This window comes from Caulobacter sp. 05T431, from assembly GCF_056665975.1.
The window spans coordinates 1-113,929 of sequence record NZ_JBFTKU010000010.1 but is presented as its reverse complement, the minus strand read 5'-3'; the positions used below and the strand labels follow the sequence as shown (position 1 = coordinate 113,929).

Annotated in this window: 101 protein-coding genes, 3 tRNA genes and 1 pseudogene (1 of these 105 cut by a window edge); 61 read left to right on the top strand and 44 right to left on the bottom strand. The window is 69.1% G+C overall.

Annotated elements, in window-relative coordinates:
• From AC1U89_RS11430 to rhmD, 8 genes are all read right to left on the bottom strand, one after another.
• On the bottom strand, positions 1-1,495 hold the 5' portion of the coding sequence (locus AC1U89_RS11430) for an MFS transporter (RefSeq protein WP_479899819.1). Its footprint begins 83 nt before the window's first position; 1,495 of the gene's 1,578 nt are visible here — the first part of the coding sequence; the start codon lies at positions 1,493-1,495; its stop codon lies beyond the left edge, outside the window.
• A gap of 81 nt (positions 1,496-1,576) precedes the next feature.
• Positions 1,577-2,686 carry a beta-galactosidase BglB gene (gene bglB, locus AC1U89_RS11425; RefSeq protein ID WP_479899818.1) on the bottom strand — a complete coding sequence of 370 codons (1,110 nt, stop codon included), beginning with the start codon at positions 2,684-2,686 and terminating at the stop codon, positions 1,577-1,579.
• A gap of 50 nt (positions 2,687-2,736) precedes the next feature.
• Entirely contained in the window at positions 2,737-6,552 is a 3,816-nt protein-coding gene (locus AC1U89_RS11420) for a beta-galactosidase (protein WP_479899817.1), read from the bottom strand.
• A gap of 2 nt (positions 6,553-6,554) precedes the next feature.
• A complete protein-coding gene (rhaM, locus tag AC1U89_RS11415) occupies positions 6,555-6,884 on the bottom strand; it encodes an L-rhamnose mutarotase (RefSeq protein ID WP_029907042.1) in 330 nt (109 codons plus the stop codon).
• Between the two features lie 34 nt (positions 6,885-6,918).
• Complete coding sequence (locus AC1U89_RS11410) at positions 6,919-7,836, bottom strand: amidohydrolase family protein (RefSeq protein WP_479899816.1); 918 nt, start codon at positions 7,834-7,836, stop codon at positions 6,919-6,921.
• Positions 7,837-7,851: 15 nt separating this feature from the next.
• Positions 7,852-8,619, bottom strand: coding sequence for an SDR family NAD(P)-dependent oxidoreductase (locus tag AC1U89_RS11405; protein ID WP_479899815.1), 768 nt, complete (start codon positions 8,617-8,619; stop codon positions 7,852-7,854).
• Positions 8,616-9,479 (bottom strand): 2,4-didehydro-3-deoxy-L-rhamnonate hydrolase, encoded by an 864-nt coding sequence (locus AC1U89_RS11400; RefSeq protein WP_479899814.1) that lies wholly within the window; start codon positions 9,477-9,479, stop codon positions 8,616-8,618. Before AC1U89_RS11400 ends, AC1U89_RS11405 begins: the two co-directional genes overlap by 4 nt.
• A gap of 21 nt (positions 9,480-9,500) precedes the next feature.
• The gene (gene rhmD / locus AC1U89_RS11395; protein WP_479899813.1) at positions 9,501-10,679 is read right to left on the bottom strand and encodes an L-rhamnonate dehydratase; all 1,179 of its coding nucleotides are present in this window, start codon (positions 10,677-10,679) and stop codon (positions 9,501-9,503) included.
• Positions 10,680-10,912: 233 nt separating this feature from the next.
• Here rhmD and AC1U89_RS11390 point away from each other — a divergent pair, with 233 nt between their 5' ends.
• The 5 genes from AC1U89_RS11390 (at position 10,913) to AC1U89_RS11370 (ending at position 17,965) form a co-directional block, all read left to right on the top strand.
• The gene (locus AC1U89_RS11390) at positions 10,913-11,743 is read left to right on the top strand and encodes an IclR family transcriptional regulator (protein ID WP_479899812.1); all 831 of its coding nucleotides are present in this window, start codon (positions 10,913-10,915) and stop codon (positions 11,741-11,743) included.
• A 26-nt stretch (positions 11,744-11,769) separates the two neighbouring features.
• Positions 11,770-12,531, top strand: coding sequence for an SDR family NAD(P)-dependent oxidoreductase (locus AC1U89_RS11385; RefSeq protein ID WP_479899811.1), 762 nt, complete (start codon positions 11,770-11,772; stop codon positions 12,529-12,531).
• 4 nt (positions 12,532-12,535) lie between these two features.
• Positions 12,536-13,690 carry an FMN-dependent L-lactate dehydrogenase LldD gene (gene lldD / locus AC1U89_RS11380; protein ID WP_479899810.1) on the top strand — a complete coding sequence of 385 codons (1,155 nt, stop codon included), beginning with the start codon at positions 12,536-12,538 and terminating at the stop codon, positions 13,688-13,690.
• Positions 13,687-14,520, top strand: coding sequence for a rhamnogalacturonan acetylesterase (locus tag AC1U89_RS11375; protein ID WP_479899809.1), 834 nt, complete (start codon positions 13,687-13,689; stop codon positions 14,518-14,520). Before lldD ends, AC1U89_RS11375 begins: the two co-directional genes overlap by 4 nt.
• A 415-nt stretch (positions 14,521-14,935) precedes the next feature.
• Positions 14,936-17,965: a glycoside hydrolase family 2 protein gene (locus AC1U89_RS11370; protein ID WP_479899808.1), complete on the top strand. Its 3,030-nt coding sequence runs from the start codon at positions 14,936-14,938 to the stop codon at positions 17,963-17,965.
• Here the strand turns inward: AC1U89_RS11370 and AC1U89_RS11365 are convergent.
• Positions 17,962-19,311 (bottom strand): ATP-binding protein, encoded by a 1,350-nt coding sequence (locus AC1U89_RS11365; protein ID WP_479899807.1) that lies wholly within the window; start codon positions 19,309-19,311, stop codon positions 17,962-17,964. The genes AC1U89_RS11370 and AC1U89_RS11365 overlap by 4 nt on opposite strands.
• A gap of 2 nt (positions 19,312-19,313) precedes the next feature.
• On the bottom strand, positions 19,314-20,021 hold the full coding sequence (locus AC1U89_RS11360; protein WP_479899806.1) for a response regulator: 708 nt from the start codon (positions 20,019-20,021) through the stop codon (positions 19,314-19,316).
• Between the two features lie 158 nt (positions 20,022-20,179).
• On the opposite strand from AC1U89_RS11360, the gene AC1U89_RS11355 reads away from it, so the two are divergent.
• From AC1U89_RS11355 to AC1U89_RS11345, 3 genes are all read left to right on the top strand, one after another.
• A complete protein-coding gene (locus AC1U89_RS11355) occupies positions 20,180-20,587 on the top strand; it encodes a hypothetical protein (RefSeq protein WP_479899805.1) in 408 nt (135 codons plus the stop codon).
• A 70-nt stretch (positions 20,588-20,657) separates the two neighbouring features.
• Positions 20,658-21,077 (top strand): EF-hand domain-containing protein, encoded by a 420-nt coding sequence (locus AC1U89_RS11350; protein WP_479899804.1) that lies wholly within the window; start codon positions 20,658-20,660, stop codon positions 21,075-21,077.
• On the top strand, positions 21,074-22,000 hold the full coding sequence (locus AC1U89_RS11345) for an alpha/beta hydrolase (RefSeq protein ID WP_479899803.1): 927 nt from the start codon (positions 21,074-21,076) through the stop codon (positions 21,998-22,000). The genes AC1U89_RS11350 and AC1U89_RS11345 overlap by 4 nt, the downstream gene beginning before the upstream one ends.
• A gap of 26 nt (positions 22,001-22,026) precedes the next feature.
• Here AC1U89_RS11345 and AC1U89_RS11340 read toward each other — a convergent pair whose 3' ends face one another.
• Together AC1U89_RS11340 and AC1U89_RS11335 are read right to left on the bottom strand one after the other, a co-directional pair.
• Positions 22,027-23,385 (bottom strand): oligogalacturonate lyase family protein, encoded by a 1,359-nt coding sequence (locus tag AC1U89_RS11340; RefSeq protein WP_479899802.1) that lies wholly within the window; start codon positions 23,383-23,385, stop codon positions 22,027-22,029.
• A gap of 10 nt (positions 23,386-23,395) precedes the next feature.
• Positions 23,396-25,366: a rhamnogalacturonan lyase gene (locus tag AC1U89_RS11335; protein WP_479899801.1), complete on the bottom strand. Its 1,971-nt coding sequence runs from the start codon at positions 25,364-25,366 to the stop codon at positions 23,396-23,398.
• Positions 25,367-25,660: 294 nt separating this feature from the next.
• Here AC1U89_RS11335 and AC1U89_RS11330 point away from each other — a divergent pair, with 294 nt between their 5' ends.
• Entirely contained in the window at positions 25,661-28,798 is a 3,138-nt protein-coding gene (locus tag AC1U89_RS11330; RefSeq protein ID WP_479899800.1) for a TonB-dependent receptor, read from the top strand.
• 140 nt (positions 28,799-28,938) lie between these two features.
• Here the strand turns inward: AC1U89_RS11330 and AC1U89_RS11325 are convergent, their stop codons facing one another.
• The 7 genes from AC1U89_RS11325 to AC1U89_RS11295 form a co-directional block, all read right to left on the bottom strand.
• On the bottom strand, positions 28,939-29,649 hold the full coding sequence (locus tag AC1U89_RS11325) for a DUF6250 domain-containing protein (protein ID WP_479899799.1): 711 nt from the start codon (positions 29,647-29,649) through the stop codon (positions 28,939-28,941).
• Positions 29,646-31,166: a rhamnogalacturonidase gene (locus tag AC1U89_RS11320; protein ID WP_479899798.1), complete on the bottom strand. Its 1,521-nt coding sequence runs from the start codon at positions 31,164-31,166 to the stop codon at positions 29,646-29,648. Before AC1U89_RS11320 ends, AC1U89_RS11325 begins: the two co-directional genes overlap by 4 nt.
• On the bottom strand, positions 31,163-32,140 hold the full coding sequence (locus AC1U89_RS11315; protein WP_479899797.1) for an alpha/beta hydrolase: 978 nt from the start codon (positions 32,138-32,140) through the stop codon (positions 31,163-31,165). The genes AC1U89_RS11320 and AC1U89_RS11315 overlap by 4 nt, the downstream gene beginning before the upstream one ends.
• Positions 32,130-33,401, bottom strand: a complete 1,272-nt coding sequence (locus AC1U89_RS11310; protein ID WP_479899796.1) for a rhamnogalacturonan acetylesterase — start codon at positions 33,399-33,401, stop codon at positions 32,130-32,132. Before AC1U89_RS11310 ends, AC1U89_RS11315 begins: the two co-directional genes overlap by 11 nt.
• A 303-nt stretch (positions 33,402-33,704) precedes the next feature.
• Complete coding sequence (locus AC1U89_RS11305; RefSeq protein ID WP_479899795.1) at positions 33,705-36,086, bottom strand: glycoside hydrolase family 2 TIM barrel-domain containing protein; 2,382 nt, start codon at positions 36,084-36,086, stop codon at positions 33,705-33,707.
• 213 nt (positions 36,087-36,299) lie between these two features.
• The gene (locus tag AC1U89_RS11300) at positions 36,300-37,358 is read right to left on the bottom strand and encodes a glycoside hydrolase family 43 protein (RefSeq protein ID WP_479899794.1); all 1,059 of its coding nucleotides are present in this window, start codon (positions 37,356-37,358) and stop codon (positions 36,300-36,302) included.
• Between the two features lie 87 nt (positions 37,359-37,445).
• Complete coding sequence (locus AC1U89_RS11295; RefSeq protein ID WP_479899793.1) at positions 37,446-40,448, bottom strand: TonB-dependent receptor; 3,003 nt, start codon at positions 40,446-40,448, stop codon at positions 37,446-37,448.
• Between the two features lie 259 nt (positions 40,449-40,707).
• Between AC1U89_RS11295 and AC1U89_RS11290 the strand changes: the two genes are divergently transcribed.
• Positions 40,708-41,682: a sugar phosphate isomerase/epimerase family protein gene (locus AC1U89_RS11290; RefSeq protein WP_479899792.1), complete on the top strand. Its 975-nt coding sequence runs from the start codon at positions 40,708-40,710 to the stop codon at positions 41,680-41,682.
• A gap of 73 nt (positions 41,683-41,755) precedes the next feature.
• Here AC1U89_RS11290 and AC1U89_RS11285 read toward each other — a convergent pair.
• Positions 41,756-41,830: transfer RNA gene (locus AC1U89_RS11285), tRNA-Thr, on the bottom strand.
• 367 nt (positions 41,831-42,197) lie between these two features.
• Here AC1U89_RS11285 and murA point away from each other — a divergent pair.
• The 9 genes from murA (at position 42,198) to AC1U89_RS11240 (ending at position 49,763) form a co-directional block, all read left to right on the top strand.
• Entirely contained in the window at positions 42,198-43,496 is a 1,299-nt protein-coding gene (gene murA / locus AC1U89_RS11280; RefSeq protein ID WP_479899791.1) for a UDP-N-acetylglucosamine 1-carboxyvinyltransferase, read from the top strand.
• Positions 43,489-43,923 carry a DUF2948 family protein gene (locus tag AC1U89_RS11275; RefSeq protein WP_479899790.1) on the top strand — a complete coding sequence of 145 codons (435 nt, stop codon included), beginning with the start codon at positions 43,489-43,491 and terminating at the stop codon, positions 43,921-43,923. Before murA ends, AC1U89_RS11275 begins: the two co-directional genes overlap by 8 nt.
• Positions 43,924-44,264: 341 nt before the next feature.
• Positions 44,265-44,717 (top strand): MaoC family dehydratase, encoded by a 453-nt coding sequence (locus AC1U89_RS11270; protein ID WP_479899789.1) that lies wholly within the window; start codon positions 44,265-44,267, stop codon positions 44,715-44,717.
• A 66-nt stretch (positions 44,718-44,783) separates the two neighbouring features.
• A complete protein-coding gene (locus tag AC1U89_RS11265; protein WP_479899788.1) occupies positions 44,784-45,386 on the top strand; it encodes a hypothetical protein in 603 nt (200 codons plus the stop codon).
• Complete coding sequence (locus tag AC1U89_RS11260) at positions 45,383-45,730, top strand: gamma-glutamylcyclotransferase family protein (protein ID WP_479899787.1); 348 nt, start codon at positions 45,383-45,385, stop codon at positions 45,728-45,730. Before AC1U89_RS11265 ends, AC1U89_RS11260 begins: the two co-directional genes overlap by 4 nt.
• 97 nt (positions 45,731-45,827) lie before the next feature.
• On the top strand, positions 45,828-46,136 hold the full coding sequence (locus AC1U89_RS11255) for an EthD family reductase (protein WP_479899786.1): 309 nt from the start codon (positions 45,828-45,830) through the stop codon (positions 46,134-46,136).
• A 111-nt stretch (positions 46,137-46,247) separates the two neighbouring features.
• Positions 46,248-47,372, top strand: a complete 1,125-nt coding sequence (locus AC1U89_RS11250) for a hypothetical protein (RefSeq protein WP_479899785.1) — start codon at positions 46,248-46,250, stop codon at positions 47,370-47,372.
• Between the two features lie 89 nt (positions 47,373-47,461).
• Positions 47,462-49,372 (top strand): M1 family metallopeptidase, encoded by a 1,911-nt coding sequence (locus AC1U89_RS11245; RefSeq protein WP_479899784.1) that lies wholly within the window; start codon positions 47,462-47,464, stop codon positions 49,370-49,372.
• A gap of 196 nt (positions 49,373-49,568) precedes the next feature.
• Positions 49,569-49,763, top strand: a complete 195-nt coding sequence (locus AC1U89_RS11240) for a hypothetical protein (protein WP_029907076.1) — start codon at positions 49,569-49,571, stop codon at positions 49,761-49,763.
• 7 nt (positions 49,764-49,770) lie between these two features.
• On the opposite strand, the gene AC1U89_RS11235 is transcribed toward AC1U89_RS11240, so the two are convergent.
• On the bottom strand, positions 49,771-50,370 hold the full coding sequence (locus AC1U89_RS11235) for a DUF805 domain-containing protein (RefSeq protein WP_479899783.1): 600 nt from the start codon (positions 50,368-50,370) through the stop codon (positions 49,771-49,773).
• Between the two features lie 137 nt (positions 50,371-50,507).
• Between AC1U89_RS11235 and AC1U89_RS11230 the strand changes: the two genes are divergently transcribed.
• From AC1U89_RS11230 to AC1U89_RS11165, 14 genes are all read left to right on the top strand, one after another.
• Positions 50,508-51,980 carry an NCS1 family nucleobase:cation symporter-1 gene (locus AC1U89_RS11230; protein ID WP_479899782.1) on the top strand — a complete coding sequence of 491 codons (1,473 nt, stop codon included), beginning with the start codon at positions 50,508-50,510 and terminating at the stop codon, positions 51,978-51,980.
• 7 nt (positions 51,981-51,987) lie between these two features.
• The gene (locus AC1U89_RS11225; RefSeq protein WP_479899781.1) at positions 51,988-52,620 is read left to right on the top strand and encodes a glutathione S-transferase family protein; all 633 of its coding nucleotides are present in this window, start codon (positions 51,988-51,990) and stop codon (positions 52,618-52,620) included.
• Between the two features lie 223 nt (positions 52,621-52,843).
• Positions 52,844-54,130 carry a histidinol dehydrogenase gene (hisD, locus tag AC1U89_RS11220; protein WP_479899780.1) on the top strand — a complete coding sequence of 429 codons (1,287 nt, stop codon included), beginning with the start codon at positions 52,844-52,846 and terminating at the stop codon, positions 54,128-54,130.
• Positions 54,131-54,148: 18 nt separating this feature from the next.
• Entirely contained in the window at positions 54,149-54,625 is a 477-nt protein-coding gene (locus AC1U89_RS11215) for a UPF0262 family protein (protein ID WP_479899779.1), read from the top strand.
• 5 nt (positions 54,626-54,630) lie between these two features.
• Complete coding sequence (locus tag AC1U89_RS11210) at positions 54,631-55,089, top strand: arsenate-mycothiol transferase ArsC (RefSeq protein WP_479899778.1); 459 nt, start codon at positions 54,631-54,633, stop codon at positions 55,087-55,089.
• 97 nt (positions 55,090-55,186) lie between these two features.
• On the top strand, positions 55,187-55,405 hold the full coding sequence (gene infA, locus AC1U89_RS11205) for a translation initiation factor IF-1 (protein WP_004617696.1): 219 nt from the start codon (positions 55,187-55,189) through the stop codon (positions 55,403-55,405).
• Positions 55,406-55,414: 9 nt separating this feature from the next.
• Positions 55,415-55,999, top strand: a complete 585-nt coding sequence (locus AC1U89_RS11200; RefSeq protein WP_479899777.1) for a Maf family protein — start codon at positions 55,415-55,417, stop codon at positions 55,997-55,999.
• The gene (locus AC1U89_RS11195; RefSeq protein ID WP_479899776.1) at positions 55,996-57,036 is read left to right on the top strand and encodes a ribonuclease E/G; all 1,041 of its coding nucleotides are present in this window, start codon (positions 55,996-55,998) and stop codon (positions 57,034-57,036) included. Before AC1U89_RS11200 ends, AC1U89_RS11195 begins: the two co-directional genes overlap by 4 nt.
• Entirely contained in the window at positions 57,033-57,203 is a 171-nt protein-coding gene (locus AC1U89_RS11190; protein WP_479899775.1) for a DNA gyrase inhibitor YacG, read from the top strand. Before AC1U89_RS11195 ends, AC1U89_RS11190 begins: the two co-directional genes overlap by 4 nt.
• A gap of 111 nt (positions 57,204-57,314) precedes the next feature.
• Positions 57,315-57,390 (top strand) — tRNA-Phe (locus AC1U89_RS11185).
• A gap of 885 nt (positions 57,391-58,275) precedes the next feature.
• Complete coding sequence (locus AC1U89_RS11180) at positions 58,276-59,178, top strand: MotA/TolQ/ExbB proton channel family protein (RefSeq protein WP_479899860.1); 903 nt, start codon at positions 58,276-58,278, stop codon at positions 59,176-59,178.
• 5 nt (positions 59,179-59,183) lie between these two features.
• Positions 59,184-59,618: a biopolymer transporter ExbD gene (locus AC1U89_RS11175; protein ID WP_029907087.1), complete on the top strand. Its 435-nt coding sequence runs from the start codon at positions 59,184-59,186 to the stop codon at positions 59,616-59,618.
• A 9-nt stretch (positions 59,619-59,627) separates the two neighbouring features.
• A complete protein-coding gene (locus tag AC1U89_RS11170) occupies positions 59,628-60,365 on the top strand; it encodes an energy transducer TonB (protein ID WP_479899774.1) in 738 nt (245 codons plus the stop codon).
• Positions 60,366-60,494: 129 nt separating this feature from the next.
• A tRNA-His gene (locus tag AC1U89_RS11165) sits at positions 60,495-60,571 on the top strand.
• A gap of 57 nt (positions 60,572-60,628) precedes the next feature.
• Here AC1U89_RS11165 and AC1U89_RS11160 read toward each other — a convergent pair.
• From AC1U89_RS11160 to AC1U89_RS11150, 3 genes are all read right to left on the bottom strand, one after another.
• Positions 60,629-60,772 carry a hypothetical protein gene (locus AC1U89_RS11160; protein WP_479899773.1) on the bottom strand — a complete coding sequence of 48 codons (144 nt, stop codon included), beginning with the start codon at positions 60,770-60,772 and terminating at the stop codon, positions 60,629-60,631.
• A 96-nt stretch (positions 60,773-60,868) separates the two neighbouring features.
• A complete protein-coding gene (locus AC1U89_RS11155; RefSeq protein ID WP_479899772.1) occupies positions 60,869-61,030 on the bottom strand; it encodes a hypothetical protein in 162 nt (53 codons plus the stop codon).
• Positions 61,031-61,140: 110 nt separating this feature from the next.
• Positions 61,141-61,563, bottom strand: coding sequence for a helix-turn-helix domain-containing protein (locus tag AC1U89_RS11150; RefSeq protein ID WP_479899771.1), 423 nt, complete (start codon positions 61,561-61,563; stop codon positions 61,141-61,143).
• Positions 61,564-61,744: 181 nt separating this feature from the next.
• On the opposite strand from AC1U89_RS11150, the gene AC1U89_RS11145 reads away from it, so the two are divergent.
• Together AC1U89_RS11145 and AC1U89_RS11140 are read left to right on the top strand one after the other, a co-directional pair.
• Positions 61,745-62,734: an NAD(P)/FAD-dependent oxidoreductase gene (locus tag AC1U89_RS11145; protein WP_479899770.1), complete on the top strand. Its 990-nt coding sequence runs from the start codon at positions 61,745-61,747 to the stop codon at positions 62,732-62,734.
• A gap of 27 nt (positions 62,735-62,761) precedes the next feature.
• The gene (locus tag AC1U89_RS11140; RefSeq protein ID WP_479899769.1) at positions 62,762-63,925 is read left to right on the top strand and encodes an acyl-CoA dehydrogenase family protein; all 1,164 of its coding nucleotides are present in this window, start codon (positions 62,762-62,764) and stop codon (positions 63,923-63,925) included.
• 149 nt (positions 63,926-64,074) lie between these two features.
• Here the strand turns inward: AC1U89_RS11140 and AC1U89_RS11135 are convergent, their stop codons facing one another.
• Positions 64,075-64,740, bottom strand: a complete 666-nt coding sequence (locus AC1U89_RS11135) for an O-methyltransferase (RefSeq protein WP_479899768.1) — start codon at positions 64,738-64,740, stop codon at positions 64,075-64,077.
• Positions 64,741-64,833: 93 nt separating this feature from the next.
• On the opposite strand from AC1U89_RS11135, the gene AC1U89_RS11130 reads away from it, so the two are divergent.
• Positions 64,834-65,466 carry a TetR/AcrR family transcriptional regulator gene (locus tag AC1U89_RS11130; RefSeq protein ID WP_479899767.1) on the top strand — a complete coding sequence of 211 codons (633 nt, stop codon included), beginning with the start codon at positions 64,834-64,836 and terminating at the stop codon, positions 65,464-65,466.
• 157 nt (positions 65,467-65,623) lie between these two features.
• Here the strand turns inward: AC1U89_RS11130 and AC1U89_RS11125 are convergent, their stop codons facing one another.
• Positions 65,624-66,343, bottom strand: a complete 720-nt coding sequence (locus AC1U89_RS11125) for an energy transducer TonB family protein (RefSeq protein WP_479899766.1) — start codon at positions 66,341-66,343, stop codon at positions 65,624-65,626.
• A 196-nt stretch (positions 66,344-66,539) separates the two neighbouring features.
• On the opposite strand from AC1U89_RS11125, the gene AC1U89_RS11120 reads away from it, so the two are divergent.
• A complete protein-coding gene (locus AC1U89_RS11120; protein WP_479899765.1) occupies positions 66,540-67,406 on the top strand; it encodes a transglycosylase SLT domain-containing protein in 867 nt (288 codons plus the stop codon).
• Between the two features lie 157 nt (positions 67,407-67,563).
• Here AC1U89_RS11120 and AC1U89_RS11115 read toward each other — a convergent pair whose 3' ends face one another.
• The gene (locus AC1U89_RS11115) at positions 67,564-68,748 is read right to left on the bottom strand and encodes a CaiB/BaiF CoA transferase family protein (RefSeq protein WP_479899764.1); all 1,185 of its coding nucleotides are present in this window, start codon (positions 68,746-68,748) and stop codon (positions 67,564-67,566) included.
• A 233-nt stretch (positions 68,749-68,981) separates the two neighbouring features.
• Between AC1U89_RS11115 and AC1U89_RS11110 the strand changes: the two genes are divergently transcribed.
• Positions 68,982-69,533: a hypothetical protein gene (locus AC1U89_RS11110; protein WP_479899763.1), complete on the top strand. Its 552-nt coding sequence runs from the start codon at positions 68,982-68,984 to the stop codon at positions 69,531-69,533.
• Between the two features lie 2 nt (positions 69,534-69,535).
• On the opposite strand, the gene AC1U89_RS11105 is transcribed toward AC1U89_RS11110, so the two are convergent.
• A complete protein-coding gene (locus tag AC1U89_RS11105; protein ID WP_479899762.1) occupies positions 69,536-71,347 on the bottom strand; it encodes an ATP-binding protein in 1,812 nt (603 codons plus the stop codon).
• A 158-nt stretch (positions 71,348-71,505) separates the two neighbouring features.
• On the opposite strand from AC1U89_RS11105, the gene spbR reads away from it, so the two are divergent.
• Positions 71,506-72,642: a SpbR family protein gene (spbR, locus tag AC1U89_RS11100; protein WP_479899761.1), complete on the top strand. Its 1,137-nt coding sequence runs from the start codon at positions 71,506-71,508 to the stop codon at positions 72,640-72,642.
• 53 nt (positions 72,643-72,695) lie between these two features.
• Positions 72,696-73,460, top strand: a complete 765-nt coding sequence (locus AC1U89_RS11095; protein WP_479899760.1) for an NUDIX hydrolase — start codon at positions 72,696-72,698, stop codon at positions 73,458-73,460.
• 98 nt (positions 73,461-73,558) lie between these two features.
• On the opposite strand, the gene AC1U89_RS11090 is transcribed toward AC1U89_RS11095, so the two are convergent.
• A complete protein-coding gene (locus AC1U89_RS11090) occupies positions 73,559-74,191 on the bottom strand; it encodes a hypothetical protein (RefSeq protein ID WP_479899759.1) in 633 nt (210 codons plus the stop codon).
• Between the two features lie 140 nt (positions 74,192-74,331).
• On the bottom strand, positions 74,332-75,237 hold the full coding sequence (locus AC1U89_RS11085; RefSeq protein ID WP_479899758.1) for a LysR substrate-binding domain-containing protein: 906 nt from the start codon (positions 75,235-75,237) through the stop codon (positions 74,332-74,334).
• A gap of 146 nt (positions 75,238-75,383) precedes the next feature.
• Here AC1U89_RS11085 and katG point away from each other — a divergent pair, with 146 nt between their 5' ends.
• The gene (gene katG, locus AC1U89_RS11080; protein WP_479899757.1) at positions 75,384-77,564 is read left to right on the top strand and encodes a catalase/peroxidase HPI; all 2,181 of its coding nucleotides are present in this window, start codon (positions 75,384-75,386) and stop codon (positions 77,562-77,564) included.
• Between the two features lie 112 nt (positions 77,565-77,676).
• A complete protein-coding gene (locus AC1U89_RS11075; RefSeq protein ID WP_479899756.1) occupies positions 77,677-78,117 on the top strand; it encodes a transcriptional repressor in 441 nt (146 codons plus the stop codon).
• Here the strand turns inward: AC1U89_RS11075 and AC1U89_RS11070 are convergent.
• The 4 genes from AC1U89_RS11070 to AC1U89_RS11055 form a co-directional block, all read right to left on the bottom strand.
• Positions 78,114-78,752, bottom strand: a complete 639-nt coding sequence (locus AC1U89_RS11070; RefSeq protein WP_479899755.1) for an ABC-type transport auxiliary lipoprotein family protein — start codon at positions 78,750-78,752, stop codon at positions 78,114-78,116. The two genes, AC1U89_RS11075 and AC1U89_RS11070, sit on opposite strands and share 4 nt — an antisense overlap.
• Positions 78,749-79,687 carry an MlaD family protein gene (locus tag AC1U89_RS11065; RefSeq protein ID WP_479899754.1) on the bottom strand — a complete coding sequence of 313 codons (939 nt, stop codon included), beginning with the start codon at positions 79,685-79,687 and terminating at the stop codon, positions 78,749-78,751. Before AC1U89_RS11065 ends, AC1U89_RS11070 begins: the two co-directional genes overlap by 4 nt.
• The gene (locus AC1U89_RS11060; RefSeq protein ID WP_029907106.1) at positions 79,687-80,535 is read right to left on the bottom strand and encodes an ABC transporter ATP-binding protein; all 849 of its coding nucleotides are present in this window, start codon (positions 80,533-80,535) and stop codon (positions 79,687-79,689) included. Before AC1U89_RS11060 ends, AC1U89_RS11065 begins: the two co-directional genes overlap by 1 nt.
• 95 nt (positions 80,536-80,630) lie before the next feature.
• Complete coding sequence (locus tag AC1U89_RS11055; protein WP_479899753.1) at positions 80,631-81,746, bottom strand: ABC transporter permease; 1,116 nt, start codon at positions 81,744-81,746, stop codon at positions 80,631-80,633.
• Between the two features lie 224 nt (positions 81,747-81,970).
• Here AC1U89_RS11055 and AC1U89_RS11050 point away from each other — a divergent pair, with 224 nt between their 5' ends.
• From AC1U89_RS11050 to AC1U89_RS11035, 4 genes are all read left to right on the top strand, one after another.
• Positions 81,971-83,512 (top strand): glucan biosynthesis protein G, encoded by a 1,542-nt coding sequence (locus AC1U89_RS11050; RefSeq protein ID WP_479899752.1) that lies wholly within the window; start codon positions 81,971-81,973, stop codon positions 83,510-83,512.
• Between the two features lie 64 nt (positions 83,513-83,576).
• The gene (locus AC1U89_RS11045) at positions 83,577-84,110 is read left to right on the top strand and encodes a dihydrofolate reductase family protein (RefSeq protein WP_479899751.1); all 534 of its coding nucleotides are present in this window, start codon (positions 83,577-83,579) and stop codon (positions 84,108-84,110) included.
• An 88-nt stretch (positions 84,111-84,198) separates the two neighbouring features.
• Positions 84,199-85,731: a methyl-accepting chemotaxis protein gene (locus AC1U89_RS11040; RefSeq protein ID WP_479899750.1), complete on the top strand. Its 1,533-nt coding sequence runs from the start codon at positions 84,199-84,201 to the stop codon at positions 85,729-85,731.
• 70 nt (positions 85,732-85,801) lie between these two features.
• Positions 85,802-87,361: a tryptophan halogenase family protein gene (locus AC1U89_RS11035; protein ID WP_479899749.1), complete on the top strand. Its 1,560-nt coding sequence runs from the start codon at positions 85,802-85,804 to the stop codon at positions 87,359-87,361.
• Between the two features lie 12 nt (positions 87,362-87,373).
• On the opposite strand, the gene AC1U89_RS11030 is transcribed toward AC1U89_RS11035, so the two are convergent.
• Complete coding sequence (locus AC1U89_RS11030; RefSeq protein ID WP_479899748.1) at positions 87,374-87,742, bottom strand: YciI family protein; 369 nt, start codon at positions 87,740-87,742, stop codon at positions 87,374-87,376.
• 164 nt (positions 87,743-87,906) lie between these two features.
• Positions 87,907-89,277, bottom strand: coding sequence for a cation:proton antiporter (locus AC1U89_RS11025; protein WP_479899747.1), 1,371 nt, complete (start codon positions 89,275-89,277; stop codon positions 87,907-87,909).
• Positions 89,278-89,483: 206 nt separating this feature from the next.
• Between AC1U89_RS11025 and AC1U89_RS11020 the strand changes: the two genes are divergently transcribed.
• Positions 89,484-89,738: a type II toxin-antitoxin system Phd/YefM family antitoxin gene (locus tag AC1U89_RS11020; protein WP_479899746.1), complete on the top strand. Its 255-nt coding sequence runs from the start codon at positions 89,484-89,486 to the stop codon at positions 89,736-89,738.
• A complete protein-coding gene (locus AC1U89_RS11015; RefSeq protein ID WP_479899745.1) occupies positions 89,738-90,235 on the top strand; it encodes a PIN domain-containing protein in 498 nt (165 codons plus the stop codon). The genes AC1U89_RS11020 and AC1U89_RS11015 overlap by 1 nt, the downstream gene beginning before the upstream one ends.
• Before the next feature lie 106 nt (positions 90,236-90,341).
• Here AC1U89_RS11015 and AC1U89_RS11010 read toward each other — a convergent pair whose 3' ends face one another.
• On the bottom strand, positions 90,342-90,602 hold the full coding sequence (locus AC1U89_RS11010) for a helix-turn-helix domain-containing protein (RefSeq protein ID WP_029915259.1): 261 nt from the start codon (positions 90,600-90,602) through the stop codon (positions 90,342-90,344).
• A 279-nt stretch (positions 90,603-90,881) separates the two neighbouring features.
• On the opposite strand from AC1U89_RS11010, the gene AC1U89_RS11005 reads away from it, so the two are divergent.
• Positions 90,882-91,559 (top strand): FadR/GntR family transcriptional regulator, encoded by a 678-nt coding sequence (locus tag AC1U89_RS11005; protein WP_479899744.1) that lies wholly within the window; start codon positions 90,882-90,884, stop codon positions 91,557-91,559.
• Here AC1U89_RS11005 and AC1U89_RS11000 read toward each other — a convergent pair.
• Complete coding sequence (locus AC1U89_RS11000) at positions 91,556-92,134, bottom strand: gluconokinase (protein WP_479899743.1); 579 nt, start codon at positions 92,132-92,134, stop codon at positions 91,556-91,558. The two genes, AC1U89_RS11005 and AC1U89_RS11000, sit on opposite strands and share 4 nt — an antisense overlap.
• 167 nt (positions 92,135-92,301) lie before the next feature.
• Here AC1U89_RS11000 and AC1U89_RS10995 point away from each other — a divergent pair, with 167 nt between their 5' ends.
• A complete protein-coding gene (locus AC1U89_RS10995) occupies positions 92,302-95,307 on the top strand; it encodes a glycosyl hydrolase family 28-related protein (RefSeq protein ID WP_479899742.1) in 3,006 nt (1,001 codons plus the stop codon).
• A 71-nt stretch (positions 95,308-95,378) separates the two neighbouring features.
• The gene (locus tag AC1U89_RS10990; protein WP_479899741.1) at positions 95,379-98,429 is read left to right on the top strand and encodes a glycosyl hydrolase family 28-related protein; all 3,051 of its coding nucleotides are present in this window, start codon (positions 95,379-95,381) and stop codon (positions 98,427-98,429) included.
• Positions 98,430-98,580: 151 nt separating this feature from the next.
• Here the strand turns inward: AC1U89_RS10990 and AC1U89_RS10985 are convergent, their stop codons facing one another.
• The gene (locus tag AC1U89_RS10985; RefSeq protein WP_479899740.1) at positions 98,581-98,712 is read right to left on the bottom strand and encodes a hypothetical protein; all 132 of its coding nucleotides are present in this window, start codon (positions 98,710-98,712) and stop codon (positions 98,581-98,583) included.
• Here AC1U89_RS10985 and AC1U89_RS10980 point away from each other — a divergent pair.
• The 3 genes from AC1U89_RS10980 to AC1U89_RS10970 all read left to right on the top strand — a co-directional run bounded on the left by AC1U89_RS10980 (position 98,699) and on the right by AC1U89_RS10970 (position 104,174).
• Complete coding sequence (locus AC1U89_RS10980) at positions 98,699-101,551, top strand: TonB-dependent receptor plug domain-containing protein (RefSeq protein ID WP_479899739.1); 2,853 nt, start codon at positions 98,699-98,701, stop codon at positions 101,549-101,551. The two genes, AC1U89_RS10985 and AC1U89_RS10980, sit on opposite strands and share 14 nt — an antisense overlap.
• 252 nt (positions 101,552-101,803) lie before the next feature.
• Positions 101,804-102,886 (top strand): LacI family DNA-binding transcriptional regulator, encoded by a 1,083-nt coding sequence (locus AC1U89_RS10975; protein ID WP_479899738.1) that lies wholly within the window; start codon positions 101,804-101,806, stop codon positions 102,884-102,886.
• The gene (locus AC1U89_RS10970; protein ID WP_479899737.1) at positions 102,879-104,174 is read left to right on the top strand and encodes an MFS transporter; all 1,296 of its coding nucleotides are present in this window, start codon (positions 102,879-102,881) and stop codon (positions 104,172-104,174) included. Before AC1U89_RS10975 ends, AC1U89_RS10970 begins: the two co-directional genes overlap by 8 nt.
• Positions 104,175-104,186: 12 nt before the next feature.
• On the opposite strand, the gene AC1U89_RS10965 is transcribed toward AC1U89_RS10970, so the two are convergent.
• Positions 104,187-105,242: a LacI family DNA-binding transcriptional regulator gene (locus AC1U89_RS10965; RefSeq protein WP_479899736.1), complete on the bottom strand. Its 1,056-nt coding sequence runs from the start codon at positions 105,240-105,242 to the stop codon at positions 104,187-104,189.
• 226 nt (positions 105,243-105,468) lie between these two features.
• Between AC1U89_RS10965 and AC1U89_RS10960 the strand changes: the two genes are divergently transcribed.
• The 4 genes from AC1U89_RS10960 to AC1U89_RS10945 all read left to right on the top strand — a co-directional run bounded on the left by AC1U89_RS10960 (position 105,469) and on the right by AC1U89_RS10945 (position 109,242).
• Positions 105,469-106,740, top strand: a complete 1,272-nt coding sequence (locus AC1U89_RS10960; RefSeq protein ID WP_479899735.1) for an MFS transporter — start codon at positions 105,469-105,471, stop codon at positions 106,738-106,740.
• A gap of 19 nt (positions 106,741-106,759) precedes the next feature.
• Positions 106,760-107,566, top strand: a complete 807-nt coding sequence (locus AC1U89_RS10955) for a TrmH family RNA methyltransferase (RefSeq protein ID WP_479899734.1) — start codon at positions 106,760-106,762, stop codon at positions 107,564-107,566.
• A gap of 230 nt (positions 107,567-107,796) precedes the next feature.
• Positions 107,797-108,777: an alpha/beta hydrolase gene (locus AC1U89_RS10950; RefSeq protein WP_479899733.1), complete on the top strand. Its 981-nt coding sequence runs from the start codon at positions 107,797-107,799 to the stop codon at positions 108,775-108,777.
• Positions 108,778-108,828: 51 nt separating this feature from the next.
• Positions 108,829-109,242: a hypothetical protein gene (locus tag AC1U89_RS10945; RefSeq protein ID WP_479899732.1), complete on the top strand. Its 414-nt coding sequence runs from the start codon at positions 108,829-108,831 to the stop codon at positions 109,240-109,242.
• On the opposite strand, the gene AC1U89_RS10940 is transcribed toward AC1U89_RS10945, so the two are convergent.
• The gene (locus tag AC1U89_RS10940; RefSeq protein WP_479899731.1) at positions 109,239-109,961 is read right to left on the bottom strand and encodes a helix-turn-helix transcriptional regulator; all 723 of its coding nucleotides are present in this window, start codon (positions 109,959-109,961) and stop codon (positions 109,239-109,241) included. The genes AC1U89_RS10945 and AC1U89_RS10940 overlap by 4 nt on opposite strands.
• A gap of 137 nt (positions 109,962-110,098) precedes the next feature.
• Here AC1U89_RS10940 and AC1U89_RS10935 point away from each other — a divergent pair, with 137 nt between their 5' ends.
• Positions 110,099-110,824 carry a glutathione S-transferase family protein gene (locus AC1U89_RS10935; protein ID WP_479899730.1) on the top strand — a complete coding sequence of 242 codons (726 nt, stop codon included), beginning with the start codon at positions 110,099-110,101 and terminating at the stop codon, positions 110,822-110,824.
• 45 nt (positions 110,825-110,869) lie between these two features.
• On the opposite strand, the gene AC1U89_RS10930 is transcribed toward AC1U89_RS10935, so the two are convergent.
• Entirely contained in the window at positions 110,870-111,064 is a 195-nt protein-coding gene (locus AC1U89_RS10930; RefSeq protein ID WP_479899729.1) for a hypothetical protein, read from the bottom strand.
• Positions 111,065-111,218: 154 nt separating this feature from the next.
• On the opposite strand from AC1U89_RS10930, the gene AC1U89_RS10925 reads away from it, so the two are divergent.
• Complete coding sequence (locus AC1U89_RS10925) at positions 111,219-111,614, top strand: hypothetical protein (RefSeq protein WP_479899728.1); 396 nt, start codon at positions 111,219-111,221, stop codon at positions 111,612-111,614.
• Between the two features lie 114 nt (positions 111,615-111,728).
• Complete coding sequence (locus tag AC1U89_RS10920) at positions 111,729-112,517, top strand: IclR family transcriptional regulator (RefSeq protein ID WP_479899727.1); 789 nt, start codon at positions 111,729-111,731, stop codon at positions 112,515-112,517.
• Position 112,518: 1 nt separating this feature from the next.
• On the opposite strand, the gene rhaT is transcribed toward AC1U89_RS10920, so the two are convergent.
• Positions 112,519-113,613, bottom strand: coding sequence for an L-rhamnose/proton symporter RhaT (rhaT, locus tag AC1U89_RS10915; protein WP_479899726.1), 1,095 nt, complete (start codon positions 113,611-113,613; stop codon positions 112,519-112,521).
• Positions 113,614-113,685: 72 nt separating this feature from the next.
• Positions 113,686-113,929 (bottom strand): annotated as a pseudogene (locus AC1U89_RS10910) (glucuronate isomerase); the annotation flags it as partial.

Below are 113,929 nucleotides of genomic sequence, written 5' to 3'. Positions count from 1 at the left end.
TGGCGCCGGCGCGCAGACGCTCGACCTCGTGGATCAGCACCTCGTGGGTGCGGGCGTTGAGGCGGAATGACCACGAGACCCACAGGCCCCACAGCATGACCAGGATCGGTCCGGCGACCATCACCAGGACCACGGCGCGCACCGCCTCGGGCGTCTGGACCACGGTCGCGCCGGGGTGGGACTTGTCGGGCGAGACGAAGCCGCCCAGGCCGATCAGCGAGGTCGTGGCGACGATGGCCCCCGACTGGGCGATCTTGCGCACGAAGGTCATCACCCCGGCGAAGATGCCCTCCCGGCGCTGGCCGGTCACGGCCTCGTCGACGTCGGGCAGGTAGTTGTAGACGCTCCAGGGCACGAAGTTCAGCGTCCCCCGGCCCAGGCCGGCCAGGATGATGGGCACGAACAGCCAGAACAGCACGGTGGGCGTGGCGCCGCCGCCGAACAGGTTGCCGCCCAGGGCGGTCAGGCCCTCGGCGAAGCCCGCGGGCCGGATCAGGTAGAAGGCCAGGAACAGCAGCAGCGCCGCGCCGACGAAGCTGATGGCCATGCGGTAGGCGACCGTCGGCCCGGTGCGGATGACCACGTTGATGGCGATCATCACCGAGACCAGCTGGGCGACGTACATGGTGGTCATCAACTGGGAGATCACCAGGGTGGCGCCCATCATCACCGTGGCCACGAACAGCGGGAAGGCGGTGTTGAAGATGTCCTGCGAGATGTAGCCGCCCAGATAGAGCGACAGGTGCTGGCGAAAGGCCTTGATGCGCAGGGTCGAGAACAGGTCGCGGAACATGTTGATCGGGATCAGCGCCGCCTTCTCCCAGTCCAGGGGCTCGGGCTGGATCAGCTTCTCGGCCTCGGCATAGGGACGCTCCCAGGTGAACAGCACCACCAACAGGACCACCAGGCTGAACAGGCCGCCGAAGATGGCGGCCATGATCAGGAAGGTGCCCGACGAGTCCTTGCCGCCGAAGTGGTTGATGATCAGGGTCGGCAGGTACGAGGCCAGGATCGCCGAGCTCTGCGCGATCAGCATCCGAACGCCGGCGAACTTGGCCTTCTCCTTGTAATCCTTAGTCATTTCCGCCGCGAGGGTTTCCCACGGGATCAGGAACATCGTGTAGAGGAACTCGAAGAAGACGAAGGTGGCCAGGTAGTAGAGGAAGGTCTGGCCCGTCACGAAGATCAGGGCGAAGCAGGGCAGCAGCGGAATCGTCAAGATCAGGAAGATCTTGCGCCGCCCGATGCGCCGACCCACCCAGGTGTGGCGCAGGTTGTCGGAGACATAGCCGATCAGCGGGCAGGTGATCGCCTCCAGCAGCCGCGGCAGGCCCAGGATCAGGCCGGTCTCGACCGCCGACAGGCCGCAGAAAGTGATGAAGAAATAGGCCAGCCAGCCGGTGATCACCGCCTGGGCCCCGGCCCCCAGCATGTCGCCGGAACCCCAGCTCCAGTAGGTGACCCAGGAGGGTTTGCGAAGGTCCGACGTGGCCATGTGGGTCTCTCCCCGGAGTCTCGAAGTCTTGGTTCTTGGGGCCCGCCCGGCCGTGGCGAGGGCAGGCCCGGGAGGCGTCGTCTAGATGAAGGCCCGCTGGAACTCGCCCAGGGCCAGGATGGCCAGGGACTGGCCGTACGGCATCGAAGTCAGGGGGATGTCCTTGTAGCCCTGCAGGGTGTCGAACACCGGGGTGCCGAACGACACCTGCTGCAACTCGCCCTTGTCGTCGATATTGGCCAGCACGCCCTTCAGCGCCTTGATCCCCATCTCCTGGTAGTCCTTGGAGACATAGCGTTTGCGCACGGCCTTCAGCACGCCGTAGGCGAAGCCGGCCGTGGCCGAGGCTTCCAGGTACGAGGTCTTGTCGTCGACCAGGGTGTGCCAGAGGCCGGTCTCGGCGTCTTGGTAGCGGGCCAGGGCTTTGATCTGGGCTTCCAGCGTGTCGATCAGGAAGTCGCGCAGGGCGTCGCCGGGCTTGAGGTCCAGGAGTTCGATGAACTCGGGGATGGCGATCGTCACCCAGCAGTTGCCGCGCGCCCACAGGGCGTCGGCGAAGTTATGCCGGCCCTCGAAGGTCCAGCCGTGGAACCACATGCCGGTCTTGCGGTCGGCCAGGTACTTCACGTGCACCATGAACTGGCGCTTGGCCTCCTCGACGAAGTCGTCGCGGCCCAGCAGCAGGCCGATCTTGGCCAGGGGCAGGACGCTCATCATCAGCGTGTCGTCCCACAGCTGCTGCGGGTTCTCGCTGTTGAACACGATGTGCTGGAAGCCGCCTTCCTCGGTGCGCGGGCCCTCGTACATCACGTAGTCGGCCCAGGTTTCGAGATACGGCAGGTAGGTGTGGTCGCCGGTGGCTTCGTAGAGGTAGGCCAGGGGCAGGAACGGCGAGACGGTGTTGATGTTCTTGGTCGGGGTGCCGGCCTCGAAGCGGTCGGCGAACCACTGGGTCATGATCTCGAACGCCCGCGGGTCGGCGGTCATCTCGTACTGCTTCCACAGGCCGTACAGGCCCACGCCGTGGGTCCATTCCCAGTCGTTMCAGCCCTTGGTGTCGATGACGCGGCCGTCGTCGAGGCGCAGCAAGAACTCGCCGGTCTCGTCCTGGATGTCGACCAGGTTGCTGATCAGCAGGGCGATCTTCGCCTTGATGTCCTTGGCCTCGAGGCCGTGAGCGAGATTGGGCACGATAGTCTCCAGTCGAGTCGAAAGCGGCGGGGGAGCGCCGGGTCTCAGGGTTATCGGATTGGGGGTTTGAAATCAGGCGCGGGGACGCGGGCGACGGGGATGCCGCCGCGCACCGTGCGTAGGTTGACGAGCTTGACGGCCTCCAGCGCGTCGCCGGGCGCGCCGTCGCTGGTCACCGCCAGGGCCAGGGTGTTCTTGCCGTGCGGATCGACGATCCCGTTGGGCAGGACGAAGGTCCGCTGCGGGCCGACATTGGCGATGAACTGGCCCATGTTCCAGCCGTTGACGAAGATGAGCACCCGGTAGCGGCCTGGCGAGCGGGGCTTGTCCGGATCGCCGATGGTCAGGCCCAGGGTGGTGTCCTGGTCCTTGGGCAGGGCCAGGTCGAAGCTCGTCCGATACCAGGTCGTGCCGGCATAGGGCTGGGTCGCCGTCATGTCGGCCTTGGTCCACTGGGCGTCCGGGAAGCCCGGCAGGTGCCAGCCCATCCGCTCGCCGTATTGGCCGCCGTTGTTGGCGTTGCCGCGCACCGGGTCCTGGATGTCCTCGCCGCCCAGATTGCCCTGGACCTTCCAGGCGATCGGCACGGCGAAGCTGTAGCTGCCCGGACCCGACAGCGAGGCCGAGACCAGGCCGCGGGCCTCCTTGTGGAAGTCGTCGGCGTCCAGGTCCCAGTTGTGGCCGTTGTTGCGGACCATCACCGAGATCACGTGCTCGCCGGTCCCGCGCAGGTCCTCGGGCAGCTTGAACGTGGCCACGCCGGTGGTGATCGGACGCGGCAGGCCACCGTCCAGCTCATGCTGGCCCAGGAACCGGCCGTCCAGCCAGACCTGGAGCATGCCAGCCCCGCCGCCGCCGTAGTGCAGGGTCAGGGTGTCGATGCCAAGGTCGGACCCAGCCTTGGCGGTGTAGCGGCCGCGATACCAGACGTCGCCCTGGTGGAAGCCGTAGGCGCTCATATCGAGCGCAGGTTGCCCTGTAGGACCGCGCACGGTCGAGCCGCTACGACGGCCCTCGGCCTTCAGCCAGGCGGCGTCGTCGAACTTGGGATCGGACTCGGGCGAACCCGGCGCGGTCTTCCAGTCCAGCTTGGCCAGGTCGGGCACGGTCACAGCCGCCGGGCCGGCCAGCGGCTTGTCGGCCAGCAGGCTGCCCGAGGCGGTGGTCTTGGTCGCGACCTTGGTCCCGTTCCAGCGGACCGCCGTCACGCCCTTGGGCGCGAAGACCTCCAGCGGGCCGTCGGTCTCGGTGTCGCCGGTCAGACTCAGCACGCCGCCCTTGGTCGCCTCGCTCCGCACCAGGCCGGGGCCGCGGATCAGCAGGGCGTCGCGCCGCCAGAAGGTCTGGCCGGTCTCGGCGTCGGCCAGCAGCAGGGTCAGGGGCGGACGGCCGCCGCCGGTGATCCGCACGCGGGCCAGAGCCTTGTGGGCATAGGTCAGCTTCAGGTCGCCCTTGGCGGCGTCGAAGGCCGAGGCGACCTCGCCCTCCAGGACCTCGACCTTGGGCGCGGAGGCGTAGCGCAGCACCGTCTCGCCCGCCTCGCCGGCCCGGCCGTACAGCAGGGCCAGGTCGCCGTCGTTCCATTTCAGATGCGTCTGGATCTCCGACGTCGAATAGACCAGCCGCTGGCCGCCCAGGTCGTAGCTGGCCATCAGCAGCTTGCTGTCCTGCCCCTTGATCCGCGAAGGGACAACGTACTCGCCGTCGCGGGTCTTCACCTTGAAGGTGAAGGCCTCGTCGCCGGTGGCGCTGCTGGGATTGTGGACCACCACATAGAGGTGGCTGCCCGTCTCGGCGTTGAGGTTGTGATAGACGCGGACCTTGTCGTTGGACGGGGTCACCGCCTCGCCCTTGTCCATGCGGGTCAGGTCGGGCACGGCGGCGATGAACTCGCCCATCTGCTTCATGACCCGGGCCTTGTCGCGCAGGCCCCGGGCCTCGTCGATCKCCGAGCCGTAGTCGTAGGACGTGAACACCACCGGGGCCGGCAGCCAGCCCCAGCTGGTCCCGCCATAGGTCATGTAGAAGCTCTGCAGCGTGAGGCCGTTGGCGATGTTCGTGCCGTAGAACACCCGCTGGTAACCGACGCCGCGGTGCAGGGCGGTGCAGTCGTAGTCGCCGTTGCTGCCCCAATAGTCGAACCAGCCGCCGCCGAACTCGGCCAGGAAGCCGGGGGTGTTGGGGCTGGCCGAGGCACCGCCCTTGGCTCCGCCGGGGCCGTACAGGCCCCAGTCGGGCGCGACGCCGGGCGAGGACGGCGTGGAGTCGACCTTGCAGCTGCCGCCGGGATAGCCGTCGAAGGCGTAGAGGTCGTTGGGGCCTTCCACCGTGCCCGGCACGTTCGAGCCTTTCGGGACCCAGTAGCCGTTGCGGCCCTTGTCGTTGTGGAAGATCGGGACGGTGATGCCGTCGGCCTTGGCCTTGTCGTCCAGCCACCGCATGTAGCGCTGCTGCGGCGCGCCGACGACGTCCAGCTCGTTCTCGATCTGGTGGGCGATCACCGTGCCCTGGCCGGTGGTCAGCTGATGGCGGGCGATGACGGCGTTGATCTGGGTCAGCCACTCGTCGGCGGCCGCGATGTATTCCGGCGCGTCGGTGCGGGCCCGGGCCTGCTGGTTGACCATCCAGCCCGGGAAGCCGCCCCGGGTCAGCTCGGCGTTCACGTAGGGCCCGGCGCGGGTGATGACGTAGAGGCCTTCCTCCTTCGCCATGGTCAGCACGCGATCCATGTCGCGCACGCCGTTGAAGTCGTAGACCCCCTGTTTCGGCGAGTGGTAGCCCCAGTCGAAATAGATCGCGACGGTGTTGTAGCCGCTGGCCTTCATCTTCTGGAGGATGTCGCGCCACAGGTCGGGGCTGGGCACGCGGAAGGGGTGGAACTCGCCGCCCCACGAATAGACGCGCTGGCCGTCGACCTTCAGCGAGTACTTGTCCCAGGTGATCTGATGGGCTTGCGCCKGCTTGGCGGCGCCGGCTTGATCGCCGCCTTCCTTCAGCACCGTGAAGTGGCGCACCGTGCCCGACAACTCGGGCAGTTCGGTCTTGGGCGTCCAGGTGCGGAAGCCGTCTTGGCTGTCGCTGAACCAGTACCGCTTGGACATGTACTCGTCGAAATAAATCCGCCACGCGCCGTCGGGCGTGCGGGTCAGGGCGGGGCCTTCCAGGAACTTGCCCCAGCCGGCCCAGTCGCCCGCGCCCTTGGCCTGCCACGGCCCGTCCAGCGAGGGGGCGGTCCACAGCTCGACGAACTTGCTGGTCTCGTTCTTGGCGAAGGCGTTGTAGAGCCCGCCCTCACGGACCACGAAGGTGTCGATGAAGTTCGGCCCCAGGCCCGACAGCGGTTTCGGCGCGCTCCAAGTGGCGAGCGAGGCGTCGGCGGCGGTGATCCGGTAGGGCTGGAAGGCGCCCTGCTGGCCCGTGGTCGAGATCGACAGGATCAGGTTCACCGAGCCGTCCTGGTCGACGAACCACTCTGGGGCCCAGCTGTTGGTCGCGCCATGGGGCGTATTTGGGACCTCGACCTTCACGTCGCGCAGGAAGGTCCAGTCGGTCAGATCCTGGCTGCGGGCCAGGCCGATCGTGTCGCCGCTCCAGCCGGTGGTGTAGGCGACGTAGTACCAGCCGTCGGCGTGCTTCATCACGCTGGGATCGCGGATCAGACCCTTGGGCGGGGTGTAGGCCAGCGGCTTCTTCAGCGTGAAGCGCGTGCCGTCCGCCGAGTCGTAGACGCTCATGTTCGATTGGCTGGCGTTGGTGAACGCCGTCATCGTGTAGCGCACGGGCTCGGCCCCAAACGACTGAATGGGGGCCGACGTCGCCAGCAGGGCGGCCGTCAGTCCGAGAACGGGGAGGAGGGGGCGAGGCATCCTCAGCCCTCGAAGTAGAAGACGGGCTTCAGCGGCCATTCCACCGGCTTGTTGTCCGGATGGACCTCCATCAGGTCGGCCATGTAGTCCCACCAGCGCTTCATCACCGGCTGCAGCGGCAGGGCGTCCTTCTTGTTGTCGGGGCGCAGGCGCAGCACGGCAAAAAGGCTCATGGTCCCTTCATCCAGGAAGATCGAATAGTCATGGATCCCCGCCTCGCGCAGGGCGGCGGCCAGGTCGGGCCACAGTTCGTCGTGACGGCGCTCGTATTCGGCGGCGACGCCGGGCTTGAGCTGCATGCGGAAGGCGAGGGGCCGGTCCTGGTTGCTCATCGTGTCCTCCCGTTTCTTGTCTTGTCGTTGGCGTTCAGGTCGTCGGCGGCGGCAGGCGGTAGATCCGAGAGGCCGTCCCGCCGAACAGCAGCGCCCGCTCGGCCTCGCCGAAGCCGGCGGTGATCGCGTCATAGGCCTCGTAGAAGCCGCCGAACGACCCGTGCACCTTCTCGACCGGAAAGTTGCTGGCGAACATGCAGCGGTTGGGGCCGAAGGTCTCGATGACCTGCAGAACGAAGGGCCGCAGGCTGTCGACGGTCCAGGCCCGGTCGATCATCGCCAGGCCCGAGATCTTGCAGCTGACGTTCGGCCGCTCGGCCAGCAGGGCCAGGCCGTCGCGCCAGGCCGCAAGGCCGGCGTCGTCGCGGTCGGTCGGCATGCCGGCGTGGTTGACGATMACCGGCACGTCCGGGTTCGCGCCGGCCAGGGCGGCGGCGGTCGCCATCTGCGAGGGATAGAGCTGCAGGTCGAACGACAGGCCGTACCGGGCCAGCAGGGCGTAGCCTTGCCGCCATTGCGGGTCCAGCAGCAGGTCGCGCGGGCCGTAGGTCTTGGCCGGRTCCTTGTGCCAGTTGACGATCTGGCGCACGCCCCGGACGTTGGCCCGGGCGGCCTGGGCTTCCAGCAGCGCCTCGACGCCCGGATCGTCCAGATTGGCCCCGCAGACGATCCCGCCGATCACGCCCTGCGTGTCGGCCAGACCCTGCAGCCAGTCGGTCTCCGACAGCTGATCCTTGGGCGGCAGGCCGCATTCGACATGGACGGTCTGGACGACGTTCCAGCCGGCGGTGTCGGCCAGGTAGTCGTCCAGCCCATAGGACCTGTAGGCGATCGGCGACATGTCGCCGGCCGGGTTGTTCGGCAGCGGCGTGTCCTGGAGCCAGCTGTAGTAGTGCCGGTCCAGGTCCCACAGGTGCATGTGCGGGTCGATGATCGGGCCGAGATAGGTCATCGCTCCGCTCTTTCCCTAGAAGGTCGTGCGGCCGCCGGAGGTGTCGAAGGTCGAGGCGGTGGTGAAGCTGCACTCCTCGCTGGCCATGAAGCAGACCATGGCCGCGCTCTCGTGGACTTCGCCCAGCCGGCCCATCGGGATCTTGCCCTTCATGTACTCGACCTGGCTCTGGGGCAGCTGCTCCAGGATCGGGCTCTCGAAGGTGGCCGGGGTCAGGCTGTTGGCGATCACGCCCTTGGTGGCCAGTTCCTTGCCCAGCGACTTGGTCAGGCCGATCACCGCCGCCTTCGACGCCGAATAGGCGCCGGCGTTGGGGTTGCCTTCCTTGCCCGCCACCGAGGCGACGTTGACGATCCGGCCGTAGCCCTGGGCGATCATGAACGGGGACAGGGCCTTGCAGCAGTAGAAGACGCCGTTGACGTTGATGTCGAAGACGCGCTTCCAGCTGTCGGTCGGGTATTCGTAGACGGTGGCCGTGGCGCCGGTGATGCCGGCCGAGGCCACCAGGATGTCGACGCGGCCCAGGGCGGCGTTGGCGGCCTTGCCCGCGGCCAGCACGGCGGCTTCGTCCGAGACGTCCAGGGCCACGGTGTGCTGGGCGCCCACCTCGGCGGCGGCGGCCTTCAGGCCGTCGGCGTCCACGTCCCACAGCGAGACCTGGCCGCCCTCGGCGACGATGCGCGCGGCCACGGCCTTGCCCAGGCCCGAGGCGCCGCCGGTGATCACCGCGACGCGGCCGGCGAAGCGGTCGGGATAGACCTTGGGGGAGGAGACGGTGCTCACGCGACGCCTTCCTTGGACCAGGCCACGACGATCTGGCGCTGCTCGCCCAGCTTCTCGATGCCCAGGCGGATCTGGTCGCCGGCCTTCAGATAGACGGGCTCGGGCTTCTGGCCCATGCCGACGCCGGGCGGGGTGCCGGTGGTGATCAGGTCGCCCGGCTCCAGCGTCATGAACTCGCTGATGTACGAGACCAGCTTGCTGATCGGGAAGATCATGGTCTTGGACGAGCCGTCCTGCTTGCGCTGGCCGTTGACGTCCAGCCACATGCCCAGGTTCTGCGGGTCGCCCACCTCGTCCGAGGTGACCATCCACGGGCCGACCGGACCGAAGGTGTCGCAGCCCTTGCCCTTGTCCCAGGTGCCGCCGCGCTCGATCTGGAAGGCGCGCTCGGAAACGTCGTTGATCAGCACGTAGCCGGCGACGTGGTCCAGGGCGTCGGCCTCCGAAACGTACGAAGCGCGCGAGCCGATCACGACGCCCAGCTCGACTTCCCAGTCGGTCTTCAGCGAGCCCTTGGGGATCATCACCGGGTCGTTCGGGCCGGTCAGGCAGCTGACGGCCTTGGTGAACAGCACCGGCTCTTCCGGGATCGGCAGGTTCGACTCGGCGGCGTGGTCGGCGAAGTTCAGGCCCACGGCGATGAACTTGCTGACGCCCTTGACCGGCACGCCGTAGCGGGGCGAGCCCTCGACCAGCGGCAGCGACTTGGGATCGATCGCGGCCAGCTTTTTCAGGCTGGCGGGCGACAGCTCGGCGCCGGTGATGTCGGCGACGACGCCGGACAGGTCGCGGATCTGGCCGTCGGCGTCGAGAAGGCCGGGCTTTTCGGCGCCGCGGGGGCCGTAACGAAGCAGTTTCATGGGTCTACGCTTTCGAGAAGATCAGCGGGCGTAAGGCCGGTGCAGACCGACCTCGCGATTGAGTTCGACGCCGAAGCCGGGGGCGTCGGAGAGTTTCAGCTTGCCGTTCACCGGCACGGGCTCGCCGATCAGCTGCGGGTGGAACATCGGCACCACCTCGTCGGCCTTCGGGGCCATCATCAGGAACTCGGCGAACGGGCTGTTATGGCGGGTGACCACGAAGTGGTAGCTGTAGACGCTGGAGCCGTGCGGGATGCACAGCACGCCGCGGCTGTCGGCCAGGTTCGAGATCTTCACCAGCTCGGTCATGCCGCCGCACCAGCCGACGTCGGGCTGGATGATGTCGCAGCACTCCATCTCCAGCAGCATGCGGAAGCCCCAGCGGGTGGCTTCGTGCTCGCCGGTGGTGACCAGCATGCCCTTGGGGGCGTTCTTCTTCAGGTCGCGATAGCCCCAGTAGTCGTCGGGGCTGAGGGCTTCCTCGATCCACTTGAGGCCATATTCATGGGCCTTGTGGGCCAGCTTGGTGGCGTAGTTCAGGTCCAGCGCCATCCAGCAGTCGAACATCAGCCAGAAGTCCTCGCCCACGCGGTCGCGCATCGTGGCCAGTTCTTCCAGATTCTTGCGCAGGCCTTCCTCGCCCTCGGCCGGGCCGTGGTGCAGGGGCATCTTGCCGCCGATGAAGCCCATCTTCTGGGCCAGGTCGGGACGCGCGCCGGTGGCGTAGAAGGTCAGCTCGTCGCGGACCTTGCCGCCCAGCAGGTGGTAGACCGGCTCGCCGCGCAGCTTGCCCAGCAGGTCCCACAGCGCCAGGTCCACGCCCGACAGGGCGTTCACGACCAGGCCCTTGCGGCCGTAGTACTGAGTCGAGAAATACATCTGGTCCCAGATCTTCTCGATCTCGGTGGGATCGCGGCCCTCCAGGAAACGGGCCAGGTGCTTCTCGACGATATAGGCGGCCGGTTCGCCGCCGGTGGTCACCGCGAAGCCGACCGTGCCGTCGGCGGCCTCGATCTCGACGACCAGCGTGCCCAGCACATTGATCCCGAAGCTCTGGCGGCTCTGGCGGTATTCCGGATAGCGCGACATCGGGGTGGCGATGTGGTCGTCGATCCAGTGGCCTTCGCCCTGATCGTGATAGTCGGCGCCGCCGCCGCGTACGACATAGGCCCGAACTTGCCGGATGAGGGGAAACGGCATGGGAAAAACCAGCTCCAGCCCACACTTCCTAAGAGGAAGCGATCTACTTAAAGGAAGAGGAGGGCGTATCGTGAGGCTAAGGCCTTCGACATGCTTGGCGAAACCTTTGAGCGGCCGCGCCTACCTCCCCGGAGACGTCCTATGACACGGTGGMGCGTGCAGACTTTTGGTGACCGGGTCGTCGCCTTCGCCGCTTGCGCTAGGTACCATATTATGAGAGAGAGTGCTACAAAATGAAACGTGACGCGTCAAGGGGAGCCGAACCGGTGGCCAAGGAAGACAGTGCAGGCGGCAAGGCGCCCAGCGGCAGCCAGACGCTCTTCCGGGGCCTGGACCTGCTGGACGTGGTCGCGGACTCCGGCACCATCGGCCTGCCCGCCCTGGCCCAGCGCCTGGGCCTGACCCGCAGCACGACTCACCGCCTGGCCACGGCCCTGGTCGAGCGTCGCCTGCTGGCCCAGACCCCGCGCGAAGGCTACAGCCTGGGCTCCAAGCTGCTGGAGCTGGGCTACCTGGCCGGCCAGCAGATGGACCTGCCGCGCGTGGCCCGTCCCTATCTGGAAAAGCTGTGGGACGAGCTGGAGGACACCGTCCACCTGGGCGTCCTGGAAGACGACCGCGCCCACTATCTGGACAAGCTGACCGGCCGTCGCCGGATCAACATCTCCTCGCGCGTCGGCGACCGCCAGCCGATCCGCTCGACCGGCCTGGGCAAGGCCCTGGTGCTGGACGACACCGAGGAGCGCTGGCGCGAGCTCTATCGCAAGGAAGGCCCGCGCTCGGCGCACGGTCCCGACGAAGAGCAGTGGATCGCCTGGATGCGCGACTACGCCGAGAAGGGCGTGGCCTTCGACCTCGAGGAGAACGAGGACCGCATCCGCTGCGTCGCCGCCCCGATCCGCGGCCCCAGCGGCGCCATCGTCGCGGCCATCAGCGTCTCCGGCGCGGCCCAGTACATGGACGACGCGCGCATGAAGGACCTGACCGTGACGGTGCGCGACTGCGCCAACGCCATCGGCGTCGAGCTGGGATGGAACGAGAAGAGGACGCCGGCGAAACGCTAGGCCGTCCAGAGTTCAGTGGAGGAACGATGCTTCTGAAGGACAAGGTGGTGCTGGTGACCGGCGCCTCGCAGGGGATCGGCAAGGCGGCCGCCATCGGCTGCGCCCAGCACGGCGCGGACGTGGCGATCAACTACCATTCCGACGAGGCCGGCGCGGCCGACGCCGTGGCGCAGATCGAGGCCCTGGGCCGCCGCGCCATCGCCGTTAAGGGCGACGTGGCGCAGGTCGAGACCGCCGCCGCCTTCGTGGACGCCGCCGTCAAGGCGTTCGGCCGGGTCGACGTCTTCGTCAACAACGCCGGCATCTGCCCCTTCCACGCCTTCCTCGACATGCCGCCCGAGGTCATGGAGCGGACGATGAAGGTCAACCTGTTCGGCGCCTACTACATGGTGCAGGCGGCGGCCAACCAGATGGTCAAGCAGGGCGATGGCGGCGCCATCATCGCTGTCAGCTCGATCAGCGCCCTGGTCGGCGGCGGCATGCAGACCCACTACACCCCGACCAAGGCCGGCGTGCACAGCCTGATGCAGTCGACCGCCATCGCGCTCGGTAAGTACGGCATCCGCTGCAACTCGGTGCTGCCGGGCACCATCGAGACCGCCATCAACAAGGAAGACCTGGCCGACGTCGCCAAGCGCGAATACATGGCCGGCCGCATCCCGCTGGGTCGCCTGGGCGAGCCCGACGACCTGGCCGGGCCGATCGTGTTCCTGGCCTCGGACCTGGCCAAGTACGTGACCGGCGCGGCCCTGCTGGTCGACGGCGGCGCGTTCGTGAACCTGCAGTAGCCCCGTGATCGTCTCGTCCACCACGGACTTCCGGGAGGCGGCGCGGCGCAAGCTGCCCCGCTTCCTGTTCGACTATATCGACGGCGGCGCCTACGCCGAGCGGACCCTGGCGCGCAACGTCTCGGACCTGGCCGACCTCAGCCTGCGCCAGCGGGTGCTGAAGGACGTCTCCCAGGTCGACACCTCGACCACCCTGTTCGGCCACTACCAGGCCCTGCCGGTCGCCTTGGCCCCGGTGGGGCTGACGGGCATGTACGCGCGGCGCGGCGAGTGCCAGGCGGCCAAGGCCGCCGCMGCCAAGGGCGTGCCGTTCTGCCTGTCGACCGTCTCGGTCTGCGACCTGCAGGAGGTGTCCAAGGCCAGCCCGTCGCCGATCTGGTTCCAGCTCTACGTGCTGCGCGACCGGGCCTTCATGCGCGACCTGCTGGCCAAGGCGGCCGACGCCGGGGCCACGGCCCTGGTGTTCACCGTCGACATGCCCGTGCCCGGCGCCCGCTATCGCGACGCCCATTCGGGGATGAGCGGTCCCAACGCCGCCGCGCGGCGGCTGATGCAGGCGGTGTTCAAGCCCCAGTGGGCCTGGGACGTCGGCGTCATGGGGCGGCCCCACACCCTGGGCAACGTCGCCCCGGTGCTGGGCAAGAATTCCGGCCTCGAGGACTTCATGGGCTGGCTGGGGGCCAATTTCGATCCCTCGATCCAGTGGAAGGACCTCGACTGGATCCGCGACCAGTGGAAGGGGCCGCTGATCATCAAGGGCGTGCTCGATCCCGAGGATGCCAAGGCCGCCGCCGACATCGGCGCCGACGGGATCGTGGTCTCCAACCACGGCGGGCGGCAGCTGGACGGGGTGCTGTCCTCGGCCCGCGCCCTGCCGGCCATCGCCGACGCCGTGGGCGACCGCCTGACCGTGCTGGCCGACAGCGGCGTGCGCTCGGGCCTGGACGTGGTGCGGATGCTGGCCCTGGGCGCCAAGGGCGTGCTGCTGGGCCGGGCCTTCGTCTACGCCCTGGCGGCGCGCGGCGGTCTGGGCGTGACCCAGCTGCTGGACCTGATCGAGAAGGAGATGCGCGTGGCCATGGCCCTGACCGGCGTCAACACCCTGGACCAGATCGACAGCTCCATCCTGGCGCCAAAGGGACTTGGGGTGGATCGATGAGCGTGCTCGCCCTCGTCGCGGCGCTGGCGTTGCAGGCCGCGCCCGGCGCGCCCAAGCTCGACCTCACGGACGTGCCCGCGCCGGCGGCCATGGAAGCGCCGGTCGCCCGCATCCTGATCGCCAGCGATTCCACCGCCGCCAACTACGGGCCTTCCGCCTATCCGCAGATGGGCTGGGGCATGGTGCTGAAGTGCTCGCTGGACCCCCGTGTCGAGGTGGTGAACCTGGCGCGCGGCGGCCGCTCGACCAAGACCTTCATCGAGGAAGGCCTGTGGGACGGCCTGCTGGCCAAGCTCCAGCCCGGCGACACGGTGCTGATCCAGTTCGGGCACAACGACGCCGACCGGGTGAAGATCGTCCGCTTCACCGATCCCCAGGGCGCCTACACCGCCAACCTGACCCGCTTCGTGGCCGACGTGCGGGCCAAGGGCGGCCAGCCCGTCCTGGTGACCCCGATCGCCAAGCACGTGTTCCTGGACGACAAGATCCAGGAGACCCACGGCGCCTACGCCCTGGCGGTGCGCGCCGTGGCCAAGGCCACCAGGACGCCGTTGATCGACCTGGACGCCGACATGATGGGCGCCCAGCAAGCCCTGGGCGAGCCGGCCTCGCGCCGCCTCTACCTGATCTACACGCCCGAGGATCACGTCGCGCGCTACCCGAACGGCAACAGCGACACCACCCACATCAACGAGGGCGGGGCGCGCCTGGCCGCGTCGCTGGTGGCGGGACGTCTGGCGTTCCTGGACCTGCCGGTCTCGGCCTATGTGCACCCGGCCTCGACCGGCGTGCAGCCGATCCTCGGCGGCCCGCGCTGCCTGGGGCGGTAGGGGCGTCCGGAGCGCTCGCGGCGCCTTCCCCCTCAAATCGTCATTCCCGCCCTTGTGGCGGGAAACCCTCTGTCCGCGGCAAGGGCGGGGGTGTGGCGCGCTAGCGCGCCAAGGCGACGCACCGTCAGCTGAACCAGGGGTTCCCGCCACAAGGGCGGGAATGACGGGCGGATAGGGGGGTGACCGTAAAAGAAAAGCGGGACGCCTGAAGTGGCGCCCCGCTGGCCCGGATGGGGGGAAGAACGGGCGAGTCCGTGTGTGGGGAGGGACGGGACCGAAGTCCAAATCCCAACGGCTAAGATTCCATAATATGGAACATCATCCGATATAATGAGAATGCTTGACAGCGGGCGGGATGTCAAGCCACAGGTGGATAAAGGTCCAAAGTGGCCTGGCCAATTTGGAGGGCGCCACCATGCGACGCGTTGCGGGATCGATGTTGGGCGGGGTCTGCGCCGTCCTCTGCATGGCGGGCGTGGCCGCCGCCGCGCCGCGCGCCGAGCGCTTCTTCAACGACGGCTGGCGGATGGCGACGGGCGAGATCCCCGGGGCCGAGAAGGCCGACCTCGACGACGCCGCCTGGAAGCCCGTCACCCTGCCGCGCGCCTTCAACGAGGACCAGGCGTTCCGGGACGCCAGCACCGACCAGAAGGAAGCGGTGATCTGGTATCGCAAGTCGTTCGTCCTGCCCGCCGACTTCGCGTCGGACGGCAAGGCGTTCCTGGCTTTCGATGGCGTGCGCCAGGCGGCCGACGTCTATGTGAACGGTGTGCGGGCAGGCGGCCACGAGAACGGCGTCTCGGGCTTCGCCGTCGACGCCACCGCCCAGCTCAAGCCCGCGCCCTTCGTCAACCTGATCGCCGTACGGGTCGACAACAGCTGGACCTACAAGGAGCGCGCCACGGGCAGCGCCTTCCAGTGGAACAACAAGAACTTCAACGCCAACTACGGCGGCGTGAACCGGGCGGTGCGCCTGCACCTGACCGACGGCCTGCACCAGACCCTGCCGTTCTATTCCAGCCTGGGGACGACGGGCGTCTATGTCTGGGCCGACAAGTTCGACATCCGCCGCGGCGCCGCGACCGTCCATGCCGAGTCCCAGGTTCGCAACGACTCCGCCCGCTCGCGCACCTTCAGCTACCGGATCAGCTTGCGCGACGTCGACGGCAAGCCGGCCGGCGCCTTCGAGGGGGCGACGGTCACCCTGGCGCCCGGCGAGACCCGCACGGTCTCGGCGCAGTCGGCGCTGACGGGCCTGCACTTCTGGAGCTGGGGCTACGGCTACCTCTACACGGTGAGCACCGAGCTGGTGGAGGACGGCGCCGCCGTCGACGCGGTGACCACCCGCACGGGTTTCCGCAAGACCGAGTTCCGGAACGGGATGATCTATCTCAACAACCGGGTCATCCAGGTCCACGGCTACGCCCAGCGCAGCACCAACGAATGGCCCGCCCTGGGCACGGACGCGCCGCCGTGGCTCAGCGACTTCTCCAACCGGCTGATGGTTGAAAGCAACGGCAACCTGGTGCGCTGGATGCACGTGACGCCGTCCCGCCAGGACATCGACTCGGCTGATCGCGTCGGCCTGATGCAGGCCCTGCCGGCCGGCGACGCCGAGGGCGACGTGACCGGCCGCCGGTGGGAGCAGCGGGTCGAGGTCCTGCGCGACGCCGTGGTCGCCTTCCGCAACAACCCCTCGGTCCTGTTCTACGAGGGCGGCAACGAGAATATCAGCGAAGAGCACATGGCGGAGTTGAAGGCCGTGCGCGACCAGTTCGATCCGCGCGGCGGCCGCGCCATCGGCTCGCGCGAGATGCTCGACAGCAAGGCCGCCGAGTACGGCGGCGAGATGCTCTACATCAACAAGAGCGCCGGCAAGCCCGTCTGGGCCATGGAATACATGCGCGACGAGGCGGCGCGGAAGTTCCAGGACGAGCTGACCCCGCCGTTCCACGCCAACAGCCCCGACTACAACCAGAACCAGGACAGCTACGCCGCCAAGGCGGTGAAGACCTGGTTCGACTACTGGCGCGAGCGACCGGGCGGCGGCGAGCGGGTCAGCTCGGGCGGGGTCAATATCGGCTTCACCGACAGCAACACCCACTTCCGGGGCGACAACAACTATCGTCGCAGCGGCGAGGTGGACGCCATGCGCCTGCCCAAGGACGCCTTCTGGGTCCACCAGGTGATGTGGGACGGCTGGGTCGATGTCGAGCATCCGCGCAGCCACATCGTCGGCCATTGGAACTACGCGCCCGGGACGGTGAAGGACGTGATGGTCGTCTCCAGCGCCGACAGCGTCGAGCTGACCCTGAACGGCAAGTCGCTGGGCAAGGGCGTGAAGTCGGACGGCTTCCTGTTCACCTTCGCCAAGGTCGCCTGGGCGCCGGGCACGCTGAAGGCGATCAGCCGCGACGCCGCCGGCAAGGTGGTCTCGACCGACGAGCGGATCACCACCGGCCCCGCCGTGGCCCTACGCCTGACGCCGCATGTCGGCCCCTCCGGCTGGCGGGCCGACGCGTCCGACATCGCCCTGGTCGACGTCGAGGCCGTGGATGCTCAGGGGCGGCGCGTGCCGACGGCGCTGGACACGGTCCGCTTCGCGCTGGACGGCCCGGCCGAGTGGCGCGGCGGCATCGCCCAGGGCGACTCCACGGGCAGGAAGCCGGTCGAGGTCACCGGTCCGGCGGTGAACGTCGTCACCCAGGCGGCCGGCAAGGACGCGGTGACCCATTACGAGGGGGCCAATCGCGGCGACGACAACTTCATCGGTTCGAAGACCTTGCCGATCGAGGCCGGGATCAACCGCGTGGCCCTGCGCTCCACCCTGGCGGTCGGCAAGGTCGTCGTCACCGCCGCGGCCGAGGGACTGAAGCCCGCCAGCCTGACCCTCGACGTCGCCCCGCCGCCGGCCGAGGCGCCGCTGCTGCCCGTGGACCTGTCGCGCGGCCCGACGCCCGCCACGCCGTCCTACAAGGTCCGCCGCTTGGCCCTGAAGGCCGTCGCGGTGGTCGCCGGTTCCAACACCGCCGACGTCGGCAAGGCCATGGACGACGACGAGACCACCCACTGGGCCAGCGACGGCCAGCTGGCCAACGCCTGGCTCGAGTTCCAGTACGACCGGCCCCAGCGGGTGGACGAGGTGGTGCTGAAGCTGATCGGCTGGCGCCTGCGCGCCTATCCGCTGCGCATCACCCTGGACGGCCGGGTCGTCTACGAGGGCGTGGCGCCCAAGAGCCTGGGCTACGTGACCTTGCCTCTGAAGGCGGGCCAGCCCGGTCGCAAGCTGCGCATCGCCCTGACCGGTCCCACCGAGGACAGGGACGCCTTTGGCAAGATCGTCGAGATCACCGGCGCTCGGGCGGGGCTGGATACGGGCGCGGAGAAGGTGAAGACCGGCGGCGCGCTGGGGGTGATCGAGGCCGAGGTCTATCGCAAGCCCTAGGCTCGCGGCGGTCCCGAAGGCAGCTCGATGATCGCCGCCAGCCCGCCTTCGGGGCGGTTGGCGAGGGTCAGGCGGCCGCCCTCGCCCTTGGCCAGGGCCTGGACGATCGACAGGCCCAGACCCGCGCCGCCGGTGCGCCGGTTGCGCGAGGCCTCGCCGCGTTCAAACGGGGCGGTGATGCTCTCCAGCATCTCGACCGGGAGACCCGGCCCGTCGTCCAGCACCATGATCTCGACGCGACGGCCGAGGGGACGGGCGTCGACCGTTACCGCCCCGCCGTAGCGGGCGGCGTTGTCGATCAGGTTGTCGACCATGCGGCGCACGGCCAGGGGCGAGGCCCAGGCCGCGCCGGCCGCCTCTGGCGCCAGCAACACCGCCTGACCCATCTCGAGCCGCAACGCGACCAGGGCCTCGAGCTCCTGGCGGATGTCGATGGACCGCGCGCCGTCGCCGYGTCCGGCGTCCTGGCGGGCGAACAGCAGGGTGTCGTCCAGCAACTGGGACATCTCGGCCAGGTCGCTCCCGGCCTTGGCGCGCTGGGCGTCGTCGGCGATGAATTCGGCGCGCAGGGTCAGGCGGGTCAGATAGGTGCGCAGGTCGTGGGCGATGGCCGCCAGCATCCGCGTGCGCTCGTCCATCAGGCCCCGGATCCGGCCCTGCATCGTGTTGAAGGCCGCGGACAGCTCGCGCAGTTCGCGGGGCCCCCGCATCGGCAGGGCCTTGGCGTCCAGGTCGTCACCGAACCGCGCGACCTCACGGGCCAGATGGCTGACCGGCTGGGTGGTCTGGCGCACCGCCAGGACCAGCATCAGCAGGGTGACGACCAGCAGGGCGGCGGCGGCCAGGGAGACCCGGCTGAAGAACTGCCGCGCCGTCTCCGGGGCGCGACGGCGCAGCACCAGCACCTCGCCGTCGGCCAGCCGCACCGACAGCCGCAGGGCCTGGCGGCCGGGCAGGGCGTCCTGGCGCAACCGGCCGCCGCGCCGGATGTCGATCCGCAGCTCCCGCTCGCCCAGGGCCTGGCGATAGGCCCGATAGCCGGGATCGCCCACGTCGGCGGCCCGGGCGCGCAACGGCACGGGCAGGAAGTCCGTCTCCAGGGTGGTGCGGATGACGCCGGTGTCCAGCGCCTTGACCACCTTGGGCCGGGCCGACGGCGGACTGGCCTCGACCGCCTCGACGATGGCTCGGGCCTCGGACGGGCGGGGCAGCTGGTAGAAGCGCACGCCGCCTTCGCCCCGCCCCTGCGGCCAGACCAGCAGGGCGGCGCCGATCACCAGCATGATCGCCAGCCCGGCCAGCAGGATAGCCGTCATGCGCGTGGAGAGGTTGTCGGACAGCATCATGGCTAGAGCCGCTCGGCCGGCGCGCTGAACAGGTAGCCGCCGCCGCGCACGGTCTTGATCAGGGCCGCGCCGCCCAGCTTGCGGCGCAGGCGGCTCAGCAGCACGTCCACGGCGCGGTCGAACGGTTCGGCGCTGCGGCCGCGGGTCCAGTCCAGAAGCTGGTCGCGGCTGAGCACCCGCTGGGGGTGGCGCAGGAAGGCCATCAGCAGGTCGTGCTCGCCGCCGGTCAGGGTCACGGGCCGGCCGTCGGGATCGGTCAGGTCGCGGCTGGCCGTGTCCAGCCGCCAGCCGGCGAAGCCCAGCACCTCGCCGGGCGGTGTGCTGGCCACGCGATGGACCTCGCGGGTGCGGCGCAGGATCGCCTTGACCCGGGCCAGCAGCTCGCGCGGATTGTAGGGCTTGGCCAGATAGTCGTCGGCGCCGATCTCCAGGCCGATCACCCGGTCGATGTCGTCGCCCTTGGCGGTGACCATCAGGATCGCCGTGTCGCCCGCCGCCCGCAGGCGACGGCAGACCGACAGGCCGTCCTCGCCCGGCATCATGATGTCCAGCAGAACCAGGTCCACCCGACGGCGGGCGGCCAGGCGGTCGAAGGCCTCGGCGTCGGCGCAGCCTACGACGTCGTAGCCCTCGCGGCGCAGCAGCCCCAGGGTCAGGTCCCGGATTTCGGCGTCGTCTTCCACGACCGCGATCAGCGTGTTGTCGGCCATGGTCAAGGAGATGCCTCAAGCCTCGGTCCAGCGGAAGCCGCCGGCAGGCCCGTTTACACTTCGACACAGTTCGTCGGGCGCGAGCAAACCAGGGATTGCCCGGCGGTGGTCAGATGGCGGCGTCGAGGGACACCGACCCCACTCCCCATGGAGCCATCATGCGTAAGACTTCCATCTTGGCCGCCGGCCTCTCGTCCCTGGCGATTCTCGCCGCCATGATCGCCGCGCCCGCCCAGGCCGGCCAGCACGGCCGTTTCGTCAGCGTCCAAGGCGCGCGCGGTCACGGCTATGTCCACAATCGCGATGTCAGCCGCCAGCCCGGCGCGATCTCGGTCTCGCGCGGGACCCAGACCAACTCCGGTCGCGGCGTGGCCAGCAACCGCAACGCCAGCTGGGGCGACGGCGCCTATCACGGCGGGGCGTCCCGCACGTTCAACAACGGCGCCTCGGCCAGCCGTTCGACCAACGTCGTCAACAACGGCGACGGCACGGTCAGCTACGACCATTCGCGCACCGGCTACGACGGCTCGACGCGTTCTGTCAGCGGGACGGTGACCCGCCCCTGATCGAACTCGTCCAGGCCCGCCGCGCCAGGCTCCCCCAAACGGCGCGGCGGGCGTTTTCCGGAGACCGAAAATGAAGATCCTGACCCTGTCCCTCATCGGCCTGGCCGCCCTGGGCGCTTCCAGCGCCGACGCGGCGTCGCGCACGCCCGGCGCGGCGCTCGAAAAGGCCGACGCCAACCACGACGGCTATGTCACCCGCGACGAATTCAAGGCCTCGCGCGCGGCGCAATTCCAGCGCCTGGACCGCAACGACGACGGCGTGGTGACGCCGTCGGAGTTCCCCCGCCTGGCCCGGTCGAACCGTCCCAAGGCCCAGGCCTTGAAGACGGTGATTACCCACGCCGACCGCGACGGCGACGGCCGGGTGACCCGCGCCGAGTTCGTCGACGGACCGGCCCCGTTGTTCGATCGCGCCGACCGCGACCATGATGGCCGGCTGTCGCGCGACGAGGTCGCCGCCGTCCGCGACCAGCTCGAGGACCTGAAATGACGTCACGCCGAAGCGCTCTTTTGATCATCCTGGCGGCCGCGACGCTCGGCGGGGCCGGCGCCGTCGAGGCCGCTCAGCTGGGGCTGGGCCTGCGAGGCCCGATGCGCCAGCGCCTGCTGGAGAAGAAGGCCGAGGAAGAGCGTCCGATCGACCTGCAGGCCATCCTGCCCGGCGCGCGCAAGCAGACCGACGCCTACGGGACCGACCCCGCCCAGCGGGTGGACGTCTATATCCCGCCTCACGCCCACGGTGCGCCGATCCTGATCATGGTGCACGGCGGGGCCTGGATGATCGGCGACAAGGCCAACACCGGCTCGGTCGAGAACAAGCTCAAGCACTGGCTGACCCGTGGCTGGATCGTGGTCAGCGTGAACTACCGCATGCTGCCCGACGCCATGGCCTACGCGCAGGCCCAGGACGTGGCCGAGGCCGTCCAGTGGGCCCAGGGCTACGCCGAGGACTGGGGCGGCGATCCGGACAAGATCATCCTGATGGGCCACTCGGCCGGCGCGCACCTGGTGGCGCTGGTCTCGTCGCGACCCGACATGGTCGGCAAGCCGTGGGCCGGGACGGTGGTGCTGGATTCGGCCGCCATGCAGGTCTCGGCGACCATGGCCGGCCGTCACCCCGGCTTCTACGACCGCGCGTTCGGCGCCGATCCCGCGGACTGGGCCAAGGCTTCGCCGATGGACCAATGGACGCCTCGGGCCGTGCCGATGATGCTGGTCTGCTCGACCCGGCGGCCGGACGATCCGTGCGACGACGCGCGGCGGTTCCAGGCCAAGGCCCGGGCGGCCGGACGCGACATGCCCGTCCTGCCCCAAGCCCTGACCCATGCCGACATCAACCGGACGCTGGGGGCGCCCGGGGCCTATACCGATGCGGTGGATGCGTTCATCGCCGCGCGGTTGAAGGGGCGGTAGTCGCCAGCCTCCGGCCCTGGGAGGGCCTATTGCGCGGCCTTCGCGACCTCCACCGCGTACACGTGGTTGGCCCCGTGCATGTTCGAGCGGAACACGATCCACTTGGCGTCGGGCGTGAAGTTGACGTTCGGCTCCAGCCTGTAGTCGTGGCCCTGCATGTTCACCAGCCGCTCGGTGTCCAGCACGCCCGGCTGGATCAGGGTCTCGGAGCCCGGGGCGTGGATGCCGGCGACGTCGGGGATCGCGCGGGGGCGCATCAGGTACAGCCATTTGCCGTCGGGCGCGTGGGCGACCATCTCGCTGTCGCCGCCGTCGCCGGCGAACAGTTTGCCGTCCGGCGAGGTGTTGAAGTGCACCGACCAGGCGTTGCGGTCCAGGTGCATCCAGGTGCGCTTGCCGGTGGCGATCTCGTAGCCGGCCACCCAGAAGTCCTCGCCGCGCGGGGTCTGCAAGTCGTACCAGATGGTCTTCCCGTCGGCGCTGAACCACTCGTGGCCGGCGATCTCCATGTTCATGGTCCGGGCGTGGATCTTCACGGGCGTGTCGCCGGCCTTGTCGATGCGCACCAGCCACAGCCGGTCGACCTTGTGCCAGGGACCCTCGTGGCAGAACATCAGCAGGCCTGGATCGGTGGGCGAGAACTGCAGGTGGTTCAGCCAATCGGTGGCCTGGTGCACGACCTTGCGCTCGCCGGTCGCGGTGTTGATCGTGAAGATCTCCATCGGGATGCGGCTGTCCAGGCGGGCGTTGAGCTGCACCTCGCGGCCCTCGGCGTAGGACAGCTCCCGGCCGTCGGCGCTCTTCACGTCATCGGGGTTCTTGGGGAGGGCGTCGGCCAGGTTGGGCACCGCCGGCACGTCGGTGCGCACGGCCACGCCGGCCAGCAGGGTCTCGTCGGCGTTGATCGTCTGGATGCCCACGCCCTTGGCCAGCTTGGCGATCGCGCGGACCTTCTTGGTGGCCGGATCGACCGCCTCGACCTGGCCAGAGCCGTCCTCGGCCATGCGCTGGTAGTAGATCTGGCCGGTCTTGYGGCCGACGAACAGCAGCCGGACCTTGCCCTCGACGACGGGCTTGAGGGCGTGGCTCTTCAGGTCGACCACCGAGATCCCGTCGGGCGTGCTGATCGCCAGGAATCGGCCGTCGGGCGTGTAGCCGTTGTAGTTGAAGTAGAGGCTGCCGCTGCCGGGCTTGTCCGACAAGCGGATCACCCGGTGGCCGGTGTCCTTGTCGATCCATTCGCGCGGGGCCTCAGGCAGGCCGGCGCGGGGCTCGGTGACCCGGTCCTGGGCCTGAGCTGGGGCCAGGGCCGGGACGAGGGCGGCGGGCGCGGCGGCGAGCAGCAGGCTCACGGCCGCGGCGCGGAGGAGGAGGGCGGTCTTCATCGGCGTCACCTCACTTGGTCCGGATGTCGGCGCGCGGCGGGGCCTTCATGCCCTCGCCGAGATAGAAGCTGGTGTGCGGCGGCTGGTTGTAGGCGGTGTTCTGCCAGGCGATCGACACGCGGTACTGCGGGTCGTGCATCAGCGTGACCAGGCGGCGCTGGGTGACGTAGGGCGTGGCGTAGATCCGCAGGCTCCTGTTGTCCTCGGCCCGCCAGATCACCTCCTCGCGCCAGTCGCCCAGGATGTCGGCCGACAGGGCCGGGGTCGACTTGGTGCCGTTGTTGGAGGTGAAGCCCTCGGCCGTCAGCAACGGCTTGGCCTCGCCGGTCTTCCAGTCCCACTTGCTGATCTGGTTCTTGTCCAACAATTCGCGCAGGTCGTCGCCGTCCCACCAGATGGCGAAGTTGGTCTGGCGCGGATGCTTGACCCCTTCGATCGGCTTGCCCTGGGCGGTGTAGAGGGCGTCCTGGTTGGAGCCCCAGGCCTCCTCGCCCGGGAAGCGCGGGTCGATGTCGGCCGACAGCCCTCGGCCGGTGTCCTTGTCGGACGGGGTGCTCCACAGGACCTTGCCGGTGCGCGCGTCCAGCATGGCCGCGCCGATCCCGCCGTTGTTGCGCATCTCCTCGTGCACCCCGAACTTCTCTAGGCCCGGACGGGTGGGGTCCAGGTCGCCCACGTGCATGGTGTCGCCGTGGAAGAGGCGGGCGCTCCACAGACCCTTGCCGGTGTCGTCCACCGCCATCGAGCCGTAGATGATCTCGTCGCGGCCGTCGCCGTCGACGTCGGCGACGCTGAGCTGGTGGTTGCCCTGGCCGCCGAAGGCTTCGTTGCCAGGAGCGGCGCTGTCGAACAGCCAGCGCTGGGTCAGCTTGCCGTTCCGGAAATCCCAGGCCGCCACCGTGGACCGGCCGTAGTAGCCGCGGCCCATGACGATGCTGGGCAGCCGGCCGTCCAGGTAGGCGGTGCCGGCCAGGAAGCGGTCGGAGCGGTTGCCGTAGCCGTCGCCCCAGACCTGCGTCATCTGCTCGACGCTGGGCGCGTCCGTGCGCGGGTCGCGCGGGGGCGAGTAGGGGGCGCTGGCCAGGGCCTTGCCGGTCGCGCCCTCGAACACCGTCAGGTATTCCGGCCCCTTGAGGATGCGGCCCTGCACCTTGGCGACCTTGGTCCCGTCCGGCAGGGTCGTGGCGCCCGTGCGGTCGGCCTGGGGCCGTTCGCCGCCGTCCTCGCGCCAGTCGGCCTTGGCGTCGCCCAGCACCTTGCCGGTCCCGTCGACCGTGCCGTCGCTGGTGCGCACGGCGATCTCGGCCTTGCCGTCGCCGTCGTAGTCATAGACTTGGAACTGGGTGTAGTGCGCGCCGGCCCGGATGTTGCGGCCCAGGTCGATGCGCCACAGGCGCTTGCCCTCCAGCGTGTAGGCGTCGAGGAAGACGTTCCCCGTATAGCCGCCGAAGGCGTTGTCCTTGGAGTTGGTCGGGTCCCACTTGAGGACGATCTCGTAGCGACCGTCGCCGTCAAGGTCGCCGATGCTGGCGTCGTTGGCGGTGTACGAATAGGCCTCGCCCGCTGGGGTGACGCCGCCGGCCGGCGGGTCCAGCGGGATACTCAGATAGCCCTCGGCCCAGACCTTGGCCGGGGCGCTGGGCGCGGCTTCCTTGCCGCCGATCACGGCGCGGACGGTGTAGGTCGCGGTCGGGCCGCCGGTCTTGTCGACGAAGTCGGTCGGGCCGGTCAGGGGGGAAGCGTTCAGCTTCGTCCCGTCGCGATAGAGATTGAAGGCGATCTTGGCCGGGTCGTCGCCCAGCAGCCGCCAGCTGACCAGCACGCCGCCGTCCACCGCCGGCACGGCGACCACGCCTCGGTCGAGGGCCTCCATCCGGCGAGGCGCGGCGATCGCTGATCCGCCCACGGACGACAGCGCCGTCGCGCCAAGAAGAGCCGCCGCCGCGATCCGCGAGCCCCGGTTCCCACCACGCTTACTCATGCGTCGAATCCCTTTGGTTTCCCCAGTCCAGACTCGCGACGGCCGTTCTTCGCGGCTTCGGGGTCGGCGTCAGGGCCGCCTCGCGAGCGTTGCAACAGCCTTACACCATGGAAACAAACTTCTGTCTTCCCACAAATTGCGTTGACATCTCAGAATGTGGAACTATTCCTATTGTATGAGAAATGCGCCGCCGTGCGCTGCGAGCAGCCCGTTCAAGGGTCGCCGCAGGGCTCGGTAAGGCGTCCGGGGTCTTCGTCGGGAGACCTCAGGTCATGGTTAGAGGGAGGGAACCCAATGCTTGCATCCACTCGCGGCCGTCGTGCGGCTGTCGCCACCGCGTCCTTGCTGGCGCTGACCGCGGGCATCGCCTGCGCGAGTCAGGCCGAAGCCCAGGCCAAGCCGGCCGCCGCGACCGAGGAGAAGGCCACCACGATCGACGAAGTCGTCGTCGTCGGCACCCGCGCCAGCCTCCAGTCGGCCATGAACCGCAAGAAGCGGAACGGCACGATCTCCGATTCCATCGTCGCCGAGGACATCGGCCAGTTCCCCGACAAGAACATCGGCGAGGCCCTGGGCCGCGTGACCGGCGTCCAGCTGGCCCGTGACTTCGGCGAAGGCAACGCCGTCTCGATCCGCGGCGTCGAGCCGGACCTGAACCGCGTCGAGATCAACGGCATGAGCGTGCTGTCGACCGCCGGCAACCTGCAGGTCTACGGCGGCGGCGGCCGGTCCAACGACTTCCGCGAACTGGCGGCGGAACTGGTCCAGTCGATCGACGTGTTCAAGGGCTTCACCGCCGACATGACCGAAGGCGGCGTCGGCGGCACGGTCTCGGTGACCACCCGCAAGCCGCTGGACTTCGCCAAGCCGACCGTGTCGATGACCGCTTCGGCCCAGAAGCTGGACACGATGAAGGACTGGGCGCCGCGGTTCAACGTGATCGCCGCCGGCAAGTTCTTGGACGACCGCCTGGGCCTGATGGCCAACGTCACCTACGACGACGTGGATACGCGCGGCGACTTCGTCCGCAACACCTCGTGGGGCCGCTTCGCCGACTTCGACAACTCGGCTAATAAAACGGTCGACTACTACAACAGCGCCTACAGCGGCCAGATCAACGACTTGGCGCGGAACGTGACCAGCCAGGCCGCCTGTAGCGCCCTGGTGACGCCTGACGCGACGGCGATCTCGTCGGCCAACCTGCGCACGGCCTGTCAGTCGCAATGGTATGACTACGCGCCGCGTACGGCGCGCTACGGCGTCTGGTATCGGAACGACAAGCGGATCTCGTCGGAGTTCACGGCCCAGTACAGGTTCAACGACCGCCTGGATGCCTGGGTCACCTACAATTACGACGAACGCAAGCAGACGCTGAACGACATCAACTACGGCACCGACTTCACCTCGGTGAGCCGTCTGCGCAATCTGGTGGGCACGTCGTGCTCGGCCACCGACACGACCGCCAGCTCGGTCAAGGTCGACGCCAACCACAACGTCACCGGCTACACCCTGGGCAACTGCCTGGTGACCGCCAGCGCCGGCGGCAACCTCGGCTTCGGCATCAGCGCTCGCGACTTCTCCCTCAAGACCACCAGCGACTATCTCAGCTTCGGCGGTCGGTATAAGGGCGACCGGCTGCAGGTCGAGTTCATGGGGTCGAGCGGCAAGACCGACAACAAGACGGAAACCAACAACGCCAGCGTCAGCTTCGACACCCCCGGCATGACCGTGACCCTGGACGGGAACGGCGAGCCGTCCTTCAAGTTCGCCAGCGGCTACAGCCCGTCKGACGCCTCGGCGATCCGCCAGTGGCAGATCCAGTACCGTCCGTCGCTGGTGAACCAGGAAGAGAAGCAGTTTAAGCTGGACTTCGACTACGACACGCACCTGCCGATCATCCACAAGCTGGAGTTCGGCGGCCGCGTCACCGACTACAAGACGGTGGGCTACGGCTACGGCGGCTTCATCCTGGACGGCGGCGCCAACCCGTATGYGACCACCGACGACACCGTGATCTACAGCAACGCGGTCAACTCGACGGCGACGATCAACAACGCCGTGGGCGCGCCCGACCAGACCAATCCGGTGCTGGGCACGACCTACACCACGGGCTACTGGGGCTCTTCGGAAGTCTGGTCGCGCGCCTTCTCGAACCAGGTCTTCGCCAACGGCATGTCGCCGCTGCCGGCCAACTTCTACTTCGGCGGCGGCTCGATGCCGACGAACTGGCTGTATCCGAACTACGACGTGATCTCGCAGAACCTCGACACGTCGCACTTCAACCTGAACAACATGATCAACACCGTCGGCAATGACGGCAAGGCGCATCAACAGATCCCCTACCGGATCCAGGAAGAGACCAACGCCCAGTACATCAAGTTCGACTATTCGGTCCCGATCGGCTCGTTCGACCTGGACGGCAACTTCGGCTGGCGTCGCGTCGAGACCAAGGTGACGGCCGAGGCCGTCTCGACCCGCCAGCAGTCGTACGCGGCCACCAACGGCGGCACGGCGACGACCTACATCCTGTCCAACAGCCTGCGCAGCTACCAGAAGGACTACACGGTCTGGCTGCCCAGCTTCAACGCCGGCCTGTGGTTCATCCCGAACAAGCTGTCGACGCGCTTCGGCTTCGCCCAGCTGATGGCCCGCCCGCGTCTCGACTTCCTGCTCCCGTCGGTGACCTGCACCACCGACGCTTCGCCCGACGCCAATGGGGAGTTCGACGAGCCGAGCTGCACCGCCGGCAACCCGGACCTGAAGCCGTATCGCGCCAACCAGTACGACCTGAGCTTCGAATACTACCCGAACCAGGACACCCAGGTGTCGGTGGGTCTGTTCTACAAGGACATCAAGTCGTTCTACGTCTCGTCGCGGACCCTGCTGGGCAAGCGGGACGTCTACGGCGACGGCGTGATGTACAACTTCAACACCTACGTCAACGGCGACGGCGCCAAGATCAAGGGCGTAGAAATCACGGCCAAGACCGCCTTCACCTTCCTGCCGGGCTGGCTTTCGGGCTTCGGCGTCGACGCCAACTACACCTACCAGAAGGCCACGGACGTGGGCCTGTACTCGATCCTGGACGGCTCTCCCCTGCCGTTCCCGGGTCTGTCGCCCGACAGCGCCAACCTGACGCTGTGGTACGACAAGGGTCCGTTCAACGCCCGTGTCGCCTACAACTACCGCTCCAAGTACCTGATCTCGGCCGCCGACAACTCGGGCCAGCCGGTCTACCGCGACTCGACCGGCTACCTGGACGGCAAGATCACCTGGAAGCCGGACCTCTGGAACATCCAGGGCCTGTCCTTCTTCGTCGAAGGCAAGAACCTGACCAAGGAAGAGGAACGCTCGACCGCCGGCGACATCCGCCTGACGGAACTGGGCTACTTCGGCCGCCGCTTCTTCGTCGGCATGACGGCGAAGTTCTAGGACTGCGCTTGGCGGCGGCGTCCCGGTGTCGAGCCCGGGACGTCCTCCGCCCTCCACGATCTAGGGACGACTTCAGGGCCGCGCCGGCATGGCGCGGCCCTTTTCCTTTGTTCCGTCGTCGGCGTTTTCGAGCGGGGCGCCTAACGCGCCAGGGCGTAGACGCGGAACCGGCGCACCCGCAGGTGGCTCCAGGTGGTGCGCAGGCCGAACCAGCCGCGGGTGTAGGGCTGGGCGTCGTCCAGCTCGAACAGCTTGCGGCCGTCGTTCCAGTACTGGATCCGCCCGCCGTCGGCGACCAGCCGCACCGTCTGCCAGCGGTTGGCGACCAGCATCTCGTCGACCGCCGCGTGGTCGTGCTGGGGCAGCAGCGGCCGGTCGCCGGGACGGCCGACGTAGCGGCGGAAACGCGTCGAGGTGTTCCCGTTGCCGCCCTGGCCCACATAGTAGGTCTTTAGAGTGTCGTAGTCGGCGAAGGCGCCGGTGCGGGGCGTGGCGAGCGGACTGCCGCCCGCCGCGTCGCGGGCCATCCAGAAGGCGTTCAGGTCGCTGACCCGGTCGTTCGGACCGCCCGCCGAGACCGCCTGGGCCTGGTATTCGATCAGCACCGGACCGACCAGTTCGGGCCGGAACCACAGGGTCAGGCCGGCGGGCGTCTCAATGTCCAGCACGCCGTCGCGGACGCCCACCTTGGCCGGCTTCTCGGCCTCCAGCGCCCACAGGTCCAGGCCGTGGTGGAAGTTGTCGGCGTGCAGGCGGCGACCGCGGCGCGGCGGCGTCTCGGCGAGGGCGGGCCCGGGGGCAGGGCCGACGGCCAACGCGGCGAACCCGCCTAGCACGGCGCGGCGTCTCACGGCGTGTCTCCGTCGAGGATGAAGTCCGAGCCGTCCTCGGCGACGATCGGCGCCACGCCGGGGGCGGCGCCCAGGTCCAGGCGATCGAAGCGGGCGGCGTGGACGGCCTGCAGCAGGACGGGCGGACGCGGGTCGGGTGTCAGGGTCTCGATGCGCACATTGTCCAGCCTCAGCCCCTCGATGTGGCGCGCCCACAGGCCGTGGGCCGGGGTGGGGCCGAACATGCTGGGTTCGGGATAGGCCTGGGCCATGTCGCCCGGCCGCCGTGTGGACCACTCGGCCTGGCCGCCGCCGGCATAGACCAGGCGGACGTCTGTCAGGGCCACATCCTGGATCGGATGACCCTCCAGGCCGGCGATCGTGGCGGCGTAGTTAGGCAGGATGTCCCAGGCCGTCAGGTTGCTGACCCTGACCCGCCGGATGGCGCCGCGCGTCGTGCCCTCGGGGCCGCGGCCCCGGTCGCCCAGCCGCAGGAACAGCGGGGCGGTGGTCACCTCGCGCAGGACGATGTCACGGATCGTCACGTCCTCGATCACACCGCCGTCGACGGTCTCCAGGGCCAGGCCGCGCGAGCGGGTGAAGACGCAGTCGCTGATCGTGATCTCGCGGAAGCCGCCGTTGGACTCGGTGCCCAGCTTGATCCGGCCCGTCACGCGGTCCTGGTCCGGCGCCAGCTGCTGGGTGCGGCCCTGGGTCCCGTCCAGCATCGTCCCCAGGTCGAAGCCGCTGACATGGCAGCCGGTGATCTCGACCCGCTCAGTGGCCCGGACCTCGCCCAGAGCGAACGAGCTCTTCAGCACGATGGCGTCGTCGTTGGGCGTGTTGACCCGGCAGTCGGCGATGACCACGTCGCGGCAGCAGTCGATGTCCAGGCCGTCGCGGTTGGTGTCGATCCGCAGGCCCCGGATCGTCAGGTGGTCGCAGCCGGTGGCCAGCACCGCGAAGTGGCCGCCGCGCCAGATGGTGAAGCCTTCCAGGCGTGCGCGACGGGCGTTCTTCAGGGCGATGGCCTTGTTGCCCTGGCCGGCCATGGCCTCCAGGTCCGGGACCAGGATCGCCATCTCTTCCGCCGACAGGTTGGCCATGCTGACCGGGAATTCGCCGGCCTGCAGCGTCCAGCGCGAGCCGGGGCCTTCGCGGGTCATGCCGACGCCGTCGATCATCCCGGGGCCGACGACAGCCACGTCCTGGACGTCGTCCGCCCAGATCAGGCTGTTATGCCAATGGCTGTGGCCGAAGTCCTGGTAGAGGTCGAACGGATTGGGCTCGGCCGGGTCGTAGGCGCCGGCATGCCGCGCCGGGTCGGCGGCCTCCAGCACGCAGCCTTCGTCCAACCGCAGGATGACGCCGCTCAGCAGCCGGATCGAGAACGACAGCCAGCGTCCGGCCGGCAGCACCACCTCGCCGCCGCCCACGGCATGGGCCACGGCGATCGCCGCGTTGATCGCGTCCGTGTCCAGGGTCGCGCCGTCACCGACCGCCCCGAAGTCGCGGACGTCGAACGGCGCGCGGCTCATGCGTAGAGGCCGTGCCGCTTGAGGAAGGCGCTCAGCAGGGCGGGCCAGGGCATGGCGACGCCGCCGGGACCGTTCAGCCCGAAGCCGTGGCCGCCGGATTCGAAGACGTGCAGCTCGCTGGCGATCTTCTGGGCCCGCAGGGCCTGGAACATCATCAGGCTGTTCTCCATCGGCACGACCTTGTCGTCGGCCGCGGCGGCGATGAAGGTCGGCGGGGCGTCGGCGGGAACGCCGTGCTCGGCCGAGACCGCCAGGCGCTGGGCGTCGGTCGGGGCCGCGCCCAGCAGCGACTTCAGCGAGCTGCCGTGGGCGTGGGGCGCGGTCATGGTGACCACCGGATAGAACAGGCCCGCGGCGTTGGGCCGGGTCGACAGCTTGTCGGCGGCGTCGACGGGAGCGTAGGTCTCGCGGCCGAACTGGGTGGCCAGCCGCGCGGCGACGTGGCCGCCGGCCGAGAAGCCGGTCACGGCGATCCGCTCGGGGTCCAGGCCCCACTTGCCGGCGTTGGCCCGGATCAGGCGGATGGCGCGCTGGGCGTCCTGCAGCGACACGTCCGGTCCCGCCGCCCAGCCGTCGGCGGGCAGGCGGTAGTCCATGACGAAGGCGGTGACGCCCTGGTCGCCGATCCAGGCGTCGATCGGCCCGCCGGCCTTGCCGACCGCCACGCGGATATAGCCGCCGCCAGGGATCATCAGGATCGCCGCGCCGTTCGGCCTGGCCGGCCGGCGCATCATCAGCCAGGGCTTGGTGACGTTCAGATAGGCCGTGTCGTTGGGATCGCCGCCGGGCTTGCGCAGGATCACCTGCTCGGTGACCGTGACCTTCTCTCCGCCGGGCGGCTTGCCGGGCCAGAGATCCATGACCTCGATGTTGGCCGGGAGCGCGACCGGGGGCGCGGCCTGGGCGCGGGCCAGGCCAGGCGCGGCGACGGCCAGGGCGCCCAGGCCCAGCAGCGAGCGACGATCAGTTTCCACGGGGTGCCTCCGTACTGTGGGCGGCGCTGGGGGCCAGGACGAACGTATCGGGCGACGGCGGCTTGGCCGGGTCGAACGGCGCCAGGCCGTCCAGCAGGTGCGCTGCCAGGTCCGGAACCTGGGCGCGGATTCCCGCCACCACGCATTCGGCCAGCACATAGGCGCCGTAGTTGTTGTGGTGGGTCGCGTCCTTGCCGCCGTCGCCGAACGCCTTCCAGGCGTCCGTCGGACCGAGCGCCTCGTAGAAGGCCGCGCTCATGGTCAGCAGGTCGATCACCGGCACGCCGGTCTCGCGGCCGACCTCGCGCACGGCTTGCGGATAGTCGCCGTGGGTGTTCACGATCCTGCCGGCCGCGTCGAACTTGCGGCGGTGCATCGAGGTCACCAGCACCGGCTTGGCCCCGCGCCGGCGGGCCTCGCCGATATAGGCTTTCAGGTAGTCACGATAGGTGGTGGCCGCCTCGGCGTAGGTCTGGGGCCAGTTGGCCTTCTGGTCGTTGTGGCCGAACTGGATCAGCAGCCAGTCGCCCGGCTTCACCCGGCTCAGCAGCTTGTCCAGCCGGTGCTCGAACAGAAACGACTTCAGCGTCTCGCCAGACTCGGCGTGGTTGGCCACGGCGATGTCGGGCTTGAAGAACCGGGGCAGCATCTGGCCCCAGCTGGCGCCGGGCTCGAAGCGCTGGTCGGTGACGGTGGAGTCGCCGGCCAGGAACACCACCGGCACGGTGACGGGCTCGACCCGCAGGCGGCGCACGGCCGGGGCGGGTCCGCAGAACTCCAGGGTCAGCTTGTCGTCCCAGTCGTACGAGCCTTCCTCGCGCGGATTGAGCAGCACGCGCACGCCCCCGGGAGCGTTGTGCGGCGGGGCGGCGAGGGCGGCGGTGCGGACGTCGACCACGAACTCGACCGTCACGGTCTTGCCGGGCCTGGCGACGATCCGCTCGGCCATCAGGCGGCGGGACTCGGCCTTGACCGTGGTGTCGGACGCGGCCTTGCCGCCCAGCTCCACGACCACCCGATAGTCGCCCTCGGGCACGGCCAGTGAGAACAGGAACGGGCCTCCCGCCGGGGAAGGTTCGAAGCCGTGGCCGACCGCGGGGGCGTAGGCGGCGTCGTGCGCCACGCGGACATGGCCGGGGGCGACCGCCTTGTCGTCGCCGAAGTCGAAGGCCCAGCTCTGCATCGATGTCACCGGCTCCGCCGCCCAGCCCGCGCTCGGCACGACGGCCAGGGCGGCCAGGAGGGCGCGTCTGTGCAACATCAAAGGCGCGGCCTCCCTCTAGCGATCTGCGTCGCGCTGCGTTGGTCCCAGAAATATCGGCCGAAGGATGGGGAGGCAATGCATTTCATATTTCGAGATTGAGTCCCGTAAAATGGAATGTGATCGGGTTCGTCTCTTCAACACCGTCATCCCGGGCCTCGTGCCCGGGACCCCTCTGTCCCCCGCAGGTGCGGGAGGGGCGGTTCGCTGGCGAACCGCTTGTGTCTCACAGTTCAGCTGAACCAGGGGTCCCGGGCACGAGGCCCGGGATGACGGTGTTGAAGTGGAAGCTATGGGATTCGATCAAGGATGCACCGGCAGGGTCAGCGTGGCCGGTTTCAGCCCCGGCGCGCTGGCCTGGACCGTCACGAGGCCGCCGGCGCCTGACCCGCGCACGAAGGCCGTGGCCTTGCCGCGCCAGGCCTGGCGGGTGGGCGAGGCGAACGGGGTGTGGTCGGTCGGGGCGGCGTTGTCGGCGGCGACGAAGCGGCCCGATCCGCTGACGGCGAAGGTGATCGTCGCGTCCGGCGACGGCACGACGACGCCCTTGGCGTCCATCACCTGGGCGCGGACGATGGCCAGGTCGTCGAAGGTCGAGCCCACGGCCTTGTCGTCGGTGGTCAATACGATGCGGGCCGGCTTGCCGGCGGTGCGCAGCACGTCGCGCGGACCTGAAGCGCCGCAACTGGCCGTCACCTCGCCCGGCGCGAAGGTCACCGCCCACTGGCGGGGCGAGCCGTCGGCGGGCAGGGGCTTGGCGCCCAGGGCCTTGCCGTTCAGCGACACCTCCACCGACGGGCAGTTGCTGTAGACCTCGATGGTTTCGGGATGCGGCGACAGGTCGGCCGGGGTCCAGTCGTCGGCGATGTCGATCTTCGGCCGGGGCGTGGCGACGGCGATCATGGTCGGCAGGGCGGGGGCCGGGCCCGCGCCGTCGTTCGGCGGCGGCGGGGCGGCCGGGGCGGCGTTGCGCGCCACGTGGATCACCGGTGTCTCGGACCACCAGCCGGCCCGCTGCAGGCCCGAGACCTTCAGCGCTCCGGTGCGGTCGATCAGGCCGGCGGGGCTGCCGATATTGGGCCAGCCGCTGCGGTCGGCCTCGCCCAGATAGTCGACCCCGGTCCACAGGAACATGCCGGCATAGGGCGCGTAGTCGCGCACGGCGATCCACGAGCCGCGCGCATGGCTGTTCTCGGTCCCGATGATCTTGCGCGTCGGCTTGGCCTCGTGGGCGGCGGTCAGCTCGTTCTCGCGGTAGTTCTGGCCGACCACGTCCAGCATGTCGGCCAGGCCGTTGTCGTAGTCGCCGGTCACGTTGGGCCGGAATAGGCCCATGGTCACCGGCCGGGTCGGGTCGGTGGCGTGCATCACGTCAAGCAGGCTCTTCAGCGCCGCCTTCGCTTGGACCGGATAGGCGGTGTCGTGGATTTCGTTGCCCGCGCTCCAGATCACMACGCTGGGGTGATTGCGGTCGCGGCGCAGCATGTCGCGGGCGTCGCGCTTGGACCAGTCGCTGAAGAACAGGTGGTAGTCGCCCGGCGTCTTGGCGACGTTCCACTGGTCGAACAACTCGTCCATGACCACGAAACCCATCTGGTCGGCCAGGTCCAGGACCTGGGGCGAGGGCGGGTTGTGGGCCGTGCGCAGGGCGTTGACGCCCAGGGCCTTCAGCGCCGTGAACCGCTGGCGCCAGACGGCCAGGGGCACGGCGCCGCCCAGGGCCCCGCCGTCGGCGTGCACGGCCACGCCTTTCAGCTTGATGTTCCGGCCATTGAGCCAGAAGCCGGTGTCGGCCTTGAACTCGGCGGTGCGGACGCCGAACGGCACGGTCTCGCTGTCGCCGACCTGGCCGTCGGCGCCGATCACCCGGACCGTGGCGCGGTAGAGGTTCGGGCTGGCCAGGTCCCATAGGCGGGGCGAGGGCAGGTCGATCTCGGCGGCCAGGGTCTCGGTGCGGGCGACGCCGACCGCCTCGGACGCGACGGCGCGCTTGGCCACGACGTTGCCGTCCGGATCGGTGACGACGATCTCCAGCCCCGCCTTGGCGTCGGCCGCCCCGCCGTTGGTGACGTCGACCGCGACCTTGGCGACCGCCTTGTCCGTGGAAATCGTCGGCGTGCTGACGAAGATGCCGCCTTGTTCGATGTGCACCTCGCCGGTCTCGATCAGCCGGACCTTTCCGAGGATCCCCGAGCCGGCGTACCAGCGCGAGGATGGCGCGAACGAGGTGTCGGCCCGCACCGCCAACACGTTCGGGCCGTCGGCGCGCAGGAAGTCGGTGACGTCGTAGCGCAGGCCCACATAGCCGCTGGGGCGATGGCCCAGGTGGTGGCCGTTGATCCAGACGCCGCTGCGCTCCATCACCTGGTCCAGCTCGACGAACACCCGGCGGCTGGGAGCGGATCTGACGTCCAGCGTCTTGCGGTACCAGGCCACGCCCGTGGGCAGGAAGCCGCCGGCCCCGCCCGCCCGGGCGTTCACGTCGAACGGCCCGACGATGGCCCAGTCGTGCGGGACGCTGACCGCGGCCCACTTGGAGTCGTCGAGGCCGATGGTCTCGGCCCCCTCGGGATCGCCCTGCACGAAACGCCAGCCGTTGGGCAGCGGCGTGGTGACGCGGTCGGCGGCCTGGGCGGCGGTCGCCAGGGTCAGGGCCGTGGCGGCGAGGAGGAGGGTCTTGAGCAAGGCGGGCTCCTGGGCGTGAAGCAACTAGGTTCCTGGGCCCGTCGATCGCCCCCTCCGTCATCCTCGGACTTGTTCCGAGGACCCCTGTTTCAACCGAGGTGAAGGTCGATCCAGGGAGCGGCGAGCACGCGGTCCCACATTCGATGTCAGCGCGGCGGACCTAGGGGTCCTCGGAACAAGTCCGAGGATGACGGAGATAGGGAGGTGAACTCGTCACGGCCCGCCCACCCGCTCCACGGGATCGCCGTCCAGATCGATCCGCTCACGGACGATTTCAAGGTGATCCCCCGCGTCGCGCATCTCGTAGAGCTTGCCGCGGGCGTTCTTKAACGGGCGGTGGACCACCATCATCAGCTGGCCGTCGAAGCGCCTGAACAGCATGCCGTGGCCGCTGTCGTAGCGGACCAGGGGCTCCAGCTGCTCCCACGGCCCGGCCAGGGTCCCGCTCTTGGACCGGGCCTGGGACTGGACATAGCCCTTGGCGTCGTAGCTGGACCACAGCATCAGCAGGACGCCCGTCCTGGTGCGGAACAGTTCGGGGCCGTCGGTGACGAACACCGTGTCGCCGGCCGCCTGTTTCTGGCCCTTGGCCCAGGGCGCGTCGCTGGCCTTGAACAGCACCGTCGACGGACCCTTGGCGGCCAGGTCGTCGGTCAGGGGCAGGGCCTCGATCGTCCCGTCGGTGGCCTGCAGCCACTCGTGGGCGTAGACGAACCAGGGCTTGCCGGCGGCGTCGACGTGCAGCGTGCCGTCCAGGGTCATCAGGCTCTTGGGCGCGACAGGTTCCCCGCCCCGGACCAGCCTGAACGGACCCTCCGGCCGGTCGGCCACGGCCAGCACCGTGCCCCGGCGATAGGGCTTGCGCTTGTCGATCGGCGACAGGGCGGCGGCCTCGTCGTGGAAGGTGGTGAACAGCCACCAGCGGCCGCGCCATTTGTGGACCTCGGGCGCCCAGGCGCCGTCCTTGAACCATTGATCGGTCGGCGCGACGAACACCGCCTTGGCCGGGCTCCAGGCCTTCAGGTCGCGGCTGGTGTACATCATCGTGCCGAGACCCGGCGTCCCGCTGACGGCCGGGATGTTGGACGTGTAGAGCCGATAGAGGCCGGCCTTGGCGTCGGCCACGATCCAGGGATCGTGCAGCGGCATGTCGGGGAGGGCCAGCGTCGCCGGCTTGACGGCCTCGGGCGCGGCGGGCGCCGGCCGGGCCGAGACGCCTGTCCCGCCGATCGTCAGCAGGGCCAGCGCCAACATCACCGTCTTCGCCGTCATGCGTACTCCGGGGTCACTGGAAGCGGTCGTCGCGGGGCCGCCCCTTGGAGCGCCCTTTGGGGGCGCCCTTTGGGGGCGGCCCGTCACTCAGAAGGTGTAGGACGCGCCGAAGAAGAACTGGCGGCCGGTGGTGCTGAACACGCGCTGCGAGCGACGCACCTTGCCGCTCCACTGGTCGGCCTCCTGGTTGGTCAGGTTCAGGGCGTCGAAGGTCAGCTTGAAGTGGTCGGTCAGCTTGTAGGACGCCGAGGCGTCGATGTTGGTCGTCGCATAGCTGCCGTTGGCGTCGGGCACTTCCGACTTGAAGGGCAGGGCGGTCAGGTACTCGTCGCGATAGGCCACCGAGACGCGGGCCGAGAGCTTGCTGTCCTCGTAGTACAGCGTGGCGTTCACCGAGTGCGGCGAGACGTTCAGGAACTGGTCGTGGATCTGGGTCGCCGGCGTCGTGGCCGTGCCGGACGACAGGTAGTAGAGCACCGAGCTGTCCACGTAGGTGTAGTTCAGCATCGTGCCCAGATTGTCGAAGGGCGCGGGCAGGAACTTGAACGACTGCTGGTAGTTCAGCTCGATCCCGCGGATGTAGCCGCCCTGGGTGTTGCGCGAGCGGGTGACCAGGTACGGCGTCGAGGCGTCCTGGCCGGCCGGCAGCAGGGCCAGCGGCAGGCCGGTGTTGCCGTAGGGCTCGGTGGTGGCGATGGTCTGGATCGAGCTCTCGATCTCCTTGTCGAAGACCGTGGCCGACAGGATCGCGCCCTGGTCGGGGTACCATTCCAGGCTGACGTCGTAGTTCTTGGCGCGATACGGATCCAGGAACGGGTTGCCGATCGTGGCCGTCTGGGCGCCGAAGGTGGTGTTGACCGAGCCGCCCGGCGTCAGGTTGCCGAAGCTGGGACGGGCCATCACCCGAGCCGCGGCGAAGCGGGCGACCAGGTTCTCGCGCAGGTCGAAGGCGACGTTCAGCGAGGGCAGCCAGTCGCTGTATTTGTTGTTGACCGTGACCTGCGAGGTCAGCGAGGTGTAGCCCGTGGCGTCCAGGTCGGTCTTCACGTAGCGGACGCCGACATTGCCGCGCAGGCGATGGCCGTTCAGGACCTCGGTGTCGAAGTCGGTCTGCAGGTAGGCGGCGGTGTCGGTTTCCTGGACCGCGCGGTTGTTGCCCAGGGCCGAATTGATGGCCAGGGTGAAGTCGCCGTACTTGTTGGCGCAATTGCAGAGCAGGCCCAGCTTGTCGATGTAGGCCGAGACGTCCGGCACCACCCAGCTGGTCACCGAGCCGGCCGGCAGGTTCAGTTGCTTGCCGAAGCCGGTGATCGTTTCGCTGAGCGGGGCCGAGCCGGGGAAGTCGGCGGCGAACTGGGTGAAGTTGAACGGGATGGTGCCGGTGGCCGTCACGCCGGTCGGGCCGTTGTTGCCGTACAGGCGCTGGGTCTGCTTGGTCTGGAAGTCGAACGACTTCAGCGCCACGCCGCCCTTGACGGTGAAGACGTCGTTCAGGCGGAACTTGGCGTTCGCCTCGCCGGTCCACAGCGTGTTGAACACCGACGCCTTGACCACGCGGATGTCGGGGGTCAGGCCCGTGCCGGCGTTGGTGAAGGTGACGTTGGCCGGGTTGGTGACGTCGTAGCCGTAGTCGATGAACGGGCGACGCGCGTCCTGGCGGGAATCCCAGACATAGCCCGGCTTGTTGAAGCCGTCGTAGGACATCAGCACGTCCCAGGGCTGCTTGAAGTCCGACCCGGAGTGGCCGAGCTTGGCGTCGGCGCTAAACCGGTCGGTGAAGTCGTGCCTCAGCGTCAGGCCGATCTGGTGCGTCTCGGTGGTGGTGACGCTCTTTTCCTCGATGTGCTTGATGTCGACATTGTTGATCTTCATGTAGTCGACCTGGCCGGTCGGCAGCACGTGGACGTCCATGATCTGGGCGTCGACCCGGCCGGCGAACAGCGGGAAGGCCGCCGTGGCGCCGTTGACGTTGCGGTTCAGCGAGGCGTTCGACAGGGCGTAGTCGGTGCGGTCCTGGTCGAACTTGGAATAGACCAGGTCCAGGATGACCTCGGTCCGGTCGCTGGGCCGCCATTGCAGGGCGCCGGTCATGCCCAGGCGCTTCTGGTCCAGTTGGAACCGGCCCAGGCCCGGATTGCGCGGCAGGAACACGTTGGGCTGGTTGATCGCCGCGTAGGCCGTCGGGTCGGACGGCAGGCCCGAGAAGCACTGGCCGGCCGGACGATTGCCCGAACCCGACAGAGGGTTCACGTACGGGATGGGGGTGTTGACCACCTGGCTGCCGGGCTGGCTGGCGATGTCCACCGCCGTGCCGCAGAAGCCGTTGTTGGCGTCCGAATAGTCGGACTGGGAGGTGTCGCTGTAGCCCTCCTCCATCTGCTTGCGCTCGTTGTAGGCCAGCGAGAACAGGGCCCCGAAATCGCCCCAGGTGTCGCTGATCAGGCCGGCGAAGCGCGGGGCCGTGGTCTTGTTGTTGTCGTAGTAGGCGGCCTGGGCCGAGGCGGCGGCGCGGAAGCCCTTCTTGTCGAACGGACGTCCGGTCTGCAGGTCGACCGTGGCGGCCAGCGAGCCCTCGTCCATCTCGGCCGACTGCGACTTGCTGACGGTGACGCTGTTGAACAGCTCCGAGGCGAAGGTCGAGAAGTCGAAGCCGCGCGAGCGGTTGATGCCGGCCACCACGCCCAGGGTCGAGCCAGTGGTGGCCGAATAGGCCTCGATGCCGTTCAGGGTGGTGCGGACGAAGTCGCCGCCCAGGCCGCGCACGGTGATGTTGCGGCCCTCGCCGCCGTCGCGGGTGATCGACACGCCCGGGATGCGCTGGATCGACTCGGCCAGGTTCGCGTCGGGGAAGCTGGCCATGTCGTCGGCCTTGATGACGTCGACGATGTTGTTGGAGACCCGCTTGGTGTTGATGGCGCTGGTCAGGCTGGCGCGGAAGCCGGTGACCACCACCTCCTCGACCGTGTCGCCGCTGGGCGGCGGCGTGGCCTGCGCCGTGTCCTGGGCGTGGGCCGGGGCGAGCAGGGCGACCGAGGCGAGAACCGCCAGCGAGCAGCCTGAGACCAGACGAGCCGCGTGAATGCGCACCATGATTTCCTCCCTGACCGGGCTGACGCCCGCTTCTTGTTCCCGTGGAACGACGTCGCCGGCCTTTTGGGGTGGCCGGTCGCGCTTGTCGATCTCTCCCATAAAATGAGATCAAATCCCATTTTCTGAAAACCTAACGCGAAAGGCCGGTCGGGGCAATCCCGGGAAGAACGTCGTTATCGAAACGCGGCCGTAGGGCCCTATCGACCTCGACGGCCGCCGATGCCTTTATGGCGACGACACAACATGAGGGGCGGGGACGATGGATCTTTCCAGGCGCGCGATGATGGTGGCCGGGGCCGCCGGCCTCATKGGACTGGGCGCGGCCCGGGCCGGCCAGGCGGCGGACCAGCCGTTCTTCGCCCGCACCGGCCTGCCGATCGGGCTGCAGCTCTACACCCTGGCCGACCAGGCCCAGGCCGACCTGGAGGGCACGCTCAAGGCCGTCGCCGCCATCGGCTTCAAGAGCATCGAGCTGGCCGGCTATGCGGGCCGCACGCCGGCGCAACTGCGGGCGGCCATGGACGCCGTCGGCCTGTCCACGCCCAGCGCCCACGTCCAGGTCCAGTCCCGGGCCGGCGAGGCCAGCCTGGACGGCGACCTGTCGCGCCTGGCCGACGAGGCGCATGTGCTGGGCGTGCGGATGATCGTCATGCCGATCTTCTACACGCCCGAGCGCTTCGACCTGAAACCCAAGGCCGGCGAGGCGTTCGGCCAGGTGCTGGGCCGGATCGGCGGGGCGATGACCGCCGACGACTGGAAGTTCAACGCCGACTTCCTGAACGCCAAGGGCGCGGTGCTGAAGACGCTGGGCCTTAAGCTGGCCTACCACAACCACAACGCCGAGTTCTCGCCGTTGGCGGGCGGCAAGCCCGGCGCGCGCAACGGCTACGAGGTCCTGCTGGCCAACACCGACCCCGCCCTGGTCAGCTTCGAGATGGACGCCGGCTGGGTGGCCGCGGCCGGCCAGGACCCGTTCGCCCTGCTGAAGGCCCACCCGGGCCGGTTCGTGGCCATGCACGTCAAGGACATCAAGGCGTCGACCAAGCCCAACTTCGTCTTCGCCCAGAACCCGACCGAGGTGGGAAGCGGCAAGATCGACTGGCCGCGCCTGCTGCCCGCCGCCCACGCGGCCGGCGTGCGCGACTTCTTCGTCGAGCAGGAACCGCCCTTCGCCCATTCGCGGCTGGAGTCGGTGGGGATCAGCTTCGACTACCTGTCGAAACTGCGCGCCTGACCGCGAGGCCGGGCTTGTCGATGACGATGTCTGGAAACTGGTCGGGGCCCGAACCGGAAGGTTCGGGCCCCGATGGTGCCGCCGGGCAGGATTGAACTGCCGACCTCAGCCTTACCAAGGATGCGCTCTACCACTGAGCTACGGCGGCGACGAGGAGKGGGCGTATAGCGAACCAAACGCGGTTGGCAAAGCCAAAATCGTCTTGACCGATCGTCGCAGCGATTTCACCTGTGGAAACATGAGCCAGAACCCCAAGCCCAGTAACGAAAAAGCCGAGCGAGAAGCTAGGCTGGCCCAGGCGCTGCGAACCAATCTCCGCCGCAGGAAGGCGGCCCCMGCGGCCGCCGCCAAGCCGGAATCACCCCGTTCGGACGACGAATCCTCTTCCGACTGAGGAGGAAGCTTGAGGAATCCGTGCAGCCCCTTGCGCGAGCCCTTGCAACCAGTAGAACCGCCCTTTCACATGTGACCGCGCGGCGACACCCCTCCGAAGGCCGCGCGACGAGGGACTTTCATTGGATCGCATCGCCATCACCGGCGGCGCGCAGCTGAACGGGATCATCCCGGTGAGCGGCGCCAAGAACTCGGCCATCAAGCTGATGGCGGCCAGCCTGCTGACCGATCAGCCGCTGCGTCTGACCAACATGCCGCGCCTGGCCGACACCAAGTTCCTGGGCAAGCTGCTGACCCGTCTGGGGACCCACGTCGACGAGCGTGAAGGCCCCGACGGTTCGGAAACGATCCTGCACGCGCCGGAGATCACCAGCGGCTTCGCGCCCTATGACCTGGTGCGCCAGATGCGCGCCTCGTTCAACGTGCTGGGCCCGCTGGTCGCCCGCACAGGCCAGGCCAAGGTCTCGCTGCCCGGCGGCTGCACCATCGGCGCGCGCCCTGTTGACCTGCACCTGCAGGCCCTGGAGGCCCTGGGCGCCAAGATCGACCTGCACGAAGGCTACGTCTACGCCCAGGCCCCGCGCGGCCTGAAGGGCGGCGAGATCGCGTTCCCGTTCGTCTCGGTGGGCGCCACCGAGCACGCCATGCTGGCCGCCGTGCTGGCCGACGGCGTCACGGTGATCAAGAACGCCGCCTGCGAACCCGAGCTGCTGGACCTGCAGATCTGCCTGAACGCCATGGGCGCCAAGGTGGAAGGGGCGGGGACCCCGACCATCACCATCACCGGCGTAGCCAAGCTGCACGGCGCCACCCACTCGGTGATCCCCGACCGGATCGAGATGGGCACCTACGCCGTGGCCGCGGCCATGGCCGGCGGCGAGGTCCAACTGACCCGCTCGCGCCCCGAGCTGATCGACAGCCTGCTGGTCAAGCTGGAAGAGGCCGGCTGCGGCGTCGTCCGCACCGAGGACGGGGTGATCATCCGTMGCAACGGCCAGCGCCTGGAGGCCGTGGACGTCGAGACCCAGCCCTATCCGGGCTTCGCCACCGACCTGCAGGCCCAGTTCATGGCCCTGATGACCACGGCCAAGGGCGAGAGCCGGATCCGCGAGACCATCTTCGAGAACCGCTTCATGCACGCCCCCGAGCTGATGCGCCTGGGCGCCGACATCTCGGTGTCGGGCGGCGAGGCCCGCGTGCGCGGCGTCGAGCGGCTGGAAGGCGCCGAGGTCATGGCCACCGACCTGCGCGCCTCGGTCAGCCTGGTGATCGCCGGCCTGGTGGCGCGCGGCGAGACCACGGTCAGCCGGATCTACCACCTGGACCGCGGCTTCGAGCGGCTGGAAGAGAAGCTGGGCGCCTGCGGGGCCCAGGTGCGCCGCATCCAGGGCGAGCCCGAGGACGCCATCGACAATGACTGACGCCCCCGCGCTGAAGCTCCTGGCTCAAGACGCCGACGACCTGGCGGTGATCTCGGCCGCCCTGCAGGACGCGGTGGCCAAGATCGGCGACATCCGCTGGGACGCCTCGGCGCGCACCCTGACCCTGGCCTGCAACCGCTTCCGCTGGGAGAAGGGCGCCAAAAAGGGTGGTGAACGCATCCGCTCGGCCCTTCAGCTGGGCGACGTCACCGGCGTCCAGGCCCGCAAGCTGCGCCGCGACGCCAAGAACGCGGTGGTCGAGCTCCTGTCGGTGGCCTTCGAGCCCGGCGAAGCGCCCGGCGGCGCGGTGCTGCTGACCTTCGCGGGCGGCGGCGACCTGAAGGTCAGCGTCGACTGCCTGGACGTGATCCTGGCCGACGTCTCCGAGCCGTGGGCCACGCCGCGCAAGCCGGGGCACGCGGAGTAGGGGGAGGGAAACCCTCTCTCATTGAGAGAGGGAGGGGCCCGCCGCCGCAGGCGGTGGGAGGGTGAGAGGTTTCACCCTGTCAGGCAAATCCCAGTCCGTTGAATACCCGACGCCCAGTATCGATACGGCGCTAACGCCGCACTGTCTTCGCCAGAGCTTCGTTCTGAAAGAGTGTAACCACTCACCCTCCCACCGCTTCGCGGCGGGCCCCTCCCTCTCTCTAAGAGAGAGGGGGAGCTAGCGGCGGACGACGCCGGTAGCCAGCAGGCAGAAGTCGCGATCGACCGGGTTCCCGCGCATTTTTGCTGGCCACGACGCGCCAACGCGGCTAACGCCGCGTCATGATCGAACGTCACCCCTCCGGCGGCTACATCCTTGAAGAACTCGCGGTCGGGATGGTCGCCGAAAAGAGCGTCCCCGTCACCGAAGCGCGTATCGGCCTGTTCGCCGAAGCGTCGGACGACTTCAATCCCGTGCATATGGACGAGGGCTTCGCGTCCAAGACCGCCTATCGCGGGCGGATCGCCCACGGCCTGCTGTCGGCGTCGTTCGGCTCGGCCGTGGTCGGCACCATCCTGCCGGGCGCGGGCTCGATCTACCTGACCCAGACCCTGGCCTTCCACAAGCCKGTGCGCATCGGCGACGTGGTGACGGCGCGTGTCACGGTGTCGGCCATCGACGAGGTCAGCGCCCGCGTCACCCTGCGCTGTGAAGGCCTGGTCGGCGAGGACCTGATCATGGACGGCGAGGCTGTCGTGCGCGTTCCCCGCCGCCGCAAGCCCGCGAAGGCCTAACCGCCTTCACGCCAGGCCGCGCGCGCTTTACGGTMGTCTTCCGAAGCCGCGCCGACGGAGCCGAACTTGACCGAAGAGACGCCTTCCAAGCGCCTGCCGATCCGCTGGCTGACCCTGGCCGAGATCGTGGCGGTGGCGGCTTTGGTGATCACCGGCCTCAGCTTCTGGGATTCGCATCGCGAACGCGTCCGTGAAGACCGCGAACGGTCGGCCGCCGCCAGCGAGCGGCAGGCCGAGGCCCGCGCCGCCGCGCTCAAGCAGACCTTCGTGATGACCGGCCAGCGCGAGGACGACGGCGCCAGGGTGCGCCTGACCTCGGTCAACGAGGGCCAGGTCATCCAGACCCAGACCGTCTGGTTCCCCGCCGAGCTTCGCTCCGACAGCGTTGAGACCACCGGCAATCCGCGGCTCGAGGCCGCCTGGATCGAGAACGGCCTGCGCAAGCACGCCGGCAAGGCCAGGACCGGCCGCGTGCCGGTGGGCGTGCTGACGGTGTTCATCGAGGACGGCGTCACCAAGACCGACCGCGCCGTCTACCAGTTGGGCTACACCATCCATCCCCGCACGCTGCGGGCCGACAAGGTCGAGTTGGAAGGCCTGTCACTGGCCCGGCGCGGCGTCTCCGGCGACCTGCAGGCGGCGGCCGGCAGCCTCTGGTCGGCGCGATGAGCGCCCCGGACCCCATCCGGCTGTTCTCCTACGGCACGCTCCAGCTGGAGAGCGTGCAGCTGGAGACCTTCGGCCGCCTGCTGACGGGCGCCGCTGACGCCTTGCCGGGCTACAGCCGCGCCATGGTGCGGATCACCGATCCGGCGGTGATCGCCGCCAGCGGCGCCGACCACCATCCCATCGTCGCGGCCAGCGGCGATCCGGCCGACACGGTCGAGGGCATGGTCTTCGAGATCACCGCCGAGGAACTGGCGGCCGCCGACACCTACGAGGTCTCGGACTACAAGCGGGTCGAGGTGACCCTGGCCTCGGGGCTGCGCGCCTTCGTCTACATCAAGGCCTGAGGCGCGGGCGCCGTCGCGGCAACCGTGGCGCGGCCCGGTTCGCGTGCTTAACTTCCCCGAACGGCGCGAGCAGCGACGCCGACACAGGGAGCCGACCATGGTCATCTTCAGCGTGCTCTATCCCGCCAAGGCCGGCGCGAAGTTCGACGAGGCCTATTACCACGCCACCCACATCCCGCTGGTGAAGGACGCCTTCGGCGACGCGCTCAAGGGCGTGCAGGTGATCAAGGGCCTGTCGGCGCCCGACGGTGGCCCTGCGCCCTTCGTGCTGATCGTCCACCTGACCTTCGACAGTCCMGAGGCCATGGCGGGCGCCCTGGGCGGTGCGCGCGCGGCCGAGGTGATGGGCGACGTCGTCAACTTCACCGACATCGTCCCGGTCGCCCTGGTCGGCGCCCCGGTGTGACGGATCCGAGGCATCATGGTTAATGCGCGATTAACCATGATGCGGCTTGGTTGCGGCGTGTTTCCACGCCGTCGCGATTCGTGATTTTCGCGGCGGCCAGCGAGGTCCGCCATGGTCAGCAGCGTCACCGGCTACGGGTCGACTTCCTACGCCCTGCTCAACACCGCCACGACGACGTCGACCACCTCGGGCGCGGCGGCGTCGGCCTACGGCCAGTCGGCGGCGGCCGGCTCGACCAGCGCCTCCAGCGTCAACGTCACCCTGTCGGCCGAGGCCCAGGCGGCCCTGGCGGCCCAGACCGACAACCGCACCACCGACGCGGTGGTGGCCGACGCCCGCTCGGCCCTGGACAAGCTGCTGGCCGGCGCCAAGGCGACCAGCGCCCTGAAGGACGGCAAGGCGACGATCGACGTCTCGGGCCTGGACCGCCGCACGCTCTACGCCATCGCCAGCAACCGGGGCGGCAAGTTCTCGATCGAGGAGCAGGTGGTCGCCAGCCTGCAGATGAAGGCCACGCGCGACGCGGCCCTGTCGGCCTCGGCCTCGGCCATGCGGGTGACCGGCGACTATGCTGGGCTCTACAAGGCGGCCCTGGCCAATCTCGAGGCCGCCGGGCCCGAGGAGAAGGCGTCGGGCCAGTGGGCCAAGGACAAGGCGGCCCTGACCGAGGGCCTCAAGCAGGCCCAGGCCAAGCCGGGCGTCGCCCCCAGCGGCATCGAGGACGACCCGGTCGCGGCCTATCTGAAGGACCTGGGCGGGGTGGTCGCCAGCCCCCGCACGCGCGACATCAACGCCGTGGCCTCCGACGTCCGCACGGTGCTGGACAAACAGTACGCCTYGGCGACCGAGGACGGGGCGGCCACCTCGCCCGACGAAGGGACGATCGACTTCTCCAAGTTCGACGACCGCTCGCTGGCCGCCGTGGCCCTGAACAAGGGCGGCCAGTTCTCCGAGCACGAGATCGCCCAGGCGACGGCCGAGGTGAAGGCCCGCAACCGCGACAGTGTCTCCAGCGCCTACAAGAGCACCCAGGGCCAGGACAGCTCGGCCTTCGGCAAGAACCTGCTGACCCAGTACGCGGCCATGAGCGACGAGGAGCGCCAGGCCGCCGGCTGGACCCCGGCCCTCTACGACAAGATGGTCGCCATGCAGAACCTCTCGGACAAGCTGGCCTCGCTGTTCAATCCGGACGGCAGCGTCAACACGGGCGGGACCAGCCTGTTGGATTATCTCTGAACCTTCCGCAGGGTGGGCGGTTGAGGAGAGGGCGAGCCAGGGTCTAAGACGGTTGGCTGAAGCCCGTCCGTAGTCGGAAGCCCCCGTCCATGACCCTGAAGACCACCACCCGCGCCGCGCTGCTGGCGCTCCTGTTGTGCGGAGCCGCTATGCCCGCCCTGGCCCAGACCGCTCAAGGGACCAACCCGCCGATCCCGGCGATCCTGACCACGCCGGAAGCCCACGACATCCACTCCTACGCCCAGCCGCTGGTGGCGCGGGTCACCCACGTGGACCTGGACCTGACCGCAGACTTCGCCGGCCAGAAGATAACCGGCACGGCCGCCCTCGACATCGCCGCCGCGCCGGACGCGAAAGAGGTGGTGCTGGACAGCAAGGGCCTGGTGATCCACGGCGTCACCGACGACAAGGGCGCCGCCCTGCCGTGGACCCTGGGCAAGGCCGATCCGAACCTGGGCGCGCCGCTGACCGTGACGCTGAACGGCGCCCGCCGCATCGTGGTCAGTTACGACAGCGCCCCCGGCGGCGCGGCCCTGCAGTGGCTGACCCCGGCCCAGACCGCCGGCAAGAAGAAGCCCTACCTGTTCAGCCAGGGCGAGGCGATCCTCAACCGCACCTGGATCCCCACCCAGGACAGCCCCGGCATCCGCCAGACCTGGACCGCCCGCATCGTCGCCCCCGAGGGGCTTAAGGCGGTGATGAGCGCCGAGATGCTGACCCCGGACGGCGAGCCCGTGCCCGGCGGCCGCGCCTATCGGTTCAAGATGGACAAGCCGGTCGCCTCGTACCTGATCGCCATCGCCATCGGCGACATCGCCTTCACGCCGCTGGGGCAGCGGACCGGTGTCTATACCGAGCCGTCGGTGATGAAGAAGACCGCCTACGAGCTGGTCGACGTCGAGAAGATGGTCGAGGCCGCCGAAAGCCTCTACGGGCCCTACGCCTGGGGCCGCTACGACCTGCTGGTGCTGCCGCCGTCGTTCCCGTTCGGCGGCATGGAGAACCCGCGCCTGACCTTCGCCACCCCGACCATCATCGCCGGCGACCGTTCGCTGGTCAGCCTGGTGGCCCACGAACTGGCCCACTCGTGGTCGGGCAACCTGGTCAACAACGCCACTTGGTCGGACTTCTGGCTGAACGAGGGCTTCACCGACTATTTCGAGAACCGGATCATGGAGAAGCTGTACGGCAAGGCGCGCGCCGACATGCTGGCCGATCTGGGCTGGAGCGACCTGCAGGACGCCATCAAGGACGCCGGCGGCCTGACCGGCGCCGACACCCGCCTGCACCTGGACCTGACCGGCCGCGATCCCGACGACGGCATGACCGACATCGCCTACCAGAAGGGCGCGACCTTCCTGCGCACCATCGAGAAGGCCGTCGGCCGCGAGCGCTGGGACGCCTATCTGAAGGACTACTTCGCCCGCCACGCCTTCCAGTCGCAGACCACGGCCGGCTTCGTCGCCGACCTGCGCGCCAACCTGATCAAGGGCGATCCCAAGCTGGAAGCCGAGATCGGCATCGACAAGTGGGTGTACGACGTCGGGCTCCCCGCCAACGCCGTGCATATCAAGTCGGCCGCCTTCCCGGCGGTGGACGCCCTGGCCGCCGCCTACGCCAAGGGCGGCCCGGCCCCGCTGGCCAAGTGGAAGGCCTGGAGCACGCCCGAGCGCACCCGCTTCGTGGCCAGCCTGCCGCGCGCGCTGTCGAAGGAGCGCCTGGCCGCCCTCGACAAGGCCTTCGGCCTGTCGGCCCAGGGCAATAGCGAGATCCGCTTCGTCTGGCTGGAGCTGGCCGTGGCCAACCGCTACGACCCGGCCGTGCCGTCGCTGGAGGCCTTCCTGACCGACCAGGGCCGCCGCAAGTTCGTGGCCCCGCTGTTCAAGGACCTGATGGCGCAGGGCACATGGGGCCAGCCGATCGCCAAGCGCCTCTACGCCAAGACCCGGCCGCTCTATCACGCCGTCACCCGCCAGACGGTGGATGGCATTGTGAAGTAGCTATTGGGTGAAATAGCCGTTTCTCGAAAAATCACGCGTTTTCGTCGTTTTTGTCAGTTCTTGACGACGAAAACGCGCTTTTCGAGTCGATTTTGATCCGAAACCGCGCCGAAAATCGCTCGCGAGGCGAGTTTTCGTGTTAACCCTGACTGTACGCCTCCGACAGAGAGGCGGGCCTCGTTAGGGAGAGATCGCCATGGCTGACGCCGTGTTCGCGACCCGTGTGCGTGCGCGTTCCGTGTTCTTCAGAAAATGCGACATCAACAAGCCGGAAGCCGCCGAGCTCCGGCACGCCGGCCCCTGCATCCAGTGGGGCCGGGTCGGCATCGTCGCCATGGTCCTGGTGTTCGGCGCCGGGCTGGCGACCTGGGCCTATGCGGCGATAGGCTAGGCGGGCTTCAAGGCGCGGGCGGGCCGAAACGGTTCTCACCGGCCTGGCTCGCGCCGGCCAGCAGCAGGATCAGCACACCCAGCGACGCCAGATAGAGCACGTTGTTGGCGAAGATCAGGCCGAACATCTTCATCGACTCCGCCGTCGTCTCGCCCGTCAGCGTGCTCTGGAAGAAGCGCGGGAACAGGATCAGGCCGACGGTCAGGAAGATCAGGGGCGGCAGGCCCCACCAGCCGCGCCGCCCGCGATCGTGCAGCCGCCGGGTCACCGCCGCGGCCAGCAGCGCCACAACCAGGGCGCACCCGACCTGCATCACCGTGAAGAACGGGGTCATGTCGGGCATGAGTTCGGGGTGATTGCCGTGGATCTGGATCGAATAGGAGCCGGCCCCCTGGGTGACGGTGGCCTGGTCGGGATGCTCGACCGCGAATTGCTGCATGCGCGCGAACGACTGGCCCATGATCGGCCCCATGGTCGCGGCGGCGCCGACGAACAGCAGGGCCATCACCACGGCGACATAGGGCCAGAACCGCCGCGCCGAATCCCTGCCCGAGAAGCGCAGCAGGCCGGTGAAGCCGTTGCGGACGGAATCGATGAAGTCGTTCATGGCCTCTCCCCCAGGAGCCTCGAAGGCGAAGCTTCCGAATAGGGCGATTCAACCGGCGGCGCCCGGACGATCAGTTTCCCCGTGACGACCCCCGTTCGCTGACCCATGCTCCGCCTTCCACACATCGCGGGGGCGAGATGAACGACCAAGCCGGCAACACCCTCTGGAACCCGGACCTGGCGCCGACCACGGCCGCCCAGCGCACCTGGAAGGCGCGGCACTATGCGGCCCTGTGGCTGGGCATGGTCATCGCCGTGCCGGCCTACATGCTGGCCGCGGGCCTGATCGAGCAGGGGATGTCGGCGACCCAAGCGGTGTGGGCCGTGCTGCTGGGCAATGTGATCGTTCTGGTCCCCATGCTGCTGATCGGCCATGCGGGGGCCAAGTGGGGCGTGCCCTATGCGGTGCTGGCGCGGGCCTCGTTCGGGTGGCGCGGCGCGCGGGCCCCGGCCCTGGCCCGGGCCATCGTCGCCTGCGGCTGGTACGGCATCCAGACCTGGATCGGCGGCGGGGCGCTGCTGACCCTGCTGGGCGTGATGGTCGGCAAGAGCCTGGTCGGGCCGATGGTCCCTGTTCTCGGCATCGGCGTCGGCCAGCTGCTGTCGTTCGCCGCCTTCTGGGCGATCCAGCTGCTGTTCGTCACCAAGGGCCTGGAGACCGTGCGCAAGCTCGAGACCTGGACCGCGCCGGTCAAGCTGCTGGTCTGCGGCCTGCTGGTCTGGTGGGCGCTGAGCAAGGCCGGCGGCATCGGCCCGATCCTGCATGAGCCCAGCGCCTACGACGCCGGCGGCGCCAAGGCCGGCCGGTTCTGGAAGGACTTCGGCCCGGCCGTCACCGCCATGACCGGCTACTGGGCGACCCTGGCCCTGAACATCCCCGACTTCACCCGCTTCGCCCGCAGCCAGCGCGACCAGATCGTGGGTCAGGCCGTGGGGCTACCCGGACCCATGGCCCTGCTGGCGACGATGAGCGTCATCGTCACCTCGGCCACGGTGCTGATCTACGGCAAGCCGGTCTGGGACCCGGTCGCCCTGGCGGGCAACATCGGCGGGATCGGGGTGCTGGTGGGCCTGCTGATCATCAGCCTGGACACCGTCTCCTGCAACATCGCCGCCAACCTGGTGGGCCCGGCCTACGACTTCTCGGCCCTGTGGCCCAAGCGGATCAGCTATCGCATCGGCGGCTGGATCACCGCCGGCATCGGCGTCTTGATCATGCCGTGGAAGCTGCTGGAGAGCACGCAGGGCTATATCTTCGTCTGGCTGACCGGCTACGGCGCCCTGCTGGGGCCGGTGGCCGGCATCCTGATCGCCGACTACTGGCTGCTGCGCCGCGCCCGGCTGGACGTCGAGGCGCTGTACGACCGCACCGGGCGCTACACCTATTTCAAGGGCTGGAACCTGGCGGCCGCCGGGGCCTTCATCATCGGTGTGGCCCCGAACCTGCCGGGCTTCCTGAAGGCGGCCGGCCTGCCGGCGGCGGCGGGGATCGGCGCGCCGTGGACGGGGCTCTACGACTATGCCTGGTTCGTCGGCGCGGCGATCGCGGCGGCGGTCTACGTGGCGGCGATGCGGTTGGGCGGCGGGGCGCGGACGTCGGCGGCGGAGTGAAGGCGCGATGAGCGGACTGACCATCTGGACCCTGGACTGGGTCCCCGAAGGCCCCCGGGGCTTTGTGCGCGATCTGCGGCTGAGATGGGCGTGCGAGGAGGCGGGCCTCGACTACGACGTCCGCACGATCCCGTTCGACGATCGGGCGACCAATCATCTGGACCGCCAGCCGTTCGGCCAGGTCCCGTACCTGGACGACGGGGCGGTGAAGATCTTCGAAAGCGGCGCTGGGCTGCTGTACCTGGCCCACAAGAGCGACCGACTGATGCCGTCCGATCCGGTCGGCGCGGCCGAAACGCTGGAATGGACGATCGCCGCCCTCAACTCGATCGAGATGGTCAGCGTGCCGTGGTGGTTCCTGGGGATCAGCGGCGACAAGGACAACAAGCTGACCGGCTGGCTGGACCAGCGCCTCGACCATCTCGAACGGATCTTCGGCGAGCGCGACTGGCTCGCGGCCGATCGCTTCACCGTCGCCGACCTGCTGATGGCCGACGTGCTGCGGGTCTCGGACGTCCGCGCCTTCGGCGACCGCCCCGCGACCGAGGCCTATGTGACCCGGATCACCGATCGCCCCGCTTTCCGGAAGGCCCGGGCGGACCAGGTCGCGCTGTTCGAGGCGGCGGACGCGAAGCGGTAGGGGGCGATGGCCCCGGCCCCGTGATTTGGCGTGGTATCACGCTCACTTGCCCCCTACGGACCGCTTCGCGGTCGTCTTCCCCATGGGGGGAAGAAGCGGCGCATTTTCGGCCTCCGCCCCCTATGGGGCGGACAGACCGCGGAGCGGTCAGGTGGGGGCAAGTAGGTGAGCCTCCGCCTCACTCTTCTCTTGCGCCCCACACAAAAACCCGCATCTAGACCCCATGCGCCGCTTCAATTCCGCCGACCCTTCTTTCCCCGCCGCCTTCAAGGCCTTCCTCGACGAGCGCCGGGGCGCGCCCGAGAATGTCGATGCGGCGGCGCGCAACGTGCTGGAGGCCGTGCAGGCCGAAGGTCTGAAGGCCGTGCTCAGCTTCACCAGCCGCTTCGACGGCGTGGAGCTGACCGAGGACACCATCCGCGTCACCGCCGAGGAGATCGAGGCCGGCGCGGCCGAGTGCTCGCAAGAGGTTCGTGACGCGATCGCCTTCGCCGCCGCCCGCATCCGCGCCTTCCACGCCCGCCAGAAGCCGCAGGACCAGGCCTGGACCGACGAGGCCGGCGTGCAGCTGGGCTGGCGCTGGACGCCGCTGGAGGCCGTGGGCGTCTACGTGCCCGGCGGCCGCGCGGCCTATCCCTCGACCGTGCTGATGAACGCCGTGCCCGCCCAGGTGGCCGGCGTCGACCGCATCGCCATGGTCACCCCGCCCGGCAAGCTGCAGCCCGCCGTCCTGGCCGCCGCCAAGGAAGCGGGCGTCACCGAGATCTGGCGCGTGGGCGGGGCCCAGGCCGTGGCCGCCCTGGCCTTCGGCGCGGGTCCGATCCAGCCGGTCGACAAGATCGTCGGCCCCGGCAACGCCTATGTCACCGCCGCCAAGCGCCGGCTCTATGGCGTGGTCGGCATCGACGCCCTGGCCGGCCCGTCCGAGATTGTCGTGGTGGCCGACGCCAAGAACGATCCCGACTGGATCGCCGTCGACCTGCTGAGCCAGGCCGAGCACGACCCGGCCGCCCAGTCGATCCTGATCACCGACGACGAGGCCTTCGCCCAGGCGGTGTCCGACGCCGTCGACGCGCGGCTGAAGACCCTGGCCACCGGCGTCGACGCCGCCGCGTCGTGGCGCGACCACGGCGCGATCATCCTCTGCCCGCTCGAGGACAGCCCCCGCCTGGTGGACCTGCTGGCCCCCGAGCACGTCGAGTTCGCCCTCGACGAGCCCGAGCGCCTGGCCGACCGCGTGCGCCACGCCGGGGCGATCTTCCTGGGCCGCCTGACGCCGGAAGCCATCGGCGACTACGTGGCCGGCTCGAACCACGTACTGCCCACCAGCCGCGCGGCGCGCTTCCAGTCGGGCCTGTCGATCTACGACTTCCTCAAGCGCACCTCGATCGTGAAGTGCGACGCGGCCTCGTTCGCGATCCTGGGTCCGCACACCGTCGCGCTCGCCGAGGCCGAGGGCCTGCCGGCCCACGCCCTGTCGGCGGCGGTGCGGTTGCCAACCAAGCCGTAAGGGGCAAGTCTGCCGACGATGTCCGACGCCAAGGCCAGCCAGTTCCTGAAGTCCGTCCTCATCGACGAGGACAGCCTGGCTGCAGCCTCGCGCGACCAGGAGCAGGAACGCCAGGTGGCGATCTTCGACCTGCTGGACGGCAACTATTTCGAGCCGGCCGAGGCGAGCGGCGGTCCCTACGACCTGAAGCTGTCGCTGGTCGAGAACCGCCTGGCCTTCGACATCGCCGGGCCGAACTACGAGCGCCGGCACTTGCTGTCCCTGTCGCCCTTCCGGGGGGTGATCAAGGACTACTTCATGATCTGCGACAGCTATTACGCGGCGATCCGCAACTCGTCGCCGCAGCAGATCGAGGCCTTGGACATGGGTCGGCGCGGCCTGCACAACGAGGGCTCGACCCTGTTGCGCGAGCGGCTGGAGGGCAAGGTCAAGACCGACCTCGACACCGCCCGCCGGCTGTTCACCCTGATCTGCGCGCTGYACTGGCGGGGTTAGGGACCGTGCCGTCGGACCTCCCGGGCGCCGTCCTCTTCGCCTGCAACTACAACCGCGTGCGCTCGCCGATGGCCGAGGCGCTGTTCAAGCACTTCTACGGCACGCGGGCGTTCGTCGATTCGTGCGGGCTAAAGCCCGACCCGGATGAGGACGGCGTCGATCCGTTCGTGGCCGTGGTCATGGACGAGATGGGCCTGGACGTCACCGGCCACCGACCCAAGAGCTTCGCCCAGCTGGAGGACGACAGCTTCGACGTCGTCATCTCCCTGACGCCGGAGGCCCAGCACCGCGCCGTCGAGCTGGCGCGGGACCGGGCCACCGACATCGAATACTGGCCGACCCACGACCCCACCCTTGCGGACGGCTCGCGCGACGCCATGTTGTCGGCCTATCGCGAGGTGCGTGACGCTCTGGCCACGGCGATTCGACAACGTTTCGGCGCGCCATCGACGTTCGGGGGTTGAATGCGCTATACACCCCGCCTCGCAGCCGCGTGACGCCTCCCGACTCAATCGTCGCGGGGGCTTTACCGGCATGGCGTAACCCGTTTTGAGAGGCCTGATGGCTAAGGAAGAACTGCTCGAGTTTCCCGGTACGGTCAGCGAATTGCTGCCCAACGCGACCTTCCGCGTGAAGCTGGAGAACGATCACGAGATCATCGCCCACACCGCCGGCAAGATGCGCAAGAACCGCATCCGCGTCCTGGCCGGCGACAAGGTGCTCGTGGAAATGACGCCCTACGACCTGACCAAGGGCCGCATCACCTACCGCTTCAAGTAGGGCTGGCGAATGGTCGTCCAGCGCACGCCGCTGGTCCTGGCCAGTGCGAGCCCCCGGCGCCTGGACCTGCTGGCGCAGGTCGGCGTCGCCCCGGATCGGGTCGATCCCGCCGACATCGATGAAACGCCGCTGCGGGACGAGACCCCGCGGCGTCACGCCCTGCGCCTGGCCGTGGAGAAGGCGAGGGCGGTCGCACCCCGTTCGCCCGGGGCCATCGTCCTGGCCGCCGACACCGTCGTGGCCGTCGGTCGCCGCATCCTGCCCAAGGCCGAGACGGAAGAGCAGGCGGCGCGCTGCCTGAAGCTGCTGTCGGGCCGCAATCACAAGGTCCTGACCGGCGTCGCCGCCATCGCCCCGGATGGGCGCGAGGCGTCGCGGCTGGTCGAGACCCGCGTGCAGTTCAAGCATCTCTCCGACCAGGAGGTCGCCGACTACCTGGCGGGCGGCGAATGGAACGGCAAGGCGGGCGGCTACGGCGTGCAGGGCGTGGCGGGCGGCTTCATCGTCGACCTGCACGGCTCCTACACCTCGGTGGTCGGCCTGCCGCTGTACGAGACCCTCAACCTGCTGACCGGCCTGGGCTACCGCAAATGAGCGAACGTCGCGCCTACCTCTACAAGGGAATCGGCGAGACGGTCGGGGTCGTCACCCTGGACGGCCGTCCCGAGCGCCTGGTCGCCCATTGGGACGGCGACGACCTGCTGGACGCCGAGGGCGTGCGCGGCGTGGCCCGGGTCAAGAAGATCGAACGGGCCTTCAACTCCGCCTTCGTCGCCCTGCCGGGCGGGGCCGACCTGCTGCTAAACCTCAAGCCCGACATGCCCAAGCTGGTCGAGGGCCAAGTGGTCGAGATCGAGGTCCGCAGCCCGTCCCGCCGCGACAAGTCGGGCGTGGCCCGCTATGTCGGTCCGGCCGAGGGCGAGCCGCGCGTGCTGGCCCACGCGTCCACGATCGACGAGCTGCTGCGCCTCTGGGTGAAGTCGGGTTCCCCGACCCAGGGCCTGGCCGCCCTGGAGGCGGTCGAGGCCGCCGAGGCCGAGGCCCTGGCCACGGTCTTCGCCCTGCCGGGCGGCGGCGACGTCAGCATCGAGGCGACCCGGGCCCTGGTGGCCGTCGACGTCGATCTCGGCGCCCGTGAAGGCGATTCCAAGAAGGCCGCCCGCGCCGCCAACATGGCCGCCTTCACGACGGCCGCCCGCATCCTGCGCCTGAAGGGGCTGGCGGGGCTGGTGGTCTTCGACCTGGTCGGCCGCGGCCATGACGGTCCGGCCCTGACCACGGCGGCCCGCAACGCCTTCGCCGTCGACAATCCCGGGGTCGGGATCGGGGCGATCAGCAAGTTCGGGGCGCTGGAGATGATCGTGCCGCGCCGGACCAAGCCGATTCTCGATAGGCTTCTGGACGAGACGGGCGGGTTGTCGGCCCGCTACGGCGCCCTGCGCCTGGTCCGGGCCTTCGAGCGGGAGGGCAGGGCGGACCCGGGCGGCAAGCTGGCCGGCCGTTGCAGCGCCGCCGTCGCCGAGGCCTTCACGGCCCTCGACGCCGGTCTGGCCGACAAGACCGGCCGTCGCTTCACCGTGGCCGTCGTCGCCGACTGGCCCAACGATCGTCTGGAGGTCTCGTCCTCATGAGCGCCTGTCCCATCTGCAAGAAACCGACGGATCCGGCCTTCAAGCCGTTCTGCTCCAAGCGCTGCGCCGACATCGACCTGAACCGCTGGCTGTCGGACCGGTACGTGGTGCCCGGAGCCGACGACGACGAGGAAAACCCGCCGTCCACAGACTTCGGTCGGGAATAGTTCGAGATCGTTTCAAGAGGGGCTGGACTTCGTTTTTAGCCTCCCCTATAGACGCGGCTCCCCGCCGTCGGGCGGGCGCCGAAGCGGTTTCGACCGCTTCTCCGGCCCAGGGCCTGGGTAGCTCAGTTGGTAGAGCAGCGGATTGAAAATCCGCGTGTCGGTGGTTCGAATCCGCCCCCAGGCACCACTCCTTTCATACGCGGCGCAGTTTCGATCGCTTCACGGCCTCGGCCGCGTCGTCGACGGCCTCGTCGTGGCGCCGCGAACTTGGTCACTGGCGTCCGCCTCAGGGCAGACGTGAAATTTTAGCGGTGGCCTTACCAGCCGAAGGCGAATGCGGAGGGCGAGGCCGGGTTTTCGAAGCCGCGCCGATTCCCGAAGGCGCTTCCGCCCGCTCAGGGCGGTCTGGGCGGGGTTCGGCGAGGTCGAAACGGTCCGGCCGTGCGTCCCGGCGGGAACGCGGTCCAGGTTCGGGCTGGGAGAGGCGGGACCCGCTTTGAAGGGCGAAAACGCCGCCTGGAGGCGAAAATCCTCGTCTATCGGCCAAGACGGTCGGCGAAGGAGGTCAGATGTCCGGCGAACGTCTTTCCCGGCTAGATTGAACTGGGCGGCGATGCGCGCTCAGATCAGGTCTTCGAGACCGATGTTTTGTAAGCATGTTGCGGCGCAACATCGTTATTCCCTTTGGCAGGGAAAAACCGCCCTCAAATCCTGATTTCCCATTTGTGCGATGCGGCAAAGCCCCCGGGCCGGTCGAATGGTCGGTAAATTTATGCGACCTCGCACCCCTTGACGGTACGAAAAGGGGTTGCCAAAGGACCCCTGCCGCAATTCTAACATTGCGGTAAGATCGAAGCCTCCTCGGGGGCGGCGATCACACGCGCTTCGAAACGATCCTTCTTGATGGGCATGAGCCTGGCTTGGGGGGCGTAACGGGTCGAGCGCAGCGAAGCGGGTCCGCAAGGCGTCCGGGAGACCGGGCACCATGTGGACTATTCAAGTTAGGGTGGAGACGCTCTCGCGCGACGACCCTCGGTCCAAACGTGCTAGACCAATCAGGAACTGGCGACAGATGCTCGACATTAAACGGAAAACCCCCCTCATCGCTCTCGTCGGCGCCATGGCGCTGATGGCGAGCGCCCCGGCTTTCGCTCAGGACGCTGCGGCTCCTGCGCCGGCCACCACCGAAGCCGCCGCTCCGGCCGCTGCCGCCCCGGCCCCCGCCGCCGCAGCGCCCGCTGAAGAGCCCCTGGACGCCGGCGTCGCCGCGACCGAGAAGATGAAGTCCCACTCCCTGACCCCGATCGGCATGTTCCTGTCGGCCCAGGCGGTGGTTAAGGTCGTCATGATCGGCCTGATCCTGGCCTCGATCTTCTCGTGGGTCCTGCTGATCACCAAGCTGTTCGAGTTCGGCGCCCTGAACAAGCAATCGGACAAGTTCCTGGAAGCCTTCCGGGGCGCTCGTTCGATCGCCGACATCGCCCGCATCGGCTCGTCGGAAGAATTCGAAGGCAACCCGATGGCCGACATGGCCGCCGCGGCCGCCCAAGAAGTCGAACTGTCGCGCCAAGCCGGCCTGGCCGTCGGCGGGGAGCATCGTGACTCGACCCTGAGCCGCGCCACCTACGCCATCAACGCGGTGCAAGCCTCGCTGGCCAAGCGTCTGTCGGGCGGCATGGTGTTCCTGGCCTCGGTCGGTTCGGCCGGTCCGTTCATCGGTCTGTTCGGCACCGTTTACGGGATCATGACCTCGTTCATCGGCATCGCGAACACCAACACGACCAACCTGGCCGTCGTCGCCCCCGGCATCGCCGAAGCGCTGCTCGCCACCGGTATTGGTCTGTTCGCCGCTATCCCGGCCGTTATCTTCTACAACTTCTTCCAGACCCGCATCTCCGGCTACGGCACGCGCTCTGAAGGTTTCGTTGCTGAACTGATGAACGCCATCTCGCGCCAGCTCGACAAAGGGGCGTAAGACCGATGGCCGCCAAACTCTCAGGCGGTGGGGGCGACAGGTTTAACATCGACCAAAACAGCGAGATCAACGTCACGCCCTTCGTGGACGTCATGCTGGTTCTCCTGATCATCTTCATGGTGGCGGCTCCGCTCGCCTCCGTGTCGGTCGAAGTGAACTTGCCGCCGGCGGTCGCCAAACCGTCGACGACCCCGCCAAAGCCCGTCTACATCTCGATCAAGGCTTCGGGACAGGTCTTCATTGGCGATGACCGCACTACGGTTGACGAGATGGGTGCGGACCTCGTTAAGAACATTGGCCGTCGCGATCCCACCAAGGAGCGCATCTATATCCGCGCCGACGAAAAGACGCGCTACGGGGCCTTCATGGAGGTGATGAACACCCTCCAGGATAACGGCTTCTATAGCGTGGCGCTCATCGGCAAGGATCAGAACAGCTAGGGGTGATGCATGGCTGAACAACAAACGCCTGAGCATCGCCACTACGATCCGCTCACTTCGGACGGCCCGCGCCGCAAGAAGGGCCTCGGCGCCTTCGGCGTCGCGACCATCGTCGTCGTCGGCTTCCACGCTGCTTTGTTCGCTTATCTGGCGAAGCAGAAGTTCGAAGCGGTGATGAAGGAGTATCACGACGACGCCGTGGACGTGGAGCTGCCTCCGCCGCCCCCGCCGCCGCCGCCGCCTCCTCCGCCCCCGCCGCCGCCGCCGACCAACGCTCCGCCTCCGCCTCCCGCGGTGGTGCAGCCGAGGCCGCCTATCGCGCCGCCGCCGGACGTGACGCCGCCGCCGCCGCTGCCGATCCCGCCCGTCAAGGAGCGGGTCGAGCAAACGGCTCCGCCGGTGATCTCGAACGTGCCGCCGGTGCCTTCGAACCCGCCGGCTCGGGCTTCGGTGATCACGAAGCCGGACTGGGCCCGTCGGCCTAGCCCGGAGGACATGGCTCGCTACTACCCCGACCGCGCTCAGCGGATGGAAGTGGCCGGTCGCGCGACCTTGTCGTGCACCGTCACCGCCAAGGGGTCGCTGGAGAACTGTTCGGTCGTGTCGGAAAACCCGGCCGACTACCAGTTCGGCGAAGCGGCCATGAAGTTGTCGCGGCTGTTCCGCATGAAGCCGAAGACGCTTGACGGCGCTCCGGTGGACGGCGGCCAGATCACGATCCCGATCGTGTTCACGGTTCCCCGCTAGGGACCGAGGCGACAGGCCAGGAAACGAGCGCCCCGGAGCTTCATCGCTCCGGGGCGTTTTCGTGTGGAAGGGCCGTTTCGGCGCTTGATCCGGCTCGCGCGTCCGACTAAAGACACTGCCTCGCGATACGCCGCCTTAGCTCAGTTGGTTAGAGCGCTAGATTGTGGATCTAGAGGTCCTCGGTTCGAGCCCGAGAGGTGGTACCATCGCAAGACGGTGAAAAGCCCTGGGTTCGCCCAGGGCTTTTTCGTTTGGGGCGGGGTTCAGGCGTGGCGGCCGCTCAGGGCGCTCCAGACGCGCCAGCCGACCAGGGCGATCGCGATCCACCCCGCCGCCAGGCCGACCATCGGCCGGGCCTGCCACCAATAGCGAATGCGGCCGATCGCCGTCTTCGAGGACGCGCCCACTTCGAAACTCCCGACTTTGACGCGCTTCGGCGCGTCCGCTCCCTGGCCCGGAGGTTGCGCCCGAACGCTGTTTTGCGGAAGTGCGGCGCAACGCCGCTAGGAGCGGCCGTCGAAACGGTACTCGGCCACCGGCGTGGAGCGGAGGAAGGCCTCGATCTGCTTGCGGCGCCAGACCGCGCGCTGGTGGCGACGGACCACTTCGCCCACCGGCGGGGTGACGACGGCGCAGATCAGGAATAGCGAGACGATCAGAAGCATGCGGGCTCATCGACGGCGATGAACGCCCCCTGGCCCATGAAACGCCTGGGAGAGGCCAGCGATCCGTCCACGCGTCCGGTGCGATCCGCGCGGCGGGGCCGGGCGGCCCCCTAGGGCGCGATCGCCCCCGGCTCGTCGTCGACCATCGCCTTGACCAGGTCGACCACCCGGCGTCGCAGCCGGCGGTCGTTGAGCCGCGGGAACAGCCCCGCCAGTTCCAGCCCCTCGGGCGTGGCCACGAACTGGGTCATGCGCTGGGCGAAGCCATCGTCCACGGCGCCCTGGGTCGTCTCGTCCAGGCCCTCGAAGAAGTAGGACACCGGCGACTGCAGCAGGCGAGCGGCCTCGTAGAGCTTGGAGGCGCTGATCCGGTTGGCGCCGCGTTCGTATTTCTGGATCTGCTGGAAGGTTATGCCCAGGGCCTCGGCCAGCTGCGTCTGGCTCAGGCCCAGGACCTTGCGACGGATCCGAAGGCGCGCTCCGACATAGAGATCGACGGGGTGGGCCAAGTCGGAAGTGGGTTTGTCGGTCATCCGCGTCACGTTCCTCCCAGACACAGCCGACGCTCGCTTTTTGCGAGAGCGTGTGGTCCAGCTTGGTTAACACAGGATAGACCCATGCGGTTGCCTTAGTCACGCCTCTGACACACGCCGTGACGCCGCAAAATGGCCCGCCGGGCTTGACGTTTGGCGCGGGCGAGGGTGTCTGCCGCCCATGGAGACCAAGCCTCGCGCGCGGGTGGCGGTGGCCGGCGCCGGCGCGATCGGATCGGCCGTCGCCCTGACCCTGTCCCGCGCCCAGTTCGACGTCACGCTGTTCGACCCCGATCCCGCCGGCGACAACGCGTCCAGCGTGGCCGCCGGCATGCTGGCGCCGGTGGCCGAGGCGGTGTTCGACCCCGTCTCGACCCCGCATCTGGCGGTGCTGCGGCGCGCCCGCGACCTGTGGCCGGCCTTCGCCGAGGGGCTGGACCTGCCGATCCTCCGTGAGGGCCTGAGGGTCGAGGGGCGGGCGGAGTGGCTGGCCGACATCGCCGCCCGCTTCGAAGCCCTGGGCGCCGCCTTCCAGCGCCTGGGCGGGGCCCTGGTCGACGCCGAGGACTGGAGGGTGGAGGCCCGGCCCGCCCTGGCCGCCCTGCGCGCCGCCTTCGAGGCTCTGGGCGGACGCGTCCAGCCCCGGGCCTTCGTCGCCGACGACCTGCCAACCTTCGACGCCGTGGTGCTGGCGACCGGCGCGGCCGACGCCGGCGGCCTGGCGCCGGAACTGGCGGCGTTGACCCCGATCAAGGGCCAGATCCTGCGGGCCGATCGCGGTCCGGCGACCGGGCCGGTGATCCGCGGCGAGGGGGTCTATATCTGCCCCGGCGAGCGCCCGGCGATCGGCGCCACCATGGAAGCCGGTCGCGACGACCTGACTGTCGACCCCTCGGCCACCGACGCCCTGCGCGCGGCGGCGATCCGCCTGCGTCCCGAGCTGGCCGAGGCCGTCCTGACCACCGAGGTCGGGGTGCGGGCCGCCACGCCCGACGGCCTGCCCCTTGTGGGCTGGAGCGCGACGCCCGGCGTGATGCTGGCCGTCGGCGCGCGCCGCAACGGCTGGCTGCTGGCCCCGCTTGTGGCCGMGTTGGTCGCGTCGTATCTGAAAGGTGATAACCCAGGCCCGGACGCCGCGCTGTTCGACGCGCGGCGCTTCTCGAGGACCTGAGGCGCAACAAGAGTAGGGCAGGGGCGGATGAGCGGATTCTGGTTGACCGAGGAACAGGAAGCCATCCGCGAAGGGGTCGCCAAGCTGTGCGCCGGCTTCGACGACGAATACTGGCGCCGTACCGACGAGACCGGGATCTTCCCCGAGGAATTCGTGGCCGCCATTGCTCAAGGGGGATGGCTGGGCGTGGCCATGCCCGAAGGCGTCGGCGGGGCGGGCCTGGGCCTGACCGAGGCGGCGATCATGATGCAGACCGTGGCCCAGTCGGGCGCGGGCTTCTCGGGCGCCAGCGCCATCCACCTGAACATCTTTGGCCCCATGCCGATCGTGAAGTTCGGCACCGACGAGCAGCGCCAGAAGCACCTGCCGCGCCTGATCTCGGGCGAGGACAAGATGTGCTTCGCGGTGACCGAGCCCAATTCGGGCCTGGACACCTCCAGCCTGGAGACCCGGGCCGAGCGCACCAATGACGGCTACGTGCTGAACGGCCGCAAGATCTGGACGACCGGCGCCCAGCGGGCCAACAAGATCCTGATCATCGCCAGGACCACGCCCAAGGACCAGTGCGCCAAGCCGACCCAGGGCCTTTCCCTGTTCTACACCGACCGCGAGAAGATCGAAGCAAAGCCGATCCCCAAGATGGGGCGCAAGGCCGTCGAGTGTAACATGCTGTTCATCGAGGACCTGTTCGTGCCGGCCGACGACCTGGTCGGCGAGGAGGGCAAGGGGTTCTCTTACCTGTTGCACGGCCTCAATCCCGAGCGGGTGCTGTTCGCGGTCGAGGCCATCGGCCTGGGCCGCGCCGCCCTGTCCAAGGCCACGACCTACGCCAAGGAGCGCGTGGTCTTCGGCCGGCCGATCGGCCAGAACCAGGGCGTGGCCCATCCGCTGGCCAAGTMGTGGGCCGAGCTGGAGGCCGCCAACCTCCTGGCCTTCAAGGCCGCCGCCCTCTACGACCGCGGTCAGGACTGCGGGGCCGAGGCCAACGCCGCCAAGTACCTGGGCGCCGAGGCCGGCTTCACCGCCTGCGAGAGCTCGGTGCTGGCCCACGGCGGCATGGGCTACGCCAAGGAGTACGACGTCGAGCGCTACTTCCGCGAGGCGATGATCGCCCGGATCGCCCCGATCAGCCGCGAGATGATCCTGAACTTCATCGCCGAACGGGTGCTGGGTCTGCCGAAGAGTTATTGAGGGGCGCAGCGGCTCACCCACTTGCCCCCACCTGACCGCTTCGCGGTCTGTCCGCCCCCATAGGGGGCGGAGGCCGAAAACGTGGGCCCTCTTCCCCCTATGGGGAAGACGATCGCGAAGCGATCCGTAGGGGGCAAGGGGGTGTGATCTCACCCCACCCGCATCGAAAGCTCCACGTCCTCGGCGAACGGCACGGACAGGTAGCCGCCGCCCGGGGCGCGCACGCGCTCCAGGTATTCGGGGCAGTAGTCGGCGTTGTCGGCGACGATCAGGGCGCCGGGGCGCAGGCGGTTCTCGAGCCGGTCCAGGATGTCGGAATACAGCGCCTTGGCGCCGTCCAGCAGCACCAGGTCGATGGTCTCGGGCAGGTCGACGCCCAGGGTCTGGAGCGCGTCGCCTTCGCGGATCTCGACCAGGTCGATCAGGCCGCCGGCCGTCAGGTTCGCCCGCGCCCGGGCCGCTTTGGACGGTTCGAACTCGCTGGTGATCACCCGCCCGCCGCCGTTGTCGCGCAGGGCCGAGGCCAGGTACAGGGTCGACAGGCCGAACGAGGTCCCGAACTCGACGACCGTCCGCGCCTTCAGGCTGCGGGCCAGCATGTAAAGCAGCAGGCCCGTCTCGCGCGAGACGGCCAGGGGGAAGTCCTTCATCTGGCTGTAGAAGTCGAGATAGTCGGTCTTGCTGCGCATCAGGCGCGCGTGGTCCTCGGCCGTCAGGGCGGCGGCGGCCGGGTGGTTCATCGGCGAGCTGGCGTCGGCCTCGGCGAACAGGCGGTCCAGCAGCGGGGCCACGGGGGCCGTGGTCAGGGTGGTCATGGGTGTGATCCGGTCTCGAAAGGCGCGTCCTTGCGCCCCTTCAGAAATGCGACTAATCCGTCAGGTTTCCTATTCGCATTGCCGGGACGCCCCGTGACCGAACGATCAAGTCCCCGGATTTCCTCGAGAAAGCAGCCTCGCCAGGCCCGCTCGACCGAGCTGGTCGCGGCCATACTGGAGGCGGCGGTTCAGGTTTTGGCGAAGGAGGGCGCGGCCCGGTTCACCACGGCGCGGGTGGCCGAGAAGGCCGGGGTCAGCATCGGGTCGGTCTACCAGTACTTCCCCAACAAGGCGGCGATCCTGTTCCGCCTGCAGACCGACGAATGGCGCCAGACCACCGACCTGCTGCGCGCCGTGCTGGAGGACGGCTCGCGACCGCCGCCGGAGCGCTTGCGGGCCCTGGTCCACGCCTTCGTCCGCTCCGAATGCGAGGAGGCCCAGATGCGCGTGGCGCTGAACGACGCCGCCCCGCTGTATCGCGACGCGCCCGAGGCCCAGGAAGTGCGGATCTGGGGCGGCGACATCGTCCGCGCCTTCATGGCCGAGGCGCTGCCGGCGGCCGACGAGGCGACGCGGCTCCTGGCCGGCGACCTGATCAAGACCACCCTGAGCCAGGTGGGCAAGTCGTTCTCGGAGGCGCCCCGCACCGACGCGGAGATCGCGACCTACGCCGACGCCATGGCCGACATGTTCTGCGCCTATCTGGCTGCGCTCGCGCGCAGTTGAAGCGGCGAAAGCCCCGGGCGGCCGCATGGAAGGCTGGCGGCGACCCGGGGCTCCCCCGTGACCGATGGACTTCGCCGGCCGCTTCATGCACGCGCCGGCCGGCGCTCCTTCCGGTCCTTCGGGCCGCCGCCGAGAGGCGAGGCGGCGGCCCCTAGCTCTAGCCCTCGGCCGCGTTGAAGCGGATCGGGATACGCACGCTGGCCCCATCGACGGCCTGGCCGTTCTCCATCTGCGGGCTCATCTTGAAGAACCGCGACAGCTTGATCGCCGCCTTGCCGAAGCCTTCCTCGGCCGGGGTCTMGTCCAGCACGCTGCAGGCCTGGATCGAGCCGTTGGCGGCCACCGTGCAGTTCAGGGTGGCCATGCMGCCGACGCCCCGCCGCACCGCGCTTTCCGGATAGAACCGGCTGAACTCGGCGGCCCCGGGCTTCTTCAGCCAGTTGGGTCGGGTGATCACCCGGGGCTGGGGCGGATCGACCACGGTCGGCGGTCCGGGCGGCAGGTCGGTCTTCAAGTCCACCGGACCCGAGCCTGGCGGATCACGCGGGCCTTCCACTGGCTTGACCGGCAGCGGATCGACCGTCGGGGTCGTGACCAAGGTCGGCTTGTGGATCAGCGGCGGGTTCGAGGTCTGGGTCTGCGGGATCGGCTTCTTGGGCTCGGGCTCGGGAGGATCGTAGAGCGGGACCTCGATGATGGGAGGATCGGAAATCACCGTCGGGGGAGCCACCCACTTCTGATAGGCCAGGTAGGCGAACAGGCCGGCGTGGGCGGCCGAGACCACGACCAGGGCCGCGACCAGAGCCTTGGGCGCCTTCCTGGGCTTGGCGTCCAGGCCGGGAATGTAGGAACCGACAGCGCCTTCGTACGCAACCATGACAACCTCCTTTGGCGTCGACCGTCCGGCGGAGCGGGGTCGATGGAGGAAGCCTGTCACGTGGAATTACGTTTGTAAATATTACGAGCGTAGAATTTTTACACGCGTAACTGTGGCAACCCGCCACAGGCAATTTCTGCCGGGTCGGCCCGCATGGTTAATCCGTGATTAACCATGCGCGTCCACATCTTCGGGCATGGCGAATGTCACCTCCATCCGCAGCGTCGTCGAGTCGGCGATCCAGCGCGCGTCCAGCGCGACGGGCGTCGATTTCTCGTTCCTGATGGGCGCGGCCAAGCGCGAGAGCGGCTACAATCCCAACGCCAAGGCGCGGACCTCGTCGGCCTCGGGCCTGTTCCAGTTCGTGGACCAGACCTGGCTGTCCACCCTGAAGAAGCACGGCGCCAAGTACGGCTACGCCCGCTACGCCGACCTGATCCAGCAGGGCTCGGACGGCAAGTATCGCGTGGCCGGCGACGAGGCGCGCAAGGCCGTCCTGGGCCTGAAGCTCGACCCGCACGCCGCCTCGCTGATGGCCGGCGAGCTGGCCAGCGACCACGCCTCGTACCTGCGCGGCCGGGTGGGGCGCACGCCCACGGCCGGCGAGCTCTACGCCGCCCACTTCCTGGGGCCGCAGGGCTCGGCCCGGCTGATCGAGGCCGTGGGCAGTTCGCCGGGCGCCAGCGCCGCGGCCATGTTCCCGGACGCCGCCGCCGCCAACCGCTCGATCTTCTATCGCGAGGGCCGCGCGGCCACGGTCAGCGAGGTCTACGCCAACCTGACCCGCACCGGCGGTGGAGGCGGCGAGGTCCCCGTCGTGCCGGCCGCCCCGGCCGCCGAGACCGACCAGGGCTTCCTGCAGTACGCCACCGGCCGCCGGCTGGAGCGCATCCAGCAGCAGCAGGAGCTGGTCAGCCTGATCCTGCGTGGCCCGCAGGACGCCGACAACGGTTTCAGCCTGGCCTCGAACGGCGGCTCCTCGACCCAGCGCATGGCCAGCTCGATGTTCTCGGCCGAGATGCTGCGTGTGTTGTCCGACGCGAACGACAAGACCTCGCGGTAGGGGGCTCAAGCCCTACAAGAATCCGCTCATCCCGGCGAATGCCGGGACCCAGATCCTACGGCGGTGTGGCGGGTTGGAAGAACTCGGAGCTTTTGGCGTCAGCCTCAAAGCCATCCCATCTGGGTCCCGGCATTCGCCGGGATGAGCGGTTTGAGGGTTAGCGGGCCGAGCTAACCCCTGCGATCTCATCCACCGACCAACCGATCTCGGCCAGCACCGACTCCGTATGCTCGCCCAGCCCAGGCGCCGGGCCGCGCGGTCCGTCCTCCGCGCCCGGGAATCGCGCCGGGCCCGCCGGCGCCGGGAAAGTCCCTCCGCGCCCGTCGGGGGTCTCCACGAAGCAGCCGGCCGCCTTGGCTTGCGGGTCGCTGACCAGGTCGCGCGGCGTCTGCCAAGGGGCCCAGGTCAGGTCGCCGGCGTCGAGCGCGGCGGCCGCCTCTTCGTAGTCCATGGCCCCGAACGCCTCGTCCAGGATGTCGACCAGGGCTCCGCCGTTCTCGCGCCGCAGGCGGGCGCCGGCGAAGCGAGAGTCGTCGACCAGCTCCGGCCGGCCCGCCGCCGTCGCGATCCGCGCCCAGTCGCTGGACCCCTGGCGGGCCAGCAGGCAGATCCAACGCCCGTCGCGGGTCCGGAAGAAGTTGGCCAGCGGCTGCACCGCCTCGCGCCGGGGGCGGGTGGAGGCCAGCTTCCCGAACCGCAGCTGGATGGCCATGTCCGAGCCGATTGCATAGACGCCGGTGCGCAGCAGCGAGGTCTCGACCAGCCGGCCGACACCGGTCCGATGCCGCTCGTGCACCGCCGCCAGGATGGCCGACACCGTCGCCAGCGAGGTCACGTGGTCGCCCATTCCGGTGCGCAGGGGGAAGGGCTCGGCGCCCTTGGCGGCGGTGATCGCGCCCACCCCGGCCCGCGACCAGAAGGCGGCCACGTCCATGCCCGGCCGGTCGGCGTCGGGACCCTCCAGGCCATAGCCGGTCAGGCTGCAGTAGATCAGGCGCGGATTGACGGCCTTGAGGCTCTCGTAGTCCAGGCCCGCCCGCGCCAGGCCGGCGGGGCGGACATTGGTCAGGAAGATGTCGGCGTCCTTGACCAGGGCCTTGGCGGCTTCGCGCCCGGCGTCGGTGCGGATGTCGAGCACGACCGAGCGCTTGCCGCGGTTGTCGAGCTCGAAGATCGGGTTGGCGGCCTGGTCCGAGCCCAGGGTGTCGAAGAAGCCCCGCATCGGGTCGCCGTCGGGCGGCTCGATCTTGATCACGTCGGCGCCCCAGTCGGCCATGATCCCGGCCGCGCCGGGGGCGGCGATATAGGTGGCCAGCTCGATGACCCGCAGATCGCGCAGCATCCCGTCCTCCCGTCTGGTTCTTGTTGCGGACAGCATGCGCGATCCAAACGCTTGTTGGAAAGAGTTTCGCGTCAGGCGTCGGTCCGAGCGGCGATTGCCTTAAAGATTGTATTTCTCAAACATTCCCCTTATGGGTGTGTTCGCTACATCCAGCTTCGTTGCGTACCCCGGCCGCGACGAGCGAGCGATCGCCTCCCGCGGCACGTGGCGCCAACCAGACAAGGGAGAACACCATGGTCGCCGTCATCGTGGACGAGATGCGCTGCATCGACTCGTCGGATTCCGCCGACGACATCTATCTGATGACCTTTCGGGGCAACACGACCGCGCCGTTCGACAGCAATGTCGCGGTGAAGGGACCGGGGAACTTCTGGGACGACTTCGACGCCCAGGAGGTTCGCAAGCTGGACATCCCCATCGCCCAGTTCCGCAACGACGCGGTCTATGTGGTGATGCTGGTCGACCAGGACAGCGGCCGCGACATCGACACCGAGGCCCTGGGCCTGTGGAAGACCATGACCGACGTGGCCTGGAAGGCGGTGATGATCGCCCAGACCGTCGCCGGCCAGGCTACGGGCGCCGAGCCGCAGCGGGCGGCCGCCGCCGCCGCCATCGTCAACGCCTTCCTCGGCGCGGCCAGCGCCACGATCCGCGCGCCGAAGGATCCGGACGACCGCATCGGCCTGCCCCGGCGCCTGGTCGTCTCCCCGGGCAAGCCGACGGTGATGGACTTCAAGGAGAGCGGCGGAGACGGCCACTACAAGGTGACCTTCAAGGCCGCCTGAGCCTAAGCGACGGCGGCCTGGCCGTTCGCGCCGCCCTTGCGATCGATGGTCGCCGCGTCGGCCACGGCGCGGGCCACGGCCGCGACGCTGACGGGCTTGCGCAGCACCGTGTCGGCGCCGGCGTCCAGGCACTCGCGGGCCTCGTCGGCGTCGCCCCCGATCACCGCCACGATCGGCACCTCGCGATTGGCGGTCTCCAGCGCGCGCAGGGCGGCGGCGGTCTGGGGGCCGTCCAGGATCGGCATGCGGCCGTCCAGCATCACCAGGTCGAAGTCGCAGATGCGGGCCAGGTCCAGGGCGCGGCGGCCGTTCTGGGCGTGGACCACCTGGTGGCCCAGCTGCTCGAGGATGGCGCGCAGCATGGCCGCGTTCAGGGCGTCGTCCTCGGCGATCAGGATGCGCAGGTTGCGCGGCGGCGCGCCGGCGGCCTCGACCACCGGGGACGCCTCGCCGTCGACGGGCTCGATCTCGCGGATGGCGTTCTCGTCGAAGGGCAGGGTCAGGGTGAAGCAGCTGCCGACGCCGACGGCGCTGGTCGCCTCCAGGGCGCCGCCCATCAGCCGGGCCAGCTGGCGCGACAGCGACAGGCCCAGGCCGGCGCCGTTGACGCCGGCCCCGGTGCGCTCGACGCGCTGGAACGCCTGGAAGGCCTGTTCCATCTCTTCGCGCGACAGGCCCGGACCCGTGTCGGCCACCTCGATGGCGATCAGGTTGTCGCGCCGCTCGACCCGGACCTCGATCCGGCCGCGCACGGTGTACTTGACCGCGTTGCCGACGATGTTGGCGATGATCTGGCGGGTGCGCAGGGGATCGCCCATGGCCGCGCCCAGCTGGCGGTGCTCCAGGTCGGGCTCGACGTGGACGACCAGTTCCAGGCCCTTGGCCACGGCGTGCGGGCGGTCCAGCAGCACCAGGTCGCGGATGAGGCGCACAGGCTCGAAGGCCACGCTCTCGACGGCCAGGCGGCCGCTTTCGGCGGTCTCGGAATCCAGGGTGGCGTTCAGCACGGCGACCAGGTCCTGGGCGGCGTCCAGGGCGGCGTTCAGCTGTTCGCGCGACGGCGCGGCGCGGCCGCCCTTGCCGGCGGCGGCGGCCAGCACGTGGGTCACGCCGGTCAGGCCGTTGCGGATCTCGTGGCTGAGGGTGGCGACGATGTCTGATTTGGAGCGGGCGGCGCGCTCGGCGGCCTCCAGCACGTTCAGCCGCTCCTCCAGCAGGGCCTCGTGGGCCAGGGACAGGGCGTGCTGGCGGCGCAGCATCCGGTTGAGGATCAGCGACAGGACCATGGATAGGGCGATGGCCCCGAACGCCATGCCGMCGGCCTGCTCGCTCTGGGGATGCGAGAACAGCAGGTACAGCGGCCCGGCCGCCGCCAGCGGGGCGGTCAGCAGCAGGGCCAGCAGGTAGGGGGCGGCGAAGAAGATGCAGACCACGGCCGCGCCGGCCGACAGCAGCAGGAGGGTTTCGCGCGCGGGGCCGGACCCGTCGGCGAAGACGGCCATCTGGCACACCGCGACGGCCCACAGCAGGCCCGACATCACGTGCACCCGGGCGCGACGGTTCAGGTCCTCGGCGGCCGGGCTGCGCAGCCAGGCGACCACGCCGTAGAAGATGCCCCAGTTGATGGCGAACACGGCGAAGCTGATCGCCATCCAGCCGGCGTTCTCGGCGAACGAGCAGGCCCAGACATAGATCGGCAGGGCGACGGCGAAAACGGCCAGCGCGTAGGGCAGCAGAGCGGCCTGGGCGTCGAGCGCCAGACGGGCGTCGTCGCCGCCGTTCGCGGGGGTGTTTTGTCGGCGCTCGGCGAACAAGGACTGATTCCTCGGCTGGTGAGCCCAGACCCTAGAGGATCGCGGTTTGCGCCGGGTTACGGCTTATCGTTAACGAGCGCCGCCAGGAGGGCAAACAATCGTTAAGCATAACGGGGGATGATCCGATTCCCCGCTGTCCGTGGGGACTGGGAAGATCGATGGCCACCACCCGCGCCGCCCTGACCGAACACGACATCCGCATGCTGGTGAAGGGCGCGACGCCGGACGAGCGCGCCCTGGCCGCGCACAAGCTGTGCCGCACCATCGACCGCGCCGAGCTGGACGACGAGCAGCGCGCCCTGGCCGCCGAGATCCTGCGGGTGATGGCCGCCGACGCCGCCGAACTGGTCCGTCGCGCCATGGCCGTGACCCTGCGCAATTCGCCGACCTTGCCGGCCGACGTCGCCAATCGCCTGGCCCGCGACGTCGAGAGCATCTCGCTGCCGATCATCAGCTTCTCGCCGGTGTTCAGCGACGCCGACCTGGCCGAGATCGTCCGCCTGGGCGGACCGGTGCGGCAAATGGCCGTGGCCAAGCGCCCCAGGCTGTCGCGCAAGGTCGCGGCCCTGCTGGTCGAGCAGGGCGGCGAGGAGGTGGTCGCCACCCTCTGCGCCAACGACAACGCCCGGATGTCCGAGGGCGCCCTGCAGCGGGCGCTGGAGCGCTTCGCCAAGTCCGAGAAGGTGCTGACCGCGGTCGCCTATCGCTCGTCCCTGCCGCTGTCTGTGACCGAGCGCCTGATCGACATGGTCGGCGACCAACTGCGCGACCACATCCTGGCCACGCACCCGCTGTCGGCCGAGCGCACCCTGGAGCTGATCCTCGACACCAAGGAGCGGGCGACGATCGACCTGGTCGACCAGGCCGGGCGCTCGGTCGACGCCAAGGCCTTCGCCGCGCACCTGAACAGCGTCGGGCGGCTGTCGCCGTCGCTGCTGCTGCGGGCCCTGGCCCACGGCCACATGACCTTCTTCGAATGGGGCGTGGCCGAGCTGGCCGGCGTTCCGCATCACCGCACCTGGCTGATGATCCACGACGCCGGCGAGCTGGGCCTGAAGGCGATCTGCGAGCGGGCCGGCCTGCCGCCGCGCCTGCAGCCGGCTTTCCGCGCTGGCGTCGACGCCTTCCACGCCCTGGAATACGACGGCCGCCCCGGCGACCGCGAGCGCTTCCAGGAGCACATGATCCAGCGCTTCCTGACCGCGGCCCCGTCGGTCTCGCGCGAGGACGCCGACTACCTGCTGGACCGCGCGGACCAGCTGGGCGAGCGGGCGAAGACGGCCGCGGCGGGCTAAACGCCCGTTCGAAACCTCTGGCCGTCACCGCTCTTCGGCGCCAACCTCGTCCGATGACAGAGCGTCCCGTCGACCCGATCCGCCCCGCCGCCACTATCCTGCTGCTGCGCGACGAGCCTTCGTTCGAGGTGCTGATGGTCAAGCGGCACCACCAGATCGACTTCGCGGCCGGCGCCCTGGTCTTCCCGGGCGGCAAGAGCCATGCGGGCGACCACGATCCGGCCTGGACCGACCACGCCACCGGCTGGGAGAGCGTCGAGGCCGACGGCGCGCCGCTGCGCATCGCCGCCATCCGCGAGGCCTACGAGGAGGCCGGCGTCCTGCTGGCCCGTGACGCCTCCGGCGAGGTCTATGCCGGCGAGGCGGCGATCGATGTGCGGGCGGCGGTGGCCGAGGATCGCCTGCCGTTCCTCGATGTGGTCCGCGAGTTGGGGCTGAAGCTGGACCTGTCGGCCCTGACCGTCTTCGCCCGCTGGATCACTCCGCCGCTGATGGCCAAGCGCTTTGACACCTGGTTCTACGTCGCCCATGCCCCGTCGGCGCAGCTGGCGGTCTGCGACGGCCACGAGGCTGTCGACGCCGAATGGATCGCGCCGGGCGAGGCATTGGCCCTGGCGGAGGCGGGCGAGCGGAAGGTGATCTTCCCGACGCGGATGAACCTGCAGCTGCTGGCCGAGAGCGCGGGCGCGACGGCGGCGATCGAGACGGCGCGGGCGCGGCCGCTGGTGACGGTGGAACCGTGGGTCGACGGGGCGTCGCTGCGGATCCAGGCGGATGCGGGGTACGGGGACGTGGCGGAGCCGTTGTCGGCGTTGTAGGCGCCGCCGAGGCGCGGACTTTCGAAAGTTTGCGATGGGGAGGCAAGCATCCGCGAGGTGGCGACGACGACGGCCAGCTGTCACGTCCCAGGAAATGGCTATCGCATGCCGAATTGTCCGAAGTTCCACCTTCGCGGGGAGCCGCCATAGACATCGTCTAACTCTTTGAACCAGCCTTCTTTAAGCACGGGAATGACCGGGGGGAGGGTACCTTCGTAGCGTACCAAATAGTAGTCTCGCTTATCCGGGTCATATTTTGCAGAGACTAGAAGCCTAGTGTGGCCCGTATAGCCGCCACCCAGCGTATTCTCGTGCATGATCAAATCACCGGAGCGAACCTCGTTCAGCTCTATCTTGCGGCTGTTTTCGATCACATTGATTGCGCCAAGCTGTTCCAGCATGAATGCTCGCTTTGCTAACCAGTCGTCGCTCCGCGGGTCGTAGGTTAGCCAGCGCTTCCGATTGCCAGGCGGTCCGTCGAAATCAAACAAGCGGATTGGAAGGTGTCGATTAGCTGAGAACGTGATCAGTGCGTCGAGTGCAAGGTCTGCACAATCTACTTCTTTCGGGTAGTTGTGCGCGAAGTCCGGCACGAACGCAGCAAAGTCCAATTGGTCCTGGTTCGACCACTTCAATGGTTGAGGTTGCGCATGTGCCCGATGGCTGGAGATCAGCCAAGTCGCGCTGACACCCGCGATAAACGACCGTCTGCCGAACGATGCATTGATCATGGGCCGCCCCGAACGTTCGTGATCCGCTCGTTGCAGCTTAACTATGAAATTGTGCCTAGACCAAGTGAAATGCAACGTGAAGAATGTTTTTTGCCAGAGTTGCAATCAATAGGTGAGCTTGGGGCCGGCAGGGTAAAGCCCTAGACCGCCCCTTCTGCCGCCCCTTCGGCAAACCCCTTGAGCCGCGCAGCGATGACCTCGCCCACCGCCTCCACGGCCGCCCGCCGGGGATAGTGCGCCCGCCAGGCGATCCGCACCGTTCGCCCGGCCTTGGCCGACAGCGGCCGCAGCACGATGCCGGCGTCCTGCGCCGCGCCGGCCGCGAGGCCCGGGATCAGGGTCGTGCCATAACCCGCCGCCACCATGTTCAGCAGGGTCGGCAGGCTGGCCGCCCGCAGGGGGCCGCCCAGGGCCGCGTCGCCGCCGCAGGCCTCCACCGTCTGGTCGCGCAGGCAGTGGCCGTMGGCCAGGACCAGGATGTCGCGCGCCAGGTCGGTCTCCAGGATCACCGGGCGGCTCGCCAGCGGATGATCGGGGGGGAGGGCGGCCAGGAAGGGCTCGGCGAACAGCGGCAGGCTGACCAGGTCGGGGCCGTCCTCGTCGGTGGCCAGCAGGGCGGCGTCCAGTTCGTGGGCGCGTAGGCGCTCCAACAGGGCCGAGGTCTGGTCCTCCCACGGCTCCAGCTCGAGGGCGGGCAGGGCTTGGCGCAGCGGCGCGAAGACCAGCGGCAGCAGATAGGGGGCCAGGGTGGGGATGATGCCCAGCCGGAAGCGTCCCGACAGCGGGTCGCGCAGGTTGCGCGCGGTAGCCAGTATGGCCTCGGCCGCCGTCACCGCCGCGCGGGCGTGGCCGATCAGCCGCAGGCAGGCTTCGGTCGGGGCCGCGGTTTTGCTGGAGCGCTCGAACAGCGTCACGCCCATCAGGTCTTCCAGCTTGCGGATCTGCACCGACAGGGTGGGCTGGCTGACGCCGCAGGCCTTGGCGGCGCGCCCGAAATGCTCGTGCTCGGCGACGGCCAGCAGGTAGCGGAGGTCACGGAGGTTCATAGGCATAGCCTATCACGCTCATTAGACCTTGACGCTTCTCTTTATCGTGGAGTTGGGCGAACAATCGCGTCGCAATCCGGGGGGAAAACACTCACGCCGGCCTTTGGGTCAGGCGATCAGGGACGCAACAGCGGAGGAACAGAACGATGGATGCGAAGGTCGAAGACAGCATTCAGGGCCAATGCCCGATGGGACATGGTCCCCGCAGCACCAACCGCGACTGGTGGCCGAAGAACCTGCGGCTCGAGAGCCTCAATCAGCATGCGCCGCGCTCCAACCCGATGGGCGAGGCGTTCGACTACGCCAAGGCGTTCAAGAGCCTGGATCTCCAGGCGGTGATCGCCGACCTGCACGCCCTGATGACCGACTCCCAGGACTGGTGGCCGGCCGACTTCGGCCACTACGGCGGCCTGATGATCCGCCTGGCCTGGCACAGCGCGGGCACCTATCGCACCACCGACGGCCGCGGCGGCGCGGGCGGCGGCCAGCAGCGGTTCGCCCCGCTCAACAGCTGGCCGGACAACGCCAACCTCGACAAGGCCCGTCGCCTGCTGTGGCCGATCAAGCAGAAGTACGGCGCCAAGTTGTCGTGGGCCGACCTCTATGTGCTGGCCGGCAACGTCGCCCTGGAGTCCATGGGCTTCAAGACCTTCGGCTTCGGCGGCGGACGGGCCGACCAGTGGGAGCCGGAGGAGCTGTTCTGGGGTCCCGAGGGCTCGTGGCTGGGCGACGAGCGTTACAGCGGCGAGCGCCAGCTGCACTCGGCCCTCGGCGCGGTGCAGATGGGCCTGATCTACGTCAATCCGGAGGGGCCCAACGGCAATCCCGATCCTGTCGCCGCCGCCCATGACATCCGCGAGACCTTCGCGCGCATGGCGATGAACGACGAGGAGACCGTCGCCCTGATCGCCGGCGGCCACACCTTCGGCAAGACCCACGGCGCGGGCGACCCGTCGTTCGTCGGTCCCGAACCCGAAGGCGGCGAGATCCATGACCACGGCCTGGGCTGGCGCAGCAAGCACGGCACCGGCGTTGGCGCCGACGCGATCACGTCGGGGCTGGAAGTCACCTGGAGCCAGACCCCGACCAGGTGGAGCAACCACTTCTTCGAGAACCTCTTCAAGTTCGAGTGGGAGCTGACCAAGAGCCCCGGCGGCGCCCAGCAATGGGAGGCCAAGGACGCGCCGGCCGACGTCCCGAACGCCTTTGGCGGCGCCGCTCAGAAGCCGCGGATGCTGACCACCGACCTGTCGCTGCGCTTCGATCCCGAATACGGCAAGATCTCGCGCCGCTTCCTGGAGAACCCCGACCAGTTCGCCGACGCCTTCGCCCGCGCCTGGTTCAAGCTGACCCACCGCGACATGGGTCCCAAGGGCCGCTACCTCGGTCCGCTGGTGCCCGAGGAGACCCTGATCTGGCAGGACCCGATCCCGGCCGTGGACCATCCGCTGGTCGACGCCTCGGACGTCGCGGCCCTGAAGCAGAAGATTCTGGCCTCGGGGCTTTCGGTCTCCGAGTTGGTGTCGACGGCCTGGGCCTCGGCCTCGACCTGGCGCGGGTCCGACCGCCGGGGCGGCGCCAACGGCGCGCGCATCCGGCTGGCGCCGCAGAAGGACTGGGAGGTCAACAACCCGCCGGTCCTGGCTAAGGTGCTGGCGGCGCTTGAGGGAATCCAGAAGGACTTCAACGGCTCGGCTTCGGGCGGCAAGAAGATCTCGCTGGCCGACCTGATCGTGCTGGGCGGCGCGGCGGCGGTCGAGAAGGCGGCCAATGACGCCGGCGTCTCGGTCGACGTGCCTTTCGCCCCGGGACGCGCGGACGCCTCGGCGGAACAGACCGACGCGGACTCGTTCGCGCCGCTGGAACCCCGCTCCGACGGCTTCCGCAACTACCGCAAGGCAGGCGACCACTTCATGTCGCCCGAGGAATCCCTGGTCGACCGGGCCCAGCTGCTGCGGCTGAGCGGGCCGGAGATGACCGTCCTGGTCGGCGGCCTGCGGGTGTTGGGGACAAACGTCGGGGACGCCAAGGCGGGGGTCTTCACGAACCGCCCGGGCGCGCTGACGAACGACTTCTTCGTCAACCTGCTGGCCATGGGCACCACCTGGAGCCCGACCGCCGTCAACGCCTTCGCCGGCCACGACGGCAAGTCCGGTGATCCGCGCTGGACGGCCACGCGCGTCGACCTGATCTTCGGCTCCCACGCCGAGCTTCGGGCCTTCGCCGAGGTCTACGCCGCGTCCGACGCCCAGGAGAAGTTCGTGAAGGACTTCGTCACCGCCTGGAACAAGGTGATGAACGCCGACCGGCTCGACTTGGCGGCCTGATACCCACCGGGCGCGGCCACGAGGTCGCGCCCGAACGTCTTTGAGCGTTCGGACCAGGCCGCGGCGGCTCAACGACCGCGGCCGGTTCGGGCGCCTCTGGGAGGACGCCCCAATGCCACATGCGGTGGAAGCCGCGTTGCGGGAGGAGCTGCGTCGCGCCGGCCTGGCCGKCCACGGCGCCCTGCCGCGCCTGCTGGCGCTGCTGCGCGCGTCGCCGGAAGAGCACCTGACCCTGACCGAGGTGGCCGAGCTGGTCGCCGAAGCCGGGGTGGCGGTGACCTCGGGCGACCTGGCCCGCCAGATGGAGCTGCTGGCCGACCATGGCCTGATCGGCCGCCTGGCCACCACCACGGCCGAGCTGGTGTTCGACACCGTGGCCGAGCCGCACTCTCACCTCGTCTACGAGGAGTCCGGCCAGGTGGTGGACCTGCACGTCTCGGCCGACACAGTGCTGGCCATGGTCCGCGAGGCCTTGGTCCAGCGGCCGGGCAGCGTGGAGATCCTGGTGCGCTTCCGACGGGAAGCGGGCGCGGTGCCCGATCCTGAAACCTAGCCCGGCGGCAGCTTCGCGCCCGCCTCGCCGACCCAGGCCACGATCTCGGTCAGCACCTTGTCCACGGCCTGGTCATAGGCGGGGACGATGGCCGACAGGCGGTTGTCGGCGGCCTTGACCCGGGCCACGAACACCTTGTCGCCCAGCAGGGCGCGGTCGTTGCTGCGGGTCATGACGGCGCGGATCTCGACCAGCACCTCGGGCGGGGCCTTGGGACCGTTCACGTAGTCGGTCTCGAACGAGCGGACCTCCAGGCGCAGGGCCATGACCGCCTTCAGGGCCTCGCCGCGGGTGACCAGGCGGGCGCTGCTGCCGTCGGCCTCGAAGGCGCGGGCCACCGCCTCGTCGAACAGCACGATGGCCGGCGACACCCAGCGGGCGTCGGCGATGTAGGCGGCCTGGCCGTCGGTCACCGACAGCAGGCGATCGCTCATCGCCGCGCGGGTGAAGACCGTCGGGGTCTTGTAGACCCCGAAGCCCTTGTCACTGGCCGGCTTCGAGCTTTCGGCCGCCACATGGCCGAAGCGGTAGAGGCCGGCCGGGTTAGACTTGGGGAACAGGCTGATGCAGCCGGTGAGGGCGACGGCCGTGGCGGCGATCGCGACCGTCCGCAGGGTGATGCGCAGCTTGCTCACGGCTTGACCTCCAGTTCCTTGGCGGGCGCCTTCCCGACCAGGGCGCGCGGGTTCTGTTCGACTTCGCTGACCAGCCGGTCCAGGGACTCGGCGGCCGATTGCAGGGTGACGACGGCCGACGACAGCTGCGGCAGGCCGGTGGTGGCGAAGTCGCTGGTCGGGCCTTCCAGCTTGCCGACCATGCCGCGCACGTCCTTGGCGGTGGCCTTCAGCTCGTCGGCGGCGTCGCCCAGGTTCTTCAGGGTGCGCTTGGCGTCGCCGTTGGCCAGGCCGTTGACCGAGTCCGACAGCTCGCCGATCCGGGTCGAGGTGGTCTCGATGCTCTGCAGGGCCTTCTGAGCGTCGGCGATGATCGCCTTGCGCTCGCGCAGTTCGGCGGTGACCGACTGGATGTCGCTGAGCGAGGCGCTGAAGGTCTTGACGTTGTCGTCCGACAGCACGCGGTTGACGCGGTCCAGGGCCTCGATGGTGCGGGTCAGCACCGTGCCGCCGCCTTCCAGCAGGTCGGACAGGGCGCTGCGCTGGCTGCGGATCACCGGCACCTCGCCGCTCCTGACCGTGCTCTTCAGCAGCGGCTTGGCGGGCGTGCCGGCGGCGATCTGAACGTAGTTCACGCCCGTGATGCCCTGGGGCTCGAGGGTGGCGAAGCTGTCGGTCTTGATCGGCACGTCCGAGGTGACGCGCACGCGGGCGATCACGCGGTTGGGGTCGGACTTGTCGAGGGCGATCTTGGTGACCTCGCCGACCTTGATGCCGTTGAAGTGCACCTCGCCGCCGTCCGACAGGCCGCGCACGGGGCCGACGAACAGCACGTCGTACAGGTCGTATTCCTGGTTGAAGCTCAGCTTGGCCAGCCAGACGGCGAAGATCAGCAGACCCATGAACAGGATCAGGGTCGCCGCGCCCACCAAGGCGTAGTTGGCGTTTCTTTCCATCAGCTCGTCCTCGGTGTGGCTTTCGGCGCCGATTTAGGCGTCGCCTGGCCGGCGGCCGCGCGCCCGCGCGGCCCCATGAAGTATTCCTGGATCCAGGGGTGGGGGTTCTTCTCCAGCTCCTGCACGGAGCCGGTGGCCACCACCTTCTTGTCGGCGATCACCGCGATCCGGTCGGTGATCTCATAGAGGGTGTCCAGGTCGTGGGTGATCATGAACACCGTCAGGTCCAGGCTGTCGGACAGGTCCTTGATCAGGCTGTCGAAGGCCGCGGCGCTGATCGGGTCCAGGCCCGCCGTGGGCTCGTCCAGGAACAGCAGCTCGGGGTCCATGGCCAGGGCGCGGGCCAGGCCGGCGCGCTTGCGCATGCCGCCCGACAGCTCCGCGGGTTTCAGGTTGCCGGCCCGGGCGGGCAGGCCGACCAGGGCGATCTTCAGGTCGGCCAGATGCTCGATCTCGCCCTTGGGCAGGCGGGTGTGCTCGTGCAGCGGCGCGGCGACGTTCTCGCGCACGGTCAGATTGGAGAACAGCGCGCCCTGCTGGAACAGCACGCCCCAGCGGCGCTCGATCACGCTCCAGCGGCGGCGAGAGGCGTCGGCCATGTCCTGGCCGAACAGCTTGACCGAACCGCCGTCGGGGACCTTCAGGCCGATGATGGTGTTGAGCAGCACCGACTTGCCCGCGCCCGAACCGCCGACCACGCCCAGCACCTCGCCGCGCTCGGCGGTCAGGTCCAGGCCGTCATGGATGACGTTGTCGCCGAACCGCGAGACCAGGCCCGTGACCCGGATCGGCGGGGCCTCGGCGGTCGACTCGGCCTCGTCCTCGACATGGGGCGTGGCCTTGGCCAGCGCCTTGGTCTGGGCTTCGGCCTGGGCCTTCGCTTCAGCCTGGGCCTTCGCCTGGGCGTCGGGCCCACCCTCGGGCGGGGGCGCGTCGGCCGGGCTCACAGGTTCAGCTCCATGTAGATCAGGGCGAAGATCGCATCGATGGCGATGATCGCGAAGATGGCGTGGACCACGGCGGCGGTCACCCGCCGGCCCAGGGACTCGACGTCGTTGCCGACCTCCATGCCCTGGCGGCAGCCGATGGCGGCGATGACCATGGCCATGACCGGGGCCTTCGACAGGCCGATCCAGTAGTGCTGCGCGCCGACGGAGTCCTGCATGCGCTGCAGGAAGAAGGTCGGCGACAGGTCGAGGACGGTCCAGGTGACCAGCATGCCGCCGGCCAGGCCCGCCAGGGTGGCCACGAAGGTCAGCAGCGGGATGGTGATCAGCAGGGCGGCGAAGCGCGGCAGGACCAGCGCCTCGTAGGGATCGACCCCCATCACCTGCATGGCGTCGATCTCCTGGTTCATCTTCATCGAGCCGATCTCGGCCGCGAAGCTGGAGGCCGAGCGGCCGGCCAGGAGGATGGCGGTGATCAGGATGTTGAACTCGCGCAGCACCGAGATGCCGATCAGCTCGACCGCGAACACCTGGGCGCCGAACTGGGTCAGCAGGTTGGCGCCCAGCAGGGCCACGACCGCGCCGATGAAGAAGGTGGTGGTGGCCACGATCGGGATGGCGTCCAGGCCGGCGCGTTCGGACAGGGCCACCACCGGCGCCCAGCGGATGCGGCTGGGCTTGGCGATGCAGCGGGCGATGGCCACCAGCAGGTGACCCAGGAAGGCGGTGGTGCTGTAGAGGTCGTCGCCCAGCCCGTAGACGCCCCGGCCGATGCGCTCCAGCAGGGCCAGGAAGCCCTTCTGCGGGGGCGCGGCCTCGGGCTCGACCTGGATGGCGTCGTCGACCAGTTGCAGCAGCCGCAGGGTGCGGGGACCGGCCTTGATCTTGCCGGCGCTGATCCGGCCGTCGGCGGCGCGGATGATGGCGTAGGCCCCGGCGGTGTCGCAGCGGGTGATGTCGCGCAGGTCCAGATCGACAGCGTCCGACCCTTCCATGGCCTGGACGAGCCGCTCGCCGGCGTCGACCATGCCGCGGGCGGTCCAGTCCCCCGAGAGCACGGCGGTCTTGTGACCGGCGGTCTCCTTGAGGGTGAAATCAGCCGGAGCGCCCATGAAGTGTCGTCGGTCCCTCTATCCGCCGTCGAACCTTATCAGGCCTTCGACCAAGCCCAAACGTGCCAAGGCCTGGCTTGTTGCAACGCTTGTCGCGCTAGGAATAGGCGGGTGCGGCGCCGCGCGCCAGCGACCTTGTCCGAGATCGAGGCGAATGCGCGAACCTTTGTCGCTAAAGCTGCGTTGTGTGGCGTGCGGCGGGGGCGTTGCTCTACAAGGCCCGGATGTTTTCCAGTCTGCTCAACCGTCGCGCGGCGCTCGGCCGGCTGTCGCTGTCGGCCGTCCTGGCCCTGGCGCCGCGACTGGCCGCCGCGCAAGTCTTTTCGAATGGGGCGCCGGCCGTCGACGGCGCGGCCAGCGAGGCGTTCTCCGTCGAGGGGCTTCGCGACAAGGCCCGGGCCCTGGCCGCCGCGCCCTACGCCAAGCCGCCCGCGCCGCCGACGATCACCGGCCTGACCTACGACGAATATTTCCGCATCCGCTTCCGATCGGAGGCGGACCTGTGGAAGGATCGTCAGCCGCCGTTCCGGGCCGAGTTCTTCCCGCCGGCCTGGCTCTATCCCCGGCCGCTGCCGATCTATGAGGTGGCCGCCGGCCTGGCGCGGCCCATCGCCTTCGATCCGGCGATGTTCGACATCCCGGGCGAGCACGCCGACGTCGCCAAGGCCTGGAACGGTTTCTCCGGCTTCCGCCTGCTGTGGCCGCTGAACGAGGCGGGCAAGATGGACGAGGTGGCGGTGTTCCAGGGCGCCAGCTACTTCCGCAGCCTGGGCCGGGGACAGCGCTACGGCCTGTCGGCGCGCGGCCTGGCGATCGGGGCGGGCGAGCCGAACGAGGAGTTCCCCGACTTCACCGCCTTCTGGCTGGAGCGCCCCCCCATCGACGGCGACGCGGTGGTCGTCCACGCGCTGATGGACAGCCCCAGCTGCAGCGGGGTCTACAGCTTCACGATTCGGCCGGGCGAGGACGTGGTGTTCGACGTGGCCGCCAGCGTCTTCCCGCGCACGACCATGACCAAGGCGGGCGTGGCGGCCATGAGCAGCATGTTCCTGTTCAACGTCGCTGACCCGTCGCCCCTGCAGGACTACCGCACCGCCGTGCACGACAGCGACGGCCTCGCGATCTGGACGGGGCGGGGCGAGCACATCTGGCGGCCCCTGCAGAACCCCAAGGCCCATCGCCTCAGCAGCTTCCAGGACGAGGACCCCAAGGGCTTTGGCCTGGTCCAGCGGGCGCGGACCCTGGAGGACTTCGGCGACCTGCAGGCCCGCTACGACCTGCGGCCCAGCCTGTGGGTCGAGCCCCTGGACGCCTGGGGCGAGGGTGCGGTGCACCTGGCCGAGCTGGCGACCACGAAAGAGACCGACGACAACATCGCCATCTTCTGGCGACCCAAGGACCCGTGGAAGGCCGGCGGCCAGGTCGACCTGCGCTATCGCCTGCACTGGGGCCAGGAGCGCTTCGCCAGCCCCGACGCCCGGGCGTTCCGCACCCGCACCGGCGCCGACGCCCAGGCGGGCCTGCGGCTGTTCACGATCGACCTGCAGGGCGGGGCCCTGGCCGAGGGGCTGGACGGGGTGGCGATGGACCTCCAGGCCACAGGGGGCGAGATCGTCTGGAAGGACCTGTCGCCCTATCCCGACGAGGCGGCGGCCCGCGTGGCCTTTGGCGTGCGCCCCAAGGCGGCCAATGTCGACCTGACCCTGCGCCTGACGCGGGGCGACCAGGCGATCTCGGAGACCTGGAAGTACCTCTGGACGGCGTGAGGGGGCGGGCGTTTGCGCCCCGGTCCGCCCGCCGCTAGGCTCCCGCCGGCCCACGGAGGGAGAGATGGCGAAGTTCGTCTTCGGAATGGTCCAGTCTCTGGACGGCTATGTCGACCACACGGTGCTGCCGGCGCCCGGCCCCAAGCTGTTCCAGCACTTCATCGACTGGGTGGGCAGCCTGAGCGGCAGCGTGTACGGGCGCGTCGTCTATGAGCTGATGCAGTACTGGGACGAGGATCGTCCCGAATGGGGCCCGGCGGAACGCGAGTTCGCGGTGGTCTGGCGGCGCCAGCCCAAATGGGTCGTCTCGCGCACCCTGAAGTCGGTCGGTCCCAACGCCACCCTGATCGATGGCGATCTCGAGACGGCGATGCGCGACCTCAAGGCCCGGTACGAGGGCGAGATCGAGGTCGCCGGACCCAACCTAGCGCGGAGCCTCACCGACCTGGGCCTGATCGACGAATACCGGCTGCTTTATCGCCCCTTCGTGCTGGGGAGCGGCGCGCCCTTTTTCGCGGGGCCCCGACCGCCGCTGCGGCTGGTGTCCAGCGGCCCGGTGGGCGAGGACGCCTTCGCGCTGAACTACGTCCCAGCCTAGGCGCGCCGACGGCCACGCTTCAAGCTTGGTTAATGAATTCCAGTCACCGGTATCGCCCAAAGTACAGTCAACGACTCGGGGGAGCCGCATGAGCGCCAAGGACCAGCTCGACCAACGTCTGAGCTTCATGCGGTTCGATCATCGGTCGCGATCGGCGCTGCAGGCGGCCAAGCCGGTGTTGGACGCGGCGGTGCCCGAGGCTCTGGACAGCTTCTACGAGCAGCTGCGGGGCTTCGCCGAGACGCGGGCCCTGTTCAAGGACGGCAAGGGCGAGAGCGCCCAGGCCCGGCAGGTGGCGCATTGGCGACGGATGCTGTCGGGCGACCAGGGTCCCGACTACGTGGCGGCGGTCGAGCGCATCGGCCAGTCCAACGCCCGCGCCGGCCTTGAGCCGCGCTGGTCGATCGGCGGCTACGCCCTGGTGCTGGACAAGCTGATCCACGCGGTGCTGGGCAAGAAGACGTCCGCCAAGGGTATGTTCGGCGGCGCCAAGGCCGACGACGGCGCGGCCGACCAGGTCTCGGCCCTGGCCAAGGCCGTGTTCCTGGACATGGACCTGGCCCTCTCGGCCTATTTCTCCGTGCTGCTTGAGGAGCGTGACCGCCTCGAAGCCGAGCGCCAGGCGGCCGAGCAGCAGCAGGCCGCCGCCGTGGCGGCCCTGGGCGTGGCCCTGTCGCGGCTGGCCTCCGGCGACCTGTCGGTTCGGGTCGACGGCGCGCTGTCGCCCGAGTTCGAGCGCCTGAAGACCGACTTCGACAACGCCGCCTCGGCGCTGGACAAGGCCATGGGCGCGGTGTCGCGCGGGGCGCAGGACATCCGGGCCGGGACCGACGACATCGCCCGCGCCGCCGACGACATGGCCGAGCGCACCGAGCAGCAGGCCTCGACCCTGCAGGAGACCGCCGCGGCCGTCGAGCAGCTGACCGCCACGGTCGAACAGACCGCCAAGAGCGCCAAGGCCGTCTCGGCCCAGGTCCGCGAGGCCGCCGCCGACGCCCAGACCTCGGGCGAGGTGGTGACCCGCGCCGCCGAGGCCATGACCCAGATCGAGAGCTCCTCGGCCAAGGTCTCGCAGATCCTGGGCGTGATCGACGAGATCGCGTTCCAGACCAACCTGCTGGCCTTGAACGCGGGCGTGGAAGCCGCCCGGGCCGGCGACGCCGGTCGCGGCTTCGCGGTCGTGGCCCAGGAAGTGCGGGCCCTGGCCCAGCGCTCGGCCGAAGCGGCCAAGGAGATCAAGACCCTGATCGCCGACTCCAGCCGCCAGGTGGGCGAGGGCGTCGACCTGGTCGGCCGGACGGGCGAGGCTCTGCGCGGCATCGTCGCCAAGGTCGGCGTCATCGACACCCTGGTCGACGAGATCGCCGCCTCGGCCAACGAACAGGCCGCCGCCCTGGGCCAGGTCAACGTGGCGGTCAACCAGCTGGACCAGGTGACCCAGCGCAACTCGGCCATGGTCCAGCAGTCGACGTCGGCCGCCCACGCCCTGCGCGCCGAGGCCGCGGACCTCTCCAATCACGTGGGCGGGTTCCGCACCGGCTCGGCCCCGGCTTCGTCGCGCGGCAATCCCGTGCATGAAGCCCGCGAGCGCGTGGCCGCCTTCGCGCGACCGGGGCGGTAGTCCCGGTCCGGAGGGGGCGTCGCCGAACTTTGCTTTCCGCTTTTGCGGCGCGCCGGGCTATCAAGGCGGCATGGATCGTAGACGCAGAATCCTGATCGTCGGGGGCGGCACGGCCGGGTGGCTGACCGCGGCCTATCTGGCCAAGTCCTTGCGGATCGCCGAGCAGGCGCATCTGGAGATCACCCTGCTGGAATCGCCCGACGTCGGCATCATCGGCGTCGGCGAAGCCACGTTCCCGACCATCCGCACCACCCTGCAGTTCCTGGGGATCGACGAGGCCCGGTTCATCCGCGAGACCTCGGCCACCTTCAAGCAGGGCATCCGCTTCAACGACTGGGCCTGGGCGCCGGGAGAGGGCGGCGAGCGCCACCAGTACTTCCACCCGTTCGAGGCCCCGTTCTCGACCGACGGGACGAGTCTCGCGCCCTATTGGCTGCTGCAGAACGAGGCGACCCGCGCGCCGTTCGCCGAGGCCATGACCATTCAGGCTCGAGTGGCCGACGCCCAGCGCGCCCCCAAGCGGCTGCACGAGGGCAACTTCGCCGGACCCCTGAACTACGCCTACCACTTCGACGCCGCCAAGCTGGCCCAGGTGCTGGCCGAGCGGGCGCGGGAGCTGGGCGTGCGCCACCTGCAGGGCCTGTTGACGGGCGTGGAGCTGGACGCCACGGGCGCCATCGACCACGTGATCTCCGCCGAGCAAGGCCGGCTGGACGCCGACCTCTACATCGACTGCACGGGCTTCCGGGCCGAGCTGATCGGCCAGGCCCTGAAGGCGCCGTTCAAGTCGGTGCGCGACATCCTGTTCGCCGACCGCGCCCTGGCCTGCAAGATTCCGTACGAGCGTCCCGACTCGCCGATCCAGAGCTTCACGGTCGCCACGGCCCATGCCGCGGGCTGGACCTGGGACATCGGCCTGAGCAGCGGGCGCGGCGTCGGAACAGTCTATTCCAGCGACCACATGGCCGACGACGAGGCCGAGGCGGTCCTGCGCCGTTATGTGGGCGACAGCGTCGAGATCGCCCCGCGCCACCTGGCCTTCGACGCCGGCTACCGCACCAAGCAGTGGGTCAAGAACTGCGTGTCGGTGGGTCTGTCGGCCGGGTTCCTGGAGCCGCTGGAATCGACCGGCGTGGTGCTGATCGAGGCGGCCGTGGCGATCATCGCCGAGCTGTTCCCGCACAACGGCCCGATCAGCGCCCCGGCCTTCCGCTTCAACGAACTGATGACGGCCCGCTACGACAACATCATCACCTTCCTGAAGCTGCACTACTGCCTGAGCCAGCGGACCGAGCCGTTCTGGCGCCAGAACGCCGACCCGGCCTCGATCCCGGAGCGGCTGGTCGACCTCTTGGAGCAGTGGCGCTGGCGACCGCCCACCCGCTACGACTTCATCCTGGACCTCGAGACCTTCGCCTTCTTCAACTACCAGTACATCCTGTACGGCATGGGCTTCAAAACCGACCTGTCGCCGGGGCGCAGCGAGTTCCCCGACGTGGCGGGCGCCGAGAAGCTGTTCGCCAAGATCCGCACCTTCGGCGACCGGGCCACCCACGACCTGCCCAGCCACCGCGACCTGATCGCCCAGATCAACCGCTTCGGCTTCGACCGGCCGCTCGAACCGGCCTGAGGCCGGCCGGGGTCAGGCGAAGTCAGCCTCTTCGTACAGGGGGCGGATCTCGATCTCGCTCGGCCCGGGCATGGGATTGGGGCAGCGCTTCACCCAGGCGACCGCCTCGTCCATGTCCTTGACCTCCCAGAGCCAGAAGCCGGCCACCAGCTCGCGGGTCTGGGCGAACGGCCCGTCGACGACCGTGCGGCCGGGACCGTCGAAGGCGACGCGCTTGCCTTCCGACGAGGGCTTGAGGCCGTCGCCGTCCTTCATGACGCCGGCCTTCACCAGTTCGTCGTTGAACCGGCCCATCGCCTCCATCATCGCCATCGTCTCGGGCGTGGGGAAGAACCCCTTCTCGCTGTCTTCGGTCGCCTTCACGAGCACCATCACGCGCATCGTCCGTCTCCGTGTTCGAGCCGGCCGCATCGGCCTGGCGTCGAAACGACGAACGGGGCTTTCGGATGCCGACATATGGGCCCGTGGGCCGGCCAAAAAAATGCCCTCGCTCCGGCAGGAGAGCGAGGGCAGGGAAGCGACTGGGAAGTCGACTGGGACGTGTGTCAGGCGGCCTTGGCGACGGCGCCGTCGATGGCGTCCAGCTCGCCCGTCTCGCGGGCCTTCTTGCCGTAGACCACCTCGAACAGCGGGCTGGCCATCACCGTGGTGACGATCGCCATCAGCACCAGCATCGAGAACAGGGTCGGGCCGATGATGCCCTTCTGCAGGCCGATGTTGATGATGATCAGCTCCATCAGGCCGCGCGAGTTCATCAGGGCGCCGATGCCCATGGCCGTGTGGTGGTTCTCGCCGGTCAGGCGGGCGGCGGCGTAGCAGGCGCCCCACTTGGCCAGGATCGAGCAGGCCAGGATCCCCAGGGCGATCAGCAGCAGGGCCGGCGAGTTGACCATGTCCATCCGGGTGTTCAGGCCCGAATAGGTGAAGAACATCGGCAGCAGCAGGACGACCGCCAGCGGCTCGACCTTGCGCTTGAGCTCCTCGACCAGCTTACCGCGCGGCATGACCACGCCCATGATGAAGCCGCCGAAGATGGCGTGGATGCCCACGGCGTCCATCAGGAAGGCCGAGACGCAGAAGGCCATGATGACCAGGGCCAGCACGCCGGTGCTCATCTCGCCTTCGCGTTCGACGATGCGGCCCAGCGGAGCCAGGATCTTCGGGCCGAAGACGGTGACGAACGCCACCCAGGCCAGGCCGCCGCCGATGGCCAGCACCGCCACGCCGGGGCCGCCGCCGAAGGTGGCCAGCACCACGGCCAGCACGCACCACGAGACGGCGTCGTCGAAGGCGCCCGCGGTCAGGGACAGCGTGCCCAGCGAGGTCTTGGCCAGGCCGCGCTCGTTGATGATCCGGGCCAGCATCGGGAAGGCGGTCAGGGCGATGCAGGCGCCCATGAACAGGGTGGCCGCGCCTTGGCCGATGGTCGGGGCGAACAGGCCCGGGACCTTCAGCAGGAACGGCGTGATCATCGCCGCGATGATGAACGGCGCGGCGATGCCGGCGAACGACACGCTCATGGCGCTCTTGGCCTTGGCCTTGAAGTGGCCCGCCTGGAAGCTGGTGCCGACCATGAACATGTAGAGGCCCACGCCCAGCTGGGCGCCGACGTACAGGACGTTCTTGGTCTCCTTGGGGAACAGGGCCAGCTGGAAGTCGGGGAACAGCAGGCCCAGCAGGGATGGGCCCAGCACCACGCCGGCGATCATCTCGCCGACCACCTGCGGCTGCTGCAGGAACTTCTGGCCCAGCCAGCCGACGACGCGGCAGGCCAGGACGATGACGGCCAGTTGCAGGAAGAAGTGCACGCTGAAATCGCCCGGCGTGAAGCTGTGCGCGGCGACCTTCGTGGCCGGGCCGTGCGGCCCGAGTACGCCTGTCACGGTCGTGACGACGCTGGAAATGATGTCGGACACCTGTGTCCCCCCTGTTCGTAAACCCTCGGCGTTGACCGCCGTTGGTCCAAAGCCGCGCAGAAGGCGGTGAGGGGCGCAAGTCGAAAGAGCGTTTTTGACGCCCGTGTGCAGAAGATTGTTTTTGCTGGCTTATTTCCTGTTGCGAGAACGCCACAACGTAGTAACGTACCTACAAGACAGCCTTGTCAATGTAGGTATGTAGGCACGTGAAAATCGTCTCGAGTCGCGACTTCAACCAGGATGTCAGCCAGGCCAAGCGGGCCGCGCGGATCGAGCCGGTGTTCGTCACCGACCGGGGCAAGACCACCCACGTGCTGATGAGCATCGAGGCCTATCGCAAGCTGACCGGCCAGACCGAGACCATTGTCGACCTGCTCGCCATGGCCGCGCCGGTCGCGCTCGACGTCGCCGAGGTCCGCTCGACCGAGGCCTGGGACAACCCCGGAACCTGGCGCGGCTGATGTACCTGCTCGACACCGACATCGTCCTGGAACTACGCAACGCCAAGGCCGGCGGTACGGACCCGGGTCTGGCCGGCTGGGCGGCGGGCGTCGCCCGGTCCAGCCTGTTCATCTCGGCGATCACCCTGCTGGAGCTGGAGACCGGCGCGGCGCGGGTCGAGCGCAAGGACAAGGCGGCGGGGCAGGCGCTGCGGACGTGGTTGAATGACCAGGTGGCCGTCGCGTTCGAGGGACGCATCCTGCCGGTCGACGCCGCCGTGGTGCGGGGGCGGGGCCGCTTGCCGCTGGCCGACGCCCGCGACGCCCTCCTGGCCGCCACCGCCCTGGAGCACGGCCTGACCCTGGTCACCCGCGACGTCGCGGCCTTCAAGGTCACCCGGCTGAAGCTGTTCAATCCCTGGGGCTACAAGCCCGAGGCGCTGGACGACAGCGAGGACTGGGGCCAGGCGGCCAAGGCCGGGTCGCAGTGGCTGCGCAACATTTTCGTGCGGGGCTGACGCCCTACGGCTGACGCGACCGCTCGGCGCGGGCGGGGCAGGGGCGTGGGGTGTTCGCGGCGGCGTGAAGCTCGCCCTGCGAAAGGGGATTGGTCCGAGAGCGGACCTACCGGGCGACCGACCGCAGGCCGTGAACCAGCGCCTGGGCGGCGATCGCGGCCTGGGTGCGGTTGTGGACGTTGAGCTTGCGCATCAGCGCCGTCATGTGGGCCTTCACCGTGGCCTCGGCGATGCCGAGGTCGAAGGCGATCTGCTTGTTCAGCAGGCCTGAATTGACGCCTTCCAGCACCTTCAGCTGGGTCGGCGTGAGTTCCTCGAACGCCGCCTCCAGATCGCGGTCGATAACGCGGACTGCCGTCGTGCTCATGCTTGAACCCCTCTGTTTCATCCCAGCGCAGCCATCTTCGGCGGTGCGACGCCCGTCTGTTTTTCCGTTCGCCGATCGGAGTCGATGAACGTGGGTCGTGTTTCAGGATGGTAACGCTATCTGTTGGACAAGTTCAAGCGATTTGAAGAATGTGAACGTGAACATTTGTTTTTGACAGGCGTAATGTCGAAACCTGTCATACAGATTTGACGAGCCAAGACGAGTTGGCCAAGCTCGCCCCTGCGACGGCGGCGGCTGTCGAACGTGGAGATGGGTGGGATGAGCGAGGGCCGTTTGGCCGACAGGGCCTATACGGGCATCGTCGAGATGATCAACGCCGACGGGATGAAGGTCGGGGATCGCTTGCCGTCCGAGGCGCGCCTGGCGGAAATCTTCGGCATGTCGCGCACGATCGTGCGCGAGGCGCTGGTCCGGCTGGCCGCCGACAGCATCACCGAGCCGCGCCGCGGGGCCGGGTCGTTCGTGAAGAATCGCCCTTCGGACAAGCTGGGCGCCTACATGCCGCTGTCCGAACTGCCCTCGACCCTGGGCAGCTACGAGGTGCGCTTCGTGCTTGAGGCCGAGGCGGCGCGGCTGGCGGCGGCGCGGCGTTCGGACGAGGAGATGACCAGCATCGAGGAGGCGCTGTTGGATCTGCGCAAGGCGCTGCTATCGAACGCTCCGGCCCACGCCGAGGACATGGAGCTGCACCGCCGCATCGTTCAGGCCACCGCCAACCCCGCCTTCCTGCTGGCGTTCGAAGCGCTGCAGCCCGACGTCGACCGGATCATGCGCGCCGGCGTCGACATCTCGCGCTCACGGCCGCCCGAGGCGATCGCCGAGATGATGAGCGAGCATGAACTGATCGTCGAAGCGATCCGGGCCCAGGACGGCGACGGCGCGGCCCTGGCCATGCGCTGGCACCTCTCGCGCGGGCGGAAGCGGCTGATGCCCTAGGCGCGGGCCGCGTCGCCGGTCCGGCGCGACGCGTCGTGGCGGGCGCCGTCCAGCCAGGCCCGGGTGATGTCGCACAGCTGGTCTGGCGGGGCGGCGGCGTCGAGCGTGAACACCGCCTCGTCGGCGCCAGGGCGCTCCAGCGTGGCCAGTTGGCTGTCCAGCAAGCTGGCGGGCATGTAGTGGCCTGAGCGACTGTTGAGCCGCCGCAGCAGTTCGTCATGGCTGGCGTCCAGCAGCACGAAGCGGGTGGGGGCCCCGATGGCCTCGCGCAGGCGCTCGCGGTAGCTGCGCCTCAACGCCGAGCAGGCCGCCACGACCCGTCCCCTCGAGGCGACCGCCTCGCCGACGGCCTGGCCCAGGCGATCCAGCCAAGGCCAGCGGTCGTCGTCGTCGAGGGGGCGGCCGGCGCTCATCTTGGCGACGGCGCGGGCGTCGTGGAAATCGTCGCCTTCCAGGAACGGGCAATCCAGTCTGTCGGCCAGCAGGGCGCCCAGCGTCGATTTCCCGCTGCCGCTGACGCCCATGGCGATGATGGCGAGTCCGGCGGTCGGGGCGAGGCGGGATGGCGGCGGCAAGCGGCTTCCTTGAAAGCTGGCCGGCCCGCCGATCGAAGGGCAGGCTGACCGCACAGTGGAAACCGGTTTCTACCGGCCCGCCGACGGGGCGTAACTACGACCATGGTCGAGGATGGCCGGGGAGCGGCGATTCCTTATCGATAAGGGATTAGGGTGAGGAGAGTGGCATGAGAGCGGTCCTTCTGGCGGCGTTCCTGGGGGTTTCGACCCCGGCCCTGGCCTCCACCGGCTCCATCCTGCTCACAGCGCCCGACGATCCCCGCGCGATCACCGTCAAGGGCGTGGGCGACGGCCGAGCCGACGACACCGACGCCCTTCAAAAGGCCATCGACGCCGCGCGCGATCCCACCGGCCACGGCCTGGTCTTCCTGCCGTCGGGCCGCTATCGCCTGAGCCGCACGATCCTGGTGCCGCCGGGCGTGCGGGTCTTCGGTGTCGGCGCGACCCGGCCGGTCCTGGTGCTGGCCCCGAACACGCCGGGCTTCCAGAAGGGCGTGGGCACGATGATCGTGTTCACGGGCGGCGACCAGTACCAGGTCGGCGAGATCCCGGTGCCGGTGTCGACGGTGGTCCCGCCGACCGACAAGGTGCGCGACGCCAATTCGGGTACCTTCTATTCGTCGATGGCCAACGTCGACATCGAGATCGGCGAGGGCAATCCGGCGGCGGCGGGCGTGCGCTTCCGCATGGCCCAGCATGCCTTCCTCAGCCACATGAACTTCCGCCTGGGCTCGGCCTTCGCCGGTGTCTACCAGGCCGGCAACATCATGGAGGACGTCCACTTCCAGGGCGGCCGCTACGGCATCGTCACCGAGAAGACCTCGCCGGCCTGGCAGTTCACCCTGATCGACTCCAGCTTCGACGGCCAGCGCGACGCGGCGATTCGCGAGCACGAGGTCGACCTGACCCTGGTCAACGTGGCCATCAGGAACACGCCGGTGGGCGTCGACATCGACCGTGGCTACAGCGACAGCCTGTGGGGCAAGAACGTCCGGTTCGAGAACGTCTCCAAGGCCGGGGTCGTGATCTCGGCGGAGGACAGCGTCTTCACCCAGATCGGCTTCGACAACGCCGTGGCCAGCAACACCCCGGTGTTCGCGAGCTTCCGCGACAGCGGCAAGACCGTGGCCGGCAAGGGACGCGCCTACAAGGTGGCCTCGTTCACCTACGGCCTGACCCTGCCGGGCCTGGGCCAGATGGGCGAGTTCAAGACGGTCGCCGACGTGACGCCGCTGAAGGCCTTGCCGGCGACGTCCGCTCCGGCCCTGCGCGCTCTGCCGCCGGTCGCCGACTGGACCAACGTCAAGACCCTGGGCGTCAAGGGCGACGGCGCGAGCGACGACACCGCCGCCCTGCAGAAGGCCATCGACACCCATCGCGTGCTTTACCTGCCGATCGGCTTCTACAAGGTCACCGACACCCTGAAGCTGCGGCCCGACACCGTGCTGATCGGCCTGCATCCGGCCATGACCCAGCTGGTGATCCCCGACGACAATCCGCGCCACGCCGGCGTCGGGCCGGTCGCGCCGGTGGTTGAAACGCCCAAGGGCGGCGACAACCTGCTGGCGGGGATCGGCATCTTCACGGGGCGGGTCAATCCGCGCGCCTCGGCCCTGCTGTGGCGGTCGGGCGCGACCTCGCAGGTGACCGACGTCAAGATCATGGGCGGCGGCGGCACGCCCACCATGGACGGCAAGCCGCTGGGCGCGCTGCAGGCCCGCAGCGGCGACCCGGTGGCGGACGGGCGCTGGGACGGCCAATACCCCAGCATCTGGGTCACCGACGGCGGCGGCGGGACCTTCGCCAACGTCTGGAGCCCCAACACCTTCGCCTCGGCCGGCTTMTACATCAGCGACACCAAGACGCCCGGCCACATCTACGAGGTCTCGGTCGAGCACCACGTGCGCAACGAGTTCGTGCTCKACAATGTCGAGAACTGGGAATTCCTGGCGCCCCAGACCGAGCAAGAGGTCGGCGATGGCCCCGACGCCGTCTCGCTGGAGGTGCGCAACTCGCGCAACATCCTGTTCGCCAACTACCACGGCTATCGGGTCACACGGTCGTACCACCCGGCCGAGACGGCGGTGAAGCTGTTCAATTCCGCCGACATCCGCTTCCGCAACGTCCATATCAACGCCGAGAGCGGCGTGGCCCTCTGCGACAAGATCGGCTGTGGCACCTATCTGCGGGCCAGCAAGTACCCGTTCGAGAACGCCATCCAGGACAGGACCCGCAAGCAGGAGGTCCGCGAACGGGAGTTCGCGGTGCTGGACGTCGCCGGCGATCCCTCGCCCGTCGCTACGGCCGCCGACCCGAAGGTCAGGAAGCTGGAGACCGGCTTCTGGTCGATCTCCGGCGCCACGGTCGGCGCGGACGGCGCGCTGTACTTCATCGAGAAACGCTTCCAGCGGATCTACCGCTGGACGGCGGCCAAGGGGCTGGAGGTGGTTCGCGACCAGTCGCTGGACCCGACCAACCTGGCGATCGACGGCTCGGGCAAGCTGCTGGTGGTGTCGTCCTACGGCCCGCAGGCCAGCGTCTATTCGATCGATCCGGACGCTCCCAAGGACCAGATGACGATGATCGCCCCGACGCCGGCGGCGGCCCGCTCGGGCGCCAGAACCCTGCTGCCGGTCAACTGGTGGAACAACGGCGAGTTCCGGGACCAGTACGATCCGGCCACCGACCAGTTCACCACCCTGGCCCAGATGTTCGCCCGCGACGTCGGCGCGCCCAAGGCCCAGGAGTACGTCTCGCCCGACGGTAGCCTGTCTCTGCCCGCCTTCCGGGTGTGGCAGCAGGGACCGCCCGACCATGTCGGTTGGCGCTGGGCCGACAGCCTGCAGGCCAACGGCCTGATCGGCGGCGCGGTCGGCGAGCGGGTCTTCGTCACCAACGGCTMGGAGAACAAGACCTACAGCGGCCTGGTCGGCCCCGGCGGGACGCTGACCGACCTGAAGGTGTTCGCCGATCGCGGCGGCGAGAGCGTCGCGGTGGACGGCCAGGGCCGGGTGTTCGTCGCCAACGGCCAGATCTTCCAGTACGGGCCCGACGGCAAGCCGGCCGGCCGGATCGACGTGCCCGAGCGGCCGCTGCAGCTGATCTTCGGCGGGCCGGACAAGCGGACGCTGTTCGTCCTGACCCATCATTCGCTCTATGCGGTGACGCCGTAGGGGACGACGGACGCTATAAAACGGGGCGGGGGCGCTGGCCCGACTGTCGCACTGCATTCGGGAGTATCGAGATGAAGACCTGGCTCGGCGCGGCAAGCGCGGCTTCGATCGCTCTGGCCATGATGGCGGGCGGACCGGCCTGGGCTTCGGTCTCGGTCTTCGCGACCGCGCCCGACGATCCCGCCGCCGTGGTGGTCAAGGCCAAGGGCGACGGCCGCGCCGACGACACCGCCGCCCTGCAGGCGGCGATCGACGCCGCCGCGGCCAAGCCCGGCGGCGGCGTGGTCTTCCTGCCGTCCGGCCGCTACCGCATCAGCAAGACGCTGTTCCTGTGGCCGGGCGTGCGGGTGTTCGGGGTCGGCGCCACGCGTCCGGTGATCGAGCTGGGCGACAGGACGCCGGGCTTCCAGAAGGGCGTGGCCAACATGGTGATCTTCGCCGGGGCCAAGCGCGACCCGGCCCGCCGCGTGCCGTTCCCRGTCCCGGGCAGCGTGCCTTTCGACAAGGACATCCCCGACGCCAATTCGGGCACCTTCTACAGCGCGATGGCCAACATCGACTTCAAGATCGGCGACGGCAATCCGGCCGCGACGGCGATCCGCTTCCACGCCGCCCAGCACGCCTTCGTCAGCCATATGGAGTTCGACATCGGCTCGGGCCTGGCGGGCCTCTACCAGGTCGGCAACGAGGCCGAGGACCTGCATTTCAAGGGCGGGCGCTACGGCATCCTGGCCGAGAAGACGTCGCCCGCCTGGGGCTTCGTGCTGCTGGACTCCACCTTCGAGGGCCAGCGCGACGCGGCGATCCGCGAGCACGAGGCGGGCCTGACCCTGGTCAATGTCGCCCTGCGCGACACGCCGGTCGGCATCGAGATCGACCGCGGCTATGGCGACTGGCTGTGGGGCAAGGACGTCCGCTTCGAGAATGTCTCCAAGGCCGGAGTCGTGATCTCCAACGAGAACAACGTCTACACCCAGGTCGGCTTCKACAACGCCGTGGCCTCCAACACCCCGGTGTTCGCCCGCTTCCGCGACAGCGGCAAGACCGAGGCGGGCCCAGTGGGGGGCAAGGGCAAGGCCTATCGGGTTTCGTCGTTCACCCACGGCCTGACCCTGCCGGGCCTGGGCCAGGTGGGCGCCTACAAGACCGAGATGAAGGCCGCGGCGATCCCGGGCCTGCCCGCGCGGCGCGCCCCGGCGATCCGCGCCCTGCCGGCTGTCGCCGACTGGGTGAACGTGCGCACGCTGGGCGCCAGGGGCGACAACGCGACCGACGACACCGCCGCGATCCAGAAGGCGATCGACACCCATCGCGTGGTCTATTTCCCGACCGGCTTCTACCGCGTCGCCGACACCCTGAAGCTTCGGCCGGACACGGTGCTGATCGGCCTGCACCCCAGCCTCACCCAGATCGTGCTGCCCGACCGCACCGAAGGCTACCAGGGCGCCGGCGCGCCCAAGGCCCTGGTCGCCTCGGCGGACAAGGGCGACAACATCGTCTTCGGCCTGGGGCTCAACACCAGTGGGATCAACCCCCGCGCCACGGCCCTGCTGTGGACGGCCGGCGCCAATTCGCTGGTCGACGACGTCAAGTTCCAGGGCGGCCACGGCACCGACCTCTACGACGGCTCGCGGTTCAACCCCTACAACGCCAACGCCACGGCCGACGCCGATCCGGCCAAGCGCTGGGCGGGCCAGTATCCCAGCCTGTGGGTGACCAACGGCGGCGGCGGGACCTTCGCCAACATCTGGAGCCCCAGCACCTACGCCTATTCGGGCATCTACGTGTCGGACACGCAGACACCCGGCCACATCTACCAGGCCTCGGTCGAGCACCATGTGCGCACAGAGATCAGCCTCAACCGTGTGGCCAATTGGGAGCTCCTGGCGCCGCAGACCGAGGAGGAGGCCGGGGAGGGCGAGGACACCGTCTCGCTGGAGATCCGCGACTCGCGCGACATCCTGGTGGCCAACTATCACGGCTATCGCGTMACCCGGACGCGGCGGCCGGCGGCCGCGGCGGTCAGGGTCTACAACTCGGAAAACATCCGCTTCCGCAACGTGGCGGTGAACGGCGAAAGCGGTTTCAGCACCTGCGACGAGAACGGCTGCGCCACCTTCCTGCGGCTGACCAAGTACCCCTACGAGAACGCCATCCTCGACGTCACCAGCGGGCTGGAGGCGCGCGAGCGGCAGTTCGCGGTGCTGGACCTGACCGCTAATCCGTCGCCGGTCACGCCCTCGATCTTCCCCGCCGGGGCCCGGGTCGAGAAGCTGGGCGAGGGCTTCTTCTCGCTGGGCGGCGGCGCCGTGGACGCGGCCGGGACGCTCTACTTCACCGACCGCCGCCACCAGCGCATCTACAGCTGGTCGGACGCGCGCAAGCTGTCGATCGTGCGCGACAACACGCTGGATCCAATCAACCTGGCCGTCGACGGCTCGGGTAATCTGCTTGTCCTGTCGTCCGACGGCCGCGACGGCACGGTCTACAGCTTCAAGCCGGGCGGCCCCGACACCGAGGTCACGGTCATCGCGCCGACCCCGGCGGCCGACCATCCGCAGGCGGCGACCGTGCTGCCGGTCAACTGGTGGAACAACGCAGAGTTCAAGGACCAGCTGGATCCGGAGACCTACCAGTTCACGACCCTGGCCCAGCTGTTCGCCCGCGACATGGCGCTGCCGAAGGCCAAGGAATACGTGTCGCCCGACGGCAGTCTGGCCTTGCCGGCCTACCGCGTCTTCCAGCAGGGGCCGCCCGACTACCGGGGCCTGCGCTTCTCGGATTCGCTGGACACCTACGGCTTCACCACGGCCAAGCCGGGGCAGCGGGTGTTCGTCGCCAACAGCTCCGAGAACAAGACCTACAGCGGCCTGGTCGGCCCCGGCGGCGAGGTGACGGACCTTAAGGTCTTCGCCGATCGCGGCGGCGAGAGCGTCGCGACCGATCCCGACGGGCGGGTCTATGTCGCCAACGGCCAGGTCTTCGTCTACGCCCCCGACGGGCGGGCGCTGGGGCGCATCGACGTGCCCGAGCGGCCGCTGCAGCTGGTCTTCGGCGGAACGGACAAGCGGACCCTGTTCATCCTGACCCACCACGCGCTTTACGCGGTCCGGGGGCGGTAAAGCCGCCCTCGCGGCCCGGGACTACGACCATGGTCTAATGGTTTGCCCGCGGCTAGCCTGACAAATTCCCTCAAGGCCATCGGTCGATGGACTCAACGAAAAGAGGGAGCAGCAGGATGAGTGGTGTTGGTCGCACCGGCGGGGGACCGTCCTATTTGAGCGCTTTGTTCGCGACGAGCGCGGTCGCATTGATGGCGGTGGCGGGCGCCGCCAGCGCCCAGACGGCGCCGTCCGCGCCGGCTCCTGCCGCCGCGCAGGAGTCGTCGACGGTGGAGACGATCATCGTCACCGGCAGCCGCATCAAATCCACCGGCTTCACCGCCCCCACGCCGACCCAGGCTCTGGGCGAGGCGGACCTGCAGCGCAACGCCGAGCCGAACGTCTTCACCACCATCGCCCAGCTGCCCTCCTTGCAGGGGTCGACCGGCGCGACGACGGGCACGTTCAGCACCTCGAGCGGCCAGCAGGGCCTGAGCTCGTTCTCGCTGCGGGGCCTGGGCACCATCCGGACCCTGACCCTGCTGGACGGCCAGCGCGTGGTTCCGGCCAACGTCACGGGCGTCCCCGACATCAGCCTGTTCCCGCAGCTGCTGGTCCAGCGCGTCGACGTCGTGAACGGCGGCGCCTCTGCCTCCTACGGCTCCGACGCGGTCGGCGGCGTGGTCAACTTCATCACCGACAAGCACTTCGAGGGCTTCAAGTCGAACTTCGCGGCCGGGGTCACCACGTACGGCGACAACGAACAGTTCCTGGCCCAGGTCGCGGTCGGCAAGGCCTTCATGGGCGGCAAGCTGCACGTGCAGCTCAGCGGCGAATACGATGACGAGGAGGGCGTCCCGGCTGGCGGCTTCGGCGAGGACGCGCCCGGCGACCGCGACTGGTACACGACCGCCACCCTGGTCAATCGCGGGATCACCAACGACGGTTCGCCGCAATACCTCTATCGCGAGCATGCCCAGGCCTATCAGTACACCAAGTACGGCCTGATCAGCGCCGGGCCGCTGCAGGGCACGGCCTTCGACAAGGCCGGCAATCCCTTCCAGTTCCAGTACGGCTCGAACGGCGTGCCGGTTAAGAACGCCGCCGGCAACGTGACCAACTGCTACTCGAACGGCGGCTTCTGCGTCGGCGGCGATCTGTCGGGCAACGTCGGCGTCGGCACGTCGCTGCAGTCCGAGATCAAGCGCCTGAACGGCTATACCCGCGTCGCCTACGACATCGACGACAACAACGAGATCTACGGCACCCTGAACGTCGCCCGCGTCGAGAGCGCCAACCAGCCCAATCCGGGCGCGGCCACGACCGGCCTGACGCTGCAGTGCTCGAACCCGTACCTGCCGGCCTCGGTCGTCACGGCCTGCGCCAATAACGGCATCACCCAGTTCACCTTCGGCACCAGCAACGCGCTGCTGCCCAGGAACATCTCGGTCCATCCGACCAGGACCCAGGTCCGCGCGGTGATCGGCGCCGACGGCAAGTTCAACGCCTTCGACAAGGACTGGTCGTACGACGCCTACTACACGCACGGCCAGAACACGACGAACATCCATGTCCGCGACATCCTGCTGACCCCGCGCTACCGGCAGGCCGTCCAGGCGGTCCTGCTGAACGGCCAGATCGTCTGCGCCGACGCCACCGCTCGGGCCAATGGGTGCCAGCCGATCAACGTGTTCGGCGGCCAGACGCCCAGCGACGCGGCCCTGGCCTACATCACGCCCAAGAACGGCCCGTACCAGCACTCGGTCCAGAAGCAGGACGTGGCCAGCATCAACGTCACCGGCGAGCCGATCCAGGGCTGGGCGGGCCCGATCTCGCTGGCCGTCGGCGCCGAATATCGCCGCGAGCAGTACCATGTCCAGGGCGACCCCTACGGCGACGGTTCGGCGGCCTCGCCCTACACCGTCGACTATCCGGCCGACCCGATCCTGAACACCCTGGGCAACAACTGGTTCGCGGGCAACTATCACTCGGGCGCCGGCAAATACAGCGTCAAGGAAGCCTATGCGGAAGTGAACGTGCCGCTGGTGGACTCCGAAGCCGCCGGCAAGGCCAACCTCAACATGGCCGGCCGCTGGACCGACTACAGCACCTCGGGCACCGTCTATACCTGGAAGGTCGGCGGCACCTGGGACACGCCGCTGGATGGGATCCGCCTGCGGGCGGTCACCTCGCGCGACGTGCGGGCGCCMAACCTGTCGGAGCTGTTCGCCGCGCCGGTCACGACGACGCAGCCCAACTTCACCATCCCTTCCAACGGCACGCCCCCCGCGGGTCAACCCGCGGGACCCGGCGCGCTGACGCTCTTGCAGAACGTGATCGGCAATCCGAACCTGAAACCGGAAATCGCCAAGAACGTCTCGCTCGGCGTCGTCCTGTCGAACCCTCAGTGGCTGCCGGGCTTCAGCGCCTCCGTCGACTGGTACAACATCGTGCTGAACGGCGGCATCTCCAGCCTCAGCGCTCAGCAGGTCGTCAACTTCTGCTATGCGGGCCTGACGCAGTACTGCGGCAACTTCAACCTCAACCAGCCTTCCCCGTTCGTGACCGCCCAGGTGTTCAACCTGGCCTCGATCAAGACGAGCGGCTTCGACATCGAAGCCAGCTACCGCTTCGATATGCCCAGCGTGCCGGGCCACTTCGACCTGCGCGCCCTGGCGACGAACGTCCACAAGTACGTCACCAATCAGGGCTTCCCCGGCGGCTCCGTCATCGACAGCGCGGGCCAGAATTCGGGCAACACGCCGGACTGGAAGGTGCTGGCCGTCCAGACCTGGACCTCCGACCGGTTCATGCTCAGCCTGCAGGAGCGCTGGTTCAGCGACGGCGTCATCGGCGGCCAGTACATCGAGTGCGCCCCCGGCAGCTGCCCGACCGGCAGAAGCGCGGCGGACAACAACAACTATCCGACGATCGACTACAACCGGATGAAGGGCGCGACCTATGTCGACCTCAGCGGTTCGTACGAGGTCAGAGACGGTCTGAAGGCCTATTTCAAGGTCTCCAACCTGTTCAACAAGGACCCGACGCCCTCGCCGCAGACCAATACGGGCCTGGACGCCAACCCGGCGCTCTACGACCTGCTGGGCCGGTTCTACCACGTCGGTCTTCGCTACGAATTCTAACTTGAGCCGCTTCCACCACCTCCCCCTGGGCGGCGTCGCCCGGATCGAAACGGCCCCTCGGCCGCGTCGATCCGGGCGCACTTTTTTGACGGCCGGGGACCCCGGGGGAAGCGCTCGTTCGAAGCTGGACCGTCCGGCGCTTGCCTTATCGGACGCGTCACGCCCCTATGGCCCGGCGTCGGAGTCACGGCTTCGACGCTCGGACCAACACCGCGTCGCCACGGCGTCGGCGGACCCCAAGAAGGTTGTCCCTTGAACAGGCCGGAGCGCGCCCGGGGCGCCACCCTCGTCGACGTCGCCCAACTGGCCGGCGTCTCGCGCATGACGGTGTCGCGGGTGATCCACGGCGACGCCCGGGTCCGCGAGCCGACGCGCCTGGCGGTCCAGGCCGCGATCCGCGAACTGAGCTACGAGCCCAACCTGGCCGCCCGCAACCTGGTCATGGCCGGYGAGCTGCGGATCGGGGTCATCTATTCCAACCCCAGCGCCGCCTTCATGAGCGACTTCCTGATCGGCGTGTTCGAGGAGGCCACCAGCGCCGGCGCGCGGCTGATCCTGCTGCGGGGCGAAAACGGCCAGCCGCCGGCGCCGCACGAGCTGCAGAGGCTGCTAGGCGCCGGCGTCCAGGGCGTAGTCCTGGCCCCGCCGCTGGRCGAATGCGTGATCGTGCGCGAGGTGCTCCGCGCCGCCAACCTGCCCGTCGCGGTGGTCGCCGCGGGACGCCCGCCGGCCGACGCGATCAACGTCCGCATCGACGACCGCCAGGCCAGCCAGGCCTTGACCCGGCACCTGCTGGACCTCGGTCATCGCCGCATCGGCTTCATCACCGGCAACCCCGACCAGACCTCCAGCGCCGAACGCCTGGAGGGCGCGCGGGCGGCGGTGGCGGCGGTCGAGGGGGCCGAACTGGTCCTGGCCTCCGGCGCCTTCACCTACGCCTCGGGGCTGTGCGCCGCCGAGCAGCTGCTGGAGTCCGAGAGACCGCCCACCGCGATCTTCGCCAGCAACGACGACATGGCCGCCGCGGCCGTCTCGGTGGCCCACCGCCGTCATCTCGACGTGCCGGCCGACCTGACTGTCGTCGGCTACGACGACACGACCGTCGCCACCACCCTTTGGCCGCCGCTCACCACCGTGCGCCAGCCGGTGCGCCAGATGGCGGCCGTGGCGCTGGACCGGCTGTTGCGCGCCCTGCGCTCGAACGAGCCGTCCGCGAAGGCCCCCGCTGACTACGTGCTGGACCACGCCCTGATCCAGCGCCAATCCGCCGCCCCGCCCGGACGCGCCGTCCCCGCCGCGGACACGACAGTTCAAGAGAGGTCATCGCATGCCTGATCCGTCCCCCGACATGGAACGCGCGACGGTCGGGCGGGTGACGCGGCGGCTGATGCCGCTGTTCTGCCTGATGTACCTGATCGCCTATATCGACCGGCAGAACGTGTCCTACGCCAAGCTGGACATGGTCCAGGCCCTGGGCCTCAGCGAGGCCGCCTACGGCCTGGGCGCGTCGCTGTTCTTCATCGGCTACTTCCTGTTCGAGGCGCCGTCGAACCTGATCCTGGCCCGAGTGGGCGCGCGGGTCTGGTTCGCGCGGATCATGTTTACCTGGGGCCTGGTCACCCTGGCGCTGGGCTTCACCCAGAACGCGACGATGTTCTACCTCCTGCGGTTCCTGCTGGGCGTCACCGAGGCGGGGTTCTTTCCCGGCGTGCTCTACGTCCTGACCCTCTGGTACCCGCAGGCGCACCGCGCGCGGATGGTGGGGCTGTTCATGATCGCCAGCGCCCTGGCCAACGCCGTCGGGGCGGCGGTGGGCGGTCTGCTGCTGGACCTGGACGGCACGCTGGGCCTGGCGGGCTGGCAATGGGTGTTCCTGGTCACCGGCGTCCCGGCCGTGCTGCTGGCCCCCTATGTCCTGTGGCGCCTGCCAGACGGCCCGAACCAGGCCCGCTGGCTGCCCCAGGCCGAGAAGACCTGGCTGGCAGGGGTGCTGGACGGCGAGAAGGGCGGGGTGGTCGATGACCATCGCGGGGCCTGGAAGGCGATCTTCGACCCGCGCGTCCTGCTGCTGGCCGGCCTCTATATCGGCATGCCGCTGGGCGCCTACGGCCTCAGCTACTGGCTGCCGACGATCGTCAAGTCGTTCGGCGTCTCCAACACTGTCAATGGGTTCATCAACGTCATCCCCTGGATCCTGGTCGGGGTCGCGCTGTGGTTCGTGCCGCGCCACGCCGCCCGCCACGGCGCCAGCGCCTGGCACATCGCCGGGCCCTGCCTGGTGGCCGCGGTCGCCCTGACCCTGAGCGTGGTCCTGCCGGGCGCGGCGCTGAAGTTCGCTATGCTGTGCATCGCCGCCCCGGCCATCTTCTCGGCCCAGCCCGTGTTCTGGAGCCTGCCGCCCAGCTTCCTCAGCGGACCGCGCGCCGCCGCCGGCATCGCGGCGATCAACGCGATCGGCAATCTGGGCGGCTTCATCGCCCAGAACCTGGTGCCGATGGTGCGCGACGCGACGGGCAGCAACCTGGCGCCCATGCTGGCCCTGGCCGGCGTGCTGGTGGTGACCAGCCTGCTGATCTTCTACGCCATGGGCCGGCTGGAGAAGGCGCGGGCCGCCGCCGGCTGAGCGCGGGCGCGTCTAGCCCCTCGGCGCCGCCGTCGAGGCCCGGTGGATCAGGGTGAAGGGCAGCAGCTCGTCGCGCGGTCGCTGCTCGGTCCCGGAATTGCGGGMGACCCCGCTGATCAGCATCTTGGTCGCCAGGGTCGACATCTCGACCAGCGGCTGGCGGATGGTGGTCAGCTGCGGGCGGCTGAGGCGCGAGACAGGGCTGTCATCGAAACCCGCGACCGAGACGTCGCCGGGGACGGACAGATCGGCCTCGGCCGCGGCCGCCAGGGCGCCCAGGGCCATGTCGTCGTTCGAGGCGAAGATCGCCGTGGGCCGGTCGGGCAGGGCCAGCAGGGCGCTCGCGGCCTTGTGCCCGGACTCGAAGGTGAAGTCGCCGTCGCGGATCCAGGCCCTGTCCACCTTCAGGCCGCGCGCCTTCATCGCGGCGACGTAGCCCTCGCGGCGGGCCGGGGCGGCGCCGTAGCGCGGATCGCCCATGATGAAGCCGATGCGGGTGTGGCCCTGGTCGGCCAGGTGCTCGGTCATCTCGCGAGCGGCGGCGACGTCGTCCATGTGCACCCGCGGACCCAGCCCCTCGGGCTTTTCCGGGCCCAGGCGCACATAGGGCGTGCCGGCCTTGTTGAGCAGCTCCAGCACCACCTCGTTGTCGCAGGAGGGCGGGGTCAGGATCACGCCGTCGGGCTTGAGGGCGGCCAGCAGGGCGCCGACCTCCTGGCGCACCCGGGGACCGTCGTGGTCGATCAGCTCCACTAGCAGGTGGTAGCCCGCCTGGCGGGTCTCGACCGTGGCGCCCAGCTGGATGCGCTGCAGGTAGTCCGACCCGCGCTCGCTGCGCCAGTGGTCCAGTGTCAGCGAGGCGTCGACGAAGACGGCGATCACGAACGAGCGCGAGCCGGCCAGGCTGCGGGCCGACAGGTTGGGCGCGTAGCCCAGGGCGGCGGCCGCTTCCAGGACGCGCTCGCGCATCTGCGGACGCACGTTGGGCTCGTTGTTCATCACGCGGGAGACGGTCTTGATCGACACGTCGGCGCGCGCCGCAACGTCATAGATCGTCACCGACGCCATCAGCTCGCCCAACTCCCGCTTCGTGGGTCCAGTTTGCTTGGACTCATCTCCATTCGGGCAGCCTAGAGCAACTGCGCGCCATAAGGCGACGCTCCCGACTGAAAAAATTGCGCTGTCAAACGTCGTAGTGCGAGCTTTGTCGCTTCTGGCGGCTTGTGTCCCCCCGCGCGGAAGGCCAGTGTCCGAGCCAATCGTGGCGGAGACCGCGTGTGTACGGGGAGGCGTGATGACAGCGGCGGAGGCGATCGGGATCGACAGGGCAAGACCGACAACACCCGTGAAGCCGAGCTTCATCGCCGCCTTCACCCTGGCCCAGATCGGGGCCTATGTCAGTTTCATGCCCCTGTTCCAGGTGCTGCTGCCGCTGAAGGCCGAGGCCATCGATTCGGCCAACAAGGCCGTCGTGCTGAGCCAGGTCGCGATCCTGGGCTCGATCACCGCCAGCTTCGCCAACCTGCTGGCCGGCGCGATCAGCGACCGCACGACCTCGCGCTTCGGCCGCCGGCGCCCGTGGATGGTGGTCGGCGCCCTGGGCACGGTCGCCTCGTACTTCCTGATCATGATGGCCCAGAACGCGGTCCACCTGATGGCCGGGGTCGTCTGCTTCCAACTGGCCTTCAACCTGCTGTTCTCGGCCCTGCTGGCGGTGCTGCCCGACCGGGTGCCCGACGCCCAGAAGGGCAGGGTGGCGGCCTTCCTCAGCCTGGGCCATCCGATCGGCGCCATGGCCGGGGCGATCCTGGTGGGCGGCCTGCTGGTCGGCGAGGCCTCGCGCTATTTCGCGATCGGCGTCGTGCTGCTGATCGCCGTCGCCCCCTTCGCCCTGGCCCTGAACGACCCGCCGCTGCCGCCGGGCGAGCGGCCGCCGTTCGACTGGCGCGAGTTCCTGGCCGGGTTCTGGATCAATCCACGGGCCTATCCCGACTTCGCCCTGGCCTGGGTCAGCCGGTTCATGGTGCTGGTCGCGATCACCCTGACCCAGTGCTACATGCTGTTCTACCTGCAGGACGCGCTGCACTATCCCGACCTGTTCCCGGGCCGCCGCGCCGAGCAGGGAATGGCCCTGCTGACAACCGTGGCCACCTGCGCCAACGTCGCCTGCGGCATGCTGGGCGGGATGCTGTCCGACCGCCTGAGGCGCCGCAAGCTGTTCGCGGCGGGCGCGGCCCTGACCCTGGCCGGGGCGATGATCGTGTTCTCGATGGTGCCCGGTTGGCCGGTGGTGGTGGCCGGCTTCGTGATCTTCGGCTGCGCGGTGGGCTGCTATTACGCCGTCGACATCGCCCTGGTCAGCCAGGTGCTGCCCTCGCAGAAGGACGCCGGCAAGGACCTGGGGGTGATCAACCTGGCCAACACCTTGCCCCAGGCCATGGCCCCGATCCTGGCCATGTGGGTGCTTGGCCCGGCCCATGTGAACTATCACGCCCTCTATCTGGTGGCGGCGGGCCTCGCGGCGGCTGGCGGTCTGGCCATCCTTCCGATACGGGGCGTGCGTTAGCGCTTCACTCGAGGGCCTCGTGGCCGACCTGATCCCCATCGACGATCCGAACGATCCGCGCGTCGCGGCCTATCGCGACATCAAGGAGCGCGACCTAGTCGGCCGCCAGGGGCTGTTCATCGCCGAGGGCGAGACGGTGCTGCGCGCCTTCGTCCGCGACGCGCCCGAACGGATCCAGTCTTTGCTGATCGACGGCAAGCGCGCCGACAAGCTGGGCGAGGTGTTCGACGGCCTGCCGGCGGACGCGCCCGTCTATGTCGTCGGCCAGGCCGCGCTGGACGCCATCGCCGGCTTCCATCTGCATCGCGGCGTCCTGGCGGTAGGGGAGAAGCCCGCGCCGCTGTCGGCCGAGGCGCTGCTGGCGCGCGCCGGGCCGCGCGCGGTGGTGCTGGTGCTGATGGGCATCGCCAACCACGACAATCTGGGCGGCATCTTCCGCAACGCCGCCGCGTTCGGCGTCGACGGGGTGATCCTGGACGGCGACTGCTGCGATCCGTTCTACCGCAAGGCCATCCGGGTCTCGATCGGTGCGACCMTGAGCGTTCCCACGGCCTGGCTGGCGCCGGGCGAGGACGTGGTCGACCTGTTGGAACGCCACGGCTTCCAGGGCCTGGCCCTCAGCCCGGCCGCCGGCGAGACCCTGGCGCGGCTGGACCCGCCGGCCCGGGCCGCGGTGCTGCTGGGGGCGGAAGGGCCGGGCCTATCGCGCGCGGTGATGGACCGCGTGCGGACCGTCGGCATCCCGATGGCGAACGGCTTCGACTCCCTCAACGTGGCCACCACCAGCGGGATCGTGCTGCACCACCTGAAGTTCGCCGGGGCCTGACACCCCAGGCTCGTCATCCTCGGACTTGTTCCGAGGACCCCCTTTGTCCGCCTGTTTGCCGTTTCTGCTTGATCCGCAGCCTCACCGCTCAATGGATCGACCTTCTTCGCGGTTGAACGAGGGATCCTCGGAACACGTCCGAGGATGACGGTTTGGGGGAATGACACCGGTGACTTGCCCGGACCGCAGCCCCGCCCTAGGGTCCTCGCGCGTCGCTTAGGGAGGTCGCATTGTTCAATCGCCGGGGAACCCTGGCCACCTTGACGGGCGGCCTGCTGACATCGTTGCTGGCCAGCGCCGCCACGGCCCAGACCAAGCCTGCGAAAGCCCCGATGGACCCCACCGAAGTCCTCCCCCTGTGGCCCGGCGATCCGCCCGGCTCGGCCGGCGTCACCGCCGTCKAGACCCTGGTCGACCGCACCGTCGCCGGCGGCCTGCGCGACCGCGCCGTCACCCACACCCGCAAGCCGACCCTGACCGTGTTCCGCCCGGCCAAGCCGAACGGCGCGGCGGTGGTGCTGATGCCCGGCGGCGGCTACGAGCGCGTGGTCACCGACAAGGAGGGCTTCGAGACCGCCTGCTGGCTGGCCGACCACGGCTACACCTGCTTCGTCCTGCTGTACCGCCTGCCCGGCGACGGCTGGGGCGCGGGTCCCGACGCCCCGCTGCAGGACGCCCAGCGTGGCCTGCGCGTGGCCCGTTCGAAGGCCAAGACCCTGGGTTTCGACCCCGCCCGCATGGCGATCATGGGCTTCTCGGCCGGCGGGCATCTGGCCGCCAGCCTGACCGTGCGTTTCGAGGCCAAGGTCTATGACCGTGTCGACGCGGTCGACGACCTGTCGGCCCGTCCAGACCTGTCCTGCCTGATGTACCCGGTGGTCTCCATGGCCGACGGCCCCGTCCACGCCGGCTCGCGCAAGCAGCTGCTGGGCGCTTCGCCGACCGAGGAGCAGATCACGGCCTATTCGCCCGACCAGACCGTGACCGGCCGCGAGCCGCCGGTGATCCTGGTCCACGCCGCCGACGACAAGACCGTGCCGGTGGCCAACACGATCATGATGTTCACCGCCCTGCGCGCCAAGGCGATCCCGGCCGAGATGCACGTCTTCGAGGAAGGCGGCCACGGCTTCGGCCTGCGCTCGATCGCCGGCAAGACGGTGGCGGCCTGGCCGGACCTGTTCGTGGCCTTCTCCAAACGTCACGGAATCTAGGTTTTCCGTGGTTATGGTGTTCGCCGGGACCGTGGGTAGGGGGCTTTGTCCATGATGGTGCTTGTCGCGCTGCTGGCCGTCTCGACGACCTCGACCGCGGCGGTCGACGACCTTCGGGCCCGCCTGCCCAAGCCGACCTTCCCGTCCTACACCCAGCACGCCGACGCTGATCGCCTGGGCGTCAATCTCGCCGAGACGCGTCTGAAGCTTTGGGGCGGCTTCGGCGGCGAGAGGGTCGAGATGAAGTCCCTGGCCATGGTCTGGACGCTGGGGCGGACGAAGGTCTACAGCCGCAAGGGCGATTACCGCGCCCTGACCCAGCGCCATCTCTACGCGGATCGCGACGGCGACGGGATGGTGGACGCCTGCGCCCTCTACACTCCCAAGACGGGCATCGTCTCGGCCGACTGGAATTGCGATGGCAGGGGCGAGCAGATCCTGGCCACCCTGGAGCCCAAGCGCTAGCAGCCGCTTCCGCCGTTGGCCTCGCGCCAGCGCTTGCGTTCCTCCTCCAGCGCCCGCTKCCATTTCGCCCGCAGCACGCCGGGCCGCTGGCCGTGGCGTTCGTCCAGGAACTCGGCGTGCTCGACCCGGTCGGTGCGGAAGTTGCGGAAGTCGTTGCGCAGCTCGCACCAGGCGATCAGCAGGCGGACGGTCTCCAGATAGCCCACGGTCACCGGCCAGACGACGCGCTGGCTGACCGCGCCCTTCTCGTCGCGATAGTCCAGGCGGATCTTGCGGCCGGCGTGGATCCAGGCCCGGGTCTGGGCGATGTCGATCCCGTCGGGCAGGGCCTTCCAGGCGCGCGAGGCCTCGGTGGCCGGCTGCAGGACGTAGGGGCGCAGCTGTTCGGGCACGGCGGCGGCGATCTTGGCGATCAGGTCGTTGGCGGCCGTGGCCAGGACGGGATCGCCGCGTCCGGCGACCCATTGGGCCCCCAGCACGGCGGCCTCGATCTCGTCGGGTGTCAGCATCAGGGGCGGCATGTCGTATCCGGCCTCCAGCACGTAGCCGACGCCCGCCTCGCCGCGGATGGGCGCCCTCTGGCCGATCAGGGCGGCGATGTCGCGATAAACGCTGCGTTTGGAAGTCTCCAGCTCGGACGCCATGGCGTCGGCCGTCACCGGCTGGCGGCTGCGGCGCAGGATCTGGATGATCTGGAAAAGGCGTTCGGCGCGTCTCATGGCTTCACTGTGCTCGACCGATGCTGACAGCATGCTGGCAGCAGGATGGCGGTAGCGTCCGATTGTCGCAACACGGCGGCTTCCAGAGGCGGCTCGGAAGCCCGCCCAAGCGGCTCGCTCAACAGGGAGAGACCACCATGATCACGCTCTACTGCGCCGGACCCGCCTACGGCCTGCCCGAGGGCAGCCCCTATGTCACCAAGACCGAGATCCATCTGAAGATGGCGGGCCTCTGGTACGAGAAGGTCCCGGCCCATCCGGAGACCTCGCCCAAGGGCCAGCTGCCGTGGATCGACGACGACGGGATCAAGGTCGCCGACTCCACCTTCATCCGCGCCTATATCGAGCGCAGCTACGGCGTCGACCTGGATGCGGGCCTGACCAAGGCCCAGCGCGGTCAGGCCTGGGCGATCGAGCGGATGGTCGAGAACCACCTGGGCTGGGCCAGCTGCCACTTCCGGTTCTTCGACGACGACAACTTCGCCAAGGGCCCGGCCCGCTGGTTCGACGGCATGCCGGGCGAGGCTCGGGCCGACGCGATCGATGGCCTGCTGGACACGGTGCAGACCACCCTGAAGTCCGTCGGCATGGGCCGCCATTCGCCCGACGAGATCGTCGAGCTGGGCGCCTGGTCGCTGAACGCCCTGTCGGAGATGCTGGGGAACAAGTCGTTCATGATGGGCCACCGGCCCACCAGCGTCGACGCCATCGTCTTCGCCATGCTGGCCCAGATCCTGACGCCGTTCTTCGACTCGCCGCTGCGCCGTCGGGCCGAGGCCCTCCCCAACCTGGTGGCCTTCGCCGAGCGGATGATGGCGGGCTACTATCCCGACTTCGCGCCGGAGGTGCGGGCGGCGGCGTAGGCGTCATCCGCTCATCCCGGCATTGGCGGGATGAGCGGATCTAGATCAGCGGTCCTGCACGTTGCCGGAGTGGCTGGTGTTCTGCGCCAGGTTGCCGTGGCGACCCTGCCCCTTGAGGTTCACGTCGGCGTTGCCGGGATCGGGCGACTGCAGGTCGTCATGGCCGCCTTGGCCTTCGATCTGCGGCTTCTGGCCCTTGAAGGCCCGTTGCTCGGGCGGGATGGGCGGGGCTTTGGACATCGGGTTCCTCCATGTCTGCCCCTTTCACAACCGATGGGCGGGACCGGTGTTCCCAACGCGGAGCTTGGGGCCGGGCCGAGCAAGCGGAACCGTTGACGTCATGCCGCGCTCCTAACAGCTCGGGGCTTTTCGAAGCTGCTGGGAGGACGAGACCATGAATTATTCCAAGACCTTGACGATCGCCGCCACGACGATCTGCGCCGCGGCCCTGGGCGCCTGCTCGATGATGGGCGGCGGCGGGACCGGCTATTCGCCCCGCCTGGAAAGCAAGGCGTCGGACGAGAAGGCCTTCGCGACCACCTTCGCCTCGTGCCGGGATCAGGTGCGGGCGGGCAAGACCGACCGGTTCGACGTGTCGTCGCACAGCGCCACGACGCGCAACCTGGACCCAGGCGCCACGGGCCTGATCCTCAAGGTGCCCTATGACAAGGCCAAGGGCGGCTCGCGGGCCTCGCGCATGGCCCAGGACGACGCCCACAAGGCGGCCATGAACCGCTGTTTGGACGCCAACGGCTACCGCGTCGCCGCCTGGGACGCGGCGTCTCGATAGAACGTTCCGCGGGACCGGAAACCCCGACGATTTCGGTCCCGCGACATCAAGAGTCCATCGCCGGAATCGGCGTTCCGATGCTATCTAAGAGCGTAGTCGGGATAGGACGCGCCCTTGTCGGATTCAGCCGCACCCCAAGCCTCCGCCGCGGGGGATCGCGCCAGCCAGACCCTGCATCGGGCTCTGGACATCCTGGAAGCCGTGGCCGAGGGCGCCCATAGCCTCAAGGCCTTCGAGGAGCGGGTCGGTCTGACCCGCAGCACCACCCATCGCCTGGCCTCGGCCCTGGTCGATCGCGGCCTGCTGTCGGCCGTCGGGCGCGACTATCGGCTGGGCGGACGGCTGGTCCAGCTGGGTCATCAGGCCAGCGAGCGGCTGGGCGTGGCCGAGGTGGCGCGGCCGGTGCTGGCGGCCCTGGCGACCGAGACCCAGGACGCGGCCAACCTGGGGACGCCGTCCGGCGACGACGTGCTCTATGTCGCCCAGGTTCCCGGCCGGCGCCGGCTGGAGATCCGCCACCGGGTGGGCGACCGCAACCGCATCCGCGACACGGCCCTGGGCCGCGCCCTGCTGATCGACGCCCCGCCGGAACGGTGGGCGGCCCTGTTCACCGACGCGCCGGACGCGCCCCAGGCGGCCGCCTTCCGGCGCGACATGGAGGCCGCGCGGACGACCGGCCACGCCCTGCACCTTGAGGACGGCGGCGACAGCATCCGCTGCATCGCCGCCCCGATCCGCGACGCCAGCGGCGCGATCGTCGCCGCCATCAGCCTGTCCAGCGTCCCGCAGTACATGGACGAGGCGCGGATGGCCGAGCTGGTCCCCCAGGTGGTCGCGGCGGCCCTGGAGATCGGCATGGCCCTGGGCTTCAACCCCTCGCGGCTGAGCCCCCCGGAAAGCTAGGCTAGCCGCCGAGGCGGTTGCCGTAGCCGATGATCACCGTGGCGCCGACCAGCAGGGCCACGCCGGTCCAGACCATGGCCTTGACCCCCGGACGGGCGTCCTTCCATTCGCGGAAAGCGAAACCCCACAGCGTGCCGAAGATGATGATCGAGGCCATGTGCAGGGTCCAGCTGGAGAAGCCGAACCGGCCCATCTGGCTCTCGCCCATCGTGTAGAAGAAGAACTGGAAGTACCAGGCCGTGCCGGCCACCGCGCACAGCAGGTAGTTGGCCGCCAACGGCGAACGCTTCAGCGCCGCGACCTCGGGCTTGTCGGCCGCCTCGGCGGGGCTGACCGCGCCCAGCCACTGACCGGCGCTGCGGTTCTTGAAGATCAGCCAGGCGCACCACACGCCGTTGGTGATCAGGCCGCCGAACATCACCAGGCACAGGGTGGGCAGGCCGGTCCACAGCGGGCCGGTGCCGGCCGCCGCGGTCAGGGCCTTGATCGGTTCGCCGGCCGACAGGCCGAAGGCGAAGCAGGCCGACATGATCCCCGAGAACACCGCCACGGCGATGCCCTTCCTGAAGTCGAACTCGGCCACGGCGGCCTTCTTCTGTTCGGGCGACAGAGCGGCGTCCTTCTTGGCCCCGGCCCAGGCGACCACGACGATGCCGGCCAGGGTGACCAGCAGGCCCAGCAGGATGATGCGCCCCGACTGCGTGCCCAGCAGGGTCTCGCCGAACTGGCCCCGGACGAGCGGCGGGACCAGGGTGCCGAACACCGTGCACAGGCCCAGCACCACGGCCATGCCCAGCGACAGGCCCAGATACCGCATGGTCAGGCCGTAGGTCAGGCCGCCGAAGCCCCACAGCACGCCGAACATCACGCACAGGCCGACGATCTTCGGCGGGACTTGGGCCATCACGCCCAGCAGGTCGTGGGTCTGGATCGAAGCGAACAGCCAGGGGGCCAGCAACCAGCTGAAGATCCCGCCGGTCAGCCAGAAGATCTCCCACGACCACCGGCGGACCCCGCGATAGGGGACGTAGAAGCTGGCGGACGACAGCCCGCCCAACCAGTGAAACAGCACGCCGAGCAGCGGGTTGGGTGTCATGGCGTCGTCCCCTCCAGCGAGATCTAAAGTCTCACATTATGGAATAATATCTTATAGTTTGGAGTTTGAGCGTCAAGCCGCCGCGACGGGCCGTGCCCATTGGGGCCGTTGGTCGAGTTTGTAGGCGCGTTTGGGCAGGGTGTAGGTGAGGTCGACGATGAGCTCGGCGGCCTCGACCTCGTCCATGCGGTGCTCGGCGACCATGCGGGCCAGGAAGGCGCTGTCGACGCGGCGGGCCACGTCGTGGCGGGCGGGGATGGAGAGGAAGGCGCGGGTGTCGTCGTTGAAGCCGACGGTGTTGTAGAAGCCGGCCGGC

What these genes read in the sequence shown, in the direction of transcription:
- AC1U89_RS11040 (WP_479899750.1), top strand. Translation starts at nt 84,199, where the DNA reads ATGAGCGCCAAGGACCAGCTCGACCAACGTCTGAGCTTCATGCGGTTC.
- AC1U89_RS11295 (WP_479899793.1), bottom strand. Translation starts at nt 40,448, where the DNA reads ATGGTGCGCATTCACGCGGCTCGTCTGGTCTCAGGCTGCTCGCTGGCG.
- AC1U89_RS10945 (WP_479899732.1), top strand. Translation starts at nt 108,829, where the DNA reads ATGATGGTGCTTGTCGCGCTGCTGGCCGTCTCGACGACCTCGACCGCG.
- AC1U89_RS10930 (WP_479899729.1), bottom strand. Translation starts at nt 111,064, where the DNA reads ATGTCCAAAGCCCCGCCCATCCCGCCCGAGCAACGGGCCTTCAAGGGC.
- AC1U89_RS11275 (WP_479899790.1), top strand. Translation starts at nt 43,489, where the DNA reads ATGACTGACGCCCCCGCGCTGAAGCTCCTGGCTCAAGACGCCGACGAC.
- AC1U89_RS11230 (WP_479899782.1), top strand. Translation starts at nt 50,508, where the DNA reads ATGAACGACCAAGCCGGCAACACCCTCTGGAACCCGGACCTGGCGCCG.
- AC1U89_RS11035 (WP_479899749.1), top strand. Translation starts at nt 85,802, where the DNA reads ATGGATCGTAGACGCAGAATCCTGATCGTCGGGGGCGGCACGGCCGGG.
- AC1U89_RS11110 (WP_479899763.1), top strand. Translation starts at nt 68,982, where the DNA reads ATGGTCGCCGTCATCGTGGACGAGATGCGCTGCATCGACTCGTCGGAT.
- AC1U89_RS11360 (WP_479899806.1), bottom strand. Translation starts at nt 20,021, where the DNA reads ATGGCCGACAACACGCTGATCGCGGTCGTGGAAGACGACGCCGAAATC.
- AC1U89_RS11240 (WP_029907076.1), top strand. Translation starts at nt 49,569, where the DNA reads ATGGCTGACGCCGTGTTCGCGACCCGTGTGCGTGCGCGTTCCGTGTTC.
- AC1U89_RS11195 (WP_479899776.1), top strand. Translation starts at nt 55,996, where the DNA reads ATGAGCGAACGTCGCGCCTACCTCTACAAGGGAATCGGCGAGACGGTC.
- rhaM (WP_029907042.1), bottom strand. Translation starts at nt 6,884, where the DNA reads ATGAGCAACCAGGACCGGCCCCTCGCCTTCCGCATGCAGCTCAAGCCC.
- AC1U89_RS11045 (WP_479899751.1), top strand. Translation starts at nt 83,577, where the DNA reads ATGGCGAAGTTCGTCTTCGGAATGGTCCAGTCTCTGGACGGCTATGTC.
- AC1U89_RS11385 (WP_479899811.1), top strand. Translation starts at nt 11,770, where the DNA reads ATGCTTCTGAAGGACAAGGTGGTGCTGGTGACCGGCGCCTCGCAGGGG.
- AC1U89_RS11245 (WP_479899784.1), top strand. Translation starts at nt 47,462, where the DNA reads ATGACCCTGAAGACCACCACCCGCGCCGCGCTGCTGGCGCTCCTGTTG.
- AC1U89_RS10960 (WP_479899735.1), top strand. Translation starts at nt 105,469, where the DNA reads ATGACAGCGGCGGAGGCGATCGGGATCGACAGGGCAAGACCGACAACA.
- AC1U89_RS11115 (WP_479899764.1), bottom strand. Translation starts at nt 68,748, where the DNA reads ATGCTGCGCGATCTGCGGGTCATCGAGCTGGCCACCTATATCGCCGCC.
- AC1U89_RS11050 (WP_479899752.1), top strand. Translation starts at nt 81,971, where the DNA reads ATGTTTTCCAGTCTGCTCAACCGTCGCGCGGCGCTCGGCCGGCTGTCG.
- AC1U89_RS11135 (WP_479899768.1), bottom strand. Translation starts at nt 64,740, where the DNA reads ATGACCACCCTGACCACGGCCCCCGTGGCCCCGCTGCTGGACCGCCTG.
- spbR (WP_479899761.1), top strand. Translation starts at nt 71,506, where the DNA reads ATGGCCACCACCCGCGCCGCCCTGACCGAACACGACATCCGCATGCTG.
- AC1U89_RS10985 (WP_479899740.1), bottom strand. Translation starts at nt 98,712, where the DNA reads ATGATCGTCTCCACCGTCGACGACTCCTGCGCGGCGGCAGGAGCCGGC.
- AC1U89_RS11015 (WP_479899745.1), top strand. Translation starts at nt 89,738, where the DNA reads ATGTACCTGCTCGACACCGACATCGTCCTGGAACTACGCAACGCCAAG.
- AC1U89_RS11065 (WP_479899754.1), bottom strand. Translation starts at nt 79,687, where the DNA reads ATGGAAAGAAACGCCAACTACGCCTTGGTGGGCGCGGCGACCCTGATC.
- AC1U89_RS11010 (WP_029915259.1), bottom strand. Translation starts at nt 90,602, where the DNA reads ATGAGCACGACGGCAGTCCGCGTTATCGACCGCGATCTGGAGGCGGCG.
- AC1U89_RS11030 (WP_479899748.1), bottom strand. Translation starts at nt 87,742, where the DNA reads ATGCGCGTGATGGTGCTCGTGAAGGCGACCGAAGACAGCGAGAAGGGG.
- AC1U89_RS11225 (WP_479899781.1), top strand. Translation starts at nt 51,988, where the DNA reads ATGAGCGGACTGACCATCTGGACCCTGGACTGGGTCCCCGAAGGCCCC.
- AC1U89_RS11260 (WP_479899787.1), top strand. Translation starts at nt 45,383, where the DNA reads ATGAGCGCCCCGGACCCCATCCGGCTGTTCTCCTACGGCACGCTCCAG.
- AC1U89_RS11375 (WP_479899809.1), top strand. Translation starts at nt 13,687, where the DNA reads ATGAGCGTGCTCGCCCTCGTCGCGGCGCTGGCGTTGCAGGCCGCGCCC.
- AC1U89_RS11235 (WP_479899783.1), bottom strand. Translation starts at nt 50,370, where the DNA reads ATGAACGACTTCATCGATTCCGTCCGCAACGGCTTCACCGGCCTGCTG.
- AC1U89_RS11175 (WP_029907087.1), top strand. Translation starts at nt 59,184, where the DNA reads ATGGCCGCCAAACTCTCAGGCGGTGGGGGCGACAGGTTTAACATCGAC.
- katG (WP_479899757.1), top strand. Translation starts at nt 75,384, where the DNA reads ATGGATGCGAAGGTCGAAGACAGCATTCAGGGCCAATGCCCGATGGGA.
- AC1U89_RS11005 (WP_479899744.1), top strand. Translation starts at nt 90,882, where the DNA reads ATGAGCGAGGGCCGTTTGGCCGACAGGGCCTATACGGGCATCGTCGAG.
- hisD (WP_479899780.1), top strand. Translation starts at nt 52,844, where the DNA reads ATGCGCCGCTTCAATTCCGCCGACCCTTCTTTCCCCGCCGCCTTCAAG.
- AC1U89_RS10970 (WP_479899737.1), top strand. Translation starts at nt 102,879, where the DNA reads ATGCCTGATCCGTCCCCCGACATGGAACGCGCGACGGTCGGGCGGGTG.
- AC1U89_RS11310 (WP_479899796.1), bottom strand. Translation starts at nt 33,401, where the DNA reads ATGTTGCACAGACGCGCCCTCCTGGCCGCCCTGGCCGTCGTGCCGAGC.
- AC1U89_RS10925 (WP_479899728.1), top strand. Translation starts at nt 111,219, where the DNA reads ATGAATTATTCCAAGACCTTGACGATCGCCGCCACGACGATCTGCGCC.
- AC1U89_RS11370 (WP_479899808.1), top strand. Translation starts at nt 14,936, where the DNA reads ATGCGACGCGTTGCGGGATCGATGTTGGGCGGGGTCTGCGCCGTCCTC.
- AC1U89_RS10935 (WP_479899730.1), top strand. Translation starts at nt 110,099, where the DNA reads ATGATCACGCTCTACTGCGCCGGACCCGCCTACGGCCTGCCCGAGGGC.
- AC1U89_RS11345 (WP_479899803.1), top strand. Translation starts at nt 21,074, where the DNA reads ATGACGTCACGCCGAAGCGCTCTTTTGATCATCCTGGCGGCCGCGACG.
- AC1U89_RS11190 (WP_479899775.1), top strand. Translation starts at nt 57,033, where the DNA reads ATGAGCGCCTGTCCCATCTGCAAGAAACCGACGGATCCGGCCTTCAAG.
- AC1U89_RS11335 (WP_479899801.1), bottom strand. Translation starts at nt 25,366, where the DNA reads ATGAGTAAGCGTGGTGGGAACCGGGGCTCGCGGATCGCGGCGGCGGCT.
- AC1U89_RS11400 (WP_479899814.1), bottom strand. Translation starts at nt 9,479, where the DNA reads ATGAAACTGCTTCGTTACGGCCCCCGCGGCGCCGAAAAGCCCGGCCTT.
- AC1U89_RS11090 (WP_479899759.1), bottom strand. Translation starts at nt 74,191, where the DNA reads ATGATCAATGCATCGTTCGGCAGACGGTCGTTTATCGCGGGTGTCAGC.
- AC1U89_RS11120 (WP_479899765.1), top strand. Translation starts at nt 66,540, where the DNA reads ATGGCGAATGTCACCTCCATCCGCAGCGTCGTCGAGTCGGCGATCCAG.
- AC1U89_RS11095 (WP_479899760.1), top strand. Translation starts at nt 72,696, where the DNA reads ATGACAGAGCGTCCCGTCGACCCGATCCGCCCCGCCGCCACTATCCTG.
- infA (WP_004617696.1), top strand. Translation starts at nt 55,187, where the DNA reads ATGGCTAAGGAAGAACTGCTCGAGTTTCCCGGTACGGTCAGCGAATTG.
- AC1U89_RS11200 (WP_479899777.1), top strand. Translation starts at nt 55,415, where the DNA reads ATGGTCGTCCAGCGCACGCCGCTGGTCCTGGCCAGTGCGAGCCCCCGG.
- AC1U89_RS11155 (WP_479899772.1), bottom strand. Translation starts at nt 61,030, where the DNA reads ATGCTTCTGATCGTCTCGCTATTCCTGATCTGCGCCGTCGTCACCCCG.
- AC1U89_RS11390 (WP_479899812.1), top strand. Translation starts at nt 10,913, where the DNA reads ATGAAACGTGACGCGTCAAGGGGAGCCGAACCGGTGGCCAAGGAAGAC.
- AC1U89_RS11150 (WP_479899771.1), bottom strand. Translation starts at nt 61,563, where the DNA reads ATGACCGACAAACCCACTTCCGACTTGGCCCACCCCGTCGATCTCTAT.
- rhaT (WP_479899726.1), bottom strand. Translation starts at nt 113,613, where the DNA reads ATGACACCCAACCCGCTGCTCGGCGTGCTGTTTCACTGGTTGGGCGGG.
- rhmD (WP_479899813.1), bottom strand. Translation starts at nt 10,679, where the DNA reads ATGCCGTTTCCCCTCATCCGGCAAGTTCGGGCCTATGTCGTACGCGGC.
- AC1U89_RS11350 (WP_479899804.1), top strand. Translation starts at nt 20,658, where the DNA reads ATGAAGATCCTGACCCTGTCCCTCATCGGCCTGGCCGCCCTGGGCGCT.
- AC1U89_RS11055 (WP_479899753.1), bottom strand. Translation starts at nt 81,746, where the DNA reads ATGGGCGCTCCGGCTGATTTCACCCTCAAGGAGACCGCCGGTCACAAG.
- AC1U89_RS11180 (WP_479899860.1), top strand. Translation starts at nt 58,276, where the DNA reads ATGCTCGACATTAAACGGAAAACCCCCCTCATCGCTCTCGTCGGCGCC.
- AC1U89_RS11320 (WP_479899798.1), bottom strand. Translation starts at nt 31,166, where the DNA reads ATGAGCCGCGCGCCGTTCGACGTCCGCGACTTCGGGGCGGTCGGTGAC.
- AC1U89_RS11170 (WP_479899774.1), top strand. Translation starts at nt 59,628, where the DNA reads ATGGCTGAACAACAAACGCCTGAGCATCGCCACTACGATCCGCTCACT.
- AC1U89_RS11355 (WP_479899805.1), top strand. Translation starts at nt 20,180, where the DNA reads ATGCGTAAGACTTCCATCTTGGCCGCCGGCCTCTCGTCCCTGGCGATT.